General features: G+C 63.5%; 111 protein-coding genes, 1 tRNA gene, 1 other RNA gene and 1 pseudogene (2 of these 114 only partly in view). 36 read left to right on the top strand and 78 right to left on the bottom strand.

What is annotated here, in order from left to right; all coding sequences use genetic code 11:
- The 5 genes from ruvB to NKI10_RS08895 form a co-directional block, all read right to left on the bottom strand.
- Positions 1-366, bottom strand: partial view of a Holliday junction branch migration DNA helicase RuvB gene (gene ruvB / locus NKI10_RS08915; protein WP_023700287.1) — the beginning only. 672 nt of this gene lie to the left of the window's left edge; the window shows 366 of its 1,038 coding nt (coding positions 1-366); it begins with the start codon at positions 364-366; the stop codon falls past the left edge of the window.
- 43 nt (positions 367-409) lie between these two features.
- On the bottom strand, positions 410-1,030 hold the full coding sequence (gene ruvA, locus NKI10_RS08910; RefSeq protein WP_023668770.1) for a Holliday junction branch migration protein RuvA: 621 nt from the start codon (positions 1,028-1,030) through the stop codon (positions 410-412).
- Between the two features lie 10 nt (positions 1,031-1,040).
- Positions 1,041-1,547 (bottom strand): crossover junction endodeoxyribonuclease RuvC, encoded by a 507-nt coding sequence (ruvC, locus tag NKI10_RS08905; protein WP_023668769.1) that lies wholly within the window; start codon positions 1,545-1,547, stop codon positions 1,041-1,043.
- Positions 1,548-1,613: 66 nt separating this feature from the next.
- Positions 1,614-2,144, bottom strand: coding sequence for a protease adaptor protein RcdA (rcdA, locus tag NKI10_RS08900; protein WP_023668768.1), 531 nt, complete (start codon positions 2,142-2,144; stop codon positions 1,614-1,616).
- A gap of 385 nt (positions 2,145-2,529) precedes the next feature.
- Positions 2,530-2,910 carry a hypothetical protein gene (locus tag NKI10_RS08895; RefSeq protein ID WP_023668767.1) on the bottom strand — a complete coding sequence of 127 codons (381 nt, stop codon included), beginning with the start codon at positions 2,908-2,910 and terminating at the stop codon, positions 2,530-2,532.
- A gap of 311 nt (positions 2,911-3,221) precedes the next feature.
- Between NKI10_RS08895 and NKI10_RS08890 the strand changes: the two genes are divergently transcribed.
- The gene (locus NKI10_RS08890) at positions 3,222-3,773 is read left to right on the top strand and encodes a DUF2269 family protein (RefSeq protein WP_023750376.1); all 552 of its coding nucleotides are present in this window, start codon (positions 3,222-3,224) and stop codon (positions 3,771-3,773) included.
- 7 nt (positions 3,774-3,780) lie between these two features.
- Here NKI10_RS08890 and NKI10_RS08885 read toward each other — a convergent pair whose 3' ends face one another.
- A complete protein-coding gene (locus NKI10_RS08885) occupies positions 3,781-4,551 on the bottom strand; it encodes a sulfite exporter TauE/SafE family protein (protein ID WP_023668765.1) in 771 nt (256 codons plus the stop codon).
- Positions 4,552-4,771: 220 nt separating this feature from the next.
- On the opposite strand from NKI10_RS08885, the gene NKI10_RS08880 reads away from it, so the two are divergent.
- Positions 4,772-5,269 carry a GNAT family N-acetyltransferase gene (locus NKI10_RS08880; RefSeq protein WP_352859561.1) on the top strand — a complete coding sequence of 166 codons (498 nt, stop codon included), beginning with the start codon at positions 4,772-4,774 and terminating at the stop codon, positions 5,267-5,269.
- Here NKI10_RS08880 and NKI10_RS08875 read toward each other — a convergent pair.
- Positions 5,226-5,663: an Lrp/AsnC family transcriptional regulator gene (locus NKI10_RS08875; RefSeq protein WP_023704892.1), complete on the bottom strand. Its 438-nt coding sequence runs from the start codon at positions 5,661-5,663 to the stop codon at positions 5,226-5,228. The two genes, NKI10_RS08880 and NKI10_RS08875, sit on opposite strands and share 44 nt — an antisense overlap.
- A 129-nt stretch (positions 5,664-5,792) precedes the next feature.
- On the opposite strand from NKI10_RS08875, the gene NKI10_RS08870 reads away from it, so the two are divergent.
- The 3 genes from NKI10_RS08870 (at position 5,793) to NKI10_RS08860 (ending at position 8,611) form a co-directional block, all read left to right on the top strand.
- Positions 5,793-6,710, top strand: coding sequence for a DMT family transporter (locus NKI10_RS08870; RefSeq protein WP_023716071.1), 918 nt, complete (start codon positions 5,793-5,795; stop codon positions 6,708-6,710).
- A 142-nt stretch (positions 6,711-6,852) separates the two neighbouring features.
- Positions 6,853-7,500: a thiamine phosphate synthase gene (locus NKI10_RS08865; RefSeq protein WP_023684171.1), complete on the top strand. Its 648-nt coding sequence runs from the start codon at positions 6,853-6,855 to the stop codon at positions 7,498-7,500.
- A 46-nt stretch (positions 7,501-7,546) separates the two neighbouring features.
- Positions 7,547-8,611 (top strand): tetratricopeptide repeat protein, encoded by a 1,065-nt coding sequence (locus NKI10_RS08860; RefSeq protein WP_352859559.1) that lies wholly within the window; start codon positions 7,547-7,549, stop codon positions 8,609-8,611.
- A 9-nt stretch (positions 8,612-8,620) separates the two neighbouring features.
- On the opposite strand, the gene NKI10_RS08855 is transcribed toward NKI10_RS08860, so the two are convergent.
- Positions 8,621-9,637 (bottom strand): zinc-dependent alcohol dehydrogenase family protein, encoded by a 1,017-nt coding sequence (locus NKI10_RS08855; protein WP_352859557.1) that lies wholly within the window; start codon positions 9,635-9,637, stop codon positions 8,621-8,623.
- 101 nt (positions 9,638-9,738) lie between these two features.
- Here NKI10_RS08855 and NKI10_RS08850 point away from each other — a divergent pair, with 101 nt between their 5' ends.
- The 7 genes from NKI10_RS08850 (at position 9,739) to NKI10_RS08820 (ending at position 15,860) form a co-directional block, all read left to right on the top strand.
- Positions 9,739-10,602 (top strand): LysR family transcriptional regulator, encoded by an 864-nt coding sequence (locus tag NKI10_RS08850; RefSeq protein WP_352859555.1) that lies wholly within the window; start codon positions 9,739-9,741, stop codon positions 10,600-10,602.
- Between the two features lie 141 nt (positions 10,603-10,743).
- On the top strand, positions 10,744-11,310 hold the full coding sequence (gene efp, locus NKI10_RS08845; protein WP_023668757.1) for an elongation factor P: 567 nt from the start codon (positions 10,744-10,746) through the stop codon (positions 11,308-11,310).
- A gap of 22 nt (positions 11,311-11,332) precedes the next feature.
- Entirely contained in the window at positions 11,333-12,133 is an 801-nt protein-coding gene (locus tag NKI10_RS08840) for an inositol monophosphatase family protein (RefSeq protein ID WP_352623723.1), read from the top strand.
- Between the two features lie 109 nt (positions 12,134-12,242).
- Complete coding sequence (gene trhA, locus NKI10_RS08835; protein WP_023700276.1) at positions 12,243-12,959, top strand: PAQR family membrane homeostasis protein TrhA; 717 nt, start codon at positions 12,243-12,245, stop codon at positions 12,957-12,959.
- A 179-nt stretch (positions 12,960-13,138) separates the two neighbouring features.
- Positions 13,139-14,164: a MotA/TolQ/ExbB proton channel family protein gene (locus tag NKI10_RS08830; RefSeq protein ID WP_023668754.1), complete on the top strand. Its 1,026-nt coding sequence runs from the start codon at positions 13,139-13,141 to the stop codon at positions 14,162-14,164.
- A 1-nt stretch (position 14,165) separates the two neighbouring features.
- Positions 14,166-15,197, top strand: coding sequence for a peptidoglycan -binding protein (locus NKI10_RS08825; protein WP_023716065.1), 1,032 nt, complete (start codon positions 14,166-14,168; stop codon positions 15,195-15,197).
- Positions 15,198-15,434: 237 nt separating this feature from the next.
- Positions 15,435-15,860, top strand: coding sequence for a hypothetical protein (locus tag NKI10_RS08820; RefSeq protein WP_023737876.1), 426 nt, complete (start codon positions 15,435-15,437; stop codon positions 15,858-15,860).
- A 78-nt stretch (positions 15,861-15,938) separates the two neighbouring features.
- Here NKI10_RS08820 and NKI10_RS08815 read toward each other — a convergent pair whose 3' ends face one another.
- Entirely contained in the window at positions 15,939-16,292 is a 354-nt protein-coding gene (locus tag NKI10_RS08815; RefSeq protein WP_352859551.1) for a DUF1304 domain-containing protein, read from the bottom strand.
- Positions 16,293-16,438: 146 nt separating this feature from the next.
- Here NKI10_RS08815 and NKI10_RS08810 point away from each other — a divergent pair, with 146 nt between their 5' ends.
- On the top strand, positions 16,439-17,926 hold the full coding sequence (locus tag NKI10_RS08810; protein ID WP_352859549.1) for a carboxypeptidase M32: 1,488 nt from the start codon (positions 16,439-16,441) through the stop codon (positions 17,924-17,926).
- A gap of 10 nt (positions 17,927-17,936) precedes the next feature.
- Here NKI10_RS08810 and NKI10_RS08805 read toward each other — a convergent pair whose 3' ends face one another.
- Positions 17,937-19,739, bottom strand: coding sequence for an ABC transporter transmembrane domain-containing protein (locus NKI10_RS08805; protein ID WP_023668749.1), 1,803 nt, complete (start codon positions 19,737-19,739; stop codon positions 17,937-17,939).
- A gap of 204 nt (positions 19,740-19,943) precedes the next feature.
- Here NKI10_RS08805 and rpmE point away from each other — a divergent pair, with 204 nt between their 5' ends.
- A complete protein-coding gene (rpmE, locus tag NKI10_RS08800) occupies positions 19,944-20,165 on the top strand; it encodes a 50S ribosomal protein L31 (RefSeq protein WP_023668748.1) in 222 nt (73 codons plus the stop codon).
- Positions 20,166-20,350: 185 nt separating this feature from the next.
- On the opposite strand, the gene NKI10_RS08795 is transcribed toward rpmE, so the two are convergent.
- Complete coding sequence (locus NKI10_RS08795) at positions 20,351-20,989, bottom strand: TetR/AcrR family transcriptional regulator (protein ID WP_023829284.1); 639 nt, start codon at positions 20,987-20,989, stop codon at positions 20,351-20,353.
- A gap of 117 nt (positions 20,990-21,106) precedes the next feature.
- Between NKI10_RS08795 and NKI10_RS08790 the strand changes: the two genes are divergently transcribed.
- A complete protein-coding gene (locus tag NKI10_RS08790; RefSeq protein WP_023668744.1) occupies positions 21,107-21,934 on the top strand; it encodes an NAD(P)H-binding protein in 828 nt (275 codons plus the stop codon).
- 1 nt (position 21,935) lies between these two features.
- On the top strand, positions 21,936-22,412 hold the full coding sequence (locus NKI10_RS08785) for an anthrone oxygenase family protein (protein WP_352859545.1): 477 nt from the start codon (positions 21,936-21,938) through the stop codon (positions 22,410-22,412).
- A 158-nt stretch (positions 22,413-22,570) separates the two neighbouring features.
- Here the strand turns inward: NKI10_RS08785 and NKI10_RS08780 are convergent, their stop codons facing one another.
- The 3 genes from NKI10_RS08780 to NKI10_RS08770 all read right to left on the bottom strand — a co-directional run bounded on the left by NKI10_RS08780 (position 22,571) and on the right by NKI10_RS08770 (position 24,141).
- The gene (locus NKI10_RS08780; RefSeq protein WP_352859543.1) at positions 22,571-22,855 is read right to left on the bottom strand and encodes an Rdx family protein; all 285 of its coding nucleotides are present in this window, start codon (positions 22,853-22,855) and stop codon (positions 22,571-22,573) included.
- Between the two features lie 32 nt (positions 22,856-22,887).
- The gene (locus NKI10_RS08775; protein WP_023668740.1) at positions 22,888-23,637 is read right to left on the bottom strand and encodes a YebC/PmpR family DNA-binding transcriptional regulator; all 750 of its coding nucleotides are present in this window, start codon (positions 23,635-23,637) and stop codon (positions 22,888-22,890) included.
- A 180-nt stretch (positions 23,638-23,817) separates the two neighbouring features.
- Positions 23,818-24,141 (bottom strand): ArsR/SmtB family transcription factor, encoded by a 324-nt coding sequence (locus tag NKI10_RS08770; RefSeq protein ID WP_023711994.1) that lies wholly within the window; start codon positions 24,139-24,141, stop codon positions 23,818-23,820.
- Between the two features lie 50 nt (positions 24,142-24,191).
- Between NKI10_RS08770 and NKI10_RS08765 the strand changes: the two genes are divergently transcribed.
- The 3 genes from NKI10_RS08765 to NKI10_RS08755 are packed head-to-tail and all read left to right on the top strand — an operon-like array spanning position 24,192 to position 25,569.
- The gene (locus NKI10_RS08765) at positions 24,192-24,674 is read left to right on the top strand and encodes an SRPBCC domain-containing protein (protein ID WP_023668738.1); all 483 of its coding nucleotides are present in this window, start codon (positions 24,192-24,194) and stop codon (positions 24,672-24,674) included.
- Between the two features lie 20 nt (positions 24,675-24,694).
- Complete coding sequence (locus NKI10_RS08760) at positions 24,695-25,057, top strand: VOC family protein (RefSeq protein WP_023700266.1); 363 nt, start codon at positions 24,695-24,697, stop codon at positions 25,055-25,057.
- A 29-nt stretch (positions 25,058-25,086) separates the two neighbouring features.
- On the top strand, positions 25,087-25,569 hold the full coding sequence (locus tag NKI10_RS08755) for an SRPBCC family protein (RefSeq protein WP_023698429.1): 483 nt from the start codon (positions 25,087-25,089) through the stop codon (positions 25,567-25,569).
- Positions 25,570-25,590: 21 nt separating this feature from the next.
- On the opposite strand, the gene NKI10_RS08750 is transcribed toward NKI10_RS08755, so the two are convergent.
- From NKI10_RS08750 to ssrS, 5 genes are all read right to left on the bottom strand, one after another.
- Positions 25,591-26,352, bottom strand: coding sequence for a TerC family protein (locus NKI10_RS08750; RefSeq protein ID WP_352859540.1), 762 nt, complete (start codon positions 26,350-26,352; stop codon positions 25,591-25,593).
- Positions 26,353-26,425: 73 nt separating this feature from the next.
- Entirely contained in the window at positions 26,426-27,250 is an 825-nt protein-coding gene (locus NKI10_RS08745; RefSeq protein WP_023668734.1) for a TIGR00282 family metallophosphoesterase, read from the bottom strand.
- Between the two features lie 56 nt (positions 27,251-27,306).
- Positions 27,307-27,834, bottom strand: coding sequence for a DUF3592 domain-containing protein (locus NKI10_RS08740; protein ID WP_196813862.1), 528 nt, complete (start codon positions 27,832-27,834; stop codon positions 27,307-27,309).
- Between the two features lie 82 nt (positions 27,835-27,916).
- The gene (locus tag NKI10_RS08735; RefSeq protein ID WP_023698428.1) at positions 27,917-28,501 is read right to left on the bottom strand and encodes a 5-formyltetrahydrofolate cyclo-ligase; all 585 of its coding nucleotides are present in this window, start codon (positions 28,499-28,501) and stop codon (positions 27,917-27,919) included.
- A 92-nt stretch (positions 28,502-28,593) separates the two neighbouring features.
- Positions 28,594-28,749: non-coding RNA, 6S RNA (ssrS, locus tag NKI10_RS08730), on the bottom strand.
- Between the two features lie 149 nt (positions 28,750-28,898).
- Here ssrS and NKI10_RS08725 point away from each other — a divergent pair.
- Positions 28,899-29,738 (top strand): AAA family ATPase, encoded by an 840-nt coding sequence (locus tag NKI10_RS08725; protein WP_023700255.1) that lies wholly within the window; start codon positions 28,899-28,901, stop codon positions 29,736-29,738.
- A gap of 41 nt (positions 29,739-29,779) precedes the next feature.
- On the opposite strand, the gene NKI10_RS08720 is transcribed toward NKI10_RS08725, so the two are convergent.
- Positions 29,780-31,318, bottom strand: coding sequence for an MFS transporter (locus tag NKI10_RS08720; protein WP_023700254.1), 1,539 nt, complete (start codon positions 31,316-31,318; stop codon positions 29,780-29,782).
- A gap of 142 nt (positions 31,319-31,460) precedes the next feature.
- Here NKI10_RS08720 and NKI10_RS08715 point away from each other — a divergent pair, with 142 nt between their 5' ends.
- The 4 genes from NKI10_RS08715 to msrB all read left to right on the top strand — a co-directional run bounded on the left by NKI10_RS08715 (position 31,461) and on the right by msrB (position 34,841).
- Positions 31,461-32,324 (top strand): LysR family transcriptional regulator, encoded by an 864-nt coding sequence (locus NKI10_RS08715; RefSeq protein ID WP_023698426.1) that lies wholly within the window; start codon positions 31,461-31,463, stop codon positions 32,322-32,324.
- A 58-nt stretch (positions 32,325-32,382) separates the two neighbouring features.
- Positions 32,383-32,829, top strand: coding sequence for a GNAT family N-acetyltransferase (locus NKI10_RS08710; protein ID WP_023668728.1), 447 nt, complete (start codon positions 32,383-32,385; stop codon positions 32,827-32,829).
- Between the two features lie 306 nt (positions 32,830-33,135).
- Positions 33,136-34,320 carry a vWA domain-containing protein gene (locus NKI10_RS08705; RefSeq protein ID WP_352859538.1) on the top strand — a complete coding sequence of 395 codons (1,185 nt, stop codon included), beginning with the start codon at positions 33,136-33,138 and terminating at the stop codon, positions 34,318-34,320.
- A gap of 110 nt (positions 34,321-34,430) precedes the next feature.
- On the top strand, positions 34,431-34,841 hold the full coding sequence (gene msrB / locus NKI10_RS08700) for a peptide-methionine (R)-S-oxide reductase MsrB (protein WP_023818224.1): 411 nt from the start codon (positions 34,431-34,433) through the stop codon (positions 34,839-34,841).
- Between the two features lie 62 nt (positions 34,842-34,903).
- Here msrB and NKI10_RS08695 read toward each other — a convergent pair whose 3' ends face one another.
- The 13 genes and pseudogenes from NKI10_RS08695 to NKI10_RS08635 all read right to left on the bottom strand — a co-directional run bounded on the left by NKI10_RS08695 (position 34,904) and on the right by NKI10_RS08635 (position 49,824).
- Positions 34,904-35,215 (bottom strand): hypothetical protein, encoded by a 312-nt coding sequence (locus NKI10_RS08695; protein WP_023688926.1) that lies wholly within the window; start codon positions 35,213-35,215, stop codon positions 34,904-34,906.
- A gap of 7 nt (positions 35,216-35,222) precedes the next feature.
- Entirely contained in the window at positions 35,223-35,663 is a 441-nt protein-coding gene (locus tag NKI10_RS08690) for a hypothetical protein (protein WP_352859536.1), read from the bottom strand.
- A 93-nt stretch (positions 35,664-35,756) separates the two neighbouring features.
- Positions 35,757-36,017 carry a DUF2312 domain-containing protein gene (locus NKI10_RS08685; RefSeq protein ID WP_023668722.1) on the bottom strand — a complete coding sequence of 87 codons (261 nt, stop codon included), beginning with the start codon at positions 36,015-36,017 and terminating at the stop codon, positions 35,757-35,759.
- Positions 36,018-36,167: 150 nt separating this feature from the next.
- The gene (pyc, locus tag NKI10_RS08680) at positions 36,168-39,626 is read right to left on the bottom strand and encodes a pyruvate carboxylase (protein ID WP_352859534.1); all 3,459 of its coding nucleotides are present in this window, start codon (positions 39,624-39,626) and stop codon (positions 36,168-36,170) included.
- A gap of 281 nt (positions 39,627-39,907) precedes the next feature.
- Positions 39,908-41,029, bottom strand: coding sequence for a branched-chain amino acid ABC transporter substrate-binding protein (locus tag NKI10_RS08675; RefSeq protein WP_023668720.1), 1,122 nt, complete (start codon positions 41,027-41,029; stop codon positions 39,908-39,910).
- Positions 41,030-41,166: 137 nt separating this feature from the next.
- Entirely contained in the window at positions 41,167-41,514 is a 348-nt protein-coding gene (locus NKI10_RS08670) for a DUF6867 family protein (RefSeq protein ID WP_352859533.1), read from the bottom strand.
- A 111-nt stretch (positions 41,515-41,625) separates the two neighbouring features.
- Positions 41,626-42,354, bottom strand: a complete 729-nt coding sequence (locus NKI10_RS08665; protein ID WP_023668718.1) for an ABC transporter ATP-binding protein — start codon at positions 42,352-42,354, stop codon at positions 41,626-41,628.
- Positions 42,355-42,374: 20 nt separating this feature from the next.
- Positions 42,375-43,481, bottom strand: a pseudogene (locus NKI10_RS08660) (ABC transporter ATP-binding protein); the annotation flags it as partial.
- The gene (livM, locus tag NKI10_RS08655; protein ID WP_023742232.1) at positions 43,481-45,076 is read right to left on the bottom strand and encodes a high-affinity branched-chain amino acid ABC transporter permease LivM; all 1,596 of its coding nucleotides are present in this window, start codon (positions 45,074-45,076) and stop codon (positions 43,481-43,483) included. The gene livM and the pseudogene NKI10_RS08660, both read right to left, overlap by 1 nt.
- Before the next feature lie 6 nt (positions 45,077-45,082).
- On the bottom strand, positions 45,083-45,985 hold the full coding sequence (locus tag NKI10_RS08650) for a branched-chain amino acid ABC transporter permease (RefSeq protein WP_023668715.1): 903 nt from the start codon (positions 45,983-45,985) through the stop codon (positions 45,083-45,085).
- Positions 45,986-46,445: 460 nt separating this feature from the next.
- Positions 46,446-47,447: a 4-hydroxyproline epimerase gene (locus tag NKI10_RS08645; RefSeq protein WP_352859531.1), complete on the bottom strand. Its 1,002-nt coding sequence runs from the start codon at positions 47,445-47,447 to the stop codon at positions 46,446-46,448.
- A gap of 13 nt (positions 47,448-47,460) precedes the next feature.
- Positions 47,461-48,879, bottom strand: a complete 1,419-nt coding sequence (locus NKI10_RS08640; protein WP_280938707.1) for an NAD(P)/FAD-dependent oxidoreductase — start codon at positions 48,877-48,879, stop codon at positions 47,461-47,463.
- Positions 48,880-48,930: 51 nt separating this feature from the next.
- Positions 48,931-49,824: a dihydrodipicolinate synthase family protein gene (locus NKI10_RS08635; protein ID WP_352623768.1), complete on the bottom strand. Its 894-nt coding sequence runs from the start codon at positions 49,822-49,824 to the stop codon at positions 48,931-48,933.
- A 69-nt stretch (positions 49,825-49,893) separates the two neighbouring features.
- On the opposite strand from NKI10_RS08635, the gene NKI10_RS08630 reads away from it, so the two are divergent.
- A complete protein-coding gene (locus NKI10_RS08630; RefSeq protein WP_352859529.1) occupies positions 49,894-50,583 on the top strand; it encodes a GntR family transcriptional regulator in 690 nt (229 codons plus the stop codon).
- Between the two features lie 36 nt (positions 50,584-50,619).
- Here NKI10_RS08630 and NKI10_RS08625 read toward each other — a convergent pair whose 3' ends face one another.
- Positions 50,620-50,919, bottom strand: coding sequence for a hypothetical protein (locus tag NKI10_RS08625; RefSeq protein ID WP_023728657.1), 300 nt, complete (start codon positions 50,917-50,919; stop codon positions 50,620-50,622).
- Positions 50,920-51,122: 203 nt separating this feature from the next.
- A complete protein-coding gene (locus NKI10_RS08620; protein ID WP_023755539.1) occupies positions 51,123-52,619 on the bottom strand; it encodes a CoA-acylating methylmalonate-semialdehyde dehydrogenase in 1,497 nt (498 codons plus the stop codon).
- Between the two features lie 365 nt (positions 52,620-52,984).
- Between NKI10_RS08620 and NKI10_RS08615 the strand changes: the two genes are divergently transcribed.
- The 3 genes from NKI10_RS08615 to NKI10_RS08605 all read left to right on the top strand — a co-directional run bounded on the left by NKI10_RS08615 (position 52,985) and on the right by NKI10_RS08605 (position 56,577).
- Positions 52,985-53,866: a LysR family transcriptional regulator gene (locus NKI10_RS08615; RefSeq protein ID WP_352859527.1), complete on the top strand. Its 882-nt coding sequence runs from the start codon at positions 52,985-52,987 to the stop codon at positions 53,864-53,866.
- Between the two features lie 123 nt (positions 53,867-53,989).
- The gene (locus NKI10_RS08610; RefSeq protein ID WP_023737897.1) at positions 53,990-54,430 is read left to right on the top strand and encodes a phospholipase A2 family protein; all 441 of its coding nucleotides are present in this window, start codon (positions 53,990-53,992) and stop codon (positions 54,428-54,430) included.
- On the top strand, positions 54,427-56,577 hold the full coding sequence (locus NKI10_RS08605; protein WP_352859524.1) for a phospholipase D-like domain-containing protein: 2,151 nt from the start codon (positions 54,427-54,429) through the stop codon (positions 56,575-56,577). The genes NKI10_RS08610 and NKI10_RS08605 overlap by 4 nt, the downstream gene beginning before the upstream one ends.
- A gap of 104 nt (positions 56,578-56,681) precedes the next feature.
- Here NKI10_RS08605 and NKI10_RS08600 read toward each other — a convergent pair whose 3' ends face one another.
- From NKI10_RS08600 to rsfS, 8 genes are all read right to left on the bottom strand, one after another.
- Entirely contained in the window at positions 56,682-57,938 is a 1,257-nt protein-coding gene (locus tag NKI10_RS08600; RefSeq protein ID WP_023668705.1) for a D-amino acid dehydrogenase, read from the bottom strand.
- Between the two features lie 93 nt (positions 57,939-58,031).
- Complete coding sequence (gene alr, locus NKI10_RS08595) at positions 58,032-59,177, bottom strand: alanine racemase (RefSeq protein ID WP_023737899.1); 1,146 nt, start codon at positions 59,175-59,177, stop codon at positions 58,032-58,034.
- A gap of 74 nt (positions 59,178-59,251) precedes the next feature.
- On the bottom strand, positions 59,252-59,767 hold the full coding sequence (locus NKI10_RS08590) for an RNA pyrophosphohydrolase (RefSeq protein WP_023737900.1): 516 nt from the start codon (positions 59,765-59,767) through the stop codon (positions 59,252-59,254).
- Between the two features lie 2 nt (positions 59,768-59,769).
- Positions 59,770-60,951 carry a divergent polysaccharide deacetylase family protein gene (locus NKI10_RS08585; protein WP_023737901.1) on the bottom strand — a complete coding sequence of 394 codons (1,182 nt, stop codon included), beginning with the start codon at positions 60,949-60,951 and terminating at the stop codon, positions 59,770-59,772.
- A gap of 184 nt (positions 60,952-61,135) precedes the next feature.
- Positions 61,136-62,461, bottom strand: coding sequence for a S41 family peptidase (locus tag NKI10_RS08580; RefSeq protein WP_023668701.1), 1,326 nt, complete (start codon positions 62,459-62,461; stop codon positions 61,136-61,138).
- Between the two features lies 1 nt (position 62,462).
- Positions 62,463-63,821, bottom strand: coding sequence for a murein hydrolase activator EnvC family protein (locus NKI10_RS08575; RefSeq protein ID WP_023668700.1), 1,359 nt, complete (start codon positions 63,819-63,821; stop codon positions 62,463-62,465).
- Between the two features lie 122 nt (positions 63,822-63,943).
- A complete protein-coding gene (gene rlmH, locus NKI10_RS08570) occupies positions 63,944-64,426 on the bottom strand; it encodes a 23S rRNA (pseudouridine(1915)-N(3))-methyltransferase RlmH (protein ID WP_023684125.1) in 483 nt (160 codons plus the stop codon).
- 62 nt (positions 64,427-64,488) lie between these two features.
- On the bottom strand, positions 64,489-64,866 hold the full coding sequence (rsfS, locus tag NKI10_RS08565; RefSeq protein WP_023668698.1) for a ribosome silencing factor: 378 nt from the start codon (positions 64,864-64,866) through the stop codon (positions 64,489-64,491).
- Positions 64,867-65,107: 241 nt separating this feature from the next.
- Between rsfS and NKI10_RS08560 the strand changes: the two genes are divergently transcribed.
- Complete coding sequence (locus tag NKI10_RS08560) at positions 65,108-65,962, top strand: mechanosensitive ion channel family protein (protein WP_352859522.1); 855 nt, start codon at positions 65,108-65,110, stop codon at positions 65,960-65,962.
- 15 nt (positions 65,963-65,977) lie between these two features.
- Here NKI10_RS08560 and NKI10_RS08555 read toward each other — a convergent pair whose 3' ends face one another.
- From NKI10_RS08555 to obgE, 5 genes are all read right to left on the bottom strand, one after another.
- Positions 65,978-67,246, bottom strand: coding sequence for an MFS transporter (locus tag NKI10_RS08555; RefSeq protein ID WP_502897536.1), 1,269 nt, complete (start codon positions 67,244-67,246; stop codon positions 65,978-65,980).
- Between the two features lie 85 nt (positions 67,247-67,331).
- Positions 67,332-67,964, bottom strand: coding sequence for a nicotinate-nucleotide adenylyltransferase (locus NKI10_RS08550; RefSeq protein ID WP_023742221.1), 633 nt, complete (start codon positions 67,962-67,964; stop codon positions 67,332-67,334).
- Positions 67,965-68,167: 203 nt separating this feature from the next.
- Entirely contained in the window at positions 68,168-69,454 is a 1,287-nt protein-coding gene (locus tag NKI10_RS08545) for a glutamate-5-semialdehyde dehydrogenase (protein WP_352824863.1), read from the bottom strand.
- 3 nt (positions 69,455-69,457) lie between these two features.
- Complete coding sequence (proB, locus tag NKI10_RS08540; protein WP_352859516.1) at positions 69,458-70,636, bottom strand: glutamate 5-kinase; 1,179 nt, start codon at positions 70,634-70,636, stop codon at positions 69,458-69,460.
- A 2-nt stretch (positions 70,637-70,638) separates the two neighbouring features.
- On the bottom strand, positions 70,639-71,670 hold the full coding sequence (gene obgE, locus NKI10_RS08535) for a GTPase ObgE (RefSeq protein WP_023668691.1): 1,032 nt from the start codon (positions 71,668-71,670) through the stop codon (positions 70,639-70,641).
- Positions 71,671-71,837: 167 nt separating this feature from the next.
- Between obgE and NKI10_RS08530 the strand changes: the two genes are divergently transcribed.
- The gene (locus NKI10_RS08530) at positions 71,838-72,701 is read left to right on the top strand and encodes an endonuclease/exonuclease/phosphatase family protein (RefSeq protein WP_352859514.1); all 864 of its coding nucleotides are present in this window, start codon (positions 71,838-71,840) and stop codon (positions 72,699-72,701) included.
- 11 nt (positions 72,702-72,712) lie between these two features.
- Here the strand turns inward: NKI10_RS08530 and NKI10_RS08525 are convergent, their stop codons facing one another.
- The 4 genes from NKI10_RS08525 to NKI10_RS08510 form a co-directional block, all read right to left on the bottom strand.
- On the bottom strand, positions 72,713-73,246 hold the full coding sequence (locus NKI10_RS08525) for a GNAT family N-acetyltransferase (protein ID WP_352859512.1): 534 nt from the start codon (positions 73,244-73,246) through the stop codon (positions 72,713-72,715).
- A 21-nt stretch (positions 73,247-73,267) separates the two neighbouring features.
- Positions 73,268-73,855 (bottom strand): GNAT family N-acetyltransferase, encoded by a 588-nt coding sequence (locus NKI10_RS08520; protein ID WP_023824284.1) that lies wholly within the window; start codon positions 73,853-73,855, stop codon positions 73,268-73,270.
- 132 nt (positions 73,856-73,987) lie between these two features.
- On the bottom strand, positions 73,988-74,257 hold the full coding sequence (gene rpmA, locus NKI10_RS08515; protein ID WP_015315190.1) for a 50S ribosomal protein L27: 270 nt from the start codon (positions 74,255-74,257) through the stop codon (positions 73,988-73,990).
- A 99-nt stretch (positions 74,258-74,356) separates the two neighbouring features.
- Positions 74,357-75,064 carry a 50S ribosomal protein L21 gene (locus NKI10_RS08510; protein ID WP_352859509.1) on the bottom strand — a complete coding sequence of 236 codons (708 nt, stop codon included), beginning with the start codon at positions 75,062-75,064 and terminating at the stop codon, positions 74,357-74,359.
- Positions 75,065-75,433: 369 nt separating this feature from the next.
- Here NKI10_RS08510 and NKI10_RS08505 point away from each other — a divergent pair.
- Positions 75,434-75,523 (top strand) — tRNA-Ser (locus NKI10_RS08505).
- Between the two features lie 110 nt (positions 75,524-75,633).
- Here NKI10_RS08505 and NKI10_RS08500 read toward each other — a convergent pair.
- Positions 75,634-77,613 (bottom strand): putative bifunctional diguanylate cyclase/phosphodiesterase, encoded by a 1,980-nt coding sequence (locus NKI10_RS08500; protein WP_352859507.1) that lies wholly within the window; start codon positions 77,611-77,613, stop codon positions 75,634-75,636.
- A gap of 267 nt (positions 77,614-77,880) precedes the next feature.
- Here NKI10_RS08500 and NKI10_RS08495 point away from each other — a divergent pair, with 267 nt between their 5' ends.
- Positions 77,881-78,927 carry a class I SAM-dependent methyltransferase gene (locus tag NKI10_RS08495; RefSeq protein ID WP_023684116.1) on the top strand — a complete coding sequence of 349 codons (1,047 nt, stop codon included), beginning with the start codon at positions 77,881-77,883 and terminating at the stop codon, positions 78,925-78,927.
- A 276-nt stretch (positions 78,928-79,203) separates the two neighbouring features.
- Here the strand turns inward: NKI10_RS08495 and NKI10_RS08490 are convergent, their stop codons facing one another.
- Complete coding sequence (locus tag NKI10_RS08490; protein WP_023704933.1) at positions 79,204-80,097, bottom strand: SDR family oxidoreductase; 894 nt, start codon at positions 80,095-80,097, stop codon at positions 79,204-79,206.
- A gap of 127 nt (positions 80,098-80,224) precedes the next feature.
- Here NKI10_RS08490 and NKI10_RS08485 point away from each other — a divergent pair, with 127 nt between their 5' ends.
- Positions 80,225-81,163 (top strand): AraC family transcriptional regulator, encoded by a 939-nt coding sequence (locus NKI10_RS08485; protein ID WP_352859505.1) that lies wholly within the window; start codon positions 80,225-80,227, stop codon positions 81,161-81,163.
- A gap of 1,270 nt (positions 81,164-82,433) precedes the next feature.
- Here the strand turns inward: NKI10_RS08485 and recQ are convergent.
- From recQ to uxaC, 9 genes are all read right to left on the bottom strand, one after another.
- Positions 82,434-84,272, bottom strand: a complete 1,839-nt coding sequence (gene recQ / locus NKI10_RS08480; RefSeq protein ID WP_352859664.1) for a DNA helicase RecQ — start codon at positions 84,270-84,272, stop codon at positions 82,434-82,436.
- Between the two features lie 264 nt (positions 84,273-84,536).
- A complete protein-coding gene (locus NKI10_RS08475; RefSeq protein WP_031204750.1) occupies positions 84,537-84,875 on the bottom strand; it encodes a cupin domain-containing protein in 339 nt (112 codons plus the stop codon).
- A gap of 10 nt (positions 84,876-84,885) precedes the next feature.
- Positions 84,886-85,653: a 2-dehydro-3-deoxy-D-gluconate 5-dehydrogenase KduD gene (gene kduD, locus NKI10_RS08470; RefSeq protein ID WP_352859502.1), complete on the bottom strand. Its 768-nt coding sequence runs from the start codon at positions 85,651-85,653 to the stop codon at positions 84,886-84,888.
- Complete coding sequence (gene kduI / locus NKI10_RS08465; RefSeq protein ID WP_352859500.1) at positions 85,650-86,507, bottom strand: 5-dehydro-4-deoxy-D-glucuronate isomerase; 858 nt, start codon at positions 86,505-86,507, stop codon at positions 85,650-85,652. The genes kduD and kduI overlap by 4 nt, the downstream gene beginning before the upstream one ends.
- Positions 86,508-86,530: 23 nt before the next feature.
- On the bottom strand, positions 86,531-87,307 hold the full coding sequence (locus NKI10_RS08460; RefSeq protein WP_352859498.1) for a FadR/GntR family transcriptional regulator: 777 nt from the start codon (positions 87,305-87,307) through the stop codon (positions 86,531-86,533).
- Between the two features lie 23 nt (positions 87,308-87,330).
- Positions 87,331-88,611, bottom strand: a complete 1,281-nt coding sequence (locus NKI10_RS08455) for a TRAP transporter large permease (RefSeq protein ID WP_023715912.1) — start codon at positions 88,609-88,611, stop codon at positions 87,331-87,333.
- Positions 88,612-89,175 (bottom strand): TRAP transporter small permease, encoded by a 564-nt coding sequence (locus NKI10_RS08450; protein WP_023688890.1) that lies wholly within the window; start codon positions 89,173-89,175, stop codon positions 88,612-88,614.
- Between the two features lie 70 nt (positions 89,176-89,245).
- Positions 89,246-90,223: a TRAP transporter substrate-binding protein gene (locus NKI10_RS08445; RefSeq protein ID WP_023684104.1), complete on the bottom strand. Its 978-nt coding sequence runs from the start codon at positions 90,221-90,223 to the stop codon at positions 89,246-89,248.
- 38 nt (positions 90,224-90,261) lie between these two features.
- Entirely contained in the window at positions 90,262-91,671 is a 1,410-nt protein-coding gene (gene uxaC, locus NKI10_RS08440) for a glucuronate isomerase (RefSeq protein ID WP_352859495.1), read from the bottom strand.
- A 175-nt stretch (positions 91,672-91,846) separates the two neighbouring features.
- Between uxaC and NKI10_RS08435 the strand changes: the two genes are divergently transcribed.
- Positions 91,847-93,349 (top strand): mannitol dehydrogenase family protein, encoded by a 1,503-nt coding sequence (locus NKI10_RS08435; RefSeq protein ID WP_352859493.1) that lies wholly within the window; start codon positions 91,847-91,849, stop codon positions 93,347-93,349.
- A 99-nt stretch (positions 93,350-93,448) separates the two neighbouring features.
- Here the strand turns inward: NKI10_RS08435 and NKI10_RS08430 are convergent, their stop codons facing one another.
- The 6 genes from NKI10_RS08430 to NKI10_RS08405 form a co-directional block, all read right to left on the bottom strand.
- Positions 93,449-93,856 (bottom strand): F0F1 ATP synthase subunit epsilon, encoded by a 408-nt coding sequence (locus NKI10_RS08430; protein ID WP_352859491.1) that lies wholly within the window; start codon positions 93,854-93,856, stop codon positions 93,449-93,451.
- 109 nt (positions 93,857-93,965) lie between these two features.
- Positions 93,966-95,537 (bottom strand): F0F1 ATP synthase subunit beta, encoded by a 1,572-nt coding sequence (atpD, locus tag NKI10_RS08425; protein ID WP_023668673.1) that lies wholly within the window; start codon positions 95,535-95,537, stop codon positions 93,966-93,968.
- A 70-nt stretch (positions 95,538-95,607) separates the two neighbouring features.
- Positions 95,608-96,492: a F0F1 ATP synthase subunit gamma gene (locus tag NKI10_RS08420; RefSeq protein WP_023668672.1), complete on the bottom strand. Its 885-nt coding sequence runs from the start codon at positions 96,490-96,492 to the stop codon at positions 95,608-95,610.
- Between the two features lie 34 nt (positions 96,493-96,526).
- Complete coding sequence (gene atpA / locus NKI10_RS08415) at positions 96,527-98,056, bottom strand: F0F1 ATP synthase subunit alpha (protein WP_023684101.1); 1,530 nt, start codon at positions 98,054-98,056, stop codon at positions 96,527-96,529.
- Positions 98,056-98,616: a F0F1 ATP synthase subunit delta gene (locus tag NKI10_RS08410; RefSeq protein WP_023688887.1), complete on the bottom strand. Its 561-nt coding sequence runs from the start codon at positions 98,614-98,616 to the stop codon at positions 98,056-98,058. The genes atpA and NKI10_RS08410 overlap by 1 nt, the downstream gene beginning before the upstream one ends.
- 246 nt (positions 98,617-98,862) lie before the next feature.
- Positions 98,863-99,258, bottom strand: coding sequence for an AGROH133_08824 family phage infection protein (locus NKI10_RS08405; protein ID WP_023684099.1), 396 nt, complete (start codon positions 99,256-99,258; stop codon positions 98,863-98,865).
- A gap of 138 nt (positions 99,259-99,396) precedes the next feature.
- On the opposite strand from NKI10_RS08405, the gene NKI10_RS08400 reads away from it, so the two are divergent.
- A complete protein-coding gene (locus NKI10_RS08400; protein ID WP_023726136.1) occupies positions 99,397-99,585 on the top strand; it encodes a hypothetical protein in 189 nt (62 codons plus the stop codon).
- Positions 99,586-99,601: 16 nt separating this feature from the next.
- Here NKI10_RS08400 and NKI10_RS08395 read toward each other — a convergent pair whose 3' ends face one another.
- The 5 genes from NKI10_RS08395 to NKI10_RS08375 all read right to left on the bottom strand — a co-directional run bounded on the left by NKI10_RS08395 (position 99,602) and on the right by NKI10_RS08375 (position 106,347).
- A complete protein-coding gene (locus NKI10_RS08395; RefSeq protein WP_023726135.1) occupies positions 99,602-100,297 on the bottom strand; it encodes an aspartate/glutamate racemase family protein in 696 nt (231 codons plus the stop codon).
- A gap of 110 nt (positions 100,298-100,407) precedes the next feature.
- Entirely contained in the window at positions 100,408-101,742 is a 1,335-nt protein-coding gene (locus tag NKI10_RS08390; RefSeq protein ID WP_023726134.1) for a lysine N(6)-hydroxylase/L-ornithine N(5)-oxygenase family protein, read from the bottom strand.
- On the bottom strand, positions 101,739-103,559 hold the full coding sequence (locus NKI10_RS08385; RefSeq protein ID WP_050588432.1) for an IucA/IucC family protein: 1,821 nt from the start codon (positions 103,557-103,559) through the stop codon (positions 101,739-101,741). The genes NKI10_RS08390 and NKI10_RS08385 overlap by 4 nt, the downstream gene beginning before the upstream one ends.
- Positions 103,556-104,620 carry a GNAT family N-acetyltransferase gene (locus NKI10_RS08380; RefSeq protein WP_023755520.1) on the bottom strand — a complete coding sequence of 355 codons (1,065 nt, stop codon included), beginning with the start codon at positions 104,618-104,620 and terminating at the stop codon, positions 103,556-103,558. Before NKI10_RS08380 ends, NKI10_RS08385 begins: the two co-directional genes overlap by 4 nt.
- Complete coding sequence (locus NKI10_RS08375; protein WP_352859486.1) at positions 104,617-106,347, bottom strand: IucA/IucC family protein; 1,731 nt, start codon at positions 106,345-106,347, stop codon at positions 104,617-104,619. The genes NKI10_RS08380 and NKI10_RS08375 overlap by 4 nt, the downstream gene beginning before the upstream one ends.
- A gap of 176 nt (positions 106,348-106,523) precedes the next feature.
- On the opposite strand from NKI10_RS08375, the gene NKI10_RS08370 reads away from it, so the two are divergent.
- The gene (locus tag NKI10_RS08370; RefSeq protein WP_023726130.1) at positions 106,524-107,690 is read left to right on the top strand and encodes an MFS transporter; all 1,167 of its coding nucleotides are present in this window, start codon (positions 106,524-106,526) and stop codon (positions 107,688-107,690) included.
- An 11-nt stretch (positions 107,691-107,701) separates the two neighbouring features.
- Here the strand turns inward: NKI10_RS08370 and NKI10_RS08365 are convergent, their stop codons facing one another.
- From NKI10_RS08365 to NKI10_RS08350, 4 genes are all read right to left on the bottom strand, one after another.
- Positions 107,702-108,985 (bottom strand): MFS transporter, encoded by a 1,284-nt coding sequence (locus NKI10_RS08365; RefSeq protein WP_023755519.1) that lies wholly within the window; start codon positions 108,983-108,985, stop codon positions 107,702-107,704.
- A complete protein-coding gene (locus NKI10_RS08360; RefSeq protein WP_156033769.1) occupies positions 108,982-109,356 on the bottom strand; it encodes a hypothetical protein in 375 nt (124 codons plus the stop codon). Before NKI10_RS08360 ends, NKI10_RS08365 begins: the two co-directional genes overlap by 4 nt.
- 15 nt (positions 109,357-109,371) lie before the next feature.
- Positions 109,372-111,630: a TonB-dependent receptor gene (locus tag NKI10_RS08355; protein WP_352859482.1), complete on the bottom strand. Its 2,259-nt coding sequence runs from the start codon at positions 111,628-111,630 to the stop codon at positions 109,372-109,374.
- Positions 111,631-111,855: 225 nt separating this feature from the next.
- A protein-coding gene (locus NKI10_RS08350) for a primosomal protein N' (RefSeq protein WP_352859480.1) crosses the window boundary here: on the bottom strand, positions 111,856-112,227 show its 3' portion. It continues 1,812 nt past the right edge of the window; only the last 372 of its 2,184 coding nucleotides appear in the window; the start codon falls outside the window, past its right edge; it ends in the stop codon at positions 111,856-111,858.

The raw sequence follows: 112,227 nt of genomic DNA, 5'->3' as shown, positions 1-112,227 counted from the left end.
CTCCTCGACTGCCGGATTGAGCCGGTGGATCTCATCGATGAACAGCACATCGCGGTCTTCGAGATTGGTGAGAAGTGCGGCGAGATCGCCGGCCTTGGCGATCACCGGACCGGAGGTCGAGCGGAAATTGACGCCGAGCTCGCGCGCCATGATCTGCGCCAGCGTTGTCTTGCCAAGCCCCGGCGGCCCGACGAACAGCACATGGTCAAGCGCCTCGCTGCGGCCCTTGGCGGCCTCGATGAAGACTTTGAGATTGGCCCGCACTGCGGCCTGGCCGACGAAATCGGCGAGCGTCTGCGGCCGCAAGGTCTGCTCAGCATCCTCGCCGCGCTTTTCCGGGGCAATGAGGCGGGGTGAAAGGCTCATGCGGCCTTCCTCGCACAGGGCAAAGGACCGGACAAGCAATCACTCACCGCGCCAGTTCCTTCAGCCCGAAACGAATGAGCTTCGAGGCATCGGCGTCCTCGCCGGCCGTCTTCAGCGCCGCCGCGACAGCATTGGCTGCTGTGTCGCGCGAATAGCCGAGATTGACCAGCGCCGAGACGGCGTCGGTAATCGGCGCCGGCGCCACGCCTTCGCCGAGCTCCTGCTTAAGGCCGATGGTGCCGGAGGCGGTTCCGGCATAGGCCGGCGCCTTGTTCTTCAACTCGGTGACGATGCGCTCGGCCACCTTCTTGCCGACGCCGGGCGCGCGGCTGACCATGGCGATGTCGCGCAGCGCGATCGCATTGGCGAGGTCTGCCGGCGCCAGCGTCGACAGGATGGCCAGCGCCACCTTGGCGCCGACGCCTTGCACATTGCTCATCAACAGCCGGAACCATTCGCGCTCAAGCACCGACTGGAAACCGTAGAGCCGGATCATGTCCTCGCGCACATAGGTCTCGATGAACAGCACCACCGCCTCGCCGGGCGAAGGCAGCGCGGCCAGCGTGCGCGCCGAGCAATAGGCGACATAGCCGACGCCGTGCACATCGACGAGGCAGAAATCCTCCTCGATCTCGTCCAGCGTGCCTTTCAATTTGCCGATCATGCGTGATCCCTCATGCCAGCGCCATCCTGTAGGCGACGCTTTGCCGGTGATGCGCGTGGCAGATGGCGATAGCCAACGCGTCTGCGGCATGTTCGGTGTCGAAAACGGCTTTCGGCAACAGCACCTTTACCATCATGTGGATCTGCTTCTTGTCGCCATGGCCAACGCCGATCACCGCCTTCTTGACGGCATTGGGGGCATATTCGGCCACAACAAGGCCGGCGCGCGCCGGCACCAGCATGGCTATGCCGCGCGCCTGGCCGAGCTTCAGTGTCGCCACCGCATCCTTGTTGACGAAGGTTTGCTCGACGGCCGCTTCCTGGGGCATGGCCGCATGCAGGATCTCGGCCAGCCCGTCATGCAATTGGCAGAGCCGTGTCGCCAGCGCCGCCTTGTCGTCGGAGCGTACAGTGCCGGAGCTGATAAAGCGCAGCGAGTTGCCGAGGCTCTCGACGATGCCCCAGCCGGTGCGCCTCAGCCCCGGATCGATACCGATAATGCGAATCGCTTCCCTCATGCGCGAAGTCTACCTCCGGCGCACAGCGATGTCAGCGAAATGTGAACAAACCGGAAACGGAGGCGTTTAACCTCGAGCGAAAGCCGTGTTCAGCAGCGTGATCTGGTCGGAAACCGGATTGGCGCGGCGGGCGGCGGCAGGCGTCTCGGCAAACGCGCCGCCATAGATCTCTTCGTCCATGCGGCGCACCAGCGCCTGCAGGCGCAGCGAGCGGGTGACGAGGTCGAGGAAATCCTTCGGCAGTTCGCCCCAGCCGACCGCTTCGTCATGCGCCGAGGCGGTGTCGAGACGCACCTTGGATTTTTCCGAAGCGACCTGGTCGCGGGTCATCTCGCCGGAATTTGCCGCCCGCTGCAAAAGCAGCCAGGAGGCGACTTGCATCAACCTTGTGGTCAGCCGCATCGATTCGGCCGCATAGAGCGTCGCCGCCAGCCTGGACAGCTTCTTGGCCTCGGCCCGGCCCTTGCCGTCAAGATACTCGGCTGCCTGTTCGACCAGGCCCATGCCTTCCTGGTAGAGCGGTTTGAAGGATTGGGAGAAAACCCGGCGTTCCGCCAGCTTGATGGTTTTCGCGATGCCCTTCGAAGGCTCGTTCATCGATACGCCCCTGCACTGCCCCGTCGGCTGATTCGGCTTCTCGCCGTCACGCCGGCACCCTAGATGACTGAAGCTTGAAAATGCGCTTCGCCGCCGGCGAAGGCAAGCACATGTTTAACAAACGGTTAACGCCTGCGCAGGGGCGCCAAGCGGACCAAAAGCAGACAAAAAAAGAGCCGCGGATAAGGCGGCTCTCAGGAGTTTAACAGGGAGGCGTCAAACGAAGTGGCTCCAACCACTCGGTAAGAATCCAGATCACTGGATGGACATAGTAAACACCTGTAAAGCTTAATGAACCCTTAACGGCGCGGATATTTCTTGATCGACCGCTGCCCTTCTGTGCCGTATCAGCACAACGGTGCCCTAAGCCTGATCGTCGGCTTGTTCATGCCTTCTTCCACACAGCCGGCAAGGAAATGAAGGCGAACAGCAGCATTGCCGCATAAAACCCCATCGAGGAGGAAGCCAGCACCGGCTCGATCTCCGGATGGCCGGCAAGTTCAAAGTAAAGCCCAATCATCAGTGCGATGCCGCAGATTGCCGTCAGCCAGAAATGCACGACGGCAATCGTCTTTTGCCCGACCGCTGGAAACAGGTGGTAGAAGAAGGCAAACACCGCCGACATCAGCCAGCCCGCCACCATGGTGTGCGCGTGGGTCGGCATCTGCCCATGGTCATTGGAGATCGCCATATGCAGGCCGAGCGCCATGCCGCACAGGGAATAGATGACGGCCAGGGTGAAGAAATTTCGTGCTACGCCTTGCATGGGATACCCTCGTTGGTTGTTGCAGACTTGGTCCGACCGCGCGCGGCCAAAATGGAGCGTCGGTCGCGAGCGGCTTAGTCCCCGCAGGTTTCAGGATCATGCCGCGAAACCAGCCAATGCCGACACGGCGTTTATCCGGCAAATGCCGGGTATTGTGCGGGCTGGCGGTAAAATCCGGCGACGGCGCCACCGCAACAAGCCGGCACCCACGCGGCATCTTCTGGATACATGTACGGAGATAATCCGCCCTCCTTCGGAAGCAGACGCGCGAAAGCAGCGTTTACCCCCGGAACGATGCACAAGGAGCGGCAATGGACTGGTATTCTCTCTTCAAATTCCTGCATGTCATGGCAGCGATCCTCTGGCTCGGCGGCGGTTTCGCCATGCTGCTGGTTTCGATACTCGCCGATCGCGCCGGCGACGACGAGACGCTGATGGTCATGCTGAGAACGACGGACAAACTCGGCTTGCGTCTGTTCGTGCCGGCGTCTATCGCGACCCTGGCTTCTGGTCTGGTGCTGACTTCGCTATGGACCGGCTTCTCCGACCTTTGGGTCGTCATCGGCCTTTGCGGCTACGCCGCCGCGTTTCTGACCGGTATCCTCGTGCTGAAGCCTTCGTTCGAAAAGCTTGCCACAATGCTTGCCGCGGACGGCATGACCCCGGCTGCCATAGCGTTTGGGCGCCGCATGATACGGATCGTCAAGTTCGATTTCGTCATCATGATCGTCGTCGTCGCCGACATGGTGCTGAAGCCGACCGCGCACGACATCGCCACTCTCGGCGCCATGGCGGTCGTGGTCGTTGGTGGTGCATCGCTGACTTTTGCGAGCGCCCCGCGAACCAAACCGGCAGCCGCCTGAGCGGGATTTAGAGCAGGCCGGCGATCCCGTCCCAAAGCAGCTTGACCGCGACCACGGCCACGGTCGCGTAGGTGAAGGGATAAAAAATCTCCGGCCGCATGCGCCGCACCAGCCAGGCGCCGGCGATGGTGGCCAGCGGCGCCAGCGGCATCAGCACGGCCGACGCCGTCAGGTTGGCGGTGTCGAACTGGCCAAGCGCGAAGTAGGGGATCAGCTTCAGCGCGTTGGTGGCGGCAAAGAAGATCGCCGATGTCCCTGACAGCACCTTCGGATCGAGCCGGATCGGCAGCGCATAGACCTGGAAGGGGGGCCCGCCGACATGGGCGACGAAGCTGGTGAAGCCGGCGACGGTGCCCCAGAAGGCGGCGGCGATGCGGTTGGGCGCCGCCGCATGGTCGGAACCGTGGCGGAACTGGAGATAGAGCCAGCGCAGCACGAAGATCAGCGCGACAGCGCCGACGATCAGCCGCACCATCTCTTCGGTGACGAGCGCTGCCGTCAGCCAGCCGAGCCCAATGCCGATCACCGCGCCCGGCATCATGTCGACCAGCATCTTTCTGTCATACACACCCCACCACGTCCACACCGAAACGATGTCCATCAGGCACAGGATCGGCAGCAGGATGGCCGCCGCCTGCACCGGCGGCATGGCCAGCGCCATCAAAGGCACGCCAACGAAGCCGACAGCGCCGCCGAAGCCGCCTTTCGACAGCCCGACAAGTATCACCGCCGGAATGGCGGCGGCATAAAACCACGGATCGGCGAGCAGACCTGACATGAGCTGGAAATGGCTGGAGGGAAGACGGTTGCCCTGCAATAGCCCAGAAACCCTTGCGCCGCGACCGGGAAAATGCCGGGCCGGGTCGATCAACTGTGCGTAAAGCGACGGTTCCGGATTTGCGGCAAGATCGCCGCCGATGCATAAGGGCGCCGTCCCCTCTGCATCAGGTTTTGGCCCCAGGTTTTTGACCCCAGGTTTTTGACTCCAGGTTTTGACAATGAGCGAACCCCACATCCGCCGCGCCCAAGCGGCCGACCTGTCTGCCATCGTAGTCATGCTCGCCGACGATCCGCTTGGCCGCAGCCGCGAGGATGCGACCGAACCAGTCGCCAAGGCCTATCGCGACGCCTTTGCCGCAATCGACGCCGACCCCAACCAGTTTCTTGCCGTGATGACGGATAGCGGCCGCGTCATCGGCACGTTGCAGATCAGCTATCTCGCCGGGCTGTCGCTGCAGGGCGCCTTGCGCGGCCAGATCGAGGCTGTGCGCGTCGTCGCAGACCGCCGCGGCGAACGGCTGGGACAGCGTCTGCTGGAATGGGCGATCGAACAGTGCCGTGAACGCGGCTGCAAGATTGTCCAGCTGACCACCAACAAGAGCCGCCAGGACGCGCATCGCTTCTATGACCGGCTCGGCTTCAAGGCCAGCCACATCGGCTACAAGCTGGAGCTTAATTCAGTGGCGGCGGACGGCGCCGGATCGGCTGCGCCTTGATGATGGCGGTGCTGGTCTCCGCCTTGTCGGCGATGCGGTCGAGAAGCTTGTCGAGCTCGCCGATGGAGCGCACGTAGAGCCGGGCCACGAAACAGTCGTCGCCGGTGACCTTGTCGCATTCGCCGAATTCCGGGATCTCCTCGATCAGCTTCTGGACGATATGCAGCTTGCCCGGCAGTGGCCGCACCCGCACGATCGCCTGCAGCGGAAACCCCAGCGCCTCCGGGTCGATCTCGATGGTGAAGGCGCGGATGACGCCGCGTTCCTCGAGCCGCCGCAGCCGTTCCGAGACGCTCGGCGACGACAGCCCGACCTGCTGCGCCAGATCCTTCAACGAAGTCCGCGAATCCAGGATCAGGATGTCGAGAAGCTTTCTGTCCAACTCGTCCAGCATTTTCATCTCCTGGCAAAAGGGCGGCGCAGGCCTTATTAAATAAGGTGTTGTGCGCTTATCACCTTTCATAAGGCATATAAACCCTCAAGGCGGCATGAGATTATGGCCTCAACAGATAGAGGTATTGTCATGGACAACACGGTACGCGGCACGATCGAGATGACGGCGGCGATGACGATCGTCGGCACGATCGGCTGGTTTGTCGTCATGTCGGGCCAGCCCGTCATGGACGTGGTGTTCTGGCGCTGCGCTTTCGGAGCGGTGGCGCTGCTGATCACCTGCGCGGCACTCGGGCTGCTGCGCGGCAGGCTGACGCTGCGCATTGTTGCCATCGCCGCTCTTGGCGGCGCGGCCATCGTCATCAACTGGCTGTTGCTGTTCAGCGCCTTCTCCCGCGCCTCGATCTCGATTGCCACGGCGGTCTACAACACGCAGCCCTTCATGCTGGTCGGCTTCGGCGCGCTGTTCTTCGGCGAGCGGCTGACCCTGGCCAAGCTGACCTGGCTCGGCATCGCCTTCGCCGGCATGCTGCTGATCGTGCAGACAGGGCCCGATGCGGGTGTCGGTTCCGGCATAACCGGCACGGATTATGTCATCGGCATCGTCATGGCGCTCGGAGCGGCCTTCTTCTGGGCTGTCGCGGCAATCGTCGCCAAGAAGCTCAAGGGCACCCCGCCGCATCTGATCGCGCTGATCCAGGTCTGCGTCGGCGTCGTCATGCTGGCGCCCTTCGCCAACCTCTCGCATTTGCCCGCCGATGCCTGGAGCTGGGCCATGCTGGCCACGCTTGGCGTCGTTCACACGGGCCTGGTGTACATATTGATGTACGCCGCCATCCAGAAACTGCCGACGCATCTGCAGGGGTCGCTGTCCTTCATCTATCCTGTCGTTGCGATCCTGGTCGATGTCATGGCCTTCGGCCACCGGCTGCATCCGGCCCAGCTCGTCGGCGCAGCCGCCATCCTGATCGCCGCCGCCGGCATGAATCTCGGCTGGACTTTGTGGAGGGCCAAATCGCCGGCCGAAAGCCCGCAAGCCGTCAAATGAGCCGCAGAGCGTCGGCTCGCCGGCGATCGTAAACCAAAGCCATCGCATCGATCCCCGCCCGCCTGTTCAAGGCGGGCGCTTTGTTCTATGCCGCAATGCAACCATCTTCGCCCGGCATAGGCGAAACCCGGGATCGAAAGCCATGAACGACGCAACACCCCCCAACCGCTGCCGCATCGTGCTGATCGCACCCAAGGACGCTCCGGCGCAGCGCATTGCGGCTGCCTTCGACGGCGGTGATATCGCTTCCCTGATCCTGCCTGAGAACGGCATGGACGAGGCTGCCTTCCAGGCCTTCGCAGAACAGATCGTACCGGCCGCGCAAGCGGCCGGCATCGCCGTCATCATCGCCGGCGATACCCGCATTGCCGGCCGTGTCCAGGCCGACGGCATTCATGTCGAGGTTTCCAAGGACGCGCTCGCCGAGACCATCGAACACTTCCAGGGCAAGATGATGGTCGGCGCCGGCGGCGCCAAGACGCGCGACGACGCGCTGGAACTCGGCGAAACCAGGCCCGACTACATCTTCTTCGGCCGCTTCGGCTACGACAACAAGCCGGAACCGCATCCGCGCAACCTGTCGCTCGGGCAATGGTGGGCGGACGTGATTGAGATCCCTTGCGTCGTCATGGCCGGTTCCGCCATCGCTTCGGTAGAAGCGGTGGCCGCCACTGGCGCCGAGTTCGTGGCGCTGTCCAGCGCCGTCTTGGCCGAAGGCGCCGATCCGAAGGCGGCGATTGCCGCCGCCAATGCGCTGCTCGACCAAACCGCGCCGCGCTTCGAGGGCTGACGTGCGCCGACATGGACTTCCTCTCGCGGTTCTCGTTGCGGCCTTGATGAGCGGGGCAGCGATCGCGGCGGAGACCGTTCCGCTGCCGCAGCCGAGGCCGGACACCAGCGCGCCCGCCCTCAGCGTGCCGGATGCGATCGCTCCCGATGCGGGTGCTCCAAAAGCCGGTGCCACGGATTCCGGCGTCCATATCGACAAGCCGATCGACACCCCGCTGCCGCAGCCGGCGACAACCGCGCCGCTGCCGTCGGCCGACGCCATCAACCCCGAACGTTTCGGCGCCAAGCCGGCGGACCCCGCCTATGGCGCTTTCCAGCGCGGCCTTTACAAGACGGCCTACAATCTGGCGTTGGTGCGAGCTCAGAATGGCGACCCGGCGGCGCAAACGCTGGTGGCCGAGATCCTGTCGCGCGGGTTGGGCGTGCCGCTCAACCCAGCGGAAGCCGCCAAATGGTATGCGCAGGCCGCCGAGCAGGGGATTCCTGAATCGCAGTTCCAGTATGCGCTGATGCTGCTCGACGGCCGCTACGTCAAGAAGGACGAGAAGGGAGCTTATGCGCTGATGCAGGCCGCCGCCGAGGCCGGCAACCGGCTGGCGCAGTTCAACTTCGCGCAATTGCTCGTGCAGCAGGATCCGGGCGCTGCCGGGCGAGCCCGGGCGGTGCCTTATTATGAGCGTGCCGCGGCGACAGGGCTTGCCGACGCCCAGTATGCGATGGCGCAGGTTTATGCCAATGGCGTCGGCGGCAAAACCCGCGACGATGCAAAGGCCCGCAGCTTGCTGGCACAGGCTGCCAGGCAGAACTACGACACCGCGCAGATCGATCTTGCCGCCTGGATGATCGAGGGCCGGGGCGGTGTTCGCGACCTGAAATCCGGCTTCAACTGGATGAAGCAGGCAGCTGAAGGCGGCAATGTCGCTGCCCAGAACCGGTTGGCAAAGCTCTATATGGGCGGCATCGGAACCGACCCCGACCTGATCCTGGCCGGGGCCTGGTATGTGGTCGCCCGCCGCGCCGGCCTTATCGATCCGGAGATGGACGATTTCCTGCAAGGGCTGACCGACGATCAGACAAAGCAAGCCTTGCAGAAGGCCAACCGCCTGCCCTGACACGCAACGTCACTGTGTATGATCCAGCACGACCTTGCCGAAGGGAGAGCCGTGTTCGAGATGGCGAAAGGCCTGCGCTGCCTCTGCCCATGGGAAGACCCGGTCGATCACCGGCCGCAGCCGATTGACGGCGAGCGCCCGGTTCATCGCTTCGAAGGACTCGCGCGAGCCGACCGGTATGCCGCGTGCTTTCACCTGGCGTCGGAAGATGTCGAGCGGATTGATCACCCCTTCGCTGCCGCCGAGATAGCCGATGACATTGATCTGGGCGCCGCGCGCCGACGCCTTGAGCGACTGCGCGAAACTTTGTGGCCCACCGACTTCGACGATGTGATCGGCGCCGCGGCCATCGGTCAGCGCCAGCACGGCCGACGACCAATCCGGATTGTCGCGGTAGTTGACGCCATCATGCGCGCCAAGCCCCTTCGCCCGGGCAAGCTTCTCATCGCTGCTCGACGTAACAATGACGCGCGCGCCGGCCGCCCTTGCCAACTGCACGGCAAACAGCGACACGCCGCCGGTGCCGAGGCTGAGCACGGTTTCGCCTGCCTTGAGCTTGCCCTCGGTGAACAACGCATGCCAGGCAGTGACGGCGGCGCAAGGCAATGTCGCCGCCTCTACGTCGCTGAGATGCGCCGGCGCGATGACAGCCGCCTGTTCGTCCAGCCGGGCGAATTCGCTCAGCAAACCGTCGATCGGGCCGCCGCGCTGGTAGGAAGGTTCGGCCATGGCGAAGCTGCCGCCGACCCATCGCTGCCAGAACGTGCCGCAGACCCGGTCGCCAACCTTGAAGCGGCTGACCTCGGGGCCAAGCGCGACGACCTCGCCGACGCCGTCGGAAAGCGGCACCAGCGGCAAGGGGAATGTCGTGTGATAACTGCCGCGCGCGATCTCGACATCGCGATAGTTGAGCGCCGTCGCCTTGACCCTGACGATCATCTCCTGACGGCCGGGCTCCGGCATTGGTCGTTCGACCATCTTGAGCTTGTCGATGCCGCCCGGCTTCTGCAGTTCGATTGCCTTCATTGTCGTCGTCCTTTCGTTTGAAAGGAAAATTGCTTGCCAGGCGATGGATTTCAAATTCATAATGTTTACAATGATTATGCTTACGAGACATGGTTCTAGCTATGCTTGAGGAATTGCGCACGCTCGCCCTGTTTGCCAAGGAGGGCTCGATCCAGAAGGTCGCCCGGCGCCTGCCGCTGACGCAGCCGGCTGTGACCCGGCAAATCCAGCGGCTGGAGGACATGCTTGGCACGACGCTGCTCGACCGCCGGCAAAAGCCGCCGCGACTGACGCCGACGGGGCTGGAAGTGCTGGCGCGCGGACGCGATATCATCGCTTCCGTAGAAGCGCTGAAATCCTTCGCCGGAAAGACCGAGCCGGAAGGTCTGTTCCGCCTTGGCCTCGCCCATGGCCTCTCGGACCGCGACATCGCCGGGGCCATCGCCAACGCCGCGGCGGCGTTCCCGAAAGTGTCGCTACGGCTCAAGACCGGCTGGAGCGCCGAACTGATCGATCAATTCGAACGCGGCGAGCTCGATGTGACGATTGTTCTGCGATCGTCGGATAAGCCAGGTCCGGAAGCGCTTGGCACTGAACGTCTTGGCGTCATAGCTGCGTCCACCGTCCCCGATCCGGAAGACGGTGGCCGGACACCCATGCCGTGGGTGCTTAGTCCGGCCCCTTGCGACGCGCGCCAGAAACTCATGTCCGTTCTGGTCGGCGGAAGGCGTTATTTCGAGATCGCGGCGGAGATACAGGATCCGGCCTTGCAGATGGAATGGGTCCGTCGGGGGCACGGCCTTGGGCTAGTGCCGTTGCGTCTTGCAAGGCGCGGACTTCCCGACGGCCTCATGCTGGTCAACACGGAAGATGTCGACCTTTCCTTGCAGGTCGCCGCACTTCGTTCGCCTCATCTCAACCGGCAGACTGAGGCTGCGGACGCCATAGTCGAGGCCGTCGGCAAAGTCATTGCGGCCCAGGTTTGAGGCTACCAGCCCTTGTCGGGCGATCTGGCATCCCTTGCCTCTCCTGCCGATTTGTGGTCTTGGGAGCCCGAAATCGCTTATCCAGCGACCATCCTCATACCAACGGCCAAGCCGTTGCTAGCATCCCGGATCAATCTCATCATGGCCAAGATCAATGGCAACGAAATCCGTCCCGGCTATGTCATCGAGCACGATGGCGGCCTTTGGGTGGCGGTCAGGACCAACACCGTCAAGCCCGGCAAAGGCGGCGCCTACAACCAGGTCGAACTTAAGAACCTGATCAACGGCACCAAGCTCAACGAGCGCTTCCGCTCAGCGGAGACCGTCGAGCAGATCCGGCTCGATCTGAAGGATTTTTCCTTCCTCTACGCCCAGGATGACGCGCTGGTGTTCATGGACACGCAGAGCTACGAGCAGCTCGAGCTGGCGAAGGATTTCGTCGGCGACCGCGCCGCCTTCCTGCAGGACGGCATGATGGTGACGGTCCAGCTCTATGAGGACAGGCCGATCGGCATTTCGCTGCCCGACCAGGTGACGCTGACCATCACCGAGGCCGACCCGGTGGTGAAGGGCCAGACGGCCGCGTCCTCGTACAAGCCGGCGGTGCTGGAAAACGGCATCCGCGTGCTGGTGCCGCCATTCATCGGCGCCGGCGAACGCATCGTCGTCGACACCAACGAACTCACCTACATGCGCCGCGCAGACTGACGCGTAGGCAGGAACAGATACGATGGCACGCTCCGCACTTCTCAATGTCATGGTCCAGGCCGCCATGAAGGCCGGCCGCTCGCTGTCGCGCGACTTCGGCGAGGTGCAGAACCTGCAGGTGTCGATGAAGGGACCGGGCGACTATGTCAGCCAAGCCGACCGCAAGGCCGAGGACATTCTGTTTGCCGAACTCTCGAAGGCACGGCCGGGCTATGCCTTCCTGATGGAAGAGCGCGGCATGATCGCAGGGGACGACGACCAGCACCGTTGGATCGTCGACCCGCTCGACGGCACCACCAATTTCCTGCACGGCATTCCGATCTTTTCCATCTCGATCGCGCTGGAGCGACAGGGCCAGTTGGTCGCCGCTGTCATCTACAACCCGGCAATGGATGAGCTCTACACCGCCGAGCGCGGCGGCGGCGCCTTCATGAACGATCGCCGGCTGCGCGTTGCCGGCCGCAGCAAGCTCACCGACTGCGTCATCGGCTGCGGCGTGCCGCATCTCGGCCGCGGCCAGCACGGCAATTTCCTCGTCGAGTTGCGCAATGTGATGGCCGAGGTCTCGGGCGTGCGCCGCCTGGGTTCCGCCGCGCTCGATCTCGCTTATGTCGCCGCCGGCCGCATGGACGGCTTTTGGGAAACCGGCCTTTCGGCCTGGGACATTGCCGCCGGCCTGCTGCTGATCCGCGAGGCCGGTGGCTTCGTCTCCGACATGGATGGCGGCCAGGATATGCTCGAGGCGGGTTCGCTCGTCGCCGGCAACGAGGTCATCCAGCGCGCGCTGCTCAAGGCGGTGAAGAAGCCGATCTCGGCGCGCTGATCACTTGGCATGCCGGCGCGGCGCGCTGAAGCGCCGCAGTCGCAAAACCGCAATCAAAGCTTGAAATACTGCCCGGCGGCCGCCCAGATAAGGGTGACGCAGGATCTTTATGACGAGCATACCTTCACTATCCTCGCGAGAAGCGCAGCCAGACCAGCCAATTGAAATCCCTTTTGTCGGGCGTTGGCACTATTCGCGTGCGGAGATGATCGCCGATGGCATCGTCCACGCGGTCGGCATCGTGCTGGCAATAGCCGCCGGCTCGGCGTTGCTGGCGCTGGCCGCCTTCCATGCCGGTCCCGGCGAATACATCGCCGCCGCCTTCTTCGTGGTGTCGCTGCTGACTGTGCTGTCGATTTCGCTGACCTACAATCTGTGGCCGGTGACGTCGCCGGCGAAGTGGATCTTGCGGCGCTTCGATCATGCGGCGATCTATCTCCTGATCGCCGCGACCTACACGCCCTTTCTGGCCCAGCTCGACGGCTCGCCGCTGGCGCTGCCGATGATTGTCCTTGTCTGGACCGCTGCTTTGACCGGCATTGCCATGAAAGTCTTCCTGCCCGGCCGCTTCGATCGTCTGGCCATTGTCTTCTATCTCGCCATCGGCTGGAGCGGCGTCGTCCTGGTCAAGCCGCTGGTGGCGACGTTGCCGACGACCTCGATCGCGCTGATTGTCGCCGGCGGCATCGTGTACTCCTGCGGCGTCATCTTCTTCGCCTGGAAACGCCTGCGCTTCCACAATGCCCTCTGGCACGGCTTTGTCGTCACCGGCGCCGGGCTGCATCTTGCCGCCATGGTCGACTGCCTGGTCGTCAACCGCCTCTGAACGGCGTGGTGCGGCCCGACAGTCGGGCAATATTGCCAAGCGCCATTCAATTTGGTCACAATTCCGTTTAGAGTCGCGAATTACGTGATCGGCGGCAATGGAGCGGTTCCAGGGAAGTATGAGCGGCTTCCCGTTCGGAATTGCGTCAAGGCAAATAGAGCATCGGAAACGGGGCACGGATGGCTTTTCTCAGATCCTTCGGCGTGGGCAGGCGTTCTGATGTCCTGATGTACGATCCGCACAAACTGTCGAGCCCGCAGGTCTTCCTCCTGACCATGGTCATCTTCCTGGTCATCGTCGCCTTCATCGCCGCCATCCTCACCCGCCAGATCTCGACCGCTTTCGGGAGCAATCCCGGCCTCAATGGCCTCATCGTCGGCGTCCTTGTGGTCGGCATCCTGCTCGCCTTCGCCCAGGTCGGACGACTGTTTCGCGAAGTGCGCTGGGTCAATTCCTTCCGCGCCGGTTCCGAAACCACCGAGCCGGTGCTGCTGGCGCCGATGAAGGCGATGATCGGCCGCTCCTCGACGGTCGCCTTCTCGACGTCTTCGATGCGCACCATGCTGGATTCGATCGCCACCCGCCTCGACGAAAGCCGCGACACCTCGCGCTATCTCGTCGGGTTGCTGGTGTTCCTCGGTCTGCTCGGCACCTTCTGGGGCCTGCTCAACACCATCGGCTCGATCCGCGAAACCATCGAATCGCTCGATCCCGGCACCGGCGACGCCGCCGCCGTGCTCGATTCGCTGAAGCAGGGGCTGTCGGCGCCGCTGGCCGGCATGGGCACGGCCTTTTCGTCCTCGCTGTTCGGTCTTTCCGGGTCGCTGGTGCTAGGCTTCCTCGACCTGCAGGCCGGCCGCGCCCAGACCCGATTCTATACCGAGCTTGAAAACTGGCTGTCCTCGGTCACCGATCTCTCCTCCGACATCGCCGTCGCCGACCCGGCCAAGACTGAATCCTCCGACGAGATCCGGGTCCTGTCGGAACGGCTGCGCAGCATGCAGGAAAGCGGCGGCGGCTCCAATCCGCGCGTCGCCACCGCCATGGCCAATCTCGCCGACGGCATTTCCGGCCTGGTCAAGAACATGCGCTCCGAGCAGCAGATCATGCGCGACTGGGTCGAGGCCCAGTCGGACGAGCAGAAGGCGATGCGCAACACGCTGGAAAAGATCGCCGACGCGCTAAAGAAACCCGGGGTCCACTAGCATGGCTCTCGCCAGGGGCCGGCGCACCGATCGCCGGATCGACTATTGGCCGGGCTTCGTCGACGCGCTGTCGACGCTGCTGCTCGCCATCATGTTCCTGCTTACCGTTTTCGTGCTGGCGCAGTTCCTGCTCGGCCGCGAACTCTCCGGCAAGGATACGGCGCTCACGCGCCTCAACTCGCAGATCAACGAACTGACGCAGCTGCTGGCGCTGGAGCGCTCGACCGCGCAGGACAAGGACGATTCGCTGGCCAATCTGCAGGCGTCGCTGTCGGCGGCGGAAGCAGAAAGGAGCCGGCTCGAGCAGTTGCTGGCGCAAGGCGCCGGCGCCGGCGACGCCGCCAACCAGCGCGCCGCGGAGCTCGGCGGCGAACTCGACAGCCAGCGCCAGATCAGCCAGCAGGCGCTGAGCCAGGTCGAGATCCTGAACCAGCAGATCGCGGCACTGCGCAAGCAGATCGGCGCGCTCGAGGACGCCCTCAACGTGTCCGAAACGCGCGACCGCGATTCCAACACCAAGATCGCCGATCTCGGCCGTCGGCTCAACGTCGCGCTGGCGCAGCGCGTGCAGGAACTGAACCGGTACCGCTCCGACTTCTTCGGCCGCCTGCGCGAAATCCTCGCCGATCGCGAGAACATCCGCATCGTCGGCGACCGCTTCGTCTTCCAGTCGGAAGTTCTGTTCCCGACCGGCTCCGAAGTGATCAACGATGCCGGCAAGGTCGAGATGAAGAAGCTCGCCGACGCCATCATCGAGTTGCAAAAGGAAATCCCGCCCGAGATCAACTGGGTGCTGCGCGTCGACGGCCACACCGACAACAAGCCGCTGTCCGGCGCCGGCCGCTATCGCGACAATTGGGAATTGTCGACGGCGCGTTCGACCTCGGTGGTCAAGTTCCTGATCGAGAACGGCGTGCCCGCCAACCGGCTGGTTGCGGCCGGCTTCGGCGAATTCCAGCCGCTCGACCCCGCCGACACCGAAGACGCCCGCAACAAGAACCGACGCATTGAACTGAAACTCACCGAACGGTGATTTTCAGTCACGCGAAATTGTTTGCCAGCTCAACTCTAGGGCGAAACGCCAGGCCGGCAAGGCCTGAACATTATCTTTCTTTAATTACACTTCGCGTTTCCGGGCTCCTACTTTGACGCGCAGGGCCGAGAACCGCCGGCGATGCCTCCCATCGCGACGCGACGGAACCGGACGGCCCGCTTCCGGAAGGCGGAGCGAAAGCGCTTGCCCCTTCCATAGCAGGAGGAGACGCACATCATGCGCTCTTTGAAGACTCTCAGGACCGCAACCCTCACGACACTTCTGATCACTGTTCCACTCGCCGGCGCCTATGCCGCCGGACATCACAAGGGCGCCCTCGACGCCAGCGACCCGACCGACATGACCGGTCCGCGTGTGACCGGCCTGATCGAGCAGGTGCGGGGCGTCGAACAGGGCATCGCGGATGCGCGCGAAACCAAGGGCATCTCGACCTCGGAAGCGCAGTGGCTGCATCTGCGTGCGGCGCATATCGGCCAGGCCGCCGAACGGGTCGCCGCTTCGGACCATGGCCGGATCCCGGCCGCGCAATATCACGATCTGCTGCGCCGCCTCGACAATGTCGATCAGAGGCTGATGTCCGACACCGGCAGCGGCTTCATGATCGGTGATGGCTCCGACGGCGGAAATTATCCGAACGGCTGAGATCCGCTCTGATATCTCCAGGAATGAGGAAGGGACTGTCTGACGCCCCCGGATCTGGCTCCGAGGGCGTCTTTTTTGTCACCAGCCCAGCCACAGCGCAGCGAGGGCCAGCACCGCCGGCACGGTCTGAATATAGAGGATCTTCCGGCTGGCAGTCGCCGCGCCATAGAGGCCGGCGACGGCGATGCAAAGCAGGAAGAACACCTTGATCTGGAATCCCGCCGCGCCGAGATGGAGGCCCCAGATCAGCCCGGCGGCAAGGAAGCCGTTGTAGAGCCCCTGATTGGCGGCGAGCACCTTCGATGCGCTGGCGAAGTCCGGCTTGAGGTTGAACGCCCTGTGCCCGCGCGGTGTGTCCCACGCCACCATCTCCAGATAGACGATAAAGAGGTGGATCAGGGCCACCAGCCCGACCAGGATATTGCCGATCATCTTAGTCTCCCCTCCATGGCGGTGTTCCACCGTCAGCCAGCATTCCACGCACCAGCTCACCGGCGCAAGCTGCATAGCCACCTTTGAGGGTTGCCAATCCTGGCGCGTTGGTATCTTTTCCCGCGGTCCAAAACGCGGAACCTGTCATGTCTTTTCAGAAGCTCGATGATCTCGGCCACAAGCTCGAAGCGCTGGAACATGCGCTCGCTATCCTCGGCGCCGACGAGGCGACCCACATGGCCGTCGGCGGCGGCGAGAAGCGCGCCGAAGCCATGTCGTCCCTGGCCGGGATGCTGCATATCAGGGCAACGGCGCCGGAGATCCCTGGCTGGCTCGCCGCCGCCGAACAGGAGGCGCTGAACGAGGAGCAGCAGGCGGCGGTCCGCGAACTGCGTCGCCAATACACCAACCTGACCTGCCTGCCGGTCGAATTCGTCGAGCGCCAGACGGTGGCGCGTTTGCGCTCCGAGCAGCTCTGGCGCGACCTGCGCGCCAAGAATGACTGGGCCGGATTCCTGCCGGCGCTCGAAGGTGTCATCGCGCTGGTGCGCGAGGAAGCCGCCCTGCGCGCCGACGCGCTCGGCCTCGATCCCTACGACGCGCTGATGGAGCAATACGATCCTGGCAACCGCGCCGCCGACATCACGCCGGTGTTCACCGAGCTGAAGACATTCCTGAAGGGCTTCGTGCCGGAAGCCCTGGCCGCGCAGGAAGCGCGACTGGCCAGGCATCCCGTGAAGCCGCTCTCCGGCAGCTATGCGATCGACCGGCAGCGCGAGCTTGGTCTCGCCATGATGGCTTCGGTCGGCTTCGACCTCACCCACGGTTCTCTGTCCGTATCGCACCATCCCTTCTGCGGCGGCGTGCCGAGCGACGTGCGCATCACCACCCGCTACAAAACGTCCGATTTCCTGTCGGCTTTGATGGGCGTGCTGCACGAGACCGGCCACGCGCTCTACGAGCAGAATCTGCCGAAGGCCTGGGCGCACTGGCCGCTCGGCAAGGCGCGCGGCATGGCGGTGCATGAAAGCCAGAGCCTGTTCGTCGAGAAACAGGTCGGCCGCAACCCCGAATTCTGGCGCTGGGCGCTGCCCGTGGTCGAAAAGCATCTCGGCGAAGCCTGGTCGCTCGACGACATCCTGCCGCATGTGCACCGGGTCGAGCGCGGCCTGATCCGCGTCGACGCCGACGAGGTAACCTACCCGCTGCATGTCATCCTGCGCTACGAGTTGGAGCAGGAGCTGGTCTCGGGGCGGCTGCAGGCGGCCGACCTGCCCGAAGCGTGGGACGCCAAGATGCGGGAGTATCTTGGCCTTTCGACCATCGACAACCCAGCCGACGGACCGATGCAGGACGTGCATTGGCCGGGCGCCGCCTTCGGCTATTTCCCGTCCTATACGCTGGGCGCCATGATGGCGGCGCAGCAATGGGCTGCGCTGACGCGCGACCATCCTTCAGCCGACAGCGATCTCGCCAGGGGCAATTTCGCCGCCATCAATGACTGGCGCCGCGACAAGATCTGGTCGCAGGGATCGCGCTGGTCGACGCCCGAACTGCTTGAGCGCGCCACCGGCGAGAAACTGAATGCCGCGCATTTCACCGAGCATCTCCGCAAGCGGTATGGTCCCGCCTGATTGCGGGTTGCTACTCCGCGGCACCCCTGAAGGCGCTTGCTCCGGTTTCGAACTGCAGCTTGGCCAGCCTTGCATAGATTCCGCCCTTGGCGACCAGGCTCTGGTGCGTGCCTTCCTCGACGATGCGGCCGCCATCCATGACCAGGATGCGGTCGGCCTTCAGCACGGTCGCCAGCCGGTGGGCGATGACGATGGTGGTGCGGCCCTGCATCAGCCGTTCCAGCGCCGTCTGCACCAGCGTTTCGCTTTCGGCGTCGAGCGCCGACGTGGCCTCGTCGAGCAGCAGGATCGGCGCGTCGCGCAGGATGGCGCGGGCGATCGCCACGCGCTGGCGCTGGCCGCCGGACAAGGTGACGCCGCGCTCGCCGACCTGGCTGTCGTAGCCCTTGTCGAGCCTGAGGATGAACTCGTCGGCCAGCGCGTCCCTGGCGGCGGCCTCGATCTCGGCATTCGTCGCGCCCGGCCGGCCAAAGCCGATATTGTCGCGCGCGCTTGCCGCAAAGATGGTGACATCCTGCGGCACGATCGCAATGCGCTCCCGCACTTCAGCCGGATCGGCTTCGCGCACGTCGACGCCGTCAATGGCGATGCGGCCGGTTTCTGGATCGTAGAAGCGCAGGATCAGCGAAAAGACGGTGCTCTTTCCGGCGCCCGACGGGCCGACGATCGCCACCGTCTCGCCGGGCTTGACCTGAAAACTCAAGCCGTGGACGGCGGCACGGTCCGGCCTTGCCGGGTAGGAGAAGGAGACGTCGTCGAAGCTGATCGCGCCTGTCGCCTTGGCGGGCAGCGGCAGCGGATTGGCCGGCGGTTGAATCGCCGGCGTCTCGTCGAGTATCTCGGTCAGCCTTTCGGCCGCACCCGCCGCCTGGGCAAGCTCGCCCCAGACTTCCGACAGTGCGCCCAGCGCGCCTGCGGCAAACACGGAGTAAAGCAGGAACTGGCCGAGCGTACCGGGCGACATCGTGCCGGCAAGCACGTCACGCGAGCCGAACCACAACACCGCCACGACCGAGGAAAAGATCATGAAGATGGCAAAGAAGGTGAGCAGCGAGCGGGAGAAGATCGACGAGCGCGCCGCTTGGAAGGCGGCTTCCACCGCGGCCGAGAACCGCCCGGTGACCAGCGTCTCGTTGGTGAACGCCTGCAGCGTGCGCACCGCGCCGATCTGCTCGCTGGCATAGGCGGTCGCTTGCGCCAGCGTGTCCTGCGCCTGCCGTGACCGGCGCCTCACCGAACGGCCGAACGCGACCAGCGGCAGCACGATGAGCGGAATGGCCGCGATCACCAGGCCCGACAGTTTCGGGCTGGTGACGACCATCATCGCCACCGCGCCAAGGCCGAGGATGACGTTGCGCAGCGCCACCGAGGCGGTGGCGCCGACGGCGGATTTCACCTGCGTGGTGTCGGCGGCAAGCCGCGAGACGATCTCGCCCGACTGGGCGGTGTCGAAGAAGGACGGCGAAAGCGTCGTGACATGCGAAAACACGTCGCTGCGGATGTCGGCAACGACCCGCTCGCCGAGCGTGATGACGAAGTAGTAGCGTCCGGCCGATGCCGCCGCCAGAATGGCTGCCATCGCCACCAAAGCGGCGAAATATTCGGCGATGAAGACGGTGCCGGAAGCGCTGAAACCGTGGTCGATCATGCGCCGCACGGCCAGCGGCAGCGCCAGCGTCGTCGCTGCGGCGATGGCGAGCGAAATGAGGGCGCCTATGACCAGTTTGCGGTAGCGGAATATGTAGGGATATAGGCGCCTGAGCGGCCCGAGCGAGCGCCTGCGCCCGTCTTGCTCGCCGCTGATGTCCGCCATGACCGTTTCCTCTGGCCGCTCCAGGTGGGCGCGTTCAATATGCGCCTGCCGTGGCCTTGTGATTCAATTCCGGCTGATGTATAGGCTCGCCGACCGTTTTAGAAGCCGTGGCTTTTCAATAGCTGCGGCTTCGAGTTTTAAAAAGGGGCGCATCGACGCAGGCCGCGGGCCCGTCTGTAGCGCCGCAAGCCAGGAAGCACGACAATGAAGGCCGATATCCATCCCGACTACCACACCATCAAGGTCGTCATGACCGATGGCACCGAATACTCGACCCGTTCGACCTGGGGCAAGGAAGGCGATACGATGAACCTCGATATCGACCCGACCACGCACCCGGCCTGGACCGGCGGCCAGCAGACCCTGCTCGACCGCGGCGGCCGCCTGTCGAAGTTCAAGAAGCGCTTCGAAGGCTTCGGCCTCTAAAGTTTACCTGTATCGCTGAATCAAGAACCCGCCTTTGTGGCGGGTTTTTTTGTTGCCGCCAAAGTCAGTCGCTTCGAGCTAACGCGCCGATACCTCCCGCTTGTGGGGAGGTCGCCCAGGGTCGGGTGCGGTCCGACGCCTCCACCCTGCTGCTTCGAAGCGACCCTTCCCAGAGTGGTGCGAGCCTACCCGTCCACCAATTCCCGCAGCGCCATGCGCTTGTAGGCGGCGACCAGCCTGTCGCCCTCCTGCCGGTCGACCGAGATCGCCAGCCGCACGGCAGCCTCGCCCATCTGCCAAACCAGAAACGCTGTGGTCTCCAGCGCCACCGGATCGGCGCCGGGATGCAGCCGCTTCAGCACCATCGTCAGGAATTCGGCATTCGCCCGGCTGTCGGCGAGTTCGAGCTGGCGCAGCGCCTTGTCGGCCTGGGTGCCCGACCAGATGTCGCGCATCACCGGCTCGGCCAGGAACAGCTGATAGTAGATATCCACCAGCTCCGAAAACGCCTGCCGCAGGCCCTCGGCGTCGACGACATCCTTGAGCGCCGAGGAGATGCAGGCCTGGCTTTCGGCGGTGTATCGCTCGGCCAGCGCCCAGACGATCGCCCGCTTGTCGGGAAAGAACTGGTAGAGCGAACCGATCGACACCGCGGCCCGTTCCGCTACCTCGCCCATGCGCATGGCGTCGCTGCCTTGCTCGGCAATCAGCGCCGAGGCTGCGGCCAGCATGCGCTCGACCCGCTCGCGGCTGCGCTGCTGGGTGGGCGCCCGTCGCGGCGATGCGACCTGCTCCTCAGATGCGGGCGTTGCTGTGTCTTCCATGACGGCCTCCGGTCTCGACAAAATCTGCCAACAAACGGCTTGACTCCCAAAATACGAGGGTTTATCACATTTTGCAAATGTGAGGATTATTCATATTTGTAACAAAGGAAAACCACCATGACCGACACCAAACCAGTCCTGATTCTCGGTGGCACTGGCAAGACCGGCCGTCGCCTCGCCGGGCGGCTGACCTCACAGGGCATTCCCGTGCGCATCGGCTCGCGTTCCGGCAGCCCCCGCTTCGACTGGGAGGTTCCGGCGACCTGGGAGCCTGCCATGCAGGGCGTGGGCGCCGTCTACATCAGTTACTATCCCGACATCGCCGTGCCGGGCGCCGCCGAGACCGTCGGCGCCTTCGCCAGGCTTGCGGTGGCAAATGGCGTCACCCGCATGGTGCTGCTCTCCGGCCGCGGCGAGACCGAAGCCCAGCGCGCCGAAGAGATGGTCAAAGCCTCGGGCGCTGACTGGACGATCCTGCGTTGCGCTTGGTTTTCGCAGAATTTCAGTGAAGGTTTTCTCGTCGAGTCCTTGCGGCAAGGCGAAGTGGCTTTGCCTGTCGGCCCTGTTGGCGAGCCCTTCGTCGATGTCGACGACATCGCCGATGCTGCCTTCGTTGCGCTGACCGAACCGGGTCATGTCGGCCAGCTCTATGAGTTGACCGGGCCGCGGCTGCTAAGCTTCGCCGACGCGGTTGCCGAGATCGCCAAGGCGACCGGCCGCGACATCCGCTATATCAAGATCTCGCATGACGAATTCACCGCCGCGACGGCGGCATACGAACTGCCGCCCGAAATCGCCTGGCTGCTCAACGAGCTGTTCACCGAAGTGCTTGACGGCCGCAACGAGACGCTGACCGACGGCGTCCAGCGTGTGCTCGGCCGCGCGCCGAAAGACTTTTCCGCCTACGCAAATGAAACCGCTGCAACCGGCATCTGGAGCAACTGAGATGATCAAGCTTCTTCCCACCCTCACCATCATCGCCGCCATCGGCTCGGGCGTCGTCGGCGGCGTGTTCTTCGCCTTTTCCAACTTTATCATGGCGGCGCTTGCCCGGCTGCCGGTCCCCCAAGGCATCGCAGCGATGAATTCGATCAACATCACGGTGATCACGCCCACCTTCATGACGGCGCTGTTCGGCACCGGCCTGCTCTGTCTGGTGCTTATCGCCGCCGTTATCATGGGCTGGAGCCAGTCCGGTTCATACTGGCTGCTTGCCGGCGCCGTGATCTATTTGATCGGCAACCCGATCGTGACCATGGTCTTCAATGTGCCGCTCAACGATGCGCTCGCCGCCGTCGACCCGGCCAGCGCCAATGGCGCAGCCGTGTGGGCGAACCATCTGAATCAATGGGTGATGTGGAACCACGTCCGCACCATCAACGCCATCGTGTCGATGGCCTGCTTCATCTTCGCATTGCTCTGAAAGTCGTCAAGCAAGGTAAGCTGTGTTGAGATTCAGGTCAGGTCGAGTCGAAAATGGTGGCTTCCGAGAACCGGAGCGGAGCGTACTCAAGTACGTGTGCACCGGAAGCGCAGGAAGGCGTCATTTGCAGGCCGGCCTCACCTGAATCTCGACGCAGATTAGGCCTTGCGGTCGGAATGGCCTAGATCGCGGTCCGGATCGATGACGTCGCGCACCTGCTGCTTGAGCTTGGCTGCATCGGGAAAGCCGCCGTCGCGCTTGCGGTCCCAGACCAGCACATCGTTGCAGGAAACGGTGAAGATGCCGCCTGTGCCCGGCACCAGCGTCACTCCACCGAGATCCGTGCCGAAGGTGGAGAGCAGTTCCTGCGCCATCCAGCCGGCCCGCAGCAGCCACTGGCACTGGGTGCAATAGGTGATGCGGATGATGTGCAGCTCGCTCATGTCGGATTGAGTTCCGCCAATGTCCTGGTCGATCATGCCGCGCTGAGCTTGGCCATGGTCTCGTCGTCGACCTCGAAATTGGCGTAGACGCTCTGCACGTCGTCATCGTCCTCGAGCGTTGCCACCAGTTTCATCAGCGATTGCGCCCGCTCTTCGTCGACCGGGACATTGTTCTGCGGCTGCCAGATCGGCTTCACCGATTCGGCCTCGCCAAGCGAGGCTTCCAGCGCCTTAGACACTTCGCCCATACTCTCGAACGCACAGTAGATGGTGTGGCCTTCCTCGTCGGACTCGACGTCATCGGCGCCGGCCTCGATCGCCGCGTCCATCACCTTGTCGGCGCTGCCGGCGGAGGCCGGATAGTAAATCTCGCCGGCGCGGTTCCACATGAACGACACCGAGCCGGTTTCACCAAGCGCACCCCCGGCTTTGGTGAAGGCGGCGCGCACGTTCGAGGCCGAGCGGTTGCGGTTGTCGGTCAGCGCCTCGACGATCAGCGCCACGCCGCCTGGCCCATAGCCTTCATAGCGCACCGCTTCGTAATTCTCGGCATCGCCCATCGATGCCTTGTTGATGGCGCGCTGGATGTTGTCCTTCGGCATCGACACCGCCTTGGCGTTCTGAATGGCCAGGCGCAAACGCGGGTTCATCGACGGATCCGGTGTTCCGCTCTTGGCGGCGACGGTGATTTCGCGCGCCAGCTTGGAAAACATTTTCGACCGCACCGCGTCCTGCCGGCCCTTGCGGTGCATGATGTTCTTGAACTGTGAATGGCCGGCCATGGCACCCCTGTCGTCTTCGGCTAGAGCATCCCGAAGCGAGGTGGTCTCACCTCGTCCTCCCGGGTACTCGAATTCAAATTTTCAGAGCCGTCCAAGGTGCAACGCGATGGATGCACGGCGTTCTCTGTCGGAATGGCCGGCTTATAGATAAATCGGCTCAATTCGTCCAGCCGCGCCGGTTCAGTCCTCCAGATCGGACTTCAGCCGGTCGATAATGCTGAGCGCATGGCCGGCATACTGGCTGATCCAGCGGTCGTGGATGTGCTTGATCGGCAGCGCGTTGAGATGGTTCCAGCGCTCTCGCCCTTGGCGCTTTGCCACCACCAGTTCGGCTTCTTCCAGCACCTTGAGATGCAGCATGACGGTGCAGCGATCGATGTCGGGAAACGCCTCGCACAACATGCCGGTCGTCTGCGGCGCATCCTTCAGCCGATCCAGCAATTCGCGACGGCGCGGATGCGCCAACGCCTTGAAAACGTGATCGTCTGCGGTTTGGCTTGACATGTTATGTTTCTATAACATATCGTCGAGCCAATCAAGGAGGAGCTGTGGATATGTCTCTTGGATTCAGAGTTTCCGGGCGCATCGGCAAACCGGTCGCCGAAGTCTTCGACGCCGTCGTCAATCCCAAAAAGCTGAGTGGCTATTTCACCACCATCGGCGGCGCCAGCGCGCCGCTGAAGGCCGGCACCGGGGTGGTCTGGTGGGGCAAGGTGCCCGTCGAAGTCGATGAGGTGATCAAGGACCGCCATATCGTGCTGCGCTGGGATGCCACCGATGCCGAAGGCAAGCCCGCCTACAAGACACGCATCGAGATGAACTTCGAGCCGCTGGACGATGGCGGCACCCTTGTGACCATTGCTGAATCCGGCTGGCCGGAAGGCGTGGTCGGCCTGCAGAAATCCTACCTCAATTGCGAGGGCTGGTCGCAGATGCTGGCCTGCATGAAGGCCTATGTCGAATACGGCATCAATCTGCGCGACGGCTACTACCGCGGCGAGATGAGGGGCGAGCCGGCCAACGAGACAAACAGATGAACAGCGCAACGGAGCCCGCAATGACCGCGAAAATGACAGGTGGAATCAACATCGCCATGAAAGTCCCGTCACATCAGTACGAGGCGACGATCGCCTTCTATCGCGACGTCGTCGGCTTGAATCCATTCACCGCCAAGACGCCGGCCATCGGCTTCGAGCTTGGCCCAAACCGTCTGTGGATCGACGAGGCGCCGATGCTGAGCCAGGCCGAAGTCTGGCTTGAGCTTTTCACCGACAATTCTGCAGCCATTGCGGATCATCTCGCCAAGGCCGGCGTCGTCCGTTGCGACGCGGTCGAGCCCCTGGGCGAAGGCTTTCGCGGCTTCTGGATCGCCAACCCGGCCAGCATCGTTCACATGGTGCGCGAGCCTGACGCCTGGTGAGCGCAAACCGGACAAGGAAAGGAGCATCGATGGAAATTCACAAAACGCCGACTGCCGAAGCCGGCATGCTGATCAGGCGGCCGGTCGCCGAGGTCTTCGAGGCGATCGTCGACCCGGCCATCACCACGAAATTCTGGTTTACCCACAGTAGCGGCCGGCTGGATAGCCGCAAAGAGGTTCGCTGGGAGTGGCGCATGTACGGGGCCTCGGCGATGGTCAATGTCAGCGAGATCGTCGAGAACAAGAAGATCGTCATGCAATGGAGCGATCCGCCGACCACTGTGGTCTGGACATTCACGGAGATGCCCGGCGCCGAAACGCCTGACGGTGCGACCTTTCTTGAGGTCAGCAATTTCGGCTTCGCCGGCACCGCCGACGAGCAGGTCAAGCAGGCGGTCGGCTCGACCGACGGCTTCGCACTGGTTCTTGCCGGCGCAAAGGCATGGCTGGAACAGGGCCTGTCGCTTGGCCTGATCGGCGACCGTTATCCGAAGGGCGTGCCGGGGCGCTAGGATCGCCCCGATCGCCCAGCCTCAATGCCCACCGCTGGATTTCTTCCTTCGCCGCGCCAGCATGTTGAGGCCCTCGACCAGGGCGGAAAAGCCCATCGCGGCGTAGATGTAGCCCTTCGGCACATGATAGCCCATGCCGTCGGCGATCAGCGTCATGCCGATCATCAGCAGGAAGCCCAGCGCCAGCATGACGATGCTCGGGTTCTTGGCGATGAAATTGGCCAGCGGCCCGGCCGCCAGCATCATCACGCTCACCGCCACGATCACGGCGATGTACATGATGGCAATCTCGTCGGTCATGCCGACGGCGGTGATGATCGAATCGATCGAAAAGACGAGATCGAGCAGCAGGATCTGGAAGATGGCGCCGGCAAGCGAGATCTGCAGCGTCTCGCCCATCATCGTATCCTTGTGGTCGTCGGGATCGACGGTGTGGTGGATTTCCTTGGTCGCCTTCCAGACCAGGAACAGGCCGCCGGCAATCAGGATCAGGTCGCGCCAGGAAAAGCCATGGCCGAACGCTGTGAACACCGGCGTCGTCAGCTGCACGATGATGGAGATGATTGCGAGCAGCACCAGCCGCATGATCAGCGCCGCCGAGATGCCGAGACGGCGGGCGCGGGCGCGCTGCGCCTCAGGCAATTTGTTGGTCAGGATCGAGATGAAGATCAGATTGTCGATGCCGAGCACGACCTCGAGGACGATCAGCGTCAGCAACGCGACCCACGCGGTTGGATCGGAAACAAATTGAAAATGCGGCGCAAAGAACTCGATCAGCTGCATGGAGGTCGTCCCCTCTTTAACGATCTAGAGCAGTTTCGTCGCCAGTTAGGTACTTTACTCGACTATATCAATGTCAAGACCAGAAGGATGGCGCGGTTTCTTCGAGCCGCGGCCCGCGACGAAAAGGCGCGATCTTCTCGGTCAGGCCGGTGCGGTCGGAAATAGTGACGCCGACGCCGCACAATGTCGCCGGTCCGGTCGCCGCCTCGAAGCGGCCTTTCGGCACTTTCGACAGGAAGCGGTTGAGCGGCTCTTCCTTGTCCATGCCGAGCGAGGAATCATAGTCGCCGCACATGCCGGCATCGGACATGTAGCCGGTGCCGCCGTTGAGGATCTGGTGGTCGGCCGTCGGCTGGTGCGTATGGGTGCCGATGACGAGGCTGGCGCGGCCGTCGACGAAATGCGCGAAGCACATTTTCTCCGAGGTCGCTTCGGCATGGAAGTCGATGACCACGGCATCGGCCTGCTCGCCCAGCGGACAGGCGGCCAGCTCGCGCTCGCCGGCCTGGAACGGATCGTCGAGCTCGGGATGCATGAACACCCGGCCCATGATGTTGGCGACCAGCACGCGCGCGCCGTTTTTGGCGATATAGACGCCGGAACCGCGCCCCGGCGTGCCCTTGGGGAAGTTGGACGGGCGCAAGAAGCGCTCCTCGCGCGGCGCGAAGACCAGTGCGTCGCGCTGGTCCCAGACATGGTTGCCGGTGGTGACGACATCCGCACCGGCGGCGATGGTGTCGCGAAAAATGTCTTCGGTGATGCCGAAGCCGCCGGCGGCGTTCTCGCCATTGACGATGACGAAGTCGAGTTTGAAATCCGAGATCAGGCCGGGCAGTTGTTCCCACACCGCCGTACGTCCCGATTTGCCCACCATGTCGCCGAGGAAGAGAAGTCTCATGCCCACTTCTATCCAGAGGCACGGACGCTAGGCAAGCGCTACCCGGGCGATTGGCGCTAACGCCGGCCGAAAGTACCACGCTGCTGTTGAGGCGGCTTGGCGCTCGCGCCCGCAACGCGAACTGCCGAAGGCATCATCGGTGACGCCGGCGGTGCGGTGCGTCCGCGCAGCCAGAAGAACCACACGTAAAAAACAGTGAACCCACCAGTAGCGGCCAGGAGCAACAGCCCGCCGCGCCAGCCCTTCATCGCCGCGGTATCGAGGATCGATGGATTGGCAGGGTTGTAATACAACTTCACCGCGTCGCCTTTGGACGCCGTGTAGAGGCCGATGTCCTTTCCCTTGCCGGACCACGTCATCGGTGCATCGTTCGCGACATAGGTGACAGCGACGTTGATGCCTTTCGCGGTGAGGCCATTACCCTGGGCTTCGCTGTAGGAACTGACATCCGTCACTGTGGCAACCGTCTGATGCCAGGCGAACTGGTGGTGCAGGGCCGTTCCGGAAATGTGCAATGCCATCGCGAACAGCGTTACCGCGATGAGGACGAACGGCATCAGCAGGAAGCGTGCGAAGACAAACATGATGGCCGCCATCGGCTCGGACTGTGTTGCCGGAATACTATCCGGCACGTCTTGGAAACGCGTTAAGCGGGATCGCGGTCTTTTAAGCGATGTCGAAGCGGCGCAAACCGCTCTCGGTGAGTATTTCCGGGATGATGACGTCGTGCGCCTCATCCGGCACCAGACCCACCTCCTGGCAATCGAAAGCGATGCCGATCAGTCGTGGCGGCTGGCCCTTGTCGATCAGCCTGGCGATGGCGCGGTCGTAATAGCCGGCGCCATACCCGATGCGATGACCGCGGCTGTCGAAGGCCGCGAGCGGCACCAGCATCACCGCGGGATCGAGAACCTCGGCCTCCGCATGCGGACCGACCGTGCCAAAACCCATCTCGACCATCGGCGCGCCGCGCACCAGTTCGCGAAAGACGATGGTGGTCTTGTCGAGGATGGCCGGCAGGCAAAGCCTGGCCCCGTTCTCGCGCAAGGCGAACATCAGCGGCCTGACGTCGACTTCCGATCGCATCGGCCAGAAAGCTGAAACGATCTGACCCGGCTCGATGGCGAGGTGGTCGCGCGCCGTCTCGGCCATTTCAAGCGCGATCTCCACCCGCCACAGCGGATCGAGCGCATCGCGACGGCCGAGTGCCTCGAGGCGCAACTGCTTTTTCAGGTCTTTGGGAGATGTCATGCGCGGACGATAGAAAAGGTCGGATCTGGGTGACGTTTCATGAGCGACGTTTTCTACCACATCATCCGCCAAACTGGGCGGATAGAGGTAAGTGACGATCCACACAACCGGTGGAGAGAGCGATCCCGGGAACCTACAAAGTAGGTGGGCGCCGTATGAGAAAACCCACGGGTCTTCCCAGGGACAGCTCCCTAAGGATCGTTAAGGCCCCGGGGAAAATGTTCTCCTGCCGGGAAGCGCAGACCGCCAAGCCCAATATAGGCGGCTGGTCGGTCAAGCGCTAGTGACATGAGCCGATGTTTCCATTTCGATCTCACACGCTTTGGTCGCAGCCGGCTCGCCCTTGCACAGGTCAAGCAGCGTCCTTACGCTCGCGCTGACCAACCGAGGAGCAAGTATGCGTTTCGAAGGCACGGCGGCCTATGTCGCCGACAAGGATCTGATGGTGGCGGTGAACGCCGCGATCGCGCTGGAGCGGCCGTTGCTGGTCAAGGGCGAGCCGGGCACCGGCAAGACCGAGCTTGCCCGCCAGGTGGCATCGGCGCTCGGCCTCGACCTGATCGAATGGCACGTCAAGTCGACCACCCGTGCGCAGCAGGGACTGTATGAATATGATGCTGTCTCGCGGCTGCGCGACAGCCAGCTCGGCGATGCCAGGTTCAACGACATCAAAAACTACATCAAGCGCGGCAAGCTCTGGCACGCCTTCGCGGCCGGTAAGAAGGTCGTGCTGTTGATCGACGAGATCGACAAGGCCGATATCGAATTCCCCAACGACCTGCTGCAGGAACTCGACCGGATGGAGTTCTTCGTCTACGAAACCGGCGAAACGATCCGCGCCGCTGTGCGCCCCATCGTCATCATCACTTCCAACAATGAGAAGGAACTGCCCGACGCCTTCCTGCGCCGGTGCTTCTTCCACTACATCCGCTTTCCCGATGTCGACACGCTGCACAAAATCGTCGACGTGCACTATCCCGGCATAAAGCAGAATTTGGTGCGTGCTGCCCTGACCCAGTTCTACGAGATCCGCGATGTGCAGGGGTTGAAGAAGAAGCCGTCGACCTCCGAGGCGCTCGACTGGATCCGCCTGCTGGTCGCCGACGACATCGCACCCGAGGATCTGCGCGCCGACCCCAGGAGCGCGCTGCCGAAGCTGCACGGCGCACTGCTCAAGAACGAACAGGACGTGCATCTGTTTGAACGCCTGGCCTTCATGGCCAGACGGCAGGGGTGAGGATCGAGGGTTGGCTGACAGCTACGGGCGGCTTTGGCCGCTTACTCCGCGGGAGCAAACCCTCTCTCCTGCGGCGCGACGCGCTTCGGCCCGAAGATGACGAAGCCGATGACCGACAGGGCGAGAACGCCGATCCCGCAATAGAGCATGACCCAGCCGAAACCATTGACCAGCGCGGCATGCACGATGGCGCCGGATGGGTCGAGGGCTGCGAGCTTCGGCGTCCCCTGCGCAAGGCCCTCCAGATTGCCGGTGGCGACCCTTTCCGCCAGTGCCCGCAACTCATCCGGCTCCAAAGCCGCGCCGAGTGTGGCCCGCAGGTGGGAAACGATACCTTGCGTCAGCAGCAGGCCGAGCACCGCGATGTTGATAGCGAGCGTGATCAGGCGTGCGCTGATGTCGATGCCGGACGCCATGCCGGCACGATCCGGCGATACCGCGCCGGTCGTGGTATTGGTGGTCGGCGAATTGGTGAGACCGATGCCGATGCCGGCAATCAGCGTGCCGGGCAGCATGGTCAGCCAGGTGGCGCCCTCGAGCCTGGAGCCGATCCACATGGCGATGAAACCGATCCCTAGCGTCAGCAGACCGAGCGGGATGGCAATTCGTGCCTGATAGCGCGCGCGAATGCGCTCGGCGATCGGCGGCATCACCATGAAGGGCAGCGTGTAGACGAGCAACAGCAGGCCGGTCGTCGTGCTGTCATAGCCGAGAACGCCCGAATAATAGATCGGCAGATAGATGATGAACGGCCAGTAACTGAAATTCATGCCGATGGCGCCCATGATCGCGCCGGAAAACTGGCGGATGCGGAACGCGGAGAAATCGAACATCGGATAGGGATTGACCCTCTCGGCCACAAGGAAAGCGATGAACGCAGCCACGGAGGCTGATATCACGCCGATGCGGGCGCTGGTCCCGAGATCCGCACCTTGCGTGATCAGATAGGAAAAGCCGAACACCGCCGCCGACAGCGTCAGCATGCCGGCCCAGTCGAGCTTCTGGGCGTTGTGATCGCGCGATTGCGTGACACCGGCGCCGATAAAGGCGAGCGCCAGGATCGCCAGCGGCACGTGGATGAGGAACACCCATTGCCAGTTCGACAGCGCCACGATCAAGCCACCGATGGCGGGCCCGAAACCGAGCCCGATGCCTGAGACGACGCTCCAGGCGACGAAAGCCTTGCCGCGTTCGCGGCCGTCCTGGAACTGGTGAGACAGCACGGCGACGCTGCAGGTCAGCATCGCGCCGCCGGCGAGGCCTTGCAGGAAGCGGGCGGCTATCAGCAGTGCAGCACTCGGAGCCAGGCCGCACAGCAGCGAGGCGAGGCCGAAGGCGACGGTGGTGATCACCATCACGCTCTTGCGGCCGAAACGGTCGGCCAATGTCCCTGTCGCCATCAGCACTGTCGTGCAGGCGATGGTGTAGGCATTCATGATCCACTGCAAATCCCTGAAATTGCCGGCGAGCACGCTTTCCAGTTTCGGCAGGATCACCGGCACGCTGGAGATTTCGAGCCCGAACAGCAGCGACGCCAGGCACACGCCGGTGAGCGCTATGGTGTTTCGTTGAATTGGCATATCGATCTCTTTCCATCCGAGCATGAGGCGCTCTTCAAACCGCGACCAGTTTGAGATAGAGGAGACTCGACCATGAAAAAAGGCTATGCTCGGCTATATCAGAAATGACAAAACGGAATGATCGGCCCAATGGAGTGCTGCGATGACCAGTCTTGATGTGGACGCCGTACGAACCTTTGTGATGGTGGCCGATCTGCAGAGCTTCACCCAGGCGGCATCGGCGCTGGGCAGCACGCAGGCGACGATCAGCGTCAAGCTGCGCCGCCTTGAGGAGAAGCTCGGCGCGCGATTGATTGAAAGAACGCCGCGCCGCGTCAGCCTGTCGGCACGAGGCGCCGTCTTCCTCCCCGCCGCGCGTGACTTCCTTGCCGCGCACGAGCGCGCCATGGCGGAGTTTGCGTCAGCACCGTGCCGGCTTGCGCTCGGCTTTGTCGATCATGCCGCCGGTCCGGCGCTGTCCATTCTGATTGCCCAGCTCCATGCGCACGATCCATCGCTGACGCTCAGTTTGAGGATCGATACCAGCACGGTGCTCAAGGAAGCTTTCGATCACGGCGAGCTCGATGCAGTCATCGTGCACCGCGAAGGCGACAGCCGTCCTGGCCGGACCTTGTCGCGCAACCACTATGGCTGGTTCGCAGCACCTTCCTTCGAGTGGCAGCGCGGAACGCCGTTGCGCCTCGCGCTCTTAAGCACCGTGTGCAACTGTCCGGATCGTGTGCGGGCGGTCGAGGCGCTGGACAAAGCAGGCATCGCCTGGGAGGAGGCCTTCGTCGGCGGCGGCGGCGCGGCCGTCAACATTGCGATATCGGCGGGCTTTGCCGTTTCGGCGCTGGCTCACTGCGTCGCTCCGCCCGGCCTGATCGAGGTTGGCCGCAAGCTCGGCCTGCCGTCGCTTGACCCCTCCGAAGTGGTCCTGCATTCGCACAATCTGGCGCCGCGGGCGCGTGACGCGCTGCAAATGCTGGCGACCGCATTTCGCGAGTACAATTCGCCGGTGGATTAGGCGATGGTGTTTCCGATCTGATTCCGCCGGAATCCGATAAGGCTTTGGAGGAACCGAAATGACGGAGATCACCGTCCGTCCGCTGGCGCTGGCCGACCATGCCGACTGGCGGCGGCTGTGGACTGCCTACCTCACCTTCTACGAGACCAAGCTGCCGGACGAGGTCTACGACATCACCTGGAAACGACTGTTCACGGAAGGTGAATTCGAACCGAAGGGGTTTATCGCCACGCTCGACGGCAAGGCGGTCGGCCTGACCCATTATCTCTATCACCGCTCCGGCTGGTCGGAGAAAAACAACTGCTACCTGCAGGACCTGTTCGCCGACCCTGATGTGCGCGGCAAGGGCATCGGTGCGGCCCTCATTGAAGCGGTCAAGCAGGAAGCCGGCAAGATCGGCGTCAAGAACGTCTATTGGATGACCCACGAAACCAACGCCACAGCGCGCAAGCTCTACGACCATGTCGCGCGGCGGACAGGTTTTATCGAGTATGATCTGCTATGATGCGAGCGCGATCGAAATAACGCGGAAGGAGCCGAATGATCCGCTATGTCGGAATCGTGGATGGCAGTGACGGCGTTTGGGGAGTGCGGATGCCCTATCTCGCCGGCTGCCACGGGGCCGGCGCAAACCCGGCTGAAGCGATAGCCGATGCCGCGTCGGCTATGCGCGAATGGGGCGGAAGCCCGCATCGCAAAGCACTTGCCCATGCCCAACCCACGTACTGTGGCAAATCTTCTGCAATCCGGCGAAATCGACAGTGCCCGTGGCGACTCCGCCGTGACCGTTCGGCATAGATAACGGCCAACCATGTTCCTCCCCTTCTTTCTCGAACTAAAGGCCGCGCGGGTTCCCGTTTCGCTCAGGGAATATCTGTCGCTGCTGGAAGGGCTGGAGGCCGGGCTGGTCGACTATGACGTCCAGGGTTTTTACTACCTCGCCCGCGCCGCGCTTGTGAAGGACGAACGCCATATCGACCGCTTCGACCAGGTGTTTGCGCATGTCTTCAAGGGGATCGAGGCGCTCACCGGCCCCGATGCCGTCGGTGTCGCCAACATCCCTGAGGAATGGCTGCGCCGGCTCGCCGAAAAGCACCTGACCGAGGAAGAGAAGAAACTGATCGAGGCGCTCGGCGGTTTCGACAAGCTGATGGAGACACTGAAGCAGCGGCTGGAGGAGCAGAAAGGCCGCCACCAGGGCGGCTCGAAATGGATCGGCACCGGCGGCACTTCGCCTTTCGGCGCCTATGGCTACAATCCCGAAGGCGTGCGCATCGGCCAGCATGAAAGCCGCAATCGCCGTGCGGTGAAAGTCTGGGACAAGCGCGAGTTCAAAAATTTCGACGACGCCGTCGAGCTCGGCACCCGCAACATCAAGGTGGCGCTGAAGCGCCTGCGTCGCTGGGTGCGCGAGGGTGCGGAGGAAGAGTTCGACCTGCCCGGCACCATCCATGCCACCGCCGAGCACGGCTATCTCGACGTGCAGACGCGCCCCGAACGGCGCAACGCCGTGAAGCTCTTGATGTTCTTCGATGTCGGCGGCTCGATGGACGACCACATCAAAAGCATCGAGGAGCTGTTTTCGGCCGCCCGCGCCGAATTCCGCCAGCTCGAATATTTTTACTTCCACAACTGCCTTTACGAGGGCGTCTGGAAGGACAACCGGCGCAGGCATGCCGAGACCATCCCGACCTTCGATCTGCTTCACAAATACGGCCCCCACTACAAGGTGATCGTCGTCGGCGATGCCTCGATGAGCCCTTACGAGATCGCGCATCCCGGCGGTTCGGTCGAGCATTGGAACACGGAAGCCGGCAGTGTCTGGCTTGGCCGCCTCATCCAGCAATGGCCGAATGCGGTCTGGCTGAACCCCGAAAATCAGAAAAACTGGGGCTTCACCCATTCGATCGCGATGATCCGCGATCTCTTCGGCGGCCGCATGTTCCCACTGACGCTGGCCGGGTTGGAAGCCGCGACCAAGCAGCTTTCACGCTAGCATTGAGGATTCGAGCACATCTCGGTGCTGGGCAGACATGTAACAAATGCCTATGTTGGGACGAAAACAGATTGCAACCAACAACAAGCCGCCAAGGCTGAGGAGATCAAATGGACACCCACACCCACACCTACCCCGTTACCCGCACCGACGCTGAATGGCGAGCCCGGCTGACCCCGGAGCAATATGCCGTCATGCGCGGCCACGGCACCGAACGGCCCGGAAGCTGCGCGCTGCTCTACGAAAAGCGCGCCGGCACCTTTTCCTGCGTCGGCTGCGACCAGCCGCTGTTCGAATCCAAGCTCAAGTTCGAGAGCGGCACCGGCTGGCCGAGCTTCAATGATCCGGTGCCCGGTTCGGTCGAAAACACCGTCGACCGCAGCTACGGCATGGTCCGCACCGAATGCCACTGCGCCCGCTGCGGCAGCCATCTCGGCCATGTCTTCGAGGACGGCCCGCCGCCGACCGGCCTGCGCTATTGCATCAACGGCGTGGCGCTGAAATTCGAGCCGGCGGCTTAAGCCGCAGCTTGACCACCATCTTCAAAGGGCGGCTTCGGCCGCCCTTTTTCGTGTCAATCTTCTCAGACAACCACCACCAGGATCAGCCAAAGCGTAGCCCCGAGCGTCATCAACGAAGCCTTGGCGCCACTGGATTTTTCCGTGGTTCGCCAGACGGCAAAGGTCAGAAAGATGTTGTAGGGCACGGGCGCGAAATGCACCGCCAGGACGACGGCGAGCGGCAGCTTCAAGCCGAGCAGAATGAGCGCGGCCACCGACGAGGCGATGTTGATCGCCGTGCCGACAAGGACTAGATCGCGCCAGAACAACCGCTCGACCGGCACCGCGCCTTGCCAGCGCGAGCCGAAGAAGGATCCGATGCTTTGCACCAACACCTGATAGCTATCCCTCTCCCAGCACGTCGGTGACGGCGCGCTCGAAGCGCGAGCATTCCGTCACCAGCCAGTCGGCCATGGCCGGCCAGTTGTCCTCGGCATAGCAGTTCACCCGCCACATCGAATTGATGCCGAGGCCCTCGCAGCTCTGCTCCGGCCTGAGCTTCAGCCAGTCTTCGATTGCCGGTTGGAGCGGCTTCAGCCGCGACCAGACCCCGGTCGCGCCGAACTTCTCGTTACGGCCGAAAAAGACGCCAACTTGGCTTTGCGCCGGCGCGACATACATGGACAGGACCAGAGCGAAGTCAGGCAGCCCGCGCTGCCAGAACCAGGGTCCGCGCCGCGCCATGGAAGCGCGTTCCTCCGGATGCCGTTCGGCGAACAGCGCCCAGAAGCTGCGTTGGCGGAATTCAGAGGCGCGGCGGGCGCCGAAGTCGAATTCGCTCATGGTTCGATGCCCGTTCCAGCATCATTCCTTGGCCCGAGACTGTTTCGAAATTCGCTCCGGCGATATCAGCCGGAGTAGAATTTCCAGACAGCCTTACACCATGCCGAGCGCGGCCTTGTAGAGATCGAGGATGGTTTCCTCTTCCTGGCGCTCGGCCTGGTCCTTCTTGCGCAGCCGGATGATCGACCGCATCGCCTTGGTGTCGAAGCCGGTGCCCTTGGCCTCGGCGAACACTTCCTTGATGTCGTCGGCGATGGTCTTCTTTTCTTCCTCGAGCCGCTCGATGCGCTCGATGAAGGCGCGCAACTGGCCGGCGGCAACAGTCTGGCTGGTATCTGTGATGTCGTCGGCCATGTTTTTTCTCCGCTTACTTTTTAAGCACCGCGATTCTGGCGCGGTAAATTGGGAGCGGGTTCGATGCCCGAGCAGGCGCGGCGGGTCAAGCCATTATCGATGCTCCATCAACGGCTGCTGCCAGCCGTCCCAGTGTGATGGATCCGCGCGTCAGCCAAACGCGATCAACAGATCCTTCGCATCGATCTGATCGCCGGCCTTGACCAGCACTTCGGCCACTGTGCCGTCGCGCTCGGCATGCAGGGCCGTCTCCATCTTCATGGCTTCGATCGACAACAGCACGTCGCCGGCCTTGACCGCTTGGCCGGCGGCAACCGAAAGGGCGGAGACCACGCCCGGCATCGGCGCGCCGACATGCGCCTCGTTGCCGGGCTCGGCCTTGCGCCGAGCCTTGGCCGCCGAGGCGCCATGCGCCCTGTCCGGCACCCGGACACGGCGCGGCTGGCCGTTGAGCTCGAAGAACACGGTGACCATGCCCTTCTCATCGACGTCGCCGATCGCAAGGCAGCGCACCACAAGCGTCTTGCCTTTTTCGATGTCCAGGAAGATCTCGTCTTCGGACTTCATGCCGTAGAAATAGGTCGGCGTCGGCAGCACACTGACCGGCCCGTAGGTTTCCTGCGCGGCGGCGAAGTCGGTAAACACCTTCGGATACATCAGCCAGGAGGCGAATTCGTACTCCGAGAGCTTGCGCTCCAGCTTCTGCTCGATCTCCTTGCGGCTGGCCTTGAGGTCGGCTGGCTTGAGCAGCGAGCCCGGCCGCTCGGTGATCGGCTTGCTTTCCTTCAGTGCCTTCTTCTGCAGCTTCGCAGGCCAGCCGCCGGGCGACTGGCCGAGATCGCCGCGCAGCATCGAGACGACCGAGTCCGGGAAGGCGATGTCCTTGGCCGGGTTTTCGACGTCGGCAACGGTCAGATCCTGGCTCACCATCATCAGCGCCATGTCGCCGACCACCTTGGACGACGGCGTCACCTTGACGATGTCACCGAACATCAAATTGACGTCGTGATAGGCTTGTGCCACCTCGTGCCAACGCGTTTCCAGCCCGAGCGAACGCGCCTGCTCCTTGAGGTTGGTGAACTGGCCGCCCGGCATTTCGTGCAGATAGACTTCCGAGGCTGGCCCCTTGAGGTCGCTTTCGAAGGCGGCATACTGGTTGCGCACCGCTTCCCAGTAGAAGGAGATTTTGCGGATCCATTGCGGATCGAGGCCGGGATCGCGCTCGGTTCCCTTCAGCGCCTCGACGATCGAGCCCAGGCAAGGCTGCGAGGTGTTGCCGGAGAAGGAATCCATCGCCGCGTCGATGGCGTCGACGCCACTTTCCACGCCCGCCAGCACCGTCGCCGCCGACAGGCCTGACGTGTCGTGGGTGTGGAAATGGATCGGCAGGTCGGTGGCTTCGCGCAGCGCCTTGAACAGCACGCGGGCGGCGGCAGGCTTCAAAAGCCCGGCCATGTCCTTGACGGCGATGATATGGGCGCCGGCTGCCTGCAATTCTTTCGCCAACCCGACATAGTATTTAAGGTCGTATTTGGCGCGCGCCGGATCGAGGATGTCGCCGGTGTAGCAGATCGCCGCTTCGACCAGCTTGCCCTCCGCGCCCACCGCGTCCATGGCGACGCGCATATTCTCGACCCAGTTCAGGCAGTCGAAGACGCGGAACAGGTCGACCCCACCGGCCGCTGCCTGGCTGACGAAATGTTGCACGACATTGTCGGGATAGTTGGTGTAGCCGACGCCATTGGCGCCGCGCAGAAGCATCTGCAGCAAAAGGTTGGGGGCCGCTTCGCGCACTTTGCTCAACCGCTCCCACGGATCCTCGGTGAGGAAGCGCATGGCGACGTCGAAAGTGGCGCCGCCCCAGCATTCCAGCGACAGCAGCCGCGGCAGCGCGCGCGCATAGGTACCGGCAATGCCGGCAATGTCATGCGTGCGCATACGGGTGGCGAGCAGCGACTGGTGACCGTCGCGCATCGTCGTGTCGGTGACAAGCACCTCTTTTTGCTCACGCATCCAGGCAGCGAATTTCTCCGGCCCCAACGCGTCTAGCTTCTGCTTGCTGCCATCAGGCACATTGCCGTTGAGATAGGGCACGACAGGCGCTGCCGCATCGGTCTTGGGCATCGGTCGGCCGCGGGTTTCGGGATGGCCGTTGACGCTGACGTCGGCCAGATAGTTGAGCAGCTTGGTGGCGCGGTCCTGCCGCTTCACCTGCGCGAACAGCTCCGGCGTCGTGTCGATGAACCTGGTCGTGTAGGAATTGTCGGCGAAGCGCGGGTGGTTGATGATTGCCTCGAGGAAGGTGAGGTTGGTGGCCACGCCGCGGATGCGGAACTCGCGCAGGGCCCGATTCATGCGGGCGATCGCCTCGGCCGGTGTCGGCGCCCAGGCAGTCACCTTCTCCAGCAGCGGATCGTAGAAGCGGGTGATGACCGCGCCCGAATAGGCGGTGCCGCCGTCGAGGCGGATGCCGAAACCGGCGGCTTCGCGATAAGCGGTGATGCGGCCGTAGTCCGGAATGAAACTATGCTCCGGATCCTCGGTCGTTATGCGGCACTGCAGCGCGTGACCGTTCAACCTGATATCGGCCTGCGCCGGCACGCCCGACTCTTTCGTGCCGATGGCAAAGCCGTCCAGTATGTGGATCTGCGCCTTGACGATGTCGATGCCGGTCACCTGCTCGGTGACGGTGTGCTCGACCTGGATGCGCGGATTGACCTCGATGAAGTAGAATTTGCCGGTGTCGGCGTCCTGCAGGAATTCCACCGTACCGGCGCCGATATAGCTGGTCTCGCGCGCGATCTTGAGCGCATAGCCGCAAAGCTCCTGGCGCAATGCCTCGCCAAGATAGGGCGCCGGCGCCCGTTCGACGACCTTCTGGTTGCGGCGCTGGATCGAGCAGTCGCGCTCGAACAGATGTACAGCGTTGCCATGCGTGTCGCCGAGCACCTGGACCTCGACATGGCGAGCGCGCTCGATCAGCTTTTCGAGATAGACCTCGTCCTTGCCGAAGGCGGCCTTCGCCTCGCGCTTGCCTTCCATCACCTCGCGGGAGAGGTCGGCTTCCGCGCGGATGGCGCGCATGCCGCGCCCGCCGCCGCCCCATGATGCCTTGAGCATCACCGGATAGCCGACTGTCTTGGCGAGCTGCTTGACTGCTTCCATGTCGTCCGGCAGCGGTTCGGTTGCCGGCACCACCGGCACGCCGACCTCGATGGCCAGATTGCGCGCGGCGACCTTGTTGCCGAGCCGGCGCATCGTGTCGGGCTTCGGCCCTATGAAAGTGATGCCGGCCTCGGCGCAGGCATCTGCGAATTCAGGGCTTTCCGACAGGAGGCCATAGCCCGGGTGGATGGCGTCGGCGCCGGACAGTCTGGCGACCCGGATCACTTCCTCGATCGACAGATAGCTTTCGATCGGCCCCATGTCCCTGGCCAGATGCGGCCCGCGCCCGACCTGGTAGCTTTCATCGGCCTTGAACCGATGAAGCGAATATTTGTCCTCCTCGGCCCAGATCGCCACGGTTTTGAGGCCGAGCTCGTTGGCCGCGCGAAAGACGCGGATGGCAATTTCGGACCTGTTGGCGACGAGGATCTTCGTGATGGCCAAGGAAGGAGGCTCCGGACAGGGAGGATGGGGCGGAGGCATGATTAACGCGAAAATGCTGCAGTGCAACCAAAATCGAGGAGAGATTAAACCGATTTAAATGCGATTCTAGCACCACGGCTCGAAAAGCTGCGTGCGATTGGCGCCGCGAGGTGACGCTAATTGTCGTGCCCGCACAAATTCGACCCCGGCTAACGGCTTGTCCAGCCACCCTCGCTGCCGCCCTGTCACCAACAAAAATGCCCGGCGCGAGCGCCGGGCATTCCATAGAGCTGCGTTCCGAATTACGACTTGGGGAACCAGGAGATCTTGCCGTCCGGACCCTTCTTCCATTCGTACATGATGTAGCCCGGGAGCTTCGGATCGCCCTTCGCGTCATAGGCGAGATCGCCCAGAACGGTCTTGAACGGGCCCTTCTCGTGCAGCGCCTTGGCCACTTCCACGGGGTCGTTCGACTTGGCCACGGCAGCAGCCTCGGCGATCACCTGCATGGCGGCGTAGGAGTAGAGAGTGTAGGCTTCCGGCTCGAAGCCCTGAGCGCGGAACTTCTCGACCAGTGCCTTGTTCTCGGGGATCAGGCGCGGATCGGGACCGAAGGTGTTGAGCGTGCCGATAACCGCATCGCCGGCGATCGCAGCCAGCTCGTCGGTGACGATGCCGTCGCCCGACATCAGGGTAGCCTTGAGGCCCTGGTCAGCCGACTGGCGGATGATCAGGCCGGCTTCGGTGTGCAGGCCGCCCCAATAGATCAAGGTGACGCCGGCGTCCTTCATCTTGGCGATCAGCGCCGAGAAGTCCTTGTCGCCGACATTGACGCCTTCATACATGACTTCGGTCAGGCCGGCTGCGTTCATCGCCTTCTTGGTCTCGTCGGCAAGGCCCTGACCATAGGGGGTCTTGTCGTGGATGACGGCAACTTTGGCGTCCTTGAAGTTGGTCGCGATATAGCCGCCGGCGATGCCGCCCTGCTGGTCATCGCGTCCGCAGGTGCGGAACACGTTCCACAGGCCGCGCTCGGTGAATTTCGGGTTGGTCGCCGCAGGCGTCACTTCGACGATGTTGTTGTCGACGTAGACTTCCTGCGAAACCGGGATCGAGACGCCCGAGTTGAAGTGGCCGATCACGAACTTCACGCCGTCGCCGACGAACTTGTTGCCGACCGAAATGCCCTGCTTCGGATCCGAGACGTCGTCGCCGACTTCGAGCTTGATCTGCTCGCCGTTCATGCCGCCTGCTGCGTTGATGTCGGCAACGGCCGCTTCCGCACCCTTCTGCAGCTGCGCACCGAAGGCCGCATTCGGACCGGTGATCGGACCTGCGACGCCGACGATAACGTCAGCCCATGCATTGCCACCGAACGCGACAAGCGCGGTCAGGGCAACGGCGGACAAAAGTGATTTCTTCATTTAAACGCTCCCATTTACGAGGTGGGCGTGGATGAAACTTTCATGCGATGCCCACCCTTATCGCAGAAAGCGTACTTTGCCGATTTTCAGGCCCTTGTCACGCCGATTCATCCCCGGAACGGCGTTAATGATGAACGTCAACCTTTCGGTTTCCAGCTTAAGATCGAAGCCCGTTCGTAAAGCCAATTATACTGCGTCACCATCTGGTTCGTACGCGTGTATTGATGGCCGACAAATCCCAATATCATGAGCACGATTGTGTCCACGACATAGTATTGCAGCGAAAACATCGTGCCGCCGAACAAGGCATGATGGATGAACCTGATGCCGATGCCGAGGCCCAGCAGATAGGCGAACAGCGCCGGCAGGCTGCGCCATGTCTGGGCGCTGGCCTTGCCGGTCATCCATGCCGCCCAGCCGCCGAGCAGACAGGTGACGAAGAAGAACTGCCAGATGGAAGGTTCCTCGTGAAGAATGCCTTGCATGATGAAGACTCCCTAGCATGATCCCGAAAGTTGCAGACTTTTCGGACAAAGGTCATGCGACAAACAAACAAGTTGGAGCGGAATACCGTATGCATACATTCCGCTCCAAAATCAGTGATGGCCGCCTTCGAGATAGGCCGCCCGCACTTCCGGATTGGCGAGCAATTCCTTGCCTGTGCCGCTCATGGTCACGTTGCCGTTGACCATGACATAGCCGCGCGTGGCGAGCTTGAGCGCGCCGAAGGCGTTCTGCTCGACCAGGAACACGGTCAGCCCTTGCGTGCGGTTCAGCTCGCGGATGGCATCGAAGATCTGCTTGACGATCAGCGGCGCCAGACCCAGCGACGGCTCGTCGAGCAGCAGCAGCTTCGGCCGCGCCATCAGCGCACGTCCGATCGACAGCATCTGCTGCTCGCCGCCCGACAGCGTGCCGCCGCGCTGGGCAATGCGCTCCTTGAGGCGCGGGAACAGCGCGAACACCTTCTCGGCATCTTCGTCATAGTGCTTGAGATTGTCGAGACCGGCGCCCATCTGCAGGTTTTCCATCACCGTCATGCGCGGGAAAATGCGCCTGCCTTCCGGCGACTGCGCAATGCGCATGCGGGCGATCTCGTGCGTCGGCATCTGGGTGATGTCGGTGCCGGCGAAAGTGATAGAGCCGGCACGAGCGCGCGGCGCACCGAAGATGGTCATCATCAGCGTCGACTTGCCGGCACCGTTGGCACCGATCAGCGCGACGATCTCGCCCTGGTTGACGTGGACATCGACGCCGTTCAGCGCCTTGATGTTGCCGTAGTAGGTCTCGACGCCCTTGATGTCGAGCAGCGTTGTCTCGGCCATCACTTACGCCCTCCGCGCGGCTTGCCTGTCGGGGATTTGGTGGCCGCCGGTTTGGACTTGGCCGTTAGACGCTCGGACGGTGCTCTTGGCGCGGAGTTGGCTCTTGTATCGTATTGGGTGGCCTTTGAAGCTCCCTTCGACACTGTGACCCGCTCGCCCTGGCTGTGGCCGATCGTGTCGCTTAACGGGCCGGCGAGATAGGAAGACGATGTGCCTGGTCCGTGAGCCGAATCCGGCCCGATGTCCAGCTGCTCGATGACATCTTCATCGCCGACCTCGGTCAGCACCGTCTCGACCTCCTCGTCGTCGACGCCGAGATAGGCGGCGATGACGCGCGGGTCGGTACGCACCGATTGCGGGCTGCCGTCGGAAATCTTGCGGCCATATTCAAGCACCACGACATGGTCGGAAATCTGCATGACCACCGACATGTCATGTTCGATCAGCAGGATCGAGGTACTGCTCTTGATGTCCATCAGCAGCGAATTCAGCGCTGCCGATTCCTTCGGATTGAGACCGGCCGCAGGCTCGTCGAGGCACAGAAGTTCGGGCCCTGTGCACATGGCGCGCGCAATCTCGAGGCGCCGCTGCGCGCCATAGGGCAGGTCGCCGGCCGGATCGTCGGCGCGATCGACAAGGTCGGCCTTCTCCAGCCAGTGCTTGGCAAGCTCCACCGATTCAGCCGAGGCCCTGCGGTAGCCGCCGATCCCGAACAGGCCCAGGATCGTATAGCCGGATGCCTTCATCAGCTTGTTGTGCTGGGCAACCAGCAGATTCTCCAGCAGCGTCATGCCCGAGAACAGGCGGATGTTCTGGAAGGTGCGCGCCACCTTGGCACGCGCCGGGATCTCATGATTGGGCAGCCGTTCGAGCAGGAAGCTCGAGCCGTCGGCCCGGTTGAGCGTAATCATGCCTTCCGACGGCTTGTAGAAGCCGGTGATGCAATTGAAGACGGTGGTCTTGCCGGCGCCATTGGGTCCGATCAGCGCGGTGATCTCGCCTCGCTTGGCCTGGAACGACAGGTCGCCGATGGCGATCAGGCCGCCGAACTTCATCGAAAGATGCTCGACCTGGAGGATGGCGTCTTTCATACCCGGATTGGTCTTCTGAATGGAGGTCGCGCTCATCAGCCGTGCCCTTCCTTGGTGAAGGAGGAGGAGACCGCTTTTCGTTCACTGAGGAAGGCCGTCGGTTCACGGCTGCCGACAAAGCCGCGCGGCTTCCACAGCATGACGATGACCATCGCCATGCCGAACAAAAGCATGCGGTAAAGCTCCGGGGTGAAATCATTTCCGAAGACACTTTTCAGGAAATCGAGTTCGCGCAGCGCCTCGGTGCCGCCGATCATCACCAGCGCGGCGACCGCGATGCCGACCAGCGAGCCCATGCCGCCGAGCACCACGATGGCCAGGATGATCGCCGATTCCAGGAAGACGAAGGATTCAGGGCTGACGAAGCCTTGCCGTGCGGCGAAGAAGGCGCCGGCAAAACCGCCGAACATGGCGCCGGTGGCAAAGGCGGTGAGCTTGGTGGTGGTGGTGTTGATGCCAAGCGAGCGGCAGGCAATCTCGTCCTCGCGCAGCGCCTCCCAGGCGCGGCCGACAGGCATGCGCCTGAGCCTGATGGTGACGAAGGCGGTCAGCAGCGCCAGCCCGAGAATCAGATAGTAGAGGAAGATCTTGTAGTAGGCGCTCGACTGGGCGATGTGCAGCACCTTGCCGATGTAGTTCGGGTCCGTCGAATTGAACGTCATCAGGCCGAAGAAGGTGACCTTCGGGATGCCGGAGATGCCGGCCGAGCCGTTGGTGACTTCACGCCAGTTGATCAGCACCAGGCGGATGATCTCGCCGAAGGCCAGCGTCACGATCGCCAGGTAATCGCCACGAAGCCTGAGCACCGGAAAGCCGAGCATAACGCCCCAGAAGGCGGCCATGGCGCCGGCGGCGGGCAGCAGGATCCAGAACGACAGGCCGTATTGCGAACCGAGCAACGCATAGGCATAGGCGCCGACCGCGTAAAAGGCGACGTAGCCGAGATCGAGCAGGCCGGCGAGGCCGACGACGATGTTCAGCCCCCAGGCAAGCATCACATAGATCAGGATCTGGATGCCGAAATTGTCGACCCACTTCAACGAGCCCTGCAGGCCGCCGGTTATCGACCACGCGTAGATCGACAGCACCACGACGACGAGGATCGGGTATAGCACCAGCGCCGCAATCCCGAGCTTGGTGAAATTGGCGTGGATGAAGGAGCGGAAATAGAAGATCACGCAAGCGAGCGCGTAAATGACGGCCAATGCGCGCAGGAACTGAAGGTAGCCGGCCAGATCGGGTCCCACCAACACCGGCAGGGCGCTGCCGAACGCAACCAGGACAACCGCCAGCACGACGGCGACGATGAAGGCCGGAAGCAGGAAGAAGCGCGACGCGACGCTCGCCGGCAACAGGCCGGTGGCGACATTGGTGATCTTCTGATTGGCCATGAACGGCTGGCCATAGGCAATGTAGAAGAAGCGGCCAAGCATGGTCAGCACGACCACGGTGATGAGCAGCAACCAGCGCTGCACCAGGATCAGCTGGTTGCTTATGTTCTGGTCGGTCTTCAGGCCGATGAAGAGAATGAACAACCCCAGCGAGATGGCGCCGGCATAGAACGCTTCGCGCAATGCACGCTGCACGGGGGAGGCGACGGTGTCGCGCTCCGAGGATACGGAAACCGCCATTGTCTCTCAGACCTTTTCGACTTCTGGCCGGCCCAAAATGCCGGAAGGCAGGAAGATCAGCACGATCGCCAGGATCGAGAACGCCGCGACGTCCTTGTAGTCGATCGAGAAATACGCCGACCACATGCTCTCGATGAAGCCGATCAAAAGCCCGCCAAGCACCGCGCCCGGCAGAGACCCGATGCCGCCGAGAACGGCCGCGGTGAAGGCCTTGACCCCCGGCACAAAGCCGTCGGAAAAGGCGATGACGCCGTAATACATCAGGAACAACGTGCCCGCGACGGCCGCAAGCGCTGCACCCATGATGAAGGTGATCGAGATCGTACGGTCGACATCGACACCGAGCAGCGCCGCCATCTTGCGGTCCTGCTCGCACGCCCTTTGCGCCCGGCCGAGGGAAGTCCTGTTGACCAGGTACCAGAACAGCGCCAGCAGCAGGGCGGTGACGACGACGATGATGATCTGCTTCAGCGACACGCTGATGCCGTTGATGTTGTAGACCTGGCTGACCATCGGCGGGATCGGCTTGTTGCGCGGGCCTTGCGTCACCTGGATGAAGTTCGACAGCGCGATCGACATGCCGATGGCGGTGATCAGCGGCGCCAGCCGGAACGAACCGCGCAGCGGCCGGTAGGCCACCTTCTCGATCGTCCAGTTGTAGAGGCTGGTGAGCAGCATCGCCACGATCATCATGATCAGCAGCGCCAGGACGACCGGCACCGAATAGAACAAGGAGCCGAGGATGAGGAAGACGACGAGGGCGGCGAAGGCCCCGACCATGAAAATGTCGCCGTGGGCGAAGTTGATCATGCCGATGATGCCGTAGACCATCGTGTAGCCGATTGCGATCAGCCCATAGATCGATCCCAGCGTCAGCCCATTGATAAGCTGCTGGACAAAGTACTGCATGTGTACATGGCTCCCCTGGAATGTCGCCCATGCAGACGCATTCCTTTTCGTATTTCCCCTAGTCGTAAAGTTTCGAGCCCGGATTGCAACGTGATTTTTCAAACGTCGAGCGTGTTTTGCCGGCACGCCTTCCGATTGCCCGTTTTTTTGCTCCCCACCCCTGGACTATCGCGGACCCTATCATTGGCATAACGCAATGTCTTTGACGATTCAGCCGGACCAGCGACCTCATTTCGAAGAAATCCCGGTCAAAATTAGGTGATGAGACGAATCTTTGCGTTGTTGGCGGGCTTCGTTTTTTAGCCACATTCCGTACTGACCAGCTGCAACATGGGTTACTTCCGACTATGGCGGTGGATGCCTCGCCCAACGCGCTAACCTTTCGCTGACTGGTTTCGCCAAGAGGTCCCGCCCTGGGTCCAAGTCTTGGGTCTCGGTGGATGATCGGCAGCCTACCGTATCACTTAACCACAAAACCGTGCGCGAACGGATCGCGGTCGTCGATGAAGATGGTGTTCAGGCCGGTCATCCGCGCCCAGCCGCCGATCGAGGGAATGATGGCCGGCTTGCCGGCAACAGTGACGTCCTTCTCGACCTTGCCCTTGAACAGCGAGCCGATGATCGATTCGTGGACAAAACTGTCGCCGGCCTTGAGCTTGCCCTTGGCATGGAGCTGCGCCATGCGCGCCGAGGTGCCGGTGCCGCAAGGTGAGCGGTCGATCGCCTTGTCGCCATAGAAGACCGCGTTGCGCGCATCCGCGCCCGCCATTGTCGGCTCGCCCGTCCACAGCATGTGGGACAGCCGGTTGATGCCGCGGTTTTCCGGATGCACGAACGAGTACTTCTCGTTGAGCCGCTGCCGCACCACGGGGCTCCAGGCGATGAAATCGCTGGCGGAATAATCAGCCATGTCGCGAAAATTCGCCTGCGGCTCGACGATTGCGTAGAAATTGCCGCCATAGGCGACATCGACAGTGATCTCGCCAAGCTGCGGGCAGTCGACCGTCAGTCCCTCGGCATAAAGGAAGGACGGTACATTGGTGATGCGCACCTCCTCGACATAGTCGCCGACTTGTTTGTATTCGGCGACGACCAGCCCGGCCGGTGTGTCGAGCCGGAGCACGCCGGGTGTCTTCGGCTTGATCAGCCCATGTTCGATGGCCATCGTCACCGTGCCGATCGTGCCGTGGCCGCACATCGGCAGGCAGCCCGACGTCTCGATGAACAGGATGGCTATGTCGCAATCCTCGCGCGTCGGCGGATAGAGGATCGAGCCCGACATGACATCGTGGCCGCGCGGCTCGAACATCAGCCCGGTGCGGATCCAGTCATACTCCGCCAGGAAATGCGCCCGCCGCTCCATCATCGTCGACCCCTGAAGCAAAGGGCCGCCGCCGGCGACCAGCCGCACCGGATTACCGCAGGTATGGCCGTCGATGCAAAAGAAGGATTTTTTGGCCATGATTTCCTCGAACTCAAAACCGTTGCGGGCTGAAGGGAGCAAGATCGATCGGCGAAGTTTGCCCGAGAACAAGATCGCGGATCAAGCGGCCGCTGGCCGCCGCCTGGGTCAGGCCGAGATGGCCATGGCCAAAGGCGTAGACGACGTTGGACGCGGTGCGCGCCGTGCCGATGACGGGCAACGAATCCGGCAGCGACGGGCGACACCCCATCCACTCGCGGCCACCTGACGCGTCCAGCCCCGGAAGGAATTGTCTGGCTTTTTCCAGCATGGCCTTCGAACGCGCAAAATTCGGCGGCCGGTCGAGACCGCCCAACTCGACGGCGCCGCCGACGCGCAAGCCCGTCTCGAGTGGCGTGATGACGAAGCCATGGCCGGAAAAGATCAGCATCCGCTGCACGTCGAAAGCGGTCTTCGGCAGTGTCGTGTTGTAGCCGCGCTCGGTTTCGAGCGGGATGGTGTCGCCAAGCGCCTTCGTCAGCAGATGCGACCATGCGCCGGCGGCCACGACAAGATGTCTTGCCTGCCTAGTCGTGCCGTCCGTCAGCGTCAGCGTCGCGCCATCAGGATTGGCGGCGACGCGCTCTATGCGCGCCTTTTCGAAACGCGCGCCCAGCCTTTCGGCATAGGCCCACACCCCCTTGCCGAGCAGTTTCGGATCGGCGACGGTCTTCCAGCCCGGCACGAAGGTGCCCTTGATGAAGCGCGGCGACAGTCCCGGCTGCAGCCGCGCCAGTTCGTCGCCTTCGACATGGCGAAAGCCGATGCCGAAGCGCTCGCGCGCCGCCCAGCCCGGCAGCCCGGCCTGAAATTCGGCCTCGCTTTCATAAAGCTCCAGCGAGCCGTCCTCGCGCAGCATCAGCCGCGTGCCGGAACGGTCGAGCAGGCCCATCCATTCAGCCTCGGCGAGCTTCATCATGCCTGCCTGAGCAGCAAGGCTCGCCTCATATTTTTCTGGTGCGCCAGCGCGCCAGAAGCGCAACAGCCAAGGCAACAGCTTCGGCAAGTAGGCCGGCGGGATGCTGAGTGGCCCGAGCGGATCGGCAAGCCATTTCGGCAAGTGCCGCATCATGCCCTTATGCGCCAGCGGCAGCACGTCGGAGAAGGCGAAGGCGGCGGCATTGCCGGAGCTCGTCTCCTCGCAGATGCCGGTGCGGTCGAAGACCGTGACGCTGCGCCCGGCCTCGGCCAGCATGGCCGCCGCGCAGATGCCGACAATGCCGCCACCGACAATGGCGATATCTACCCCTTCTCCCCGTTCACGGGGGTGAGGAGTGGTCCGCGAAGCGGTGGAAAAGCCGACTGCTTGGCTTTCCGAACGACGAACGCCCGGAGCGCCAGCGAAGGGCTGCGGGGCCCGAAGGGCGGATGAGGGGCGGCGGCCCTCCTCTGTGTCCCTGGAATTTCCTTGCACGTCGGCGCTGCCCCTCATCTGGCTGCCGCCATCTTCTCCCCGTGCACGTGCACGGGGAGAAGAAAGCCTTCAGAACTGCGGCAGCTTCGGCCGTACCGCCAGCGCGTCCTTGACGATCTTCTCGACCGCTTTGCGGCGCTCGCCCGACAGCGGCTGGCGCGGCATGCGCACGCGGTCATTTGTGTCGATCGCGAGCACTTCGGCAAGCTTGATGTTTTGGACCAGATAGGTCGAGACATCGAGATCGAGCAGCGGCCGGAACCAGCGGTAGATCGAAAGCGCCTCCTCGCGGCGGCCCTGCTTCATCAGCTGGTAGATGGCGACGGTCTCGCGCGGGAAGGCGACGACCAGACCCGCCACCCAGCCGATGGCGCCCACCGACAGCGCCTCGAAGGCGAGATTGTCGACGCCGGTGAACAGATCGTAGCGGTCGCCGAAGCGGTTGATGATCTCTGTCGAGCGGCGGATGTCGTCGGAGGACTCCTTGATGGCGACGAAGCGCTTGTCGGCGGCCAGTTCTTCCATCTGGTCGACGGTGACGTCGACGCGGTAGGCGAGGCGGTTGGAGTAGATCATCACCGGCAGGTCGCCGGCCTGAGCGACGGCGCGCAAGGCGGCGACCGTCTCTTCCGGGTTGGTGTGATAGATCGGGCTCGGCACCACCATCAGGCCGTTGGCACCCTCCTTTGCGGCGCGCCTGGCGATGCTCGCCGCCTCGCGGGTGCCCGCCTCGTTGACCGTCAGCAGCACCGGCTTGTTGCCTGCAACTTTCTGGGCAGTCTTCAGCACCTCGATCTTCTCGTCATGCGACAGCATCGGCCCTTCGCCGAGCGAACCGCAGACGATGATACCGTCGCAGCCTGCCTCCATCTGCAAAGCAAAGCAGCGCTCCATCTCGGCATGATCGAGGCGGTCGTCATCAGTAAACTTGGTCGTGACGGCGGGGAAAACTCCGGTCCACATGATCGTCTCTCCATCTGATATATCAGCCGTATATCTATTTGAAAACCGGCTGTCAACGCGGAATTCGTTATGATATATGTAAGATATATCAGGAGCCCACCTTTGATATCCAGTGAGACAGCATACCCCGAGCCGGTCGCCGCCAAGGCCTACCATGTACTCGAGCATATGATCGTGACGTTGGAACTGGCGCCGGCGAGCTTTGTCACCGAAGGCGCCCTCATCGAGAAGCTGGCGCTAGGACGCACGCCGGTGCGCGAAGCGATCCAGCGCCTCGCCTGGGAAGGACTGCTGGATGTCAGGCCACGCGCCGGCATCGCCATTGCCCCGCTTCATCCCGGCGACTGGCTGCGCGTGCTGGATGCCAGGCGCGGCGTCGAGGTGGTGCTGGCGCGCTCGGCCGCCCGCTTCGTCACCCGTGAGGCCGCCGACCTGTTTCATGAGGCAGCCCTTGCCATGCAGAAGGCCGTCATCTCGGGCAATGTGCTGGCCTTCATCCAGGCGGACAAGGCGCTCGACGAGGCCTTGGCGATGGCCGCCGACAACCCGTTTGCGGCCCGTCTGGCCGCGCCCCTGCAGACCCACAGCCGCCGCTTCTGGTTCCGCTACAAGGCCGACACAGGACTGGCCGAATCGGCCGAGCACCACGTCGCGCTAATCCGCTCGATCCTGGCCGGCGACGAAGAGGCTGCCGCCAAGGACGCCAAACGCCTGATGGCACTGCTGCGCGGCCATGCCGAAATAGCGACCACACGCTGAACTCCGTCTGCTCCAGACTTCCGGCCGGTTCTTTTATCAGGTGCCCGGCAAGACTGCTGCCATAGCCGCCCCGTCCCAGCCTTCGCCAGCCGTGATGATGCAGCTTTGGCCGCGTGTGTCGGTGGCCAGGATGGTCCAGGTGCCCTGGTCGGAGACGAAGATCTCAAGCACCACATTCGGGTTCACCAGGCCACGTGCGGCTTGGCTTTCGTGGAACTTCTCGCCGAGCGCCTTGACCAGGTCGGTCCGCGCCGCGCATTGATCGGCTTTGGCCTGGGCGATGCCGGACATCGCGAACACCGCAAAGAACATCGCCGCCACAAGACGTCGTGTCATCTGACACCTCCTTGCGCCAGACGAGAACCCCGGCTGCAACCGGCGCTATTTTGATGGCCTGCACCACGGCAGGAATGCAATTTAAGGCAGATGACAGGCTCTTGGTTCCATCGCTTTAACGTGATGGCCAATGTCGGTTTCGTACAAGGAAAGGCCCGGGACGTTGAACCCAGGCCTTCTTGCCGATCTTCGAAATCGTCCGGTCAGTTCATCGTCGGGATGACGAACTCGGCACCGTCCTTGACGCCGGAGGGCCAGCGCGAGGTCACCGTCTTGGTCTTGGTGTAGAAGCGGAACGCGTCCGGGCCGTGCTGGTTGAGGTCGCCGAAGGACGACGCCTTCCAGCCGCCGAACGTGTAGTAAGCGATCGGAACCGGGATCGGCACGTTGATGCCGACCATGCCGACCTGGACGCGCGAAGCAAAATCACGAGCAGCATCACCGTCACGGGTGAAGATGGCGACGCCATTGCCCATCTCATGATCGTTGGCGAGCTTGATGGCGCTCTCATAGGTCGGCGCACGCACCACCGACAGCACCGGGCCAAAAATCTCTTCCTTGTAGATGCGCATGTCGGCGGTCACATTGTCGAACAGGCAGCCGCCCATATAGTAGCCATCCTCGTAGCCCTGCATGGAGAAGCCGCGGCCATCGACGACCAGCTTGGCGCCTTCCTTGACGCCGGTGTCGACATAACCCTTGACGCGTTCCAATGCCTGCGCCGTGATCAGCGGGCCGAAATCGGCGGACGAATCCGTCGACGGGCCGACTTTGAGGCTTTCGACACGCGGGATCAGCTTTTCCATCAGCCGGTTGGCGGTGTCGTTGCCGACGGGAACGGCAACCGAGATCGCCATGCAGCGCTCGCCGGCCGAGCCGTAGCCCGCGCCGATCAGCGCATCGACGGTCTGGTCCATGTCGGCATCGGGCATGATGATCATGTGGTTCTTGGCGCCGCCGAAGCACTGCACGCGTTTTCCCGCGGCCGTGCCGCGCGAATAGATGTAATGCGCGATCGGCGTCGAGCCGACAAAGCCGATAGCCTTGATATCAGGATCGTCGAGGATGGCGTCGACGACATCCTTGTCGCCATTGACGACGTTGAGAACGCCAGCCGGCAGGCCAGCCTCGAGGAACAGTTCGGCGATGCGCATCGGCACGCCAGGGTCACGCTCGGAAGGCTTCAGGATAAAGGCGTTGCCGCAGGCCAGCGCCGGGGCAATCTTCCACAGCGGGATCATCGCCGGGAAATTGAACGGGGTGATGCCGGCAACGACGCCAAGCGGCTGGCGCATCGAATAGACATCGATGCCGGGGCCGGCGCCGTCGGTGAACTCGCCCTTCATCATGTGCGGCGCACCGATGCAGACTTCGACGACTTCGAGGCCGCGCTGGATGTCGCCCTTGGCGTCGGCGATGGTCTTGCCGTGCTCGCGCGCCAGGAGATCGGCCAGTTCGTCATAGTCGCGAGCAACCAGTTCAAGAAACTTCATCAGCACGCGCACACGCCGCTGCGGGTTGGTCGCAGCCCATTTGATCTGTGCTTCCTTGGCGTTCAGCACAGCCGCACGCAGTTCCGCCGGCGACGCCAGCGCCACCGTGCCGCGCACCGAGCCGTCCATCGGCTGCATGACGTCCTGCTTGCGTCCGCTGGTCCCGGCGACATGCTTGCCGCCAATGAAATGACCGTATTCGATCATGGTTTCTCTCCCTGAGTTTGTGATGAAGCATTCAACGCCTTTGCAGGCGCGAAGGCAACGCGAGGGGAAACGCAACCGTTGTGCGGTAAATAGACAACGAAGGACGAGTGTGCATTAATTGCCGCAAATTACAGATTGCTGAAAGGCCCGAAGGTTGCGCTCCGTCACACCCCCCTCTGTCCTTCCGGACATCTCCCCCGCAAGGGGGGAGATCAGATGTGGCTGCCGCCTTCGCAAATCTTCAACGCAGCAAAAGAGACGCAGGCGGCGGAGCTGCCAATCTCCCTCCTTGCGGGGGAGATGGCCGGCAGGCCAGAGGGGGGTGGGCGGGAACGCCGCCTTCGCCGCTAGCCCGGACCACCCCCATGAACTGGGATGATGTCCGCATCTTCCTCGCCGTGGCCCGCGCCGGGCAGATCCTTGGCGCCGCCAAGCGGCTGGAACTCAATCACGCCACCGTCTCGCGCCGCATCGCAGCGCTTGAGGATGCGTTACGCACAAAACTGTTTCGCCGGCTTACCACCGGCAGCGAGCTGACGCCGGCCGGCCAGCGCTTTCTCGACATTGCCGAGCGCATGGAAGCCGACATGATCGCCGCGCGCTCCGCCGTGTCGGGCGAAGGCGACGATATCTCAGGCACTGTGCGCATCGGCGCCCCCGACGGGTTCGGCGTTGCATTCCTCGCCACGCGTCTTGGCGCGCTGACCGCGCTGCACCGCGAACTCACCATCCAGCTGGTGCCGGTGCCGCGTTCCTTCTCGCTGTCGCGGCGCGAGGCCGACATCGCCATCACCGTCGAGCGGCCGAGCGAAGGCAGGCTGGTGGCGGGAAAGCTGGTCGACTACACCCTCGGCCTGTTTGCCTCGCGCGACTATGCGCAGGCGCACGGCTTACCCGAGACCGCTGCCGAACTCGGCCAGTATACGCTGATCGGCTATGTCCCGGACCTGATCGTCAGCCCGTCGCTCGACTATGCGGCGGAGTTCAGCCCGGACTGGCGCACCAGCTTCGCCATCTCCTCAGCGCTGGGCCAGGCCGAAGCGGTGCGGTCGGGCGCCGGCATCGGCATCTTGCACACCTTTGTCGCCCGCTCGATGCCGGAGCTGATCCCCGTCAACATCGTGACGCCGATCCGCCGCGCCTACTGGCTGGTCTATCATGAATCGGTCCGGCCTCTGCGCCGCGTGCAGATCGTCGCCAACTTCATCACCAAGGCAGTCGAGAGAGAGCGCGGGCTGTTTGTCTGATGGCCGCGCCGCCTTGCCCTCGCCACAAAATCGGCCAGTGTGGCAACAAGCGCGATGTCGCCTATTATTAAGGATTGGCTGCGCCGGGTGGGACACTTTTTTGCAAAGCTGGTGCGGATCAAAATGCGAGCGGTGCTCGCCATCTTGCCGCTTGTCGCGCTTTCCGCCTGCGCCAATCCATGGACCGAAGTTCCGGAAGCCGAACTGCCCAAGCCGGTCCGTATCGCAATGGCCCGCCCGTCGCCTTTCGTCTTCGGCAATTACTGCGGTCCCGGCACCCGCACCGGCGACCTCTCGGCTCGCCCTGTCAATCGCCTCGACAGCGCCTGCCAAATCCATGACGCCTGCTACATCGCGCGCCATAATCATTGCGACTGCGACGGCGCGCTCGTCGCCTCGGCAAAGGCGATCCGTGATGACAAGACAGCGCCGAAAAAGGAGCGCGGCGAGGCCGAGCTTTTGATCGCCACTTTCGCACTTCCCGTCTGCAAGGTCTTTCCGCAAGGCTTTATGCCGCCGCGCGACCCGGCTGAGCTGAAGACGATGAACGGGGCCACGGGATGAACCGCGCCATCTGCCTGGCTCTGGCCGGGCTGGGGCTGGCGGCCCTTGCCGCTTGCGCCGCCCCGATTCGGCACAGCTGCGATTTCTTCCCCGATGCGAAGGATTGCGGCCGGCCGTCGGTATCGGCCGGCACGCCCGGACCGCAGACTGCAGCAGCAGCGTTTTTCGGCGACGCCGGTGCCAGCGACTATGAAAGGCAGTTTCTGGCGCTGCTCGCCCACAACCAGATCGGCGCCATCGACAGGGCGAACGGCACCGGTCCGTTCGGCCATGACCGCCACGCCATCGCCAACCGCGATTTCCAGGCCACCTACCGGACGCTGGAACAGCTGGCGAAGCCGGTTAGCGCCGAACAGATGCCGGCAGGTAGGGGGACCGGCGAAGGCCATTTCAACGGCCGTTGGCGCGTGTCGCGGCAGACGCTCTATGTCAACGCCGCCGCGCGGCCCTCCGCGCCAAAGACGTTCAGCTTTTCCGGCCTGCAGGCGCGCTCGATCGAGATCGTGATGCGCCAGGCAGGAAAGCAGCCGGTTGAGATATCGGGCGCCTGCGACGGGGCGCTGGCGATTCGCGCCGGCGGTGGCTCGCGCAGCGTGGCGAGCGGTGCCGCCTTCCACCTCCGCCTGTCGGCCGGGCAAACCGCCAGCCTGTTCCCCAGCGATGGTTTGAACCGCTGCAGCCTCAAGCTCAGCTCCAGTCTGGCGCCGGCAGGCGCCCCGCTCACCATCCTCCGCGAAGAGGTTGCCTATCCGGCGATAGCCGCGCTCGACAGCCGCTACGAGCGTTGTCCAGTGCCCGGTCCATCCGGCCTGGATGAACTCGCCCGCGTCTTCTACGCCGGCCGCTGGCTGTCGCAGAGCTGTTCGCTGCCGCTCGGGTCACCGCGCCTGTTACGCAAGTCGCGCGACGGCTTCAACGCCAAGGTCGAAGCGCTGCTCGGCGCGCCTTTACCCGACAGCGCCTTCGACAAGGCCGACCCCGAACTGCCGCTCGATTTCTCGCGCGCGCCGAAACTCAAGCTGGTCTATCTGTCGTCGCTGGAGTTCAAGGCCGATTTTTCCGGCCGCGTCATCGAGCGGCTGATCCGCCATCACGCAGGCCTCGGCACCAAAGTGCGCATCATGGTCACAGACGTGCTGGAGCGCGACAAGGACGACGCGCTGCTGCACCGGCTGGCGGCCGATTATCCCAATGTCGAGTTGCAGGAATATCGCTGGCGGGCCGACCACGGCGCGCCGGTCGACGAGCAACTGTCACAGCTGCACAAGACCCATCACGTCAAGATGCTGGCGACACTTGCCGAGGATCCCGCCCGCTCGCGCGTCATCATCGGCGGCCGCAACATTCATGACGGCTTCCTGTTCCACAAGCCGATCGACCTGTCGCGCTATCCGAACCTCGAGCAATACGGCAAGACCGACGGCCTCTCGCTCAACTACTATTCGAACTGGAGCGATTTCGACATCGAGTTTGCCGACCCGGCCACGGTCGAGACGCTGGCCGCGCATCTCTCGACATTGTGGCTGCGCGACGCCGACACCAACATCGCAAGGCCCTTCTCCATTCCGGTGCGCTCCGACAGCCGGCGCCCGCCGGGCGCGGTGCGCCATTTCATTTCCGTGCCCTACGAGGACAACCATGCGCTCGAGACCTATTTCGTCGAGCTGATCGACACTGCCCGGCACCATATCGAGATCGTCAATCCCTACCTTAATCTGACGCCGAAGCTCAGCCTGGCCATCGAGCGGGCGCTGGCGCGCGGCGTCAGGATCGACATTGTCGGCCGCATCGACCTCAAGGGCGATATTGGCGGCAAGCTGCTGACCGCGCTCAACAAGCTGTTCGTCGAGAAATATGGCGACCGCATCAACATCCGCGAATTCAAGGCGCCCGATGTCGTGCTGCACTCCAAGATCATGATGATCGACGAAAGGCTGGTGACGATCTCGTCGGTCAATCTCAACAACCGCAGTTTCTTCCACGATCTGGAGAACGGCATGACGGTGCTCGACCCTGCCTTCTACGCCAGGATGCAGCCGGTCTACGACGACTATGTCGCCCATTCGAATCCGGTATCGACCAAGGTAATGATCCCCTGGGCCTACCGGTGGCTGTTCTCGAAGGGCTGGGTGAAGGAGGCGTTTTGAGAGGCTGGCGAGGCTGAAGGAATGCCGTTCTGTAGCGATCCTTTACACCCCCTCTGTCCGGTAGGACAGAGGGGGTGCTGGCCCGCGAGCTTTAGAAAGCACCCCTACCTCAAATACCGCTCCGGCCCCAGCTCCCGCACATCGATATCAGGCACCTTGCTGGAGATGATGTCGGACAGCACCTTGGCCGAGCCGCAGGCCATGGTCCAGCCAAGCGTGCCGTGCCCGGTGTTGAGATAGAGGTTGGAGAACTCGGTGCGGCCGACCAGCGGCGGCCCGTCCGGCGTCATCGGCCGCAGCCCGCACCAGAAGGACGCCGCCTTGAGGTCGCCGCCATCCGGGAACAGATCGCCGACCGAATGTTCGAGGGTGCGCCGGCGCGATTCATGCAGCCTGAGATCGAAGCCGGAAATCTCCGCCGTGCCGCCGACGCGGATGCGGTCGCCGAGCCTGGTGATCGCCACCTTGTAGGTTTCGTCCATTACCGTCGACACCGGGGCGGCGACCGCGTCCTTGATCGGAACGGTGATCGAATAGCCCTTGACCGGATAGACCGGGATCGGGCGCCTGAGCAGGCGCATGAAGCGCGCCGAATAGCTGCCCAGCGCCAGCACATAAGCGTCGGCCGCGCGCGAGCGCTGGTCGGTGCCGACGCTGACGATGCGATTGCGGTTCTTGGAGAAGCGCCGGATCTGCGTACCGTACTCGAACGTGACGCCGCGCGCCACGCAGAGCTCGGCCAGCCGATCGGTGAACATCTTGCAGTCGCCAGTTTCGTCGCCGGGCAATCTCAGCCCGCCGACAAACTTTTCCCGCACGCCGGCCAGCGCCGGCTCGGCCCCAATGCAGCCTTCGGGATCGAGCAACTCGTAGGGAACGCCATATTTCTTCAGCACCTCGACATCGCCGCCGGTGCCGTCGAGCTGCTTTTGCGTGCGAAACAGCTGCAGCGTGCCCTTGGTCCGCTCATCATAAGCGATGCCGGTCGCCTCGCGCAGCGCCTTCAGCGTGTCGCGGCTGTATTCGGCGAGCGGCACCATGCGCGCCTTGTTGATGGCGTAGCGATCCGCGGTGCAATTGCGCAGCATCTTGATGAGCCATGTCCACATATACGGATCGAAGGCCGGCCGCACCACCAGCGGGCCGTGCTTCATCAACAGCCACTTGATTGCCTTCAGCGGAATGCCGGGGCCGGCCCAGGGCGAAGCATAGCCCGGCGAGATCTCGCCGGCATTGGCGAAGCTGGTTTCCAGCGCCGGCCCTTTCTGGCGGTCGAACACCGTCACCTCGTGGCCGGCCTCAGCGAGATAATAGGCAGTGGTGACCCCGATAACGCCGCCGCCCAACACGAAGATCTTCATCGCATCACTCTCCACGACGACTTCCGTCAGAGGGCCGCCGCCTCCTGTCTGCCGGATTCTGCGGCGTCCGCCAAGGGGCGGCGTGTCGCGGCTCTATGAGTTGACATAGCGGCGGTGGAAGCGGGGGCCGAGACTGGTCAGGATTTCATAGCCGATCGTGCCGGCATGACCGGCGGCGTCATCGACGCTCTGCGAGGGGCCTAGGAGTTCGACAAGGTCGCCCTCGCGCAGCCGGCCGGCCGGCAGGGCCGAGATGTCGAGTATGATCGAATCCATCGACACCCGCCCGACAAAGGGCAGTCGCACGCCGTCGAGCCAGGCAGCCGAAGCCGCGCGCCGGTGCCAGCCATCGGCATAGCCGAGCGAGATCGTGGCCGCGCGCAAGGGACCGCTGGCCAGAAACGCATGTCCGTAGCCGACGCCCGCGCCCTTATCGATGCCGCGTGTCTGGATGATCTTTGCCTCGAGCCGCACGACCGGCAGCATCGGGTTCGCCTCATCAGGCGTCGGATTGATGCCGTAGAGCGCAGCGCCAGGACGCGCGAGGTCGTACTGATAGCGCGGCCCAAGAAAGATGCCGGAGGAATTGTCGAGCGACGCCGGCGCCCTGGGCAGCATTTTGCGCAGCCGTTCGAATTCCCGAAGTTGCGCGTCATTGGCCGCATTGGTCGGTTCGTCGGCGCGGGCCAGATGGCTCATGACGAGGACGACATCGACGCCGGCGAAAGCATCGGCCGTAAGCGCCTCGACCTCTGCCGGCGCCATGCCCAGCCGCGACATGCCGCTGTCGACCTGGATGGCGGCCTTGAGCTTGCGGCCGGCCTTTTGGCCTGCCTCGCTCCACGCCTTCAGTTGCCCGGTGCTGTTGATGACGGGAACAAGGTCGGCGGCCACCGCTTCAGGTTCCGAGCCCGGCGGCAGGCCGTTCAGCACATGGATTTCCAGCTTCGGTCCGAGTGCGTCGCGCAGCGCGACACCCTCGGTGAGATGCGCGACAAAGAAGCTGTCGCAGCCTTCGGCAACCAGTGCCGCCGCCACTTGCCGCGCGCCGAGCCCGTAACCGTCGGCCTTGACGACGCCGGCGCAGCGCACGCCGCCGAGCTTTGCCTTCAGCCGCCGGTAATTCTCTCGGATAGCGCCGAGATCGATGGTGAGAACGGCGCCGGCCGCCGCTTCGCTGATCGGCTGCAAGCCGGCTTCCGGTGCAGAATGCAATGACTTCCCTGAGGCGCTGCTCATCCCCGCTCCTGACCAGAGCACGAAACAAACCCTATCAGTAAGGACAGATCATGGACGTCGCAACAGCGAGCCGCCTAAGCCAAATGCCGGAACGCCGTCACCACGTCCTCATAGACCTTGCGTTTGAACGGCACTATCAGATCGGGCAGGTCCTGCATTGGCCGCCATGCCCATTCATCGAATTCGGCGGTGTGGCCGCCCGGCGGCGGATTGATCTGGATCTCTCTGGTCTCGCCGTGAAAGCGGTAGGCGAACCATTTCTGCGTCTGGCCGCGATAGCGGCCCTTGAGGGCGATGCCGACCAGATCGCGCGGCAGGTCGTAGTTGATCCAGTGCGGCGCCTCGTCGAGCAGCGTGACCGAGCGCATGCCGGTCTCTTCATAGAGCTCGCGCCCGGCCGCCTGCAGCGGCTCCTCGCCCTCGTCGATGCCGCCTTGCGGCATCTGCCAGAGCTGCGTGGTCCCGGCAAATTCGCTGTCCGGTTCGGCGATGCGGTGCCCGACCCAGACCAGCCCGTCGCCATTGAGGATCATCAGTCCTACGCAAGGGCGGTAAGGCAGCGTCTCGGGGTCGACAGGTTTCTTCGTCATGATCAGCCTTTTTCCGGGTCGATGGCCACCGCCGAGATCGGCACGATCTCGATGCCGCGCTTTTTTGCTTCGACCACCCAGGACGCCACGGTATCGACGGTGAGGTCGAAGGCCGAGCCGATGCCGACGGCGGAGCCTTTGGCACGCGCGGTCGCTTCCAGCGCGTCGAGCTTTTTCAGGATGGCGCCGCGGTCCTGCACGGCGTCGATTGCCGTATCGCCGGCGACGAATGGCACACCGTCCTTCAAGGCGAGATCGGACGCCAGGCTCCGCGCGGACGAGCCGTCATCGACATAGGCAAGGCCGCGCTTGCCAAGCTCGGCCATGAACGGCCCCATCGCCGTCGCGTCGGCCGAAAAGCGCGCCCCCATATAGTTCATGACGCCGGTATAGTTGGTGGTCCGCGACAGCGCCCAGCGCAGATTCTTCAGATTGTCGTCCGGGCTTGCCGCCACCGTCAGCGTGTTGCGGCCGGGATTGACGTTGGGATAGTCGAACGGTTCGAGCGGCACCTGCATGACCACCTCATGCCCGCTCTGCCGTGCCGCCTGCATCCAGCGGCCGATGCTGTTGCCTTGCGGCGCAAAAGCCAGCGTCACTTCGGCCGGCAGCTTGGCGATCGCGGCCTGCGTGCCGGTCTGCGACACGGCAAGCCCGCCGATGACGATTGCCACTCGAGCGCCACGCGAACCCGACCACGGCCGCGCATAGACATCGAACGGCCGCCGGCCGTCAGCGGCGCGAACCGGCAACGGGCCGGTGTCGCTGGCCTCGATCAGCGCCCTGTCGGGGATATGCGCGATCTTCAGGTTCTGGCCGATCGTCGACGGGTCGTGGATGACGATGGCTGCATTGGGCGGGCCATCACCCTCCTGGGACTGCACATGGATGATCTGCGGACCGCTGGCCTTGGGCGTTTCCGCCTTCGGCGCTGCCGCCGTCGCTTGAGCAGTGGGCGCTGCGGCCGCGGGCTCGGCCGCCGCCGTCACCTTCGGCGTCGAGAGCGCGATTGCTTCCGGTTTGCGGAACGGCTTCTCGCGCAGCGCGATCGCACCGGAGATGCCGACCGCGGCCAGCACGACCAGCGTCGCCGCGACGGCGCCAGCGCTGATCCCGCGCGACGCGGCACGCGGTCGGACGGTCTGTCCGAGCGGGCGTTCGATGTCCTTGCCGACGTCAGCCAAGCCGCATCCCCCGGGCGCGTGATCAGCGAAATCTTTTCGCCATGCGCAGATCCAAAACTGACGGCGCGTCCCCTGCGCCTTTTGAGGCGCAGCGCCCAGCGGTCCCCGAATCAAACTGCCGGAACCTCACGGTCCCGGCAGCATTGCATCGCTTCGATTGGGCAGCCAGAGCTACCAGTCGATTTTACTGGTTGAGCACTGCCTTCTCCGGATTCGGCGGGAATGCCGGATCGGTCTTCTGGCCGCGCAGCAGCTGTTCGGCATAGATCAGCTGCAGATCGTCCTTCGGATCCGGCGGCACATAGGCAGCCGAGCCCGAGCCGGTATCGCTCTCGTCGGCGCCCTTGATATGGCCCTTGAGGTCCGATTCGCCGCGCGTCAGGTCCCTGCCCTGCAGTTCGGGCGGCAGCGGCTGGTCGACCTTGATGTCGGGCGTGATGCCCTTGCCCTGGATCGACTTGCCGGACGGCGTGTAATAGAGCGCCGTCGTCAGGCGCAGCGCGCCGTTCTCGCCAAGCGGGATGATGGTCTGCACCGAGCCCTTGCCGAACGACTGCGTGCCGACCACTGTGGCGCGGCGCAGGTCCTGAAGCGCGCCGGCGACGATCTCGGAGGCGCTGGCCGAACCGCCATTGACGAGCACGATCAGCGGCTTGGCGCCGATGTCGTCGCCTGCCTTGGCGTCGAAGCGTGTGACGTCCTTCGGGTCGCGGCCGCGGGTCGAGACGATCTCGCCACGGTCGAGGAAGGCGTCGGACACGCTCACCGCCTGGTCGAGCAGGCCGCCCGGGTTGAGCCTGAGATCGAGCACATAGCCCTTGAGCTTGTCGTTCGGCACCTGCTTCTTGATGGTGTCGATGGCATTCTCGAGGTCGTCATAGGTCTTTTCGGTGAAGGAGGTGATCTTCATGTAGCCGATGTCGTTCTCGACCCGGAACTTGACCGCCTTGACCTTGATGATATCGCGCACCACCGTCAGCTCGATCGGCTTGTCGGCGCCTTGGCGCAGGATGGTCAGCTTGATCGGCGTGTTGACCAGGCCGCGCATCTTTTCGACTGCATCGTTGAGCGTCAGGCCGCGAACCTCTTGGCCGTCGATCTTGGCGATATAGTCGCCGGCCAGCACGCCTGCCTTGGCAGCCGGGGTGTCGTCGATCGGCGTGATCACCTTGACCAGGTCGTTCTCCATGGTGACCTCGATGCCGAGGCCGCCGAACTCACCCTTGGTCTGCACGCGCATGTCCTGCGCCTGCTCGGCATTCATGTAGGAGGAGTGCGGGTCGAGCGAGGTGAGCATGCCGTTGATGGCGTTTTCGACCAGCGACTTGTCGTCCGGCGGCGTCACATACTGCGCCCGCACGCGCTCGAAGATGTCGCCGAAGATCGCCAGTTGCTTGTAGGTCTCGGAGCCTGCAGCGTTCGCCGTCGAGCCGGGGGCGCCATAGACCAGGCTCATCGCTGACGCGCCCATCAGCGCACCGGCAATAAGAAGCGACAGTTTCCGCATCATTTCACGTCCTTCCAGAGAAGCGGTCCGCCCACCATGGGGTCGGATCGACGGGTTTTCCATCCTTGCGGAACTCGACATAGAGTTCCGGCGTGGCATTTCCATTCTTCGAGGCCGAGGTGCTTGCCACCCGGGCCTCTCCCATCGCGCCGACCGGCTCTCCTGCGAGCACCGACTGGCCAGACGCGACGCTGATTCTGCTCATCCCCGCCAGGACGACATGATAGCCGTCTCCCGCATTGAGGATCAAGAGTTGACCATAGGAGCGAAAAGGCCCCGCATAAAGCACATTTCCGTCCGCCGGTGCCGTGACGATGGCTCCCGATTGTGTCGCAACCATGTCGCCAAGCATCACCGCGCCGTTACCGTCATCGGCCCCGAAACGCAGCTTGATCTTGCCGGTGACCGGCAGCGAGACTTGTCCCTGAAGTGCCGAAAACGGCGCGGCGGCGGTGAGGCGGTTGCCTTCCGGCACGGGCAGCGAAGCCAGCTCCGTCGACGCGGTTGTGCCTGCATCGGCGTTATCGGCGTCCGGCTTATCGCTGTCGGCCGCTTTCTGTTCGCCTGCCTTGACGGCATCCGCCGCCTTGCGGCTCTTGTCGGCTTCAAGCGAAGCGATCAGCTCTTTCAGGCTGCCGGCCTTGGCCGCAAGCGCCTGGGACCGCTGCTTTTCAGCGGCCATCGCCGTCCAGGTGTCCGCCTCGAGCTTCTGCTTGGCTTCGAGCAGCATGGAGAGGCGTTTCTTTTCCGCCGTCTGCTCGCCGACCGCCGCTGTCAGCCGCGTCCGCTCGGCCTCGATCGAGGCCGTCACCCGGGTCTGTTCCCTGAGGTCGGCCAGCAATTTGTCGGTCTGCTGGCGCAGTTCCGGCACCACTGCGCCGAGCAGGATGGCGCTGCGCACCGACGACAGTGCGTCTTCCGGCTTGACCAGGATCGCCGGCGGCGGATTGAGCCCCATGCGCTGCAGCGCCCCCAGCACCTCGGCCAGCACGTCGCGCCGCGCCGCCAGCGAGACACGGATCTTCTGTTCCTCGCCCTTCAGTCCTTCGAGCCTGGCGCCGATATCCTCGATGTCCTGGCCGAGCTTCTGCTCGGTCATCGCCGACTGGATAAGCGCCGCGGTGATCGAGGCATGGTCCTTCTTGACCGAAGCAATGTCGGCGGCGAGCTTGGCCAGCCGTTCGGACGACAGCGTGATCTCGGCCGACACCTTCTCATATTCGGCACGGCTCAGATCGGGGTCGGGCGCCACGTCCAGCGTATTTTCGGCCCGCGCAAGCCCGAGCGACAGCAAAACCACTGCTGCAGCGATGCCGCAGCGCGCGTGCCGGAAGCCCGTTCGTGATTTCCCGTTGTCAGCCATTGAAGCCCGACTCTATGCGTGGCTTCGTTAACGAACCATCAACCATGATCGAACCGAAGCCTAGCACAAAACAGCCGCGCATTGGGGCGGAAATCCGGACGATTGATCCTCGACCCACTGATTTACGAACGGTGGTAGGGATGTCCCGAAAGAATCGTTGCCGCCCGATAGAGCTGCTCGCCCAGCATGACGCGCACCAGTTGGTGCGGCCAGGTCGCCGCGCCGAACGAGACTATCAGCTCAGCCTGATCGCGAATCGACTGGTCGTGCCCGTCGGCGCCGCCAATGGCGATGACCAACGCCTTGCGTCCGCCATCGCGCAGCTGGCCGATACGGCTGGCGAAATCGTCTGAGGACAGGTTTTTGCCGCGTTCGTCGAGCAGGAACAGCGCCGTGCCCGGCTGCAGCTGTGCCTGCAGCTTCTGGCCTTCCTCGCGGCGGCGCTCATTGGCGTTCTGGGCTCGTCCCTCGGCGATCTCGGCGACACCAGAGAATTCGAACCCGATCGCCGGGCCGCTCTTGGCGAAACGCTCGAAATAGCGGTCGGCGAGTTCTCTCTCGGGGCCGGCCTTCATCCGGCCCACGGCATGAACTGCTATCTTCATCCCTGCCTCGGCGAGCTTTCAATCCATGTCGCACCCCGGATGGTTACGACATGAGACGGAGCTCAGTGCAAGGTCTCTTCCTCAAGGTCCGGCGCCTGCCACATCTTTTCAAGATTGTAGAATTCGCGGACTTCTGGGCGGAAGACATGGACGATGATGTCGCCTGAATCGATCAGGACCCAGTCGGCGCCGGACAGCCCCTCGACGCGCGCCGTGCCGAGACCGGCATCCTTGAGCGCCTTGAGCAGGTGGTCGGCGACAGCCGAGACATGACGGTGCGACCGGCCCGACGCGATGACCATATAGTCGCCGAGGCTCGATTTCCGCTGAATGTCGATTGAGACAATATTTTCGGCCTTGGAGTCTTCCAGACTGGCAAGGACTGTCTTGATGGCACGGGACACGGCGTCATCTACGCTGATCCTGGCCGGCGAAGGCATGACGTCAGCCTTCTTCCGCAATGCTGTTCTCAGTGTATTTCCTTTCGCAGCAAGAACAACCAAATCACCCACGAAATCAGGTGACACCCTATAGATAGGCAGAGTTCCCTTGCAGTTTCAAGACGGGAGGCCCTGCCACCGCGAACGCAGTGCACGACTTCCGGTTCCGGAGCCTTGAGAAAAATCGGAACCCATGGCCGCGGCAGGGGTTATCGACACACCCCCCAAACGGATTTTCCTGATGCCAATCGACCCCCAGAACACGCTGCTCACCGTGCAGGCTGGCCTTGCGCAACTCAGCACACTGATCGTTTCCTATTCCTTCTCCGCCATCGGCGCCATCATCCTGCTGGTCGTCGGCTATCTCGTCGCCGGGCTCGCAGAACGATCGATCTCAGCCGGCCTCGGCCATATCCATGGTTTCGACGCGACGCTGCGCCATTTCTTCTCGAAGATCGTGCGCTACGCCATCCTGATCCTGGTGGTCATCATGGTGCTCGGCCAGTTCGGCGTTCAGACGGCCTCGATCATCGCCGCCGTCGGCGCCATCGGGCTGGCAATCGGCCTGGCGCTGCAAGGCACGCTGCAGAACATCGCCGCAGGCATCATGCTTCTGGCGCTCAGGCCATTCCGCATCGGCGAATATGTCGAGGTCGGCGCCATTTCCGGCACCGTCAAGGAAATCGGCCTGTTCGCCACCAAGCTCCGCACGACAGACGGCGTCTATGTGCTGGCGCCCAATTCGACGCTGTGGAACCAGCCGGTGCGCAATTTTACTCGCAACGGTGTGCGCCGCGGAGACATCACGCTGAGCATCGGCTCCTGGAACGACATCGACCTGGCGCAGAAAACCATGCTGGGCGTTGCCGGCGGCGAGCGCCGCGTCAAGCGAGAGCCGGCGCCGATCGCCTTCGTCGCCACGGTGGGCGATGCCAGCGTCGCCATCACCTTGCGCTACTGGACCACGGCGGCGGATTTCTTCGCCACCCAGATCGATCTCACCAAACGCGTCAAGCAGGCGTTCGACGCCGAAGCCATTTCGGTTCCCGCACCTCCGCCGGAGGCTCGACAGGAAACTGCCGCTACCAGGCAGTAGGAGCTGTGAAACCGTTCAGCGCTTATCTTCCGGGGCGTAGGCGAGCTCCACCGGCAGCGGCGCCTGCGCCGACATCGGCGCGAAACTGCTGGTCTCCGTAGCGGGGACGGCGCGCGTGGTGGCCACTCGCCACAGCACGAACAGGCAGAAGACAGTGGCGATGACGATGGCCACATAAATGAAGGCCTGCGTGCCATAGACAGCCGACAGGGCCGTCACGATACCCGGCACGATGAACCCCGACAGCGACCAGGCAAACAGCAACGAACTCGACAGCGCCACCATGTCGTCCTTGCCGGCGCGGTCGGCGGCATGCGCGCTGGCCAGCGAATAGATCGATTCCGAGGCGCCGTCCCAGACGATGTAGATCACCACGAGCACCATCAGCGCGCCGCCGTCGAAGCCGATGGCCAGAATACCGGCGACGATGGCCAGTGCCGCAGCGCCGGCCAGCACGTAACGGCGATCGGTACGGTCGGAAATCCAGCCGAGCGGTATCTGCAGGATCAGCGTGCCGACGGGCATCGCCGACAAAAGCAGCGCCACATCGGCCTGGCTATAGCCTTTGGCCGTGGCATGGATCGGTGCGAACCCGGCGATCGCCATCGACAGACCGCCGACGGCCAGCATGCCGGCCACGCCGACCGGCGAGATCCGCCAGGCGCGGCCAAGCGCCACGGAGGCTGCGCGAGGTGGCGGCGGTTGAGCCAACCGCGTCATGCCGACCGGCAGGATCGACACTGCGGTGAAGGCAATGCCGATCAGCGGCGCCTGCGCCGTCGCGATGTCGACCGCCGCCAGCAGGGCATAGCCGACGCCAAGTCCGGCGACATAGGCGACGTAAAACACCGCCATCACCCGGCCGCGAATGGCGTTTGCGACGGCATCGTTGAGCCAGCTCTGGGCGACGATGAACAGGCCGCATATTGCAAAACCGTAAAGCGCGCGTGCCGCGATCCACAGCAGCGGGTAGGTGCCGGCGCCAATGGCAGCATTCGACAGCGCTATCAGCGCCGACAGCACCATGAAGGCGCGGGCGTGCCCGACGCGGCGCACCAGCGGCCCGGTCAGGATACAGCCGGCAAGCCCGCCGGCCGACAGGCCGGTGATGATCAGCCCGGCCCAGGTCGGATCGAAGCGCTCGACGCCAAGCCGGACCGGGATATAGGCGAACATCAACCCGTTGCCGACCGCGATCAGCGCCATCGACATGATCACGCTGGCAATGGCGATCACGGGCGCCGGCGGGGCGCCATGATTGTGGTCGATGTCGGTCTGGTTCACTGAATTGGCCATATCCAGCGCAGCATCGCCCAGCGGATCGCGAAAGGCCGCCGTAAAAGCGACATCGGCGATCTGGCCTTACGAGTTACCCCTTGGCTTGCTTGCGAATAGCACTCGATGACAGCGACGAACGCGGGCCGTGAATAAAAGTCCAGGCCGGCGCCTTCATGCGGGCGAGCCGGGGCGCGTCACCCTCGTCGACGCGGGCATAGTCGAAGGTTTTGGCCACGACCGAGGACAGGAAGGACAGCGTCGCGCCCGGGCGGTCGATGACGGCGATCGGGAAGGTCATGACGATCTGGCGCCAGCGCTGCCAGCGGTGGAAATCGCGAAGCGAGTCGGCGCCCATGATCCAGACGAAATCGACGCCGGGATTGCGTGCCTTGACCAACGCCAGCGCGTCGGCGGTGAAGCGGATATGATGCGCCGCCTCGAAGGCGGTGACCTTGATCTTCGGGTTCTTGGCAATCTGCTCCGACTGCAGCAGCCGGTCGCTCAGCGGCGCCAATTCCCTCGTGCTCTTCAGCGGATTGCCTGGCGTCACTATCCACCACAATTGGTCGAGCGCGAGGCGCCGCAAGGCAATTTCCGCCACCAGCGCATGGCCGGCATGCGGCGGGTTGAACGATCCGCCGAACAGGCCGACGGCGAGGCCTTTCTCGGCATGCGGCATGCGGAGGTAGTGCGAGGGGATGGCGGGCTGAAGGGACGACAGCATGGTGCTAGGCACCCCCCTCTGCCCTACCGGGCATCTCCCCCGCAAGGGGGGAGATCAGCAGCTTCGGCAAAGGCACTTTTCTTGCAACGTTAGTGATTGGCGAAAGCGGAAGAAAAAGCTGATCTCCCCCCTTGCGGGGGAGATGTCCGGCAGGACAGAGGGGGGTGTCTGGGCTCAATGCCTCAAGCCCTGACGCGAATGATTCAAGGCCTCACCTGTCCCGACCCGCGCACGCGGTATTTGAACGAGGTCAGCTGTTCGACGCCAACCGGTCCGCGCGCATGCATCTTGCCGGTGGCGATGCCGATCTCGGCGCCCATGCCGAACTCGCCGCCATCGGCGAACTGGGTGGAGGCATTGTGCAGGAGAATCGCCGAGTCGATCTCGTTGAAGAAGCGCTGCACAGCCTCTGCATCCTCGGCGATGATCGCCTCGGTGTGATGTGAGGAGAACGTCTCGATATGGTCGATGGCACCGGCAATCCCGTCTACCAGCTTTACCGCGATGATGGCGTCGAGATATTCGGTCACCCAGTCGGCATCGGTCGCCGGCTTGGCGTCGAAGAACAGCTTCATCACTTCCTGATCGGCATGGATCTCGCAGCCGGCTGCGCGTAGCGCGTCGAGGATCGGCACCAGATGCGTGGAGGCCACCGCGCGGTCGACCAGCAAAGTCTCTGCAGCGCCACAGACACCGGTGCGCCGCATCTTGGCGTTGACGGCGATCCTGACCGCCATGTCAAGATCGGCCGAGCGGTCGATGTAGAGATGGCAGATGCCTTCAAGATGGGCAAAGACCGGCACCCGCGCCTCGCTCTGGACGCGCCCGACCAGGCTCTTGCCGCCCCGCGGAATGATGACGTCGAGATTGCCGGAAAGCCCTTTCAGCATCTCGCCGACGGCGGCGCGGTCAGTGGTCGGCACCAGCTGGATGGCGTCTTCGGGCAGGCCGGCGGCCTTCAACCCCTCGACCAGGCAGGCATGGATGGCGGCGGATGAATTGAGCGAGTCCGAGCCGCCGCGCAGGATCACCGGATTGCCGGCCTTGAGGCAGAGTGCGCCGGCATCCGCCGTCACATTCGGCCGGCTTTCATAGATGACGCCGACAACGCCGAGCGGCGTGCGCACGCGCTCGATCTGCAGGCCGTTGGGGCGATCCCAGGCCGCGATCACATCGCCGACCGGGTCCCTGAGCTCGGCGATTTCACGGATGCCATCCGCCATGGCACGGGTGCGCGCCGGATCGAGCTTCAGCCGGTCCATGAACGAGCCGGACAGCCCGGATTCGTGTCCGTTAGAGACATCGATGGCGTTGGCGTCGAGAATCTCCTGCTGGCGCGCGATGATCGCGTCGGCCATGGCGAGAAGCGCGGCATTCTTGGCGGCGGCGGTCGCAATGGCCAACGGTCGGGCGGCCGCGCGGGCGCGGCGGCCGATATCAGCCATCAGCGCGACGGTGTCATCCCCGGATTGTTCATGCAGTTTCAGCATGGCTCATCCTCCGCTTACGTCGCCCCCGGCCCATAGCTGGCCGGCAGGCCGTATCTGGCCACCCGGATCGCTCACCACCAGATCGTCCCTGTGGATCATCGCCGAGCGCGCCTCGTAGCCGAGCACGGTTTCGATCTCCGCTGTCTTCAGGCCTGCGATCCTTACGGCATCGGCGGCATCGTAGGCAACCAGCCCGCGCGCGATCTCGCGTCCCTCGGGCGACAGGATCGCCACCGTGTCGCCGCGCGAGAAATTGCCGCTGACCAGCCTGACGCCTGCCGGCAGCAGCGATTTGCCCGACAACAGCGCGCCGATGGCGCCGGCATCGACCGTAAGCCGGCCCGCCGGTTCGAGCTGGCCTGCGATCCAGGTTTTGTAGCCTTTCACCGGGTTGGGGCTTGGTTTGAAGAAGGTGGCGCGCTCGCCACGTTCGATCGCCATTAGCGGCGACAGCCTGGTGCCCGAGGTGATGATCATGGCCGTGCCGGCGGCGGTGGCGATCTTGCCGGCGTCGAGCTTGGTGCGCATGCCGCCGCGCGACAGTTCGGAAGCGGCCGCCCCCGCCATCGCTTCGATATCGGGCGTGATGCGGTCGACCACCGGAATGAATTTCGCAGCGGGATCGCGCGCCGGCGGCGCCGTATAGAGCCCGTCAATGTCGGAGAGCAGCACCAGCAGGTCGGCGCCCATCATGGTCGCCACGCGTGCCGCCAGCCGGTCATTGTCGCCATAGCGGATTTCGGAGGTCGCCACCGTGTCGTTCTCATTGATGACCGGCACCGCCTTCATCTTGAGCAGCGTCGAGATCGTCGCGCGGGCATTCAGATAGCGACGGCGCTCCTCGGTATCGCCGAGCGTCAGCAGGATCTGGCCCGATTTCAGCGAGCCCTTGCCCAGCGCATCCGACCACGCGCCGGCCAGCGCGATCTGGCCGACGGCCGCAGCCGCCTGGCTTTCTTCCAGCTTCAATGCCCGTTTGCCGAGACCGAGAATGGTCCGGCCGAGCGCAATGGCGCCGGACGACACGACCAGGATCTCGGCGCCGCCATTGGCCAGCACCGCAATATCCTCGGCAAGCGAAGCCAGCCAGTCGCGCTTCAGGCCGCTGGCGCGGTCGACCAGCAAGGCCGAACCGATCTTGACCGTGATGCGCCGGTATTTTGTCAGCGACTGCGCCGTCATCGCTATCGGTCCCAGCGGGTCTCGACGGGAGCGGCAGCCCTGTCGCGCGCTTCGCCGACAACCGCCATCAGCGCGCGCAGCACCGCTTCGACGCCCTCGCCGGTGGCCGCCGACAGCAGCATCGGCGCGCGGCCGGCAGCGCGTTTCAGCGACGCAACCTTCTTCTTGCGCTCATCGGCGTCTAGGATATCGACCTGGCTGAGCGCGACGATTTCGACCTTCTCGATCAGCCCATTGCCATAGGCGTCGAGCTCGGCGCGCACGGTCTTGTAGGCCTTGCCCGGGTTTTCCTCCTGCGCCGAAACCAGATGCAAAAGCACACGCGTGCGCTCGACATGGCCGAGGAAGCGGTCGCCGATGCCGACACCCTCATGCGCGCCCTCGATGAGGCCCGGAATGTCGGCGATGACGAATTCGCGCGCATCGATGCGGGCAACGCCGAGGCCGGGATGCAGCGTGGTGAAGGGGTAGTCTGCGATCTTCGGCTTGGCCGCGGTGACGGTTGCCAGAAAAGTCGACTTGCCGGCATTGGGCAGCCCGACCAGGCCGGCGTCGGCAATCAGCTTCAGCCGCAGCCAGACATTCATCTCTTCGCCGGGCTGGCCCGGATTGGCGCGGCGAGGCGCCTGGTTGGTCGAGGTTTTGAAATGCTGGTTGCCGAAACCGCCATTGCCGCCCTTGGCCAGCAGGAAGCGCTGGCCGACCACGGTCAGGTCGCAGATCAGCGTCTCGTTGTCCTCGGCAAACACCTGGGTTCCGGCCGGCACCTTGAGCGTCACATCGGCGCCCTTGGCGCCGGTCATGTTGCGGCCCATGCCGTGGACGCCGGTCTTGGCCTTGAAATGCTGCTGATAGCGATAGTCGATCAGCGTGTTGAGGCCGTTGACCGCTTCCAGCCAGACATCGCCGCCGCGGCCGCCGTCGCCGCCATCCGGGCCGCCGAATTCGATGAATTTTTCGCGCCGGAACGACACAGAGCCGGCGCCACCGTCGCCCGAGCGGATATAAACCTTGGCTTGATCGAGAAATTTCATTGGACTACGCAGTTTCTGTTGGCCTTGCGGCTTTGCTTTAGATCTTGCGCCTTGCTCTAAACCAAGGCGCGGCCAAGGGCGAGGCCGTTTTGCGACTAAAGCGCCGGATGCCCTTTTGTCGGGGACGCGGTAGCAGTGTTCGCGGACGGAGCTTGAGGGGCGCGGGAATGAAGGTTGTAAGCTACAACATCCAGCACGGTATCGGTCTGGATGGCCGCTACGATCTCGGCCGCATCACCGAGGCGGTTCGCGGCGCCGACGTGATCGCGCTGCAGGAAGTGACCCGCAACAATCCGAGGAACGGCAACCGCGACATGGTCGCCGAGATCGGCGAGGCGCTGCCCGAATATTTTGCCGCCTACGGCAGCAATTTCGAGGTCAATGTCGGCTCGCGCCTGGAGGCCGGCCGCGCCATCACCACCACTTTCCAGCTCGGCAACATGGTGCTGTCGAAGACGCCGATCCATCTGTCGCGCAATCTGCTTTTGCCGCGCAGCCGCAGCCTTGAGGCGATGAACTTCCAGCGCGGCGCACTCGAGGCGCTGGTCGAGACCCCGCTCGGCTTCATCCGCTTCTATTCCACGCATCTTGACCATCGCAGTCCGGTTGAGCGCGCCAGCCAGATCCGGTTCCTGCGCCAGCGCCTGTTGAACTATGCCTTCGAGGGCGGCGGTCTCTCCGGCATTCCCGAGATCGGCCTGCCGGACCTGCCCTATCCCGAAGCCTTCATCGTCATGGGCGACTTCAACATGCTGCCCGGCTCGGCCGAATATGTCGAACTCGTCGGCCGCCCGGATCATGAATTCGGCATGCCCTTGACCGCCGATCTCGCCGTCGACGTCGCCCAGCGCCTCAACACGCCGGACGTCGTCACCTGGGTCGATCCCACGCGACCCGAAGACACAAGCCGCCACAAGCGCATCGACTACATCTTTACGTCGGCCTCGCTCGCCGGATCGCTGAAGCGCCTGTGGGTCGACCCGCAAGCGGTCGGTTCGGACCATCTCCCGATTTGGGTCGAGATGGGCTGACCGGCGATTGTTCATCTGCCGGCGTTTTTGCGGTCGACGATCGCCATCATGATCGCATCGACGTATCGGCCGTCGATCTTGACCGCGTCACGCTGCACACCCTCGGTGACAAACCCGACCTTGTCGTAGAGGGAGATGGCGCGGGCATTGTCGGAATGCACGGAAAGCTCGATGCGGACGAAGCCGATGTTGCGTGCTTCCGTCAAGGCGGCATTGATAAGCCGCAGTCCCAGACCACGTCCTCGATAGTCCGGCACAATTCCCATTCCAAGGGTGCCGCGATGAGCATGTATCTGCCGGTCATGCCGTGAGATATCGCACCAACCGACAACCTCGCCACGAACAACCGCCACGAACCCTGGGTCGCCTCTCCCGATGCGGTCCACTATGAATGTTCGGGTTTGATCGAACGGCGGCGCTTCCAGGAAAGACAGGTACTTCCGCTCACGCGCAACGATGTCGAGCGCCTGGTGAAAACTCTCGACATCGCGCGGCGTCATCGGCGCAATCGTGACTGCATCGATATCGTTGCTATAATCGGCCATCGGCTTGCTCGGAACAAACCATCAGAAGTGGACCCAGTTGCGCAGGCTGATCCAGGTCTTTCTGTCCAGCCGGTACCGCTCGACCGGCACCTGGCCGGCGACGATCGAGTTCAGCATGCCCTGGCCGGCATACTGGAAGCCGCATTTGTGGATGACCCGGCGCGAGGCCGGATTGATCACCCGCGTCGAAGCCTGCAGCACCTGGATCGACGTCCGTTGGAAGGCGAGGTCGACCAACGCGTGCGCGGCCTCCGTCGCATAGCCGCGCTTCCAATAGGGCTCGCCGATCCAGTAGCCGAGTTCCAGCCCGCGATCGGTCATGTTGAGGCCGGCGCAGCCGACGAAAATGTCGGTGCCGGCGAGCGTCAGGGCGTAGGCGATGCCGGCCCGGCGCGACCGGGTCATGGCCAGGAAGGCGCGTGCCTCGGCCTCGCCATAGGGGTGCGGCATGCGGGCCAGCATCTCGGCGACATGACGGTTGTCGGCAAGCTCGACCAGTTGCCCGATATCGGCTTCGCAGGGAGCGCGCATCACCAGCCGCTCCGTGGCCAGCACCGGGCAATCTATCGCGTAACTTTCGTCTTCGGTGTCTTCCGCTTCGGCAACCATTCGACGTCCTCCAGGCAAGAAAAAAGGGGAGATGGAAAACCCATCTCCCCTGATCCTTTTCCTGGCTCCATTCACTGGTTTGGCCAGACACCGGTTCCCGAGATGGGCGCCGGTTTTATAGTGCGGAACCGGCTACTCCGCGGCTTTGGTAATCGGGTTGACCGATACGTAGGTTCGGCCGTTGGCTTTTTTGTTGAAGGTGACTGCGCCGGTCTCGAGCGCAAAAAGGGTGTGGTCCGTGCCCATGCCGACATTGACGCCGGGATGCCAGGTGGTGCCGCGTTGACGGATGATGATGTTGCCCGGGATGACGGCTTCGCCGCCGAACTTCTTCACGCCCAGACGCTTGGAATGCGAGTCGCGACCGTTGCGCGACGAGCCGCCAGCTTTCTTGTGTGCCATCTAACTAACTCCGATGCGCCCTGGGGCGCTTGAATGGTCTTATGAACGCGTTCGCGTTCCGTTTCAAGTCCGATCCGGCGACCTTGTCGCCGGTTCGTTTTACTTCTTCGCCAGTTCCTTGGCCTGCTCGCGCCAGTCGTTGATCTGGTCGGAGCTGAAGGGCATGTGCGCGTCGATCTTGGCCACGTCCTTGTCCGACAGCTTGGCAAGCTGGGCGAAGGTGGTGATGCCCTGCTCGTGCAGCTGGCCGGCGGCAACCGGGCCGATGCCCTTGATCACGGCCAAATCGTCCGGCTCGCCCTTCGGCGCCTTGAACAGCGGCGCGGCGACGGCGGTCTCCGTCTTGGCTTCATCCTTCGGAGCAGCCTCGGCTTTGGCTTCCTTCTTCGCCTTGGCTTCCTTCGGCGCGGCCTCGGCCTTCGCCTCGGGCGCTACGTCAGCCTTGACTTCCTTGGCTTCCACCTTGGCTGCGGCCTTCTTGGAAGGCTTGGCGCCACCCAGCAGGATCTCGGCGATCCGCACGGTGGTCAGAAGCTGGCGGTGGCCGATCTTGCGGCGCGAATTCTGCCGGCGGCGCTTCTTGAAAGCGATGACGGTGCGGTTCTTGCCCTGCTCGACGACTTCCGCCGTGACCAGAGCGCCATCGACGAACGGGGCGCCGAAGGTGACATTTTCGCCTTCGCCATGGGCGAGGACGCTGCCGATTTCGACGATATCGCCGACATTGGCTTCGAGCTTCTCGATCTTCAGGAGATCGTTGGCGGCAACGCGATACTGCTTACCGCCCGTTTTAATGACTGCGAACATTTTTTGCCTTTCGCTGTTCGGTCGGCCTCGATGAGCCGCGTCGCGCGGTTCGGCCGTCTTTTTGTCAGTCTGCGGGTTCGAAAAACAAGCGGCGTGGAAGAACCCTCCACGCCGATTGCGCGCTTCCCCTAACCGAAGGTTCGGTACGAGTCAAGGCAAACGGCCGGATTCCTTGGCCATGCGGCCTCCTTGCCGCGCCCGATCCCTCCGGTCGAGGACCGGTTGGCCCCATCTGCCGACGTGGCCGCAACGCAGCCCTCCAGACAGAGCCCGCACAGGAAGCTGAATTTCCCAGTGAATTTGGCCTTGTAACCTGCCCGCCCAGCCGTTATCTAGTGCGCCGCGCCGGCAACGGCCGACCATGACCGCGGAGAGGTGGCAGAGTGGTCGAATGCACCGCACTCGAAATGCGGCATGGGTGCAAGCCCATCGGGGGTTCGAATCCCTCCCTCTCCGCCACCCGGAACCGCATCTGGGCGTAGGAGTGTCGCCCGAAGCTACGAAGTAGCGCAGGGGGGACCGGAACGAAGCAGGATGCCCTCCGAAGCTTCAGCGTAGGAGGGCTGCCGCTAGGCAACAAGGCCTTGCCTCATTTGGTTTACCTCTTCGATCGGGACTGGATGCCCGGTCAGGAAGCCCTGCATCAAATTTACCCCCAGGCGCTGCAGCAATATGTACTGCTCTTCGGATTCGACGCCCTCGGCGAGCACGACATGGCCAAGATTGCGAAGCAGCCCGACCATGTCCCGCAACAGGCTCAAGCCGCGAGAGGTCTGGCAATCGTGGAGGAAGCTGCGATCGATCTTTACCACGTCGAATTTGAACCGGCGCAGCCATGTAAGGCCGGCAAATCCCGTTCCGAAATCGTCCAGCCAGATCTGAACGCCCAATTTTCGCAGCCGCTCCACGTTTCTGACCGCTTGCGCCTCCAGAAAGATGTCACTGCCTTCGGTGATTTCGATGGCCAGTTTTTGGGGCGCAAGGCCGTGCCTGCCAAGGATCTCGGTGATCCGGAGTGAAAAGTTGGGAGCTTTGAGCTGAAGAACGGAGACGTTCACCGTCACGACCGAGCCCAAACCGTATTCCGCCATGTCGCCGCACGCTCGATCGATCAGCCACGTACCCAGTTCCACTATCGCTCCGGTCTGCTCGGCAAGGGGTATGAATACGGACGGACTGATCATGGTGCCGTCGAAGTCACATAGCCGCATCAGACTCTCGTGCCCCAGCACGCGCCCCGACGCCAGCTCGCGAATTGGCTGGTAAGCGACGGAAACGAGCTGGTTGGAAACTGCCACCTTCAGCAGTTCTGAAAGATTTTCGCCGGAGCGATCCTGGCTGGTGGCGTGCGGGTCGTAAATCGTGAACGTAGCCCGACCGGCAAACTTGGAAGCGTAGAGTGCGCGGTCAGCTTCCTGCAGCAGGATTCTAAGCTCTATGCTCTGATCGGCGCGCGTCAACGACGCTCCGGCACTGATCGTGACGATGTTGAGCTTGTCGCCCCGATCAGGGTGATAGATATCCAAATCCTCTACAGCGCGACAGAATTTATTCGTTATCTCATGAAGGTGAGCCCGCCCGGTGACCTTGCAGAGAATGACGAATTCTTCTCCGCCATAGCGGGCCGCGATGGCCTTGTTGGCAGCCGCCATCTCGGAAAGGACATGGGCGAGTTTGATCAGGCAATCGTCGCCGGCCTGATGACCAAGTCCGTCATTGAACCTTTTGAAGTAGTCGACGTCGATCAGAATGAGCCCTATCTCGTCGTCGTCTGCGGCCCAGTCTTCGCGCAGCTCCGAGAATTCTCGAATGATCGCCCTGCGGTTCTTCATTCCCGTGAGCGGATCGGTGTCGGCGATTTCGGTTAGCTTCTGCCCCTTCTTGATAGCAGCCTGCTCCTGGAACTGCGCCCGAAGCGCGTGCAGGAAAGTCTGGTACCGCTCCAGGCTCAGCCGCCAGGAAAGATAAAGCGACAAGACGAGACAGTTCACGAAATAGGCCGACAGCACGATGCGGCCGGCGATGTCGGCCTGAAGGGAGAACATCGCGGCGTACACAAAGCTTGCGGCGACCGTCGCGGAGGCCAGGGCTGAAAGCCAAAAACGGAAGTTGAAGAACAGATTCGCACCCAGGATGAACACTGTGCCAAAAACCATGAAATGGGAGAGGGCATCCTGATGCTCTGTTCCAACAGCGGAGACGAGCCACCCAAGGGCACCGGAGACAATCGCCAGCGCTGCTACAAGGTGCAAGGTGGCAAGGGCAAAGCCCCGTCGGGCGACAAATTCGACAAGCGCCAGGGAAGTGATCCCTAGCGTAACGCGCGTCAAAACAAGCCGGCCGGCGACATCCGGAAAGAGAAACCAATCGAAAAGGCCATAGGCCACATAGCTGAATACAGCAGCCGCAATACCCCATCGCACAAGGCTGCGATTCTCATCGGCATCCTTCTGCAGGAACAGTGTCAGGAGTTCCGGATCGGCGGAATGCCACCGCGGACGTCCAATCGCTGCCGCCACCTTCTGGGCAACGTCCTCGCTCAGTTGCATCGCAACGCTCCTCCGCGATCTGCAGTAGCGAATGCAACAGCCGACGTCGCCTGCGGTCGGGGAATGAAGACGTCCCTGTCCGCAAGAAAAGTCAGATGTCGCTAACCGAGGGTAAACGGGCGGTTCGGATTTAGCCAGTTTGCAGGATTGATGGCCGTTCCGTTGATTAAAATTTTACTAAAATTTTATTAAAATTGTTAGCATTGGTTGGCGGCGCACCTATGCTGCTGGCCGGGGACCGGGGCGGTAAACCGGAGAGTAAACGGCATGCCTATCAAGCCAAAACTGCAGCTCGACCAATACAGCCTGGTCACCACCAGGCTGATGAAGAAACATGTTGCGACCTCCGAAGAGGCGGCTGACTCCGACGAGTTGAGGGACAGCACGGCCCAGCTCGCCCTGATACTGGACCTTGCTCATCAAGCCTTTGCGCGAAACAAACCGGCCGCCCCCGTCGTCCATCGTTTGGCGGGGCGACTCCACAAGCTCCGCCGGCAGGTTGCTACCGCGGTTTGGCAGAAACTCGTTCCTTTGGCTCAGCAGCATCGGGTCGCGGAATATTTGCTCCAGGACCCGTTCACGCGGTGGTCGGTCGAAAAACCGCGCGGGTATTCGGGCGATGCAGGCCTGCTGGATATTTACTACAAGCATCCGATCGCCGACGAGATCGTGGCCTCGTCGACCTTACTTGGTCGGCAAATCTATGCGTACACCAGTGAAGCTGCCAGTTCGGTGGCGGGGCGCGAGCGGCGGGATATTCTGGCCAGGACCGTGGACGAGACGGCCAGCAGTGTGGAAAAGGCTGAGGTGCTGGCGATTGCCTGCGGCCACCTCAGGGAAGCCGAACGCTCCGACGCGTTGGCCAGGCATAAACTGCAACGTTGGATCGGCCTGGATCAGGACCCCGTCAGCGTAGCCACGGTGAACCACGACTTTGCCGGCACGGCAGTCGAGGCAGTCCAGGGTTCCGTACGCGGCATCCTACGCCGCGCCTACGCCCTTGGCACATTCGATCTCGTCTACGCATCGGGGCTTTACGATTACCTGCCGCGTGCCATCGGCGTCCGCCTGCTTCAAAGAGCCATGGAACTCGTCAAGCCCGGTGGCGAATTCCTGTTTGCCAATTTCAGCGACGAGATAACGACGGATGGTTACATGGAGACTTTCATGGATTGGCCGCTCATCCTACGTTCGGCCGACGATATGTGGGACATCATCAATGCCGCCCTCGGCGGGAGTCCTTTCGACGCGAAAGTCTACTATGGCTCGAACCGGAATATCGTTTACGGCAAGGTGAGGAAGGGCGATCTCTAACTAGGCGCGGGAATCGCGCGCGCATCCCCGTAGCAAGGTAGGTCTGCCATGACGAGGCCATGTCTTCGCCGGCTTTCCGGCGACGGGCGAGCAGCTCGTCCGGGCTGCGGTCGGCCTACGCCGTGTTCGTTCTGCTTGCCGCCATACAGATGTGGCGGCGGTTCCAGCAGCACGACGGTGCTGCCCGCTCGGCGGGCTGCGTCTGGCCGTGTTGCTGGCACTGCCGCTGATCGCCAGGCTGTCGGTCGTGCAATGCAACGCGACTGGCCGGCCTGATCAGGCCTCGAAATAGCCGGGACGGTCGAGATCGGCGATGAGCCCAAGCCCGGTCGGCTGCCATCCCAGCGCAGTGCGGGTCTGCTCACTTGACGCCGACAAGTCCCTGCCGATGAAATGCCCGAGAAAGCCGAAATGCGCAGCCGCCTCCTCGGGGCCTATGGAAACGACCGGCAGGCCGAGCCGGCGGCCGATGATCTCGGCGATCTCTTTGCTCGCCACGCCCTGTTCGGCAACCGCATGATAGCTGACGCCGCCCGCCCCCTTCTCCAGCGCCAGCCTGTACAGGGTGGCGGCGTCGAACCGGTGCACCGCCGCCCAGCGATTTGCGCCGTCGCCGACATAGGCCGAGACGCCCTTTTCACGCGCAATGGCAATCAGCATCGGCACGAAACCGTGATCGCCCTCGCCATGGACGGTCGGCGCCAGCCGCACCGTCGATGCGCGCACCCCGCGCGCTGCGAGCGCCACGGCCGTTGCTTCCGAAGCGCGCGGCATGGAGACCGATGGAGGCGCAGGTTTGTCGTCTTCGGTTGCCGGCCTTCCCTGAGCAAAACCGGCGAGTCCGGAGGTGACAAGCAGCGGCCGCTCGGAACCCTCGAGCGCCGCGCCGAGCGTTTCGATGGCGCGCTGGTCAACTGCGCAACTGGCGGCGAATCTCGAAAAGTCGTGGTTGAAGGCCGTGTGGATGACGCCATCCGATTGGGCAGCGCCGCTGCGCAGGCTCTCGAAATCCTCGATATCGCCGCGATGCGCCTCGGCGCCCGCGGCCACGATCGACTCCGCACCTGCTTCCGACCGCGCGAGGCCAAGCACCTGATGGCCCGCCCCGAGCAATTCCCGCACAACAGCCGAACCGACAAAACCGGTAGCCCCGGTAACGAACACACGCATGATCATTTCTCCTTGGTTTTCGGCGAAGGCCGTACAGGCAGCCCGTTGCCGAAGGAGATAGAAGGTTGCGATCATACGATCTATACTGTAAAATCCGAGATATCTTCGCAATCGTCCGAGAACGCTCATGGATCCGCTGTCAGACGTGCTGTCGCTACTGAAGCCGCGCAATTACCTGTCGGCTGGGCTGGAAACCGGTGGCGACTGGGCGATCCAGTTCCCTGACCAGCAGGCCGCCATCAAATGCGGCGCCGTGGTGTCCGGCCGATGCTGGCTGTCGGTCGAGGGCGTCCCTGACGCGGTGCGGCTGGACGTGGGCGACTGCTTCCTGTTGCCGCGCGGCCGGCCTTTCCGCCTTGCCAGCGATCTCGGCCTGCCGACGGTCGATGCGCGAACGATCTTTTCACCGGCGCGGACCGGCGGCATCACCGTCCATAATGGCGGCGGCGATTTCCTCCTGGTCAGCAGTCGCTTTACGCTGTCCGGCGACCATGCCGGCATCCTGTTGCGGATGCTGCCGCCCATCGTCCATATCCGCGGCGAGAGCGACCATTCGGCGCTTCGCTGGCCGGTCGAGCGGATGATGCAGGAATTGCGCCAGCGGCGTCCCGGCGGCTTTCTCATCGTCGAGCACCTCGCCCACATGATCCTGATCGAGGCCTTGCGCCTGCATATGACCGCGCAAGGCAATGTCGGCTGGCTGTTCGCACTGACCGACAGGCAGATCGGCGCGGCGATCGGCGCCATGCACGAAGACCCGGCCCATGGCTGGACATTGCAGAAGCTGGCCGAGCGTGCCGGCATGTCGCGATCGACTTTTGCGCTCAGATTCAAGCAGACGGTCGGGGCCTCACCCCTGGATTATCTGACGCGCTGGCGCATGATGCTGGCCGGCGACCGGCTGATGCATTCCGGCGATCCGGTTTCCGTCATCGCACTGGCGCTCGGCTACGAATCCGAAAGCGCCTTCAGCACGGCATTCAAGCGCGTCATGGGCTATTCGCCGCGGCAGTACAGCCGCCAGGAGCCGGACCCGACTGCGCAGGCCGAACGCGAAGCCGCCTGAGGCGGCGATCCGATCGCCTTGATCACCTTGCCCTTAAAGGCTGTAGCGCGAACGAAACTCGGTGAACGACATCGCCAGATGGTTCTCGTCCACATGGCCGGTGATTCCGTCCACACTGCGCGAGTCGAGTTGTAGCGGGCGAGCCAGAGCGGACAATTGCCGAAGCCGCTCGGATTTCCCAGCGCGCTTCGACCGCTGCGGCCCTTCTGCTCAGATCGATCCCTTGCTTGCTCCATGGCATGCGCTTGACAATCGACTGATTCGCAACCCTTCGGGAATATAAGTATTCCAGTTAACGTAGGGATAATCGGCAGCAGGAACTAGATTTCAGACGCACAATGGCACGAGCAAAATCGCTGTTTCCATGCTTCCAGAATGACTTGCTCGCGTGCTGGCGGTAACCGGCACAAACTTCTCCGATTTCCATGCCCCTACGGCTGGGTAGCGCAATACGGTTAATTGCGCGGCTGCTAATATGCCTATATCTTAAGCAGCGCAGGGGGCCTCATATCTCCCCGCAGTGGCCGGTGCGGTGAAGCCCCACAAGCATGCCCAACCTGCACCGGCCATTCCCTATGGCTGGGTATGGTCTTCGCGCTCGGCAATCTTTTCCAAGAGCTTCCGTGAAGCCTCTAGGACGCGTCGCGTTTCGGCGATAGCGGGCGCTTTCAATGAACTGGTGGTCAGGTTCCCACCGGTCTTTCGTCGGGCTTAGCCTCTCTACAGACGAACGAACTTGTCGAGATGCAGGCGTATCCGCTGGCCCTCAGCATAGGACAGCGCAAACGGTTCAATCACGAATGATTCGGGTAATTTCCTGGTCTTCCTTGGCCACAGGAACGGACCATTCGCCGCCGGCTTCGACCACTTCCACGCAAGGCAATGCTTTGCGGATTGGACCCACGTTTCCACCACAGCCTCTATACGAAAAGCAATGGTAACCTCGAGTTTTATACTCCCGTCGAAAGCGGGTTTTCAACAACAAAGATGGTCTGAATCATACCATTCGGGTTAGCGGATAGCGGCTGCCGACGTAGCGTCTCCAAGGCCGCGAAAACCGCCATCCGCGCGCAACAGCGGGTTTCCATAGTCACGGCTACATCCGAAGAATCGACCGCATAGATTCAGGAATGTGTGTTGTCGTCACGGTTCCATACAATTTAGAAGGCCATTCCCCTACGGCAGGGTAGCGCCAAAATGAAAGGATAAGCGGGCGGGCAAGTTGAAGGCGTACTGATGCCGGATCGGGCTTTGGTCCAGCAAAACCCTTTCAGCCTGGCGTCTCGGAAAGGTGCGCGGCAATGGCGCTCACAAAAGCCTTGCCGAACTCCTTGAGTTTGGCGGCGCCGACGCCATGCACTTCGGCAAAATCGTCGAGGTCTTGCGGACGACGCTCGGCCATGTCGATCAGTGTACGATCCGAAAACACCACATAGGCCGGCACCTGGCGTTCCTTGGCCAGCCGCAGCCGCACCGTCTTGAGCGCCGCGAGCAGCGACGCATCGACATTTTCGCTCTGAGGGCTCTGCCCGGCGCGAGCCGCGCGGCGCGCGGCGCGCGTGCGCATCTCGACCCGATACTGGAACGGCACCTCGCCCCGGCCGAGTGCGTGGCCCTTGTCCGCGATGGCCAACCCGCCATGGCCGGCCGGGTCCGGCATCAGGAAACCGTTCGCGACCAGCTGGCGAATCATAGATTGCCAAAAATCCTTCTTGTGCGCGGCGCCATTGCCGAAGGCTGCCAGCCTGTGATGCCCCCTTGCCGCGATCTTTTCAGTCTCGTGGCCGATCAGGATGTCGATGACATGGCCGGCGCCGAAGCGCTCGCCGCTCTGCGCCACCGCCGCCAGGATGAGGCGCGCCTCGGCGGTGCCGTCGGCGCGCGGCGCCTGTTCCAGGCAATTGTCGCAATTGCCGCAAGGGACCGCCTCTTCACCGAAATAACCGAGCAGCACCTGGCGGCGGCACTCGGCCGTCTCGCAATAGCCGATCAGCGTATCGAGCCGGCCATGCGAGCGGCGCTTGTGTTCGACAGCGGCGTCCTCGTCGTCGATGAACATGCGGCGCATGCGGATGTCGCCAAGGCCGTAAAGCATATGCGCCTCCGCCGCCCGGCCGTCGCGACCGGCGCGGCCGATTTCCTGGTAATAGGCTTCGAGGCTGCCCGGCAGGTCGGTGTGGAAGACATAGGCGACATCAGGCTTGTCGATCCCCATGCCGAAGGCGATGGTCGCCACCATGACGACGCCCGACAGCGTCATGAAGGCGTTCTGGTTGGCATCACGCGCCTCCTTGCTCATCCCGGCGTGATAGGCGAGCGCGGTCACGCCGTTCTTTTCGAGGAATGCCGCCATCTCTTCGGTCTTCTTGCGCGACAGGCAGTAGACGATGCCGCTGCGCCCCTGATGGCGCTCGATGAAGTTGAGCAACTGCCGCTTGCTGTCCTGCTTGGGCTCGATGGCAAGCTTGATGTTGGGCCGGTCGAAGCCAAGCACCTGCGTTTCGACACGCCCGCCAAACAGCCGTCTCTCGATGTCTGCCCGCGTCGTCTCGTCCGCCGTCGCCGTCACCGCAATGATCGGTACGTCGGGAAAGATGCCACGCAGCTGCGACAGGTCTTCATATTCGCGCCGGAACGCCGGCCCCCACTGCGAAATGCAATGCGCCTCGTCGATGGCGATCAGGCTGACATCGAGCCTGGCAAGCGCATCCAGCATCCGCTCGGTCATCAGCCGTTCCGGCGCGAGGTAGAGCAGCCGCGTCTGGCCCGACGCGACGCGGCGCCATGCCGCGACATTGGCATCACGGTCGATCGAGGAATTGATCGTATCGGCGGCGACGCCGGCGAGGCGCAGTGCCGCGACCTGATCCTGCATCAGCGCCACTAGCGGCGAAACGACAATGGTCAGCCCACCCTTGACCAGCGCCGGAACCTGGTAGCACAGCGATTTGCCGGCACCCGTTGGCATGACGGCCAGCACATGGCGGCCGCCAAGCAGCGCCTCCATCACCGCGGCCTGTCCGGGACGGAAATCGTCGAAGCCGAACACGTCCTTGAGGACGCGCCGTTTGGGATCGTGCGTCGGCACGCTTGTCGTCGATATCTGCATCACTGATGTTTTTGCGATCGGCCGCCCGAAGCAGCGGCGTGGACAGAACGATTAGCGCAGCCCCTGCGTGACCACAACAAGCAGCAGCAACACCCCACCGGCGATCGACCTGGTTGGCATCGTTAAACCTATCTTCACCATGTTGCGGCACCGTCCGACCCTGCGGCGATGTTTCGAGTACCGCTGCGCCACGAGCGCACAGGCAACAGCCCGCGCCTCCCCAGGAGGCGCGGGTTTCCTGTTTCTGGAATTGCCGAAAAAGGTTCAGGCCAGGAAATCGGCGCGGTGCGGGGTAAAGCTGTCGACCAGGCGCCCGGCCTCCAGCGCCTTGACGCCGTGCACCAGATTGGACGGCACGATGAAGCTCCCGCCGGTCTCGATGGTCGCGGTGCGGCCGTCGATGGTCACCTCGAAGCGACCTTCGGCGACATAGCTGGCCTGGACATGCGGGTGCGAATGCAGCGCGCCGACGCCGCCCTTGTCGAAGCCGAACTCGACCATCATCAGCTCATCGGTATGCAGGAGAACGCGCCGCCTGTTGCCGTCCGGCGTCGGCGTCCACGCGCTCTCGCCCGGTTGGGCAAAAATCTTATGCTCGATCATGACTGTTTCCTCATCGCGCCAGCCAGCCGCCATCCACCGGGATCACGGCGCCGTGCATATAGTCGGATGCGGGGGCCAGCAGGAAGACAGCGGCGTCGCCTATGTCTTCCGGTCCGCCCCAGCGCCCGGCCGGGATGCGCGCCAATATAGCGGCGCTGCGGTCGGGATCGGTGCGCAACGCCTCGGTGTTGTTGGTTTCAATATAGCCGGGCGCAATGGCGTTGACGTTGATGCCTTTTGCCGCCCATTCGCAGGCCAGCAGCCGGGTTATGCCGAGCGCGCCATGCTTCGACGCGGTGTAGGACGCGACGCGGATGCCGCCCTGGAAACTCAGCACCGAGGCGATGTTGACGATCTTGCCGCGCCGCCTCGGGTCGGTCAGCACGCGCCTGGCAAAACCTTGGCTGAGAAAGAATAGCGTCTTCAGATTGACGTCGATGACCTCGTCCCAATCGGCCTCGGAGAAATCGACCGCATCGGCGCGGCGGATGATGCCGGCATTGTTGACCAGCCCGTCGATCGGGCCGGTCTTTTCCCAGACCTGGTCGAGCATCGCCTTGGCGGCCGCATGGTCGGCAAGATCGCATCGCACCGCCTCGAACTGGCCACCGGCTTCCGCGACTTGTCTTTCCGTGTCGTCCATCACAGAGCGGCCGACGCCAATGACGGTGCCGCCGGCGCGCGCGATCGAGACGGCGATGCCCTGGCCGATGCCAGTGTTCGCGCCGGTGACCAGGATACGCTTGCCGGCCAGGCTGAAGGAGGAAGGTCCGCTCAACGCAGTTCGCCCAGCGGCACCGGATCGACATCGGTATAGTCGACATTGTCGCCGGCCATCGCCCAGATGAAGGCGTAGTTCGAGGTGCCGACCCCGGAATGGATCGACCAACCCGGCGACAGCACTGCCTCCTCATTGGCCATGACGATGTGGCGGGTTTCGTCCGGCTCGCCCATGAAATGGAAGACGCGCGCCGTCTCCGGCAGGTCGAAATAGAGATAGACCTCCATGCGCCGGTCATGCACATGGCAAGGGATGGTGTTCCACACCGAGCCCGGCGCCAGCTGCGTCATGCCGACCACCAGTTGGCAGGTCTTGACGCCATCGGCATGGATGAACTGGAAGATGGAGCGTTCGTTGCAGGTTTCCTTGCTGCCGAGATCGAGGCGCTTGGCATCGCCAATGCGGATCAGCCGGTTGGGATGGGTGTGATGCGCAGGCGCGCTGAGCAGGTAGAACTTGGCCAGTGCGCCCTCATTGGCCGATGCGAACGAAACGTCGGTGCTGCCCATGCCGAGATAGAGCATGTCGCGCGCCTGCAACTGGTGGGTCTCGCCATTTGCCGTCACCGAGCCGGCGCCGCCGATATTGACGATGATCAGTTCGCGGCGGTCGAGAAAATTCTTGGTGCCCGTCGGCTTGATCGCTTCCAGCGGCAGCGGCGCTGCCGCCGGCACGGCGCCGCCGACGATCATGCGGTCATAGTGGGTGTAGGTCAGGCTGACGCGTCCCGGCTGGAACAGGTCGTCAATATGGAAGTTGTGCCGCAGTTCGTCGGTGCCCATGGACGCCGCGGCGACCGGGCCGATGGCGAAACGCGAGGTGAATTCGGTATGCGGGTGACTTTGAGTCATTGCTGCTCCAGCTGAATGAATGGCTATTTGGTTGCCGACGCCTTGACCGAGTCGGCGTAGTAGACCTGGCGGGCGTGCAGCCGCTCGCGGTAGCGCTCTTGGCTGGCGGTGAGATGGGTGCGCATCGCCTCGCGCGCGGCTTCGGCGTCGCCTGAGGTGATCGCATTCAGGATCACCAGATGCTCGCGCTGCAGCCCGCGCTGATAGCTGTCGGATTGCACAAGTTCGGTCGACCAAGGCGAGGTCACGTCGCAAGGAATGGCGCGGCGGCCCAGCACATCGAGCATCTCGACATAGAACGGATTGTTGGTGGCGCTGGCGATCGCACGGTGGAAGGCGAGATCGGCCGGGCCGGTCGGCTCGCTGTTGAGCAGCAGCCGTTCGAACTCGAAGAAGGCTTCCTGGATCGCTGCTTCCTGCGCGGCGTTGCGGCGAATGGCGGCGAGCCCGGCCGATTCGATTTCGACGGCCAGGCGCACTTCGAGCACATTGAGCGCGATGGAATCCTTGCTGCCCATGTCGGCGGCGAGCGCGCCGAACATCGTTGAGATGTGCTCGGTGACGAACACGCCGGCGCCCTGGCGCGCCTCGACCAGCCCGTCGGCGGCGAGCTTGGCCAGCGCTTCGCGGATGACGGTGCGGCTGACGCCGAAGGTCTCGGTCAGCTGGCCCTCGGTCGGCAATTTGTGGCCGGGCAGGATCTCGCCCGCCTGCAATTGCTTGCGGATCGCCGCAACGACGGTCTCCGACAGTTTGGGTTTTCTCTCGACCCTGAGATCAACAGCGCTATCCGATGCCATATCGCACCCCTGTTTGAAGACGCCTATTTGAACACGCTCGGCAACCAGAGCGAAATCGCCGGAATATAGGTGACCAGCCCCAGGACCACGATGCCCGCGCCATAGAACGGCCAGATCGAGCGCATCGCTTCCCAGACCGTAATCTTGCCGACGGCACAGGCGACGAACTGCACCGTGCCGACCGGCGGTGTGTTCAGGCCAATGCCGAGATTGAGGATGGTGATGACGCCGAAATGCACGGGATCGACGCCGTAATGGGTGACCAGCGGCAGGAAGATCGGCGTGCAGATGATGATCATCGGCCCCATGTCCATGAAGGTGCCGAGCAGCAGCATCAAGACGTTGAGCAGAAGCAGCACCACCAGCGGATCGGTGGAGATGGCGTTCATGCCTGCGATCAGCAGCACCGGCACTTTGAGATAGGCCATCAGCCAGCTGAACGAGGCCGCCGTGCCGATGATCAGCAGCACCATCGAGGTCGTGCGCACCGCGCCCTTTGTGGCATGGACGAAATCGCCCCAGGCCATCGACCGGTAGACGAAGACGGTGACCAGCAAAGCGTAGATGATGGCGATGCAGGAGCTTTCCGTCGCCGTGAAAATGCCCGAGCGAACGCCGCCGAAGATGATACCGATAAGCAGAAGTCCGGGGATGGCGATGACCGCCAGCTCGCCGACACGCGAGAAGCCGGGAAAGGCCTCGACCGGGTAGCCTCGGCTGCGGGCGACGAAATAGGCAGTGACCATCAGCGAAGCGGCGAACAGCAGGCCAGGCAGGATACCGGCGGTGAACAGGTCGGCGATCGAAATCTTGCCGCCGCCGGCGATCGAATAGATGATCATGTTCTGCGACGGCGGCAGAAGCAGCGCGATCAGCGCCGCCATTGAGGTCACGTTAACGGCGTAGTCGGCGCCGTAGCCGCGCGCTTTCATCTGCGGGATCATCAGCCCGCCGACGGCAGCGGCTTCCGCCACCGCCGAGCCGGAAATGCCGCCGAACAACGTCGCGGCGATGATGTTGACCTGACCGAGCCCACCGCGGACATGACCGACCAGCGAGCCGGCAAAGGAAACGATGCGTTGCGCGATGCCGCCGCGCACCATCAGGTCGCCGGCAAAGATGAAGAACGGGATCGCCATCAGCGAGAACGCCGACATGCCCGACTTCAATTGCTGGAACACCACCAGGGGCGGCAGGCCGAGATAAAGCACGGTGGCGAAGGACGCCGCACCCAGGCAAAAGGCGATGGGCGTGCCGGCAAACATCAAAAGCGTGAAGACGCCAAACAGGATCCAGAGTTCCATCTAGGCCTCCTGCACGGCCGGCATTTCCGGCACTTCCTCGAGATTGATATCCTTGTCGATGTCGGCGCCGGACCAGCGCAGCACGATGCGTTCGGCCGAGAACAGGCAGATCAGAAAGCCGCCGGCGACCAGCGGCAGATAGTCGAAACCGCCGGGAAGCTCGAGCGCCGGGATGATGGTCCGCCAGGTCAGCCCGACCAGCTTGCAGCCGTACCAGACCATGCCGAAGCCGAAGCCGAACGCGATCAGGTCGGACAGGGTGCGCAGCGCCCATTTGCTGCCCTTGGGCAGGATATAGAGCAGCACGTCGAAGCCCATATGGTAATTCTCGCGCACGCCGACGGCAGCGCCCAGGAAAATGAACCAGTTCATCAGCATGATGGCGGTGACTTCGGTCCAGCTCGGTGACGCGTTGAGCACGAAGCGGGAAAACACCTGGTAGGCAACAAGCGCGGTCATGGCGACCATCCCGATGCCCGCGAGATAGAGCGCACCGTCGCAAATCTTCGAAAGCACCGCGCTGAAGCGCGGTGGCGCTCCGCTCCTGGCCGTTCCCGCAGTCATCCGATCCTCCCGGTCTTTCCGTCCCCTAAAAGCGATTGGCGGGGCGGCGCCATGCCGCCCCGCCAGAAAATCACTTGGTCGCCTGGATGCGCGTCGCGAGGTCCTTGAGCTCCGGCGTCTTCAGATACTTGTCGTAGACCGGCTTCATCGCATCGATCAGCGGCTGCTTGTCGATCTCGCTGACCTTGACGCCGGCCTTCTCGACGATCTCTCGCGACTTCTTCTCCTGCGCGTCCCACAATTCGCGCATCTTGACGACGCTATCCTTGGCCGCCTGCTTGACGATCGCCTGGTCTTCCGGCGTCAGTCTGTCCCAGCTCGATTTCGACATCACCAGCACTTCCGGCACGATCTGGTGCTGGTCGACGGTATAGTGCTTGGCGACTTCGTAGTGCTTGGCGGATTCGAAGCTGGGCCAGTTGTTCTCGGCGCCGTCGATGACACCGGTTTCGAGCGCCGAATAGACCTCGCCATACGCCATCGGCGTGGCATTTGCGCCAAGCGCGTTGACCATATCGACGAACACGTCGGACTGGATGACGCGGAACTTCATGCCTTTCAGATCGGCGATCGAGGTGATGTCCTTCTTGGTGTTGTAGAAGGAACGGGCGCCGGAATCGTAGAAGGCAAGGCCGACCAGATCATGCGTCTCGAAGGCCTTGAGGATCTCGTCGCCGATCGGCCCGTCCATGACATGGCGCATGTGCTCGACCGAACGGAACATGTAGGGCAGCGACGGCACCGCGGTTTCCGGCACGATGCCGTTGAACGGACCCATCGAGACGCGGTTCAGATCGATGACACCGGTCTGCGTCTGCTCGATCGTGTCCTTTTCCTCGCCGAGCTGCGCCGAATGATAGACCTCGACCGAATAGCGGCCGGCGGTGCGCTCCTTGATGAGCTCGCCGAGATATTTGACCGCCTCGACAGTCGGATACCCGTCCGGATGGGTGTCGGCCGAGCGCAGTACGGTCTGGGCGCCGGCAACGCCGATCATCAGCGAGCCGAAGGCGAATGTGGCTGCCATCAGTTTTGAAAAATGCAACATGACTGTCTTCCTCCCTTTTGAAATTCCACGCGCCCGGCTCACAGCCGGTACGCCTTCTTGGCAAGCGTGTAGCTAAGCTCCCGCGCCAGCTCATGCGCCTCGTCCTCACCCAGCCGGTGCTCGGCGACGAGACGGGCGAGAAAGGCGCAGTCAACCCGGCGCGCCACATCGTGACGGGCGGGAATCGACGGAAAGGCACGGGTGTCATCGTTGAAGCCGACGGTGTTGTAGAAGCCGGCGGTCTCGGTGGTCATCTCGCGGAACCGGCGCATGCCTTCCGGACTGTCGTGGAACCACCAGGCCGGCCCGAGCTTCAACGCCGGATAGACGCCGGCCAGCGGCGCCAGTTCGCGCGCGTAGCTGGTCTCGTCGAGCGTGAACAGAATGATGGAGAGGTCGCGCTCCAACCCGACGCAGTCGAGCAAGGGTTTGAGCGCCGCGGCATAGTCGGTGCGGGTCGGAATATCGAAGCCTTTGTCGCGGCCGAATCTCTGAAAAATTCCGGGCGAATGGTTGCGCCATGAGCCGGGATGGATCTGCATGACCAGCCCGTCGTCGCGGCTCATCTTGGCCATCTCGGTCAGCATCTGGGCGCGAAACAGCTTGCGCTCGCGCTCGTCGTCCGAGCCGCGGCGGATGCGGTTGAACAGCTCTTCCGCCGCCGCATCGGAAAGATTGGCGGTCTCGGCCGTCGGATGGCCGTGGTCTGATGAGGTTGCGCCGAAGCTTTTGAAGAAAGCGCGGCGATTGCGATGCGCGTCGAGATAGCCGGCCCATGTGCCGGTGTCGCAGCCGGTGATCTCGCCCAGACGATCGAGATTGGCCGAAAATCCTTCGAAGTCGGGATCGACGACGGCATCCGGCCTGTAGGCAGTGATGACGCGGCCCTGCCAGCCGCTGTCGCGGATCGTCTTGTGCCATTGGAGATCGTCGAGTGCGCCCTCGGTCGTCGCGATGACCTCGATGTTGAAGCGCTCGAACAGCGCGCGTGGGCGATAATCGTCGCGCTGCAAAAGCGCCGCGATGGTGTCGTAATGGCGGCTAGCGGTGCTGGCGTTGAGCGGCTCTTCGATGCCGAACAGATGCTCGAGCACATGGTCGAGCCACAACCGCGTCGGTGTGCCGCGGAAGAGGTAATAGTGCTCGGCGAAGCGCCGCCAGATCGCCCTGGGATCGGTCTCGACCGGCGAGCCGTCGAGGGTCGGGACGCCGAGATCTTCCAGCCGCACGCCCTGGCTGAACAGCATACGGAAAATGTAGTGGTCGGGCACCACCAGCAATTGCGCGGGATCGGGGAATGGCTCGTTGAGCGCATACCAACGCGGATCGGTGTGGCCGTGCGGGCTGATGATCGGCAGGTCCTTGATGCCGGCATGGAGATCGCGCGCGATCGACAGCGCGCGCCCTTCGGCGGCAAAAAGCAGATCCGGATCGGTCAGTCCCGCCACGTCGTTCCTCCCAGGGGCGATATGGGTAGGATTGGAAAGAAGTAATGTCAACATACAAAAACTGGATTGTTGTATGATGACTTTTAACCGGCGTCAGGTCATTGTGCGGCGGAAGAGCGGATGTTACGCCGCTAGCAGATCCCGCCCCGCACACCATCCAGCGACAAGCCGCGCCATGACCAGCAGACGCCTTTCCAACGCAACAGTGCAATCCTTGCCGGCCTCGGTCGCGGTCCCCCCCTATGATCGCGCCAGTGTCGCCCCAGGCATCGTCCATCTCGGAGTTGGAGCCTTCCACCGTGCCCATCAGGCCGCCTATGTCGATGACTGCCTAGCGGCCGGCGAGACCGGCTGGGGCATTGTCGGCGTCTCGCTGCGCAGCCCCGACACGCGCGATGCGCTGACGCCACAGGACGGGCTCTACACGCTGGCGGTGCGCGGCAGCGATGGCGAAGCGCTGCACATTATCGGCTCGATCCAGTCGATGCTGGTCGCGCCGGAAGACCCCGGCGCGGTGCTGGCCGCGCTGACCGACCCGCGCACCCGCATCGTCACCCTGACCATCACCGAAAAGGCCTATCTCAGGGCCGCCGACGGCAGCCTCGACGAAAACCATCCCGATATCGTCCACGATCTGGGCAATCCCGGATCTCCCAGGACAGCGCATGGATTCCTGGCGGAAGCGCTGGTGCGACGCCGGGCCGCCGGCACGCCGCCCTTCACCGTGCTGTGCTGCGACAACCTTCCGGCCAATGGCGCCACGCTGCACCGGCTGCTGGTCGGGTTTGCAAAACTGCGCGATGCCGGCGCTGCTGCTTCAGGCGACGCTGCCCTCGCCGGTCATATAGCCGATGACGTTGCATTCCCATCGAGCATGGTCGACCGCATCGTGCCGGCAACCACCGATGCCGAGCGGGCGCGCATCGCGGTCGAACTCGGCCTCGAGGACGCCTGGCCGGTGATGACCGAACCGTTCCGGCAATGGGTTATCGAAAACAGGTTTCCAGCCGGCCGCCCGGCCTGGGAGAAATTCGGCGTCACCATGGTCGAGGATGTCCGGCCGTTCGAGGACATGAAGCTTCGGCTGCTCAACGGCGCCCATTCGGGCATCGCCTATATCGGCCTGCTCAGCGGCCACGTCACCGTCGACCGCGCCTTCGCGGATCCCGCGATCCGCGCGTTCGTCGACCGGCTCTGGGCCGAGGCCATCCCGACATTGCCTGGGGATGCCGGGCTCGACACGTCAGCCTATACGGCCGAACTTGCCGAACGTTTCTCCAACACAGCGCTTGCCCACCGCACGGCGCAGATCGCCAATGACGGCAGCCAGAAATTGCCGCAGCGCATTGTCGCTACCGCCATCGCGCGCATCCAGGCCGGCCTGGTCCCGGAGCATCTGACGCTGGTGATCGCCGCCTGGATCGCCGCCTGCGAGGCGCGCGGCAAGGACCTGCCGGAAGCCCACTTCACCGATCCGCTCGACGCGGCGCTGGCCGCGCTCGACGAACGACGGATGCTGGAACGAGTAGCGGCGGTGTTCGACTGGGCCGGCTTCGCCAGCGGCAAGCCCGAGCGGCAGACGCTGATCGAACTGGTCGCCGCTCATCGCGAGCATATCCTGCAAGGCGGGGTGGCGCTCGCGCTCGCGGCACTGGGTATACCGGGAAAGACCAGGTGACCTGACGTCGCCCGGATACAAAAAGTGGGCTTAAGCCCGGCCTGTTTCATACCTTTGCCCGACCATGACCCCTCGGATCACGTCCAATCATTCTGCGGCTTACGCCGGCAGCAGTGCGCCTTGGAGCGTGGTAAGCTGGCTAAGGAACTGCTCCGCCTTGCTGCGGGACTGATCGTCCTTGGCGTCGGCGGCGTCTTCCTTGGCTTCCTGGATGCGGCGGGCGAGATCGGCGCGGTCGATATCGCCGACGGCGACCGCCGATTCGGCCAGCAGCGTGCAGCCGGCCGGGACGATGTCGGCAAAGCCGCCGAACACCACATAGCGCTCTTCCTTGCCAGCCGCTGTCTTCAGCGTGACGACGCCCGGCTTGATCGTGGTCATGACCGGCGCATGGTGCGCCATGACCGTCATTTCACCTTCGGCGCCTGGAATGACGACAGACTCGACCTGCTCGGAAACCAGGAGGCGCTCCGGCGAGACCAGTTCGAACTTGAAAGCTTCAGCCATGTCAATTTAGTGAGTAGGGAATAGTGAGTAGGGAGTAGGGAGAGGACAGCTGTCCTGATCACCCGGCCGCTATTCACTACTGACTACTGACTACTCCCTATTGCCTTGATTACGCTGCTTCAGCCGCCAGGCGCTGAGCCTTCTCGACCGCTTCGTCGATGCCGCCGACCATGTAGAAGGCGGCTTCCGGCAGGTGATCGTAGTCGCCGTTGCAGAGGCCCTTGAAGCCCTTGATTGTGTCGGCGAGGTCGACCAGCTTGCCCGGCGCACCCGTAAACACTTCGGCGACGAAGAACGGCTGCGACAGGAAGCGCTCGATCTTGCGGGCGCGGGCCACCGTCTGCTTGTCCTCTTCCGACAGCTCATCCATGCCAAGGATGGCGATAATGTCCTGCAGCGACTTATAGCGCTGGAGGATCGACTGCACCTGGCGGGCGACGGCATAGTGCTCCTCGCCGACGACCAGCGGATCGAGCATGCGCGAGGTCGAGTCGAGCGGATCGACGGCGGGGTAGATGCCCTTTTCCGAGATCGCGCGGTTGAGCACGGTCGTCGCGTCCAGGTGGGCGAACGAGGTCGCAGGCGCCGGGTCGGTCAAATCGTCGGCCGGCACGTAGATCGCCTGCACCGAAGTGATCGAACCCTTGGTCGTTGTGGTGATGCGTTCCTGCAGCGCACCCATGTCGGTGGCCAGCGTTGGTTGGTAACCCACGGCCGAAGGAATACGGCCGAGCAGCGCCGACACTTCAGAACCGGCCTGCGTGAAGCGGAAGATGTTGTCGACGAAGAACAGCACGTCCTGGCCCTGGTCGCGGAAATATTCGGCGACCGTCAGGCCGGTCAGGCCGACGCGGGCACGCGCGCCCGGCGGCTCGTTCATCTGGCCATAGACCAGTGCCGCCTTGGAGCCTTCGCCGCCGCCCTTCTTGTTGACGCCGGACTCGATGAACTCGTGATAAAGATCGTTGCCCTCGCGGGTGCGCTCGCCGACGCCGGCGAAGACCGAGAAGCCGCCATGCGCCTTGGCGACGTTGTTGATCAGCTCCTGGATCAGAACCGTCTTGCCGACGCCGGCGCCGCCGAACAGGCCGATCTTGCCTCCGCGGGCGTAGGGCGCCAGAAGGTCGAGCACCTTGATGCCGGTGATCAGGATCTGCGCTTCCGTCGACTGTTCGACATAGGTAGGCGCCGGCTGGTGGATGGCGCGCATCTCGATGCCGTCGACCGGGCCTTCTTCGTCGACCGGCTCGCCGATGACGTTGATGATGCGGCCGAGCATGCCCGGGCCGACCGGAACGGTGATCGGCGCGCCGGTGTCATAGACGTCCTGGCCGCGAACCAGGCCTTCGGTGGAATCCATGGCGATGCAGCGCACGGTGTTTTCGCCCAGATGCTGGGCAACTTCGAGCACCAGGCGGTTGCCGACATTGGAGGTTTCGATGGCGTTCAAAATGGCCGGCAGATGATCGCCGAACTGCACGTCGACGACGGCGCCGATGACCTGGCGAACCTTGCCGATGGCGCCGGTCTTCTTGACGGCAACGCTCGTCGTCTTCGCTGCCGGGGCCGCGGCCTTGGCGGGCGCGGCCGCCTTCTTGGCCGGAGCGGCCTTCGCCGCTGCTGCCGGAGCCTTTGCGGCCGCTTTGGGGGCCGTCTTCGCGGGGGTCGCTGCTTTCGCCATCGTCTTTACCCTTCTCGTCCTTTGTTTCTCACGCTCCATCAGAAGGTCGATGACCTCCTGGCGGTCGCGCCTAGAGCGCTTCGGCGCCCGAAATGATTTCGATCAGTTCCTTGGTGATCTGCGCCTGCCGCTGGCGGTTATAGGTGATCGACAGTTTGTTGATCATGTCGCCGGCATTGCGCGTTGCATTGTCCATGGCGCTCATTTTGGCGCCCATCTCGCCGGCTGCGTTTTCGAGCAGCGCGCGGAAGACCTGGACCGAGATGTTGCGCGGAATGAGGTCGGTGAGGATCTCGCCCGGCTCCGGCTCGTATTCGTAGACGGCATTGCCACCGGCGGTCGCTTCGGCGGGAGCCGAAGCCACGCCGGCAGGAATGATCTGCTGCGCGGTCGGAATCTGGCTGATCACCGACTTGAACTGCGAATAAAACAGCGTGCAGATATCGAAGCCGCCTTCGCCGAACAGATGGATGATCTTACGGGCGATCGCATCGGCATTGACGAAGCCGAGCTTCTTGACATCGCGTAGGTCGACGCGGTCGATAATCAGCGAGGCATAGTCTCGGCGCAGAATGTCGAAACCCTTCTTGCCGACGCAGATGATCTTGACCTGCTTGCCGTCGGCCAGAAGCCGGCGGATATGGTCGCGGGCCAGACGTGCGATCTGCGAGTTGAAGCCGCCGCACAGGCCGCGCTCGGCCGTGCAGACGACGAGCAGATGCACATCGTCCTTGCCGGTGCCGGTCATCAGCGCCGGGGCATCGCCGCCGCCGCCGATCGCCTGCGTGATATTGGCCAGCACCGCACCCATCCGCTCGGAATAGGGACGCGCCGCCTCCGCTGCTTCCTGCGCGCGACGCAGCTTCGCCGCGGCGACCATCTGCATCGCCTTGGTGATCTTCTGCGTCGCCTTGACCGAGGCGATACGGTTACGAAGGTCTTTTAATGAAGGCATGCTTCAAACCTGATCCCGAGCGTCCGGCTTCTTCTCAAGCGAAGGTCTTGGCGAAGGCGTCGATCTCGGCCTTCAGCTTGGCGCGCAGATCGTCCGACAGCGCCTTTTCCTTGCGGATGCCGTCCAGCACGTCCTTGCCGGCCGAGCGCATATGGCTGAGCAGGCCGTGCTCGAACTTGCCGACCTGGTTCAGCGCCAGCTTGTCGAGATAGCCGTTGACGCCGGCGAAGATCACCGTGACCTGCTCCTCGACCTTGAGCGGCGAGAACTGCGGCTGCTTCAACAGTTCGGTCAGGCGCGAGCCGCGGTTGAGCAGGCGCTGCGTGGCGGCGTCGAGATCGGAGCCGAACTGCGCGAACGCAGCCATTTCGCGGTACTGCGCGAGCTCGCCCTTGATCGAGCCGGCGACCTGCTTCATCGCCTTGATTTGCGCCGACGAACCGACGCGCGACACCGACAGGCCGACGTTGACCGCCGGACGGATGCCCTGGAAGAACAGGTTGGTTTCGAGGAAGATCTGGCCGTCGGTGATCGAGATCACGTTGGTCGGGATGTAGGCCGACACGTCGTTGGCCTGCGTCTCGATGATCGGCAGCGCGGTCAGCGAACCGCCGCCCAGATCGTCGTTGAGCTTGGCGGCGCGCTCGAGCAGGCGCGAATGCAGGTAGAACACGTCGCCCGGATAGGCTTCGCGACCCGGCGGGCGGCGCAGCAAGAGCGACATCTGGCGATAGGCGACGGCCTGCTTCGACAGATCGTCATAGCTGATCAGCGCATGCATGCCGTTGTCGCGGAAATATTCGCCCATGGTGGCGCCGGTGAACGGCGCCAGGAACTGCATCGGCGCCGGATCGGAAGCTGTGGCGGCGACGATGATCGAATATTCAAGGGCGCCGCGCTCTTCGAGAACCTTCACGAACTGCGCGACCGTCGAGCGCTTCTGCCCGATGGCGACGTAGACGCAGTAGAGCTTTTCCTTTTCCGGCCCGTTGTCGTGCACGGCCTTCTGGTTGAGCATCGTGTCGAGGATGATCGCGGTCTTGCCGGTCTGGCGATCGCCGATGACCAGCTCGCGCTGGCCGCGGCCAACGGGGATCAGCGCATCGATGGCCTTGAGGCCGGTCGACATCGGCTCGTTGACCGACTTGCGCGGGATGATGCCTGGCGCCTTGACGTCGACGCGCTTGCGTTCGGTCGCCTTGATCGGGCCCTTGCCGTCGATCGGATTCCCGAGCGCGTCGACGACGCGGCCGAGCAGGCCCATGCCGACAGGCGTATCGACGATGGCGCCGGTGCGTTTGACGATGTCGCCTTCCTTGATGTCGCGGTCGGCGCCGAAGATGACGACGCCGACATTGTCGGCTTCGAGGTTGAGCGCCATGCCGCGGATGCCGCCGGGGAATTCGACCATTTCGCCGGCCTGGACATTGTCGAGGCCGTAGACGCGAGCGATACCGTCACCGACGGACAGCACCTGGCCGACTTCGGAGACCTCGGCCTCCTTGCCGAAATTCTTGATCTGGTCTTTGAGAATTGCGGAAATTTCCGCGGCGCGGATGTCCATCAGCCGACCTCTTTCAGTGCAAGCTTGAGCGAATTGAGTTTGGTTTTGAGCGACGTATCGATCTGGCGCGAGCCCATCTTGACCACCAGCCCGCCGAGCAGCGACGGATCGACGGTAACAGTGATGGCCACGTCCTTGCCGGCGACGCCTTTCAGCGCGGCCTTGAGTTCGGTCTGCTGGGCAGCCGTCAGTTCATGCGCCGAAGTGACCTCGGCTGATGTCTCACCGCGCTGTTCGGCGGCGATCTTGCGAAAAGCCTTGATCATGCCGGGCACCGCGAAGAGCCGGCGGTTGCGGGCGACGACGCGCAGGAAATTGCCGGTCAGGCCGGTGATGCCGGCCTTGTCGGCGATCGACGCGATTGCCTTGGCCTGGTCCTCGCTGGAGAACACCGGGCTGTTGATGAGGCGCGTCAGGTCGGCGCTGTCATCCAGCATCCTGGCGAAACTGTCGAGGTCGGCCTCGACCTTGGCCACCGAATTCGACTGCCGCGCAAGTTCGAACAGCGAACCCGCGTAGCGTTCTGCGACACCCGAGATTGGCGATGACGATTGAGCCACGGACCGTCTTTTCTCTTGTCTGAGGGGCCGCAGATTGTTGGCGCGAGCAAAAACTCTGGCTAAATCTTTGACCTTACTAAGTTTTTCCAAGCACGGAGGCGCGGCTTCCGCTATCCCCGGCCGAAAGTCGATTGCCGTCTAGCACAGGCATTTTAAGACCGCAATGCGTCGTCCCGCATGCTTTTCGGGCACTATTGTCGCATCCGGCCGCAGAGTTCAACCGAAGCCTTTGGATTGGCTGCCGATTCAGGGCAGAAAGCCGAAGACGAAGGCAAGCGGCAACGCGGCCAGGACGAGTTCGACGACGATCGACGCCCAGTTGAAAGGCGTGTTGGCGCCGTCCGACATCATCGACAGCAAACGGCCAAAAGCGGTGAACAGCCAGGAAAAGCCGAGTGCCATATAGAGCCACGGCTGCGCCAACAGAATGCAGCACAGGCTGACGCCGAGATAGAAGCCCGACATCCGGCCGCGCCCTTCCGCGATTGCCGCTGCCCTTTCGGGCCGGACCTGCAGCCGCAGAATCCGAAATGCCAGCCCTGGCGCGAGGAAAAACAGCAGACCGAGCGCCAAGGTGACGACGGCGCTGGACCAAGCCAGCCATTCGCCCTGGCTGGTCGGCCACGGAAACGCAAATTCCATCTTGCTTTCATCCCCTCACAGCAATGCCGGATGTATTGAATGTCGCTGCAAAAAGAAGTCAAGCGCGCGGCAGTTTTGGCACGCAATTCGTGAAGGAGCGGAAGGCTGTTTAGGCCGCGCGCGCGTCCGGCCAGCATCGTGGCCAACCTGTATTGTCAGGCGACGCCTCACTCCTATCTGCAGGACCGGTTTTGCACAGCCAAAGGCCCCGACACCGATCGCCTTTATTTCCTGACCGGGCACCTCAATCTGGCCGGCACGGAAGCAGATCGATGGAAGCTGAAAGTGGTCGGCAGCGGCAATGTCGCCGTGGCCGCCCAGCCCTGATCTCTGTTTTGGCCCTTCAGGGCAGCATGAATGCGACCGCCGCCTCGGCATGGATGCGCGTGGTGTCGAACACCGGAATGTCGAAATCGCGCTCGCCAATCAACATGGTGATCTCGGTGCAGCCCATGATGACGCCATCGATCTTCTCATCGCGTCGCAGACGGGCGACCTCGTCGATATAGGCCGCCTTCGATGCCGCGCTGACGATGCCCCGGCAGAGCTCGTCGTAGATTACCTGGTGCACCATGTCGCGCCCGGCCTGGTCCGGCACCACGGGCTGCAGCCCGTATTTCTCCGTCAGTCGGCCCTTGTAGAAATCCTGCTCCATGGTGAAGCGGGTCGCCAGCAGCGCCGGCCGCTTGACGCCGGCGCCCTTGACCGCGACGGCCGTGGCGTCGGCAATGTGGATAAGCGGGATCGACACCGCCGCCTGCACCCGGTCGGCGAGCTTGTGCATGGTGTTGGTGCAGATCAAAAGCCCCTCTGCGCCGCCCGCCTCCAGCTTGCGCGCCGCATCCGCCAGCAGCACGCCCGCACTGTCCCAGTCGCCATGATGCTGCCGGTCGGCGATTTCGGCGAAGTCGAAGGAATAGAGCAACAGCTTTGCCGAATGCAGCCCGCTCAGCCGCTCGCGCACGATCTCGTTGAGCAGGCGATAATAGATCGCCGTCGATTCCCAGCTCATGCCGCCGATGAGGCCAAGGGTTTTCATGCGCTGAGCCTCCAGCAGGACCGAACGATCTCTCTCACAGAAAAGCTTTACGGGTCGATGTCAACCTTAACGCGCGCCGTACCACGCTCTTCGGCCCGCCTCCACAAACATCACCGCGCGCCCGATTCGGTCATCCTCGCATTGGCGCCGAGATGATGCAGGCTTTGTGTCGTGTGCCTTGAACTCCAGGCAACCGGCGGATCGGGCAGATCGAGATCGAACTGTGCCCGCCCGAGCAGCGAATTGACGATCTTGGCGCTGCGCCAAGCCATCAGGCTGAGCTGCGGCTCGGCTATGCCATGGCTGAGCCGGCCGGCATTGAGCGCGTAGATCCGGCGGTCGTCGGGCCCGTCCCATTCGACCTCGAAGCTGGCGTTGAGCCTGTAATGACCGCGCTCGTCCAGCGCGATCCTGTTCATGAGCGGCGCCATGCAATCAGGAATGGCAAAGGCATAGCCGGTGGCCAGAACCACCGCATCGACGGTGCGCGTCTCGATGGCGCCGTCGAAGCCGTTGCGCATGATCAGCCGGTATTCGCTGCCTTCCCGCGTCACGTTCAGCACTTCGCGGTGCGGCGTCATGTTGACCGCCGTCGTTTCCTCCGAGAGGTGCCGCAGCGTGTAAAGCTGGCGATAGATCGCCTTCAGTGTGCTCGTCGATGCGCCGTCACCGGCAAGCAGTTGCTGTTCCAGGATCGTCTCACGCCGCCCTTGCGGCAGCCGATGGAAGCTTTCGACATAGCCCGGCGTGAAGAGTTCGTCGGTGAAAGGCGAGTCGTCCAGTGGCAGGAAATTCGGCCGCATCGAGATCCACTCGATTTCGCGGCCGGCGAAGCGGTCGGAGGAGATCAGATGCAGAAGCACTTCGGCGCCGCTCTGGCCACCGCCGATCACGGCGACACGCTGTCCGCTCAGGCGATCGAGGCGGTTGGCGGCCTGGGCGTTGTGGAAGCATTGATCGGAGGCCGCCGCCCGCGCCCAGGCGGGGATGTTGGGCACCAGCCCGACGGCAATGGCGAGATTGCGCGCGTTCACCTGCTCGCGGCCGATACGCAGCCTGAAATTCGTTCCGTCGAAGTCGATCCGGTCGACGGCGCTGGCGAAGCGCAGCGAAGACAAGTTCTCGCCGACCCATCCGAGATAGCGGGCGAATTCCGGCCGCGGGATGGCTGAGAAATCCGCGTTGAGGAATTCATAGAACCGCTTCTGCGCGACCAGATAGGACATGAACGACCATGGGCTGGTCGGATGCGTCGCGGTGACGAGATCCTTGAGGAAGGATGTCTGCAGTTCGACGCCCGGCAGCATCATGCCCGGGTGCCATTCGAGCCGCGTCGCCCTGTCGAAGAAGCGCGCGTCGACGCCGTCCACCGCATCGAGATGGGCGGCGAGGCTGAGGTTGAACGGCCCGATGCCGATGCCGGCGAGGTCAAGCGTATGGGTCATGGCGAACTCCTTGTGGAGCTGGCTGGGCTGATGGGAGATCGCCGGGCTGACTCGGGGTTAAGCGGATTGTCGAGCGGTGTGCCGAGGTCAGGCAGAGGGCGTTCGCCGCTGTCGCCGTACCCGATCGCGAACCGCACCTTGTTGATGGCGATGCGCGGAATCTTGGGCGCAAACAGATCGAAAAGCGCGAACCGTTCCGCCAGTTCAGGGTTCTGCGCCTGGTAGCGCCGGATGGCGCCGGCGAGGATGGCATAGAAAATCCTCTCGTCGAAGCGGTCCCAGGCGGCCAGCGCCTCGGACAGGAAGCGCAGGACGCTGACGATGTGGCCGGTCTGCAAATGCTGGAGAAGATGCGCCGGCGGCCGGCGCTTCAGCGTCGACAGGATTTTTCCGTCGAGGTCGGCCAGTTCGGGAAACGGCTGGTCGACGAGATCGAGGTCGCCCTGAAAGTCCTTGACCGCCACGCCGACGGGCGTCGCGCCATCGAGGATGATGGTGACGTTCTGGCCATGGGCGATGAAGCCGACGCCGTAACGACACATGAAGTGGTAGAGCGGCACGAAGGCCGTGGAGAACAGGCGATCGAGCCATGCCTCCGGACCAAGGCCGGATTGCTCGATCAGGGCGCTGGCGATCGGCCTGCCATGCGCGTCGCGCTGCGGCAGGGCGCCCATCATCATCGGCCGCTGGCCCGCCGGCAGATCCTTTTCGGGGCTTTCGCGCCAGATGGCGCCCAGCATCTCGCAAAATTGGTAGGGCGCGCCTTCAACGCCGGTGTAGTGCGGGTGCGGATAGAAGGCGCCGGCGACTTCCCTCAGCACCTTGACGTCCTTGAGCACCGGGTCCGCGGCCGCCACCGTGGCCAGCCAGCGCGACAGATCGGCGCCGATCGCCATGTATTTGCCCGGCACGCCGCGCCACGCTGAGGTGTTGAGGACGGTCAGCGGCAGCTTGACGTGCAGCGCCTCGGGCCGTGCCACATTGGCAAGCGTGCGCAGCGACTGCAAGGGCAGGAACGGATCGCCGAACTGGCCAAGCGGCACCAGCCGGCCGGCGGCGATCTCGCTACCATATTGCGAGGCGATCATCGCCTGCCACTGCCAGGGGTGGACCGGCAGCAGCCTATGCGTCGATCGCGAGATCCCGGCGGCGCTGAAAGCCGCTTCGAGCCTTGCGCGCTCGTAGTCGCCGAGTGCGGCCTGCAGCAGCGCCTCTTCGTCGAGCCCGCAGTCAAGCGCCAGCAGGCAGCGATCGCTGGCGGCGGCAAGCCAGAAGAGCTGGAATGCGGTGGCCGATTCTGGCGCGTAGCGCTCGAAGTCGTCCCGTCCCCAGCCAAGCCGTCCCTTGTTGGCAGGGGCCTTCGGATGGCCGTCGAGCAATGCCTGCAACTCGGTATCCGGCAGCGCGGCTAGATCGGCGGCCGGTCGATTGCCGCGTGCCTTGGCGATCCGCATGTCGGCCATCAGCGTGTTGTAAAGCTCCTTCGCATAGGTGCAGAATGTTGCCGGCGACATGCCGAGCGTCTCGCGCGCGTCGGCGAAGAAGGCGACCGCATCGTCGACCGGCAGCTCGATGCCGGCGTCGCGAGTCAGCGTCTCCGGACGGACGGCGATCTGGCCCCACAGGCGCCGCGTCGCGGCAAAGCGATAGGTCACGCCGGGGCCGGGCGTCAGCTCCCATCGGCCGGGCGAAAGCTCGCGCGGCGACAGGCACTCCTCGAAGGTCAGTTCGGAAATGGCCTTGGCGACGGCGTCGCGGTTGATCGCGGCCCAGCGTGTCGCCTCCCCCGCTTTGGCAATCGGTTGCTGCACCGTCACAGCGGCACCTCGCGGAAGAAGCGCTCGCGTTCGCAGCAGACCAGCGCCGCGCGCTTGTGCGGGAAGTCGAACTCCTTGACTTTGTCGTAGGCGGCGCCGGCGCAATAGCTCAGCATCTTCTGGTGCGCGGCGCGTGGCTCGCCGACGACGCGCTGCGTGCGCGGCTCGTCGAGGAACAGATAGTGGGTGACGGAGCGGAACAGTGACAGCGTCTTCGGCCGGCCGAGATGGCGCATATTGCCGATCAGCCCATGCCAGCCGCGGTCCCAGTCGTGCGGCTCATAATAGGGCCCGAGCCGGTCCTCCTTGGCCCAGTAGAACTCGAAATAGCCGGTCGGCTCGCCGTCGAAGCTGGCGATGACGCCGAAAATATGCGGATCGCTTTCCTGCTCGGCGAGATATTTGTCGAGATCCTCATGGCTCTGGGCAAGTTCCCAGAAGAAGGCGACGCGGCCATCGTTCATCCAGCGATGGAAGAGGTCGAGATCGGTCCGGCGGTCGATCGGCCGCAGCGACACGGTGAGGCCGATTTCCGGAATCCAGCGTTCGTACATCGGGCCGCAGGGGCGCGGTTGGCGCAATGGCGGCAGCCGGTCTTCCGGGCCGATAGCGGTCGTCAATGCCGGATAGGTGACATGCGAGGCCTGGCTGCGCCACAGCAGCGGCAGCTGGCGCAGGACCGAGCGATGAATGACGGCGCGCTCCGGTTCGCCTGCGGCCGTCTCGGTGGCCAGCGCCGAAACCGGCCACAGCGTCTTGGCCGCCGGCAGGAAGGCGCAGTCGAAGGAAGGATGCAGGCGCAGCGCGGCGTCGACGAGACCTGCCAGGATTTGCGGTTGGTCGAGGCGGCCGCCAATGAACGCGACATCGTCGATGAGCAGGCGGCCATCCGCGATGGAGATGCGGGCCTGTCCCACCGCTGTTCCCTCAGCGTTGACCAGGCTGACATGGCCATCGCCGGCACAAATGGCGAGCGGCTCCGCGGCCGAGGCCAGATGCTGCCATCCTTCGTTGCCGGCGACGGTGGCGGGTGACCAGTTTTTCGCAGCCTCGATGTTCATGCGTATTCTCTCACATGCAGGGGGTTGGGAAGCTCGACGTAACCGGCCAGCGGATCGGTCACCTCGGTGTTCTCATTGATGTCGCGCAGCGCGATCAGGAAATTGCCCTTGGCGGCGAGCGTCGGCGCGTTGAGCAAATAGTCGACGCAGGACCGGTCAGCCATCGGCGTGGCGGCCAGCCGCTCGAGCGAGCGGCGGAATATCGCCAGCAGATCGTCTTCGTTGGTGAGGCCAGCGGCGGCAAGGGCTGCGACGGCGGCGAAAGCGCCATTGACGACCAGATAGTAGCCGAACAGCTTCGCGGCCGCTTCCGCTGGGAAGACATGATCGCCCGCCTGACCAGCCTCGGGCGCGAATTCGCGCAGCCTGGGCAGGAATTCCTCGACATAACCGGTGCCCTGGCAGTCGCGAAAATAGAGCGCATTCGGCCAGCCGCCGGCGAGGCCGACGACGAGGTTTTGCTGATGGGCGCCGAACAGCAGGCCGAATTCCGAGAAGGCAACGATAAACGGCTCGATGGCGGCATGAAGGAAACGCTCGAACCACAAACGCGCCGTTTCCTCGACAGGTCGCTTCTCGTCGCGGGCGATACGGTGGACCAGGTCGGACAGATGGCTTTCGGTACGGCCGGGATGGCGCTCGCAAAGCGCGCCGAGAACGGCAGCCGGCGGATTGCCCGTGCCGCGAAACGGATTTTCGCGAAACGAGACGATGGTATCCGTCATCAGCCGGCCGTCTTCGTCACGCAGGCCGAACCAGGCGGGCTCACCCAGCACCGTCATGGTCGGGCAGCGCCGCTGCAAGGCATAGCCGAGCTTGCCCTTGACCAGCCGGTGCACCGAAAGGCCGCGCCGGCACTCATGCTCCTCGACGATGCGCCTGGAATTGGTCAGGCGCAGGCTGAGCGAGAATTTCAGCATCCACTCGGCTTCAGACGAATGAACCGTGCGCAGCGAGGTCGTGGCCCGCCACGCTGGTCCGCCGAGCCCAACATCGACGATACGACCGGCGCGAAACAGGCGCTCGACGCGGTCTTCCAGCATGAGCCGTACGGCCTGCCACGGATGCATCGGAACGAGAACCTTGCCCTGTTGCTTGCCAGCCCGAGCAAGCAGCTGCGGATCGCTGGCGGCAAGCCCGCGGACCATCTCGGTGACATCTAGCGGCTCGACGCTGCCTCCAGTGAGGATGGTCGGGTCGACGGCCCACCAGCGCAGTTTGAACGCATTGCAGTATTCATGCCCGAAGCGCGCGGAATCCGTGTGCGTGAACTCTTCGCGACTCATCGGCGCCGGATGCACGGCATGGCCGAAGCGCAGGGCGCTTTCGGCATCGATGAAATCAGGATCGCCTTCGGAGAAGGGCCGCGACGATCCACGCGCCGCAGTCGCGTCAGCGATTGCGGCGATGCTGGCCAGGCTGCGGCGCAGGAAGGTCAGTCGGCTTTTCGCTGTCGCCCGGCCGGCAATGTCGGGATCCGCCAGGATCAGCGCCAAAAGGCTGAAAAGGTCGATCTCGGTCGCTTCGCCATCGGCCCCCTCGTTACTAATATCGAGGCGCCAGAGCGGCATCGCTAAATCGTGGTAACCAACCTTCGAGCGATGCCGCGCCTCGACGAGCACCGCCGCGCGCGAGGCAGGGAAATTCAGACGCAGCACGGCTGCCTGCGGCCGAAACAGCCCGGTTTGCCTGGCGTCGACGAATTCCCAGCTATCCCATTCCCGCAACAACGCATTGAGTAACGGGCTTAATGCAGAGAAAGATTCTGGTTTTACTTGTTCCATGTGCATCCCCCATAAATCCCAATAACTGCATGCATTGCATTTATACGTTGTCGTCTTTGAACATTTCTGTTGATTATCTATTCTGAACAAGAAATAAGCTTGGTCTTGTGACGACCCGTATGAAAAATCGATCTTCGCTTCTGCGCCGCCTGGCAACCGCGGTCTCGGCAATCGGCTTCGGCCAGTCGGCCTTCGTATCGCTCGTTCCCCTGGTGATGGAGCGGCTGAGGCTCGACACGTTTGCCATCGGCGCGGCAACTGCTGTCGGCGCGGCGGCCTTTCTGGTCGGCTCGCCGCTGTGGGGTCGCATGGGCGAGCGGCTTGGCCATGCCAGGCTGCTGCGCTTGCTCGGCCTCGCCATGCTGGCCGGCCAGGCGGTGTTCGCCATTCTGCTGATAGCCGGCACGGGAGCCGCGCTGGGCATCGCTTTGCTGATGCTTTCGCGAACCGTGTACGGTTTTGCCGCGTCCGGCGTCATGCCGACGGCGCAGGTCTGGGCCAGCCGCTCGGTTGCCGATGACAGGCGACAGGCCGCGCTGGGACTGCTTGGCGCCGGCGTCAGCATGGGGCGGCTGGCCGGCGCGCTGGCGGCAACGGCTGCCGTCCTGTCGCCGCTGCTGCCGCCCATCCTGTTCCTGTTCAGCCCGCTGTTGCTGTGGCTCGCGCGGGGCAAAGGGGAAGCCGGCGGACGGACCGACGGCAGGGCGGCCGACGTCGGCCGAGGAATATCGCCCTTCGATCGCCGCGCTCTGCCTTGCCTGGCGATGGGCTTGTGCCTGACGCTCGGCTTCGGACAGGTGCAGATGATGCTCGGCCCGATGACCCAGCAGCGTTTTGGCCTTGGTGCGACGCAGGCCACGACGTTGACCGGCCTGGCCCTGATGCTGGTCGCCGTCGTCATGGTTCTGGTCCAGGGACTGCTCATGGCGCGCCTGCGGCTGGCGGAGCGCAACAGCGTCATCGTCGGCTGTCTCATGGTTTGCGTCGGCATGACGGCGCTGGCCGTCACGGCCAGCCATGTTGCCTCGGCAGCGTCTCTGGTGGTGGCAGCGGCCGGCATTGCGCTGGCTACACCCGGCTACACCGCCTGGCTGATGAAGCGCCTGGAGCCCGGCGAGCAGGGCGCGGCGGCCGGCTGGCTCACCAGCACCCATGTGCTCGGCCAGAGCATCGGCGCATTGGCCGGCGGCTTCGCCTTCACGCTCTGGCCCTTTGCGCCGCTGGCCGGCTGCGCCGCGCTGGCTCTGGCCGCCGCCGGTCTTGCAGCCATGATTCATAAGCACTAGCGAACCCGCGCTCATTCGGCGACCTCCGGCAGCGGCATCGGCGTTCCTGGCTGGGTCTTTGCGGCATCGGCGAAATGGGCATTCAGCATGCGATAGGTCGCCACCACGGCGATGCCCGACAGCACTGTCGCCAGGGTGAACAACGCGGAGTAGCCGAGCATGTCGGCAAGGCGGCCGGCAAGCATGGAGCCGACGAGGTAGACGATGAGCTGGGCGCAGGACAGGATGGTGAAATCGGTGCCGGGTTGGTCCGACGACGTGACGGACATGAACAGGCTGTAGAGCGCCACGATCTCCATGTAGCGCACCAGCGTCTGCAGGAACGAGGCGCCGAAGATCGGCCAGAAGCCGGCGATAGCGCCGAAAGCGTGCAGCGCGAAGATCAGGAAGCAGATGGTTCGCAGCGCGCCGAGCAGGCCGAGCACCGAGGCGGCGCCCCTGTTGTGCAGCAGCCACGCCGCCAGCGCCGAGCCGCCGAGCCCGACGGTGAGCGCGGCACCGCCCGAGAGATAACCGATGATATCGAGCGGCACGCCGGCATCGACGAGATAGGAGCCTTCCATCGACTTCACCAGCCCCTCGCTGGCGCGGTAGATGAGCGCGATCCACAGGATCTGGCGTGCCTCCGGCCGGCGCAGAAAGCGCAGGATCGAGGGGCGGTCGATGGCCGCCTGCGGCGCGCTGGCGACGGGATCGGTCTCGCGCATGGCGAAGGCGGCGACCAGCGGGATGATGGACAGCGCGGCCACCATGGCCACCATGGTTTGCCAGCCGGCATGATGATAAGCCAACAGGCCGAGCGTGCCGCCGAGAACGACGCCGAGCGCGACGGCGCCGCCCTGGATCGCATTGCCGATCGGCCTGTCCTTCGGGTCGAGATATTTGGCCGCGTAGCCGTCGGTGGCGATGTCCTGGGTCGACATCAACAGGCTCACGACAAGGCCGACGGCAAAGATACCGGCGACATCGGTCGGCTCGATCCAAAGCATGGCGGCGATGCCGGCGATGACGCCGATCTGGGTGATGATGACCCAGCCGGCGCGATGGGCGCGGGCCATTGGCCGAAAGCGGTCGACCAGCGGCGCCCATAGGAATTTCAGCACCAGCGGCAGCATCAGCAGCGCGATCAAGCCAATGGCGGTGCGCGACACGCCCTGCTCGCGCAGGATCGGCGGGATCGCCGCGGCAAACAGATAGCTCGGGATGGCCTGCGCCAGATAAAGGCAGGCGAGAACGACGAAAAGCCGCAGGCGCGGAAGCCCGGCGGGCGCCGGCCGGTCTGCGTCGGCGCTCATTTGACATAGTCCTTCGGTGCGTAACCGTTCAGGAAGGCGCCGGCCTCCGCCCGGCTGCGGGTGACGAGCACTGGAAAGCCGAACAGGCTTTGCCAGACGCGCTGCATGTTCTCGTCGGCGGCGGGGCGCACCAGCGCACAGGCGCGGCAGGCTTTTTCGAGCTGCTCGCGTTCCGCCTTGTACCAGAGGTTTTGCGCCTTGCGCCGGGCGTCGCTCAGCGCGATCTCGATGCGGATATCAACCAGGAGCACGAACGGCTCCCGTTCCTGCGAAAGGCGGCCGAGCGCCTCGATATAGCGCGCGCCATCCGCCGGATCGGCTGGCGCTTCTGCCAGCAGCGAGACTAATGCACCGTTTCGTTGGAGAGACACCGCCACCGCCGCCCCTCAGAATGTGATCTGGTAGGACAGAGCGACCGAACGTCCCAGACCCGGAACGTCGGCGCCGCGGGTCGCCGATGCGGAAGGGTTGATGTAGTAGGTGTCGAACACATTGCGCACGGCAAGGTTCAGCACGCTTTCATTGCCGAACGTCTTCGAGACGGCGAGATTGACCAGTGCTGCACCGTCCAGTTCCTGGGTGGCGATGCGGTCGCGTCCGGAAAACAGCTCCAACTCGCTGCGCAGGGTCAGCTCGTTCTCGAAACGGGTGGTGAGATAGACCAGGCCCTTGTAGGTCGAGGGGACACGGTTGTTCGGCAGATACTCGTTCGCTTCGATGTGGCCGTCGTGATCCGCGTCGTATTTGCCTTCGACATAGCCGACCGATCCGCCCAGCGTGAACATGCCGCTGAGGTCTGCCTCGAGATTGGCTTCGACGCCCCAGATACGTTCCTTCTGCTGCGATACCCGGTTGTTGACGATGTCGTAGCTGACGCCGTTGTCCGAGGTCGACAGATAGGTGCTGACGCCGCCGCGATAGTCGCCCCAATCGCCGCGCAGACCGGCTTCCCAGGTGTTCACCAGCTGGGGTTCAGGCGCGATATCGGCATAGCTGATCGCATAATCCGGCGCGTTGGTGCACGGCAGCAGCGGCCGGATGGCGGTGCCATAGGCGTCGCAGGTTTCGGCGTTGGAGTTCAACCCGGCCCGGCGGGTGAAGCCGCCAATGTCGGTCAGGCTGTAGCCTTGCGAGAAATTGCCGAAAAGCTGCATCCTTTCGGTGAGATCGTAGACGGCGCCGGCGTTGAAGGTGACGGCGTCGTAGTCGAACGAGCCGCCGGTCACCCGGATCGCCGGCAGGCCGATAATGTTGCGGCCGAGCAGAACGGCAGCGGCAGGCCGGGTGAAGTCTTCAACATTGAGATAAAACTGGTCGTAGCGCGCGCCGCCGCTGATGCGAAAGCGATCCGTCACCGGAATTTCGCCTTGCGCAAACAAGGCAACCGAGTTCTGGGTCGTGGGCGAGATGGCGTCCTGACCGTTGGTCAGCTGCTGATCGGTGGCATCGAAGACGTAGTCGGCGCCCCAGGTCAGCGTGCTGCCCTGAGTGATAAAGTTCATCGGCGTGTTGACGGTCAGGTTGACGCCGCTGCGCCGCGATTGCAGCGCCGTCTGGTTGAAGTCGGCGGTCGGGTCGGTACCCGGCGGCAGGATCACCGGCCGCGTCGGGTTCGTCGGTAAATACACCTGGCTGTTGACGGCCGAGAATTTGGTAAAGGGCGACTGCTTGAAGATGTCGTTGTAGAACGCCTTGACCTCGAGGTTTCCGAGCGCGAAGTCGCTGTCGGTGTATTTGGCGGTCAGATATTTCGAATCTTCCTTCAGCGGCTTGCCTTCATAGGGATCGCCGAAATCCGGGGAGACGGGATTGGTCGTGTAATCGGTGAACCAGTCCGGCTTCTGGTTGGCATAGGTCCAGTCGACGCTGGCCTCGAAGCGCCTGGAATCGAACTGGTAGCCGGCCACGCCGAAGAGATTGCCCGTGCCGGTGCGGTCGCCGCCGCCTTGCCCAAGCATGGCGTCCGAAGCCACCTCGTTGCCGTGGCCGTCATAGGTGCGGCGCGACAGATCACCGGACGCCGAGAAGAAATAGTCGAAATCGCCTTTCTTGCCCTCGACCGAGACACTGGTGCTTGGGCCGGCCGACTTGCCGGGGTTTTCGGTGAAGGCGGCGACGCCGGTGCGCACCGTCACCTTCGGCTTGTCGCTGTCGCCGCGCTTGGTGATGAAGTTGATCGTGCCGCCGGTGGCGCCGGCGCCATAAAGGCTGGACGCGCCATTGATGACTTCGATGCGCTCGACCGAATTCAGGTCGATCATCGACAGGATGCGTGAGACGTCCCGCAGCGGTGTGTTGCGCGGCACACCGTCGACCATGATGAGAACGCTGCGCCCGCGGAAGGTTTCCGAAGCGCCGGAAATGGTCTGGTTGCGTGGCGCGTAGCCGGGGACGATGCGGCTGATCAGGGTCGCGGCGTCGATATTTTCCTGCGCGGCTTCCTCGACCTGTTGCCGTTCCACGACCTGGACAGACTGGGCAACGCTGGAAATGGACCTTTCATTGCGGCCGGTGACCAGGATCTGGTCGAGCACCGTGGCTTCCTGCTTGCCTGTCGGGGCGGCTTCCTCGGCAAATGCCGCGCCTGCCAGGATCGACCAACCCAAAGCCGATGACCAAAGAAGTGAACTGTAAAATCTGCGCATGCTGCCCCCATCCATGCCCTGGTCCCCAGTGCCAGAGCGGAAAGGCCCAGTTATAATTCATGACAAAATGAGTCAACATTTATTTTATGAGTTCTTTGATCAGGATTGTTCCGCAACGGACGGGGGCTGTGCATATGAGCAGAACGTATTTTAGCGGGCGCTAAGATGTTGAGCTTTCTTGACAAAACGGCATAGGGCAGCCGGCGGCGTCGTCAGCCTTTGTGCTTACAAGAAGCTCTGCGGATCGATGTCGACCTGCACGCGAACCGAGCCGCGCTGCTTCGGCCCTTCGGCCAGCATGGTGCGGATGAAGCCTTGGATGTCGGCGCGCTTTTCACCCTGGATCAGCAAGCGGAAACGATGGCGCCCACCAAGCAGCGACAGCGGCGCCTCGGCCGGGCCGAGCACGAACAGGTCGCTGGCCTGGGGTGCTGCACGGCGCAGGCCGCGCGCGTGGCCTTCGGCCTCGGCCCGCGTCACCGCACTGACGATGACGCCGGCAAGCCTGCCGAAGGGCGGCAGGGCTGCCCGTTCGCGCTCAGTGATCTCGCGTTCGTAAAAGGCCTCGGCATCGCCCGAGACGATCGCCCGCATCAC

The sequence above is a fragment of the Mesorhizobium sp. M0802 genome (assembly GCF_040320115.1).
Taxonomy (GTDB): Bacteria; Pseudomonadota; Alphaproteobacteria; order Rhizobiales; family Rhizobiaceae; genus Mesorhizobium.
The sequence above is the reverse complement of the archived record's forward strand: the minus strand, read 5'-3'. Positions and strand labels throughout refer to the sequence as shown.

Coding starts and splice junctions, on each gene's coding strand:
- ruvA (WP_023668770.1), bottom strand. CDS start 1,030: ATGATCGGCAAATTGAAAGGCACGCTGGACGAGATCGAGGAGGATTTC.
- ruvC (WP_023668769.1), bottom strand. CDS start 1,547: ATGAGGGAAGCGATTCGCATTATCGGTATCGATCCGGGGCTGAGGCGC.
- rcdA (WP_023668768.1), bottom strand. CDS start 2,144: ATGAACGAGCCTTCGAAGGGCATCGCGAAAACCATCAAGCTGGCGGAA.
- NKI10_RS08895 (WP_023668767.1), bottom strand. CDS start 2,910: ATGCAAGGCGTAGCACGAAATTTCTTCACCCTGGCCGTCATCTATTCC.
- NKI10_RS08890 (WP_023750376.1), top strand. CDS start 3,222: ATGGACTGGTATTCTCTCTTCAAATTCCTGCATGTCATGGCAGCGATC.
- NKI10_RS08885 (WP_023668765.1), bottom strand. CDS start 4,551: ATGTCAGGTCTGCTCGCCGATCCGTGGTTTTATGCCGCCGCCATTCCG.
- NKI10_RS08880 (WP_352859561.1), top strand. CDS start 4,772: ATGAGCGAACCCCACATCCGCCGCGCCCAAGCGGCCGACCTGTCTGCC.
- NKI10_RS08875 (WP_023704892.1), bottom strand. CDS start 5,663: ATGCTGGACGAGTTGGACAGAAAGCTTCTCGACATCCTGATCCTGGAT.
- NKI10_RS08870 (WP_023716071.1), top strand. CDS start 5,793: ATGGACAACACGGTACGCGGCACGATCGAGATGACGGCGGCGATGACG.
- NKI10_RS08865 (WP_023684171.1), top strand. CDS start 6,853: ATGAACGACGCAACACCCCCCAACCGCTGCCGCATCGTGCTGATCGCA.
- NKI10_RS08860 (WP_352859559.1), top strand. CDS start 7,547: ATGAGCGGGGCAGCGATCGCGGCGGAGACCGTTCCGCTGCCGCAGCCG.
- NKI10_RS08855 (WP_352859557.1), bottom strand. CDS start 9,637: ATGAAGGCAATCGAACTGCAGAAGCCGGGCGGCATCGACAAGCTCAAG.
- NKI10_RS08850 (WP_352859555.1), top strand. CDS start 9,739: ATGCTTGAGGAATTGCGCACGCTCGCCCTGTTTGCCAAGGAGGGCTCG.
- efp (WP_023668757.1), top strand. CDS start 10,744: ATGGCCAAGATCAATGGCAACGAAATCCGTCCCGGCTATGTCATCGAG.
- NKI10_RS08840 (WP_352623723.1), top strand. CDS start 11,333: ATGGCACGCTCCGCACTTCTCAATGTCATGGTCCAGGCCGCCATGAAG.
- trhA (WP_023700276.1), top strand. CDS start 12,243: ATGACGAGCATACCTTCACTATCCTCGCGAGAAGCGCAGCCAGACCAG.
- NKI10_RS08830 (WP_023668754.1), top strand. CDS start 13,139: ATGGCTTTTCTCAGATCCTTCGGCGTGGGCAGGCGTTCTGATGTCCTG.
- NKI10_RS08825 (WP_023716065.1), top strand. CDS start 14,166: ATGGCTCTCGCCAGGGGCCGGCGCACCGATCGCCGGATCGACTATTGG.
- NKI10_RS08820 (WP_023737876.1), top strand. CDS start 15,435: ATGCGCTCTTTGAAGACTCTCAGGACCGCAACCCTCACGACACTTCTG.
- NKI10_RS08815 (WP_352859551.1), bottom strand. CDS start 16,292: ATGATCGGCAATATCCTGGTCGGGCTGGTGGCCCTGATCCACCTCTTT.
- NKI10_RS08810 (WP_352859549.1), top strand. CDS start 16,439: ATGTCTTTTCAGAAGCTCGATGATCTCGGCCACAAGCTCGAAGCGCTG.
- NKI10_RS08805 (WP_023668749.1), bottom strand. CDS start 19,739: ATGGCGGACATCAGCGGCGAGCAAGACGGGCGCAGGCGCTCGCTCGGG.
- rpmE (WP_023668748.1), top strand. CDS start 19,944: ATGAAGGCCGATATCCATCCCGACTACCACACCATCAAGGTCGTCATG.
- NKI10_RS08795 (WP_023829284.1), bottom strand. CDS start 20,989: ATGGAAGACACAGCAACGCCCGCATCTGAGGAGCAGGTCGCATCGCCG.
- NKI10_RS08790 (WP_023668744.1), top strand. CDS start 21,107: ATGACCGACACCAAACCAGTCCTGATTCTCGGTGGCACTGGCAAGACC.
- NKI10_RS08785 (WP_352859545.1), top strand. CDS start 21,936: ATGATCAAGCTTCTTCCCACCCTCACCATCATCGCCGCCATCGGCTCG.
- NKI10_RS08780 (WP_352859543.1), bottom strand. CDS start 22,855: ATGAGCGAGCTGCACATCATCCGCATCACCTATTGCACCCAGTGCCAG.
- NKI10_RS08775 (WP_023668740.1), bottom strand. CDS start 23,637: ATGGCCGGCCATTCACAGTTCAAGAACATCATGCACCGCAAGGGCCGG.
- NKI10_RS08770 (WP_023711994.1), bottom strand. CDS start 24,141: ATGTCAAGCCAAACCGCAGACGATCACGTTTTCAAGGCGTTGGCGCAT.
- NKI10_RS08765 (WP_023668738.1), top strand. CDS start 24,192: ATGTCTCTTGGATTCAGAGTTTCCGGGCGCATCGGCAAACCGGTCGCC.
- NKI10_RS08760 (WP_023700266.1), top strand. CDS start 24,695: ATGACCGCGAAAATGACAGGTGGAATCAACATCGCCATGAAAGTCCCG.
- NKI10_RS08755 (WP_023698429.1), top strand. CDS start 25,087: ATGGAAATTCACAAAACGCCGACTGCCGAAGCCGGCATGCTGATCAGG.
- NKI10_RS08750 (WP_352859540.1), bottom strand. CDS start 26,352: ATGCAGCTGATCGAGTTCTTTGCGCCGCATTTTCAATTTGTTTCCGAT.
- NKI10_RS08745 (WP_023668734.1), bottom strand. CDS start 27,250: ATGAGACTTCTCTTCCTCGGCGACATGGTGGGCAAATCGGGACGTACG.
- NKI10_RS08740 (WP_196813862.1), bottom strand. CDS start 27,834: ATGTTTGTCTTCGCACGCTTCCTGCTGATGCCGTTCGTCCTCATCGCG.
- NKI10_RS08735 (WP_023698428.1), bottom strand. CDS start 28,501: ATGACATCTCCCAAAGACCTGAAAAAGCAGTTGCGCCTCGAGGCACTC.
- NKI10_RS08725 (WP_023700255.1), top strand. CDS start 28,899: ATGCGTTTCGAAGGCACGGCGGCCTATGTCGCCGACAAGGATCTGATG.
- NKI10_RS08720 (WP_023700254.1), bottom strand. CDS start 31,318: ATGCCAATTCAACGAAACACCATAGCGCTCACCGGCGTGTGCCTGGCG.
- NKI10_RS08715 (WP_023698426.1), top strand. CDS start 31,461: ATGACCAGTCTTGATGTGGACGCCGTACGAACCTTTGTGATGGTGGCC.
- NKI10_RS08710 (WP_023668728.1), top strand. CDS start 32,383: ATGACGGAGATCACCGTCCGTCCGCTGGCGCTGGCCGACCATGCCGAC.
- NKI10_RS08705 (WP_352859538.1), top strand. CDS start 33,136: ATGTTCCTCCCCTTCTTTCTCGAACTAAAGGCCGCGCGGGTTCCCGTT.
- msrB (WP_023818224.1), top strand. CDS start 34,431: ATGGACACCCACACCCACACCTACCCCGTTACCCGCACCGACGCTGAA.
- NKI10_RS08690 (WP_352859536.1), bottom strand. CDS start 35,663: ATGAGCGAATTCGACTTCGGCGCCCGCCGCGCCTCTGAATTCCGCCAA.
- NKI10_RS08685 (WP_023668722.1), bottom strand. CDS start 36,017: ATGGCCGACGACATCACAGATACCAGCCAGACTGTTGCCGCCGGCCAG.
- NKI10_RS08675 (WP_023668720.1), bottom strand. CDS start 41,029: ATGAAGAAATCACTTTTGTCCGCCGTTGCCCTGACCGCGCTTGTCGCG.
- NKI10_RS08670 (WP_352859533.1), bottom strand. CDS start 41,514: ATGCAAGGCATTCTTCACGAGGAACCTTCCATCTGGCAGTTCTTCTTC.
- NKI10_RS08665 (WP_023668718.1), bottom strand. CDS start 42,354: ATGGCCGAGACAACGCTGCTCGACATCAAGGGCGTCGAGACCTACTAC.
- livM (WP_023742232.1), bottom strand. CDS start 45,076: ATGGCGGTTTCCGTATCCTCGGAGCGCGACACCGTCGCCTCCCCCGTG.
- NKI10_RS08650 (WP_023668715.1), bottom strand. CDS start 45,985: ATGCAGTACTTTGTCCAGCAGCTTATCAATGGGCTGACGCTGGGATCG.
- NKI10_RS08645 (WP_352859531.1), bottom strand. CDS start 47,447: ATGGCCAAAAAATCCTTCTTTTGCATCGACGGCCATACCTGCGGTAAT.
- NKI10_RS08640 (WP_280938707.1), bottom strand. CDS start 48,879: ATGAGGGGCAGCGCCGACGTGCAAGGAAATTCCAGGGACACAGAGGAG.
- NKI10_RS08635 (WP_352623768.1), bottom strand. CDS start 49,824: ATGTGGACCGGAGTTTTCCCCGCCGTCACGACCAAGTTTACTGATGAC.
- NKI10_RS08630 (WP_352859529.1), top strand. CDS start 49,894: ATGATATATGTAAGATATATCAGGAGCCCACCTTTGATATCCAGTGAG.
- NKI10_RS08625 (WP_023728657.1), bottom strand. CDS start 50,919: ATGACACGACGTCTTGTGGCGGCGATGTTCTTTGCGGTGTTCGCGATG.
- NKI10_RS08620 (WP_023755539.1), bottom strand. CDS start 52,619: ATGATCGAATACGGTCATTTCATTGGCGGCAAGCATGTCGCCGGGACC.
- NKI10_RS08615 (WP_352859527.1), top strand. CDS start 52,985: ATGAACTGGGATGATGTCCGCATCTTCCTCGCCGTGGCCCGCGCCGGG.
- NKI10_RS08610 (WP_023737897.1), top strand. CDS start 53,990: ATGCGAGCGGTGCTCGCCATCTTGCCGCTTGTCGCGCTTTCCGCCTGC.
- NKI10_RS08605 (WP_352859524.1), top strand. CDS start 54,427: ATGAACCGCGCCATCTGCCTGGCTCTGGCCGGGCTGGGGCTGGCGGCC.
- NKI10_RS08600 (WP_023668705.1), bottom strand. CDS start 57,938: ATGAAGATCTTCGTGTTGGGCGGCGGCGTTATCGGGGTCACCACTGCC.
- alr (WP_023737899.1), bottom strand. CDS start 59,177: ATGAGCAGCGCCTCAGGGAAGTCATTGCATTCTGCACCGGAAGCCGGC.
- NKI10_RS08590 (WP_023737900.1), bottom strand. CDS start 59,767: ATGACGAAGAAACCTGTCGACCCCGAGACGCTGCCTTACCGCCCTTGC.
- NKI10_RS08580 (WP_023668701.1), bottom strand. CDS start 62,461: ATGATGCGGAAACTGTCGCTTCTTATTGCCGGTGCGCTGATGGGCGCG.
- NKI10_RS08575 (WP_023668700.1), bottom strand. CDS start 63,821: ATGGCTGACAACGGGAAATCACGAACGGGCTTCCGGCACGCGCGCTGC.
- rlmH (WP_023684125.1), bottom strand. CDS start 64,426: ATGAAGATAGCAGTTCATGCCGTGGGCCGGATGAAGGCCGGCCCCGAG.
- rsfS (WP_023668698.1), bottom strand. CDS start 64,866: ATGCCTTCGCCGGCCAGGATCAGCGTAGATGACGCCGTGTCCCGTGCC.
- NKI10_RS08560 (WP_352859522.1), top strand. CDS start 65,108: ATGCCAATCGACCCCCAGAACACGCTGCTCACCGTGCAGGCTGGCCTT.
- NKI10_RS08550 (WP_023742221.1), bottom strand. CDS start 67,964: ATGCTGTCGTCCCTTCAGCCCGCCATCCCCTCGCACTACCTCCGCATG.
- NKI10_RS08545 (WP_352824863.1), bottom strand. CDS start 69,454: ATGCTGAAACTGCATGAACAATCCGGGGATGACACCGTCGCGCTGATG.
- proB (WP_352859516.1), bottom strand. CDS start 70,636: ATGACGGCGCAGTCGCTGACAAAATACCGGCGCATCACGGTCAAGATC.
- obgE (WP_023668691.1), bottom strand. CDS start 71,670: ATGAAATTTCTCGATCAAGCCAAGGTTTATATCCGCTCGGGCGACGGT.
- NKI10_RS08530 (WP_352859514.1), top strand. CDS start 71,838: ATGAAGGTTGTAAGCTACAACATCCAGCACGGTATCGGTCTGGATGGC.
- NKI10_RS08525 (WP_352859512.1), bottom strand. CDS start 73,246: ATGGCCGATTATAGCAACGATATCGATGCAGTCACGATTGCGCCGATG.
- NKI10_RS08520 (WP_023824284.1), bottom strand. CDS start 73,855: ATGGTTGCCGAAGCGGAAGACACCGAAGACGAAAGTTACGCGATAGAT.
- rpmA (WP_015315190.1), bottom strand. CDS start 74,257: ATGGCACACAAGAAAGCTGGCGGCTCGTCGCGCAACGGTCGCGACTCG.
- NKI10_RS08510 (WP_352859509.1), bottom strand. CDS start 75,064: ATGTTCGCAGTCATTAAAACGGGCGGTAAGCAGTATCGCGTTGCCGCC.
- NKI10_RS08500 (WP_352859507.1), bottom strand. CDS start 77,613: ATGCAACTGAGCGAGGACGTTGCCCAGAAGGTGGCGGCAGCGATTGGA.
- NKI10_RS08495 (WP_023684116.1), top strand. CDS start 77,881: ATGCCTATCAAGCCAAAACTGCAGCTCGACCAATACAGCCTGGTCACC.
- NKI10_RS08490 (WP_023704933.1), bottom strand. CDS start 80,097: ATGCGTGTGTTCGTTACCGGGGCTACCGGTTTTGTCGGTTCGGCTGTT.
- NKI10_RS08485 (WP_352859505.1), top strand. CDS start 80,225: ATGGATCCGCTGTCAGACGTGCTGTCGCTACTGAAGCCGCGCAATTAC.
- recQ (WP_352859664.1), bottom strand. CDS start 84,272: ATGCAGATATCGACGACAAGCGTGCCGACGCACGATCCCAAACGGCGC.
- NKI10_RS08475 (WP_031204750.1), bottom strand. CDS start 84,875: ATGATCGAGCATAAGATTTTTGCCCAACCGGGCGAGAGCGCGTGGACG.
- kduI (WP_352859500.1), bottom strand. CDS start 86,507: ATGACTCAAAGTCACCCGCATACCGAATTCACCTCGCGTTTCGCCATC.
- NKI10_RS08460 (WP_352859498.1), bottom strand. CDS start 87,307: ATGGCATCGGATAGCGCTGTTGATCTCAGGGTCGAGAGAAAACCCAAA.
- NKI10_RS08455 (WP_023715912.1), bottom strand. CDS start 88,611: ATGGAACTCTGGATCCTGTTTGGCGTCTTCACGCTTTTGATGTTTGCC.
- NKI10_RS08450 (WP_023688890.1), bottom strand. CDS start 89,175: ATGACTGCGGGAACGGCCAGGAGCGGAGCGCCACCGCGCTTCAGCGCG.
- NKI10_RS08445 (WP_023684104.1), bottom strand. CDS start 90,223: ATGTTGCATTTTTCAAAACTGATGGCAGCCACATTCGCCTTCGGCTCG.
- NKI10_RS08435 (WP_352859493.1), top strand. CDS start 91,847: ATGACCAGCAGACGCCTTTCCAACGCAACAGTGCAATCCTTGCCGGCC.
- NKI10_RS08430 (WP_352859491.1), bottom strand. CDS start 93,856: ATGGCTGAAGCTTTCAAGTTCGAACTGGTCTCGCCGGAGCGCCTCCTG.
- atpD (WP_023668673.1), bottom strand. CDS start 95,537: ATGGCGAAAGCAGCGACCCCCGCGAAGACGGCCCCCAAAGCGGCCGCA.
- NKI10_RS08420 (WP_023668672.1), bottom strand. CDS start 96,492: ATGCCTTCATTAAAAGACCTTCGTAACCGTATCGCCTCGGTCAAGGCG.
- atpA (WP_023684101.1), bottom strand. CDS start 98,056: ATGGACATCCGCGCCGCGGAAATTTCCGCAATTCTCAAAGACCAGATC.
- NKI10_RS08405 (WP_023684099.1), bottom strand. CDS start 99,258: ATGGAATTTGCGTTTCCGTGGCCGACCAGCCAGGGCGAATGGCTGGCT.
- NKI10_RS08395 (WP_023726135.1), bottom strand. CDS start 100,297: ATGAAAACCCTTGGCCTCATCGGCGGCATGAGCTGGGAATCGACGGCG.
- NKI10_RS08390 (WP_023726134.1), bottom strand. CDS start 101,742: ATGACCCATACGCTTGACCTCGCCGGCATCGGCATCGGGCCGTTCAAC.
- NKI10_RS08380 (WP_023755520.1), bottom strand. CDS start 104,620: ATGAACATCGAGGCTGCGAAAAACTGGTCACCCGCCACCGTCGCCGGC.
- NKI10_RS08370 (WP_023726130.1), top strand. CDS start 106,524: ATGAAAAATCGATCTTCGCTTCTGCGCCGCCTGGCAACCGCGGTCTCG.
- NKI10_RS08365 (WP_023755519.1), bottom strand. CDS start 108,985: ATGAGCGCCGACGCAGACCGGCCGGCGCCCGCCGGGCTTCCGCGCCTG.
- NKI10_RS08355 (WP_352859482.1), bottom strand. CDS start 111,630: ATGCGCAGATTTTACAGTTCACTTCTTTGGTCATCGGCTTTGGGTTGG.